This is a genomic window from Kitasatospora sp. NBC_00039 (genome assembly GCF_045160625.1).
Classification (GTDB): Bacteria; Actinomycetota; Actinomycetes; order Streptomycetales; family Streptomycetaceae; genus Kitasatospora.
Genome location: NZ_CP108289.1, coordinates 7,293,531 through 7,408,873, shown reverse-complemented (window position 1 = coordinate 7,408,873; position 115,343 = coordinate 7,293,531). Strand labels below are relative to the sequence as shown.

Annotated in this window: 72 protein-coding genes (2 of these 72 cut by a window edge); 33 read left to right on the top strand and 39 right to left on the bottom strand. The window is 72.9% G+C overall.

Annotation, left to right across the window (positions count from 1 at the left end):
- The 3 genes in view from OG286_RS32945 to OG286_RS32935 are tightly spaced (at most 1 nt apart) and all read right to left on the bottom strand, a layout consistent with a single transcriptional unit that may run on beyond the window.
- Window positions 1-66, bottom strand: the beginning of a protein-coding gene (locus OG286_RS32945; protein ID WP_396325256.1) for a hypothetical protein. The gene continues 330 nt to the left of window position 1, outside the view; only the first 66 of its 396 coding nucleotides appear in the window; it begins with the start codon at window positions 64-66; its stop codon lies off the left edge, out of view.
- Window position 67: 1 nt separating this feature from the next.
- Entirely contained in the window at window positions 68-475 is a 408-nt protein-coding gene (locus tag OG286_RS32940; protein ID WP_396325257.1) for a hypothetical protein, read from the bottom strand.
- The gene (locus OG286_RS32935; RefSeq protein WP_396325258.1) at window positions 475-819 is read right to left on the bottom strand and encodes a hypothetical protein; all 345 of its coding nucleotides are present in this window, start codon (window positions 817-819) and stop codon (window positions 475-477) included. Before OG286_RS32935 ends, OG286_RS32940 begins: the two co-directional genes overlap by 1 nt.
- 364 nt (window positions 820-1,183) lie before the next feature.
- Here OG286_RS32935 and OG286_RS32930 point away from each other — a divergent pair, with 364 nt between their 5' ends.
- Window positions 1,184-3,127 (top strand): ABC1 kinase family protein, encoded by a 1,944-nt coding sequence (locus OG286_RS32930; RefSeq protein ID WP_396325259.1) that lies wholly within the window; start codon window positions 1,184-1,186, stop codon window positions 3,125-3,127.
- 194 nt (window positions 3,128-3,321) lie between these two features.
- Here OG286_RS32930 and OG286_RS32925 read toward each other — a convergent pair whose 3' ends face one another.
- The 12 genes from OG286_RS32925 to OG286_RS32870 are packed head-to-tail and all read right to left on the bottom strand — an operon-like array spanning window position 3,322 to window position 12,608.
- Window positions 3,322-3,939: a 2-hydroxychromene-2-carboxylate isomerase gene (locus OG286_RS32925; RefSeq protein WP_396325260.1), complete on the bottom strand. Its 618-nt coding sequence runs from the start codon at window positions 3,937-3,939 to the stop codon at window positions 3,322-3,324.
- A gap of 17 nt (window positions 3,940-3,956) precedes the next feature.
- Complete coding sequence (gene fabG / locus OG286_RS32920) at window positions 3,957-4,703, bottom strand: 3-oxoacyl-[acyl-carrier-protein] reductase (protein ID WP_396325261.1); 747 nt, start codon at window positions 4,701-4,703, stop codon at window positions 3,957-3,959.
- Entirely contained in the window at window positions 4,696-5,211 is a 516-nt protein-coding gene (locus OG286_RS32915; RefSeq protein WP_396325262.1) for a 3-hydroxyacyl-ACP dehydratase FabZ family protein, read from the bottom strand. Before OG286_RS32915 ends, fabG begins: the two co-directional genes overlap by 8 nt.
- A complete protein-coding gene (locus OG286_RS32910; protein ID WP_396325263.1) occupies window positions 5,211-5,621 on the bottom strand; it encodes a hypothetical protein in 411 nt (136 codons plus the stop codon). The genes OG286_RS32915 and OG286_RS32910 overlap by 1 nt, the downstream gene beginning before the upstream one ends.
- On the bottom strand, window positions 5,618-5,887 hold the full coding sequence (locus OG286_RS32905) for a phosphopantetheine-binding protein (RefSeq protein ID WP_396325264.1): 270 nt from the start codon (window positions 5,885-5,887) through the stop codon (window positions 5,618-5,620). The genes OG286_RS32910 and OG286_RS32905 overlap by 4 nt, the downstream gene beginning before the upstream one ends.
- 34 nt (window positions 5,888-5,921) lie before the next feature.
- The gene (locus OG286_RS32900) at window positions 5,922-7,031 is read right to left on the bottom strand and encodes a beta-ketoacyl synthase N-terminal-like domain-containing protein (protein ID WP_396325265.1); all 1,110 of its coding nucleotides are present in this window, start codon (window positions 7,029-7,031) and stop codon (window positions 5,922-5,924) included.
- 50 nt (window positions 7,032-7,081) lie between these two features.
- Window positions 7,082-8,101 (bottom strand): hypothetical protein, encoded by a 1,020-nt coding sequence (locus OG286_RS32895; RefSeq protein WP_405359018.1) that lies wholly within the window; start codon window positions 8,099-8,101, stop codon window positions 7,082-7,084.
- Between the two features lie 44 nt (window positions 8,102-8,145).
- Complete coding sequence (locus tag OG286_RS32890) at window positions 8,146-8,994, bottom strand: alpha/beta fold hydrolase (protein ID WP_396325280.1); 849 nt, start codon at window positions 8,992-8,994, stop codon at window positions 8,146-8,148.
- On the bottom strand, window positions 8,994-9,932 hold the full coding sequence (locus OG286_RS32885; protein ID WP_396325267.1) for a beta-ketoacyl synthase N-terminal-like domain-containing protein: 939 nt from the start codon (window positions 9,930-9,932) through the stop codon (window positions 8,994-8,996). Before OG286_RS32885 ends, OG286_RS32890 begins: the two co-directional genes overlap by 1 nt.
- A complete protein-coding gene (locus OG286_RS32880; protein WP_396325268.1) occupies window positions 9,929-11,068 on the bottom strand; it encodes a beta-ketoacyl-[acyl-carrier-protein] synthase family protein in 1,140 nt (379 codons plus the stop codon). Before OG286_RS32880 ends, OG286_RS32885 begins: the two co-directional genes overlap by 4 nt.
- Entirely contained in the window at window positions 11,065-12,306 is a 1,242-nt protein-coding gene (locus OG286_RS32875) for a beta-ketoacyl-[acyl-carrier-protein] synthase family protein (RefSeq protein WP_405359020.1), read from the bottom strand. The genes OG286_RS32880 and OG286_RS32875 overlap by 4 nt, the downstream gene beginning before the upstream one ends.
- Window positions 12,307-12,359: 53 nt before the next feature.
- Window positions 12,360-12,608, bottom strand: coding sequence for an acyl carrier protein (locus OG286_RS32870; RefSeq protein ID WP_396325270.1), 249 nt, complete (start codon window positions 12,606-12,608; stop codon window positions 12,360-12,362).
- A 432-nt stretch (window positions 12,609-13,040) separates the two neighbouring features.
- On the opposite strand from OG286_RS32870, the gene hppD reads away from it, so the two are divergent.
- From hppD to OG286_RS32845, 5 genes are all read left to right on the top strand, one after another.
- Window positions 13,041-14,180: a 4-hydroxyphenylpyruvate dioxygenase gene (hppD, locus tag OG286_RS32865; RefSeq protein WP_396325271.1), complete on the top strand. Its 1,140-nt coding sequence runs from the start codon at window positions 13,041-13,043 to the stop codon at window positions 14,178-14,180.
- A gap of 32 nt (window positions 14,181-14,212) precedes the next feature.
- Complete coding sequence (locus OG286_RS32860; protein ID WP_396325272.1) at window positions 14,213-15,199, top strand: ATP-binding cassette domain-containing protein; 987 nt, start codon at window positions 14,213-14,215, stop codon at window positions 15,197-15,199.
- A complete protein-coding gene (locus OG286_RS32855; RefSeq protein ID WP_396325273.1) occupies window positions 15,196-16,011 on the top strand; it encodes an ABC transporter permease in 816 nt (271 codons plus the stop codon). The genes OG286_RS32860 and OG286_RS32855 overlap by 4 nt, the downstream gene beginning before the upstream one ends.
- Before the next feature lie 111 nt (window positions 16,012-16,122).
- Window positions 16,123-33,081, top strand: coding sequence for an amino acid adenylation domain-containing protein (locus tag OG286_RS32850; protein ID WP_405365969.1), 16,959 nt, complete (start codon window positions 16,123-16,125; stop codon window positions 33,079-33,081).
- On the top strand, window positions 33,078-55,463 hold the full coding sequence (locus OG286_RS32845) for a non-ribosomal peptide synthase/polyketide synthase (RefSeq protein WP_405365968.1): 22,386 nt from the start codon (window positions 33,078-33,080) through the stop codon (window positions 55,461-55,463). Before OG286_RS32850 ends, OG286_RS32845 begins: the two co-directional genes overlap by 4 nt.
- A gap of 345 nt (window positions 55,464-55,808) precedes the next feature.
- Here OG286_RS32845 and OG286_RS32840 read toward each other — a convergent pair whose 3' ends face one another.
- Together OG286_RS32840 and OG286_RS32835 are read right to left on the bottom strand one after the other, a co-directional pair.
- Window positions 55,809-57,314: a tryptophan 7-halogenase gene (locus OG286_RS32840; protein ID WP_396325276.1), complete on the bottom strand. Its 1,506-nt coding sequence runs from the start codon at window positions 57,312-57,314 to the stop codon at window positions 55,809-55,811.
- Window positions 57,315-57,554: 240 nt separating this feature from the next.
- Window positions 57,555-58,901 (bottom strand): cation:proton antiporter, encoded by a 1,347-nt coding sequence (locus OG286_RS32835; RefSeq protein ID WP_396325277.1) that lies wholly within the window; start codon window positions 58,899-58,901, stop codon window positions 57,555-57,557.
- Between the two features lie 463 nt (window positions 58,902-59,364).
- Between OG286_RS32835 and OG286_RS32830 the strand changes: the two genes are divergently transcribed.
- Together OG286_RS32830 and OG286_RS32825 are read left to right on the top strand one after the other, a co-directional pair.
- On the top strand, window positions 59,365-60,348 hold the full coding sequence (locus tag OG286_RS32830; RefSeq protein WP_396325278.1) for a TauD/TfdA family dioxygenase: 984 nt from the start codon (window positions 59,365-59,367) through the stop codon (window positions 60,346-60,348).
- Between the two features lie 70 nt (window positions 60,349-60,418).
- Window positions 60,419-61,684, top strand: coding sequence for a cytochrome P450 (locus OG286_RS32825; protein WP_396325279.1), 1,266 nt, complete (start codon window positions 60,419-60,421; stop codon window positions 61,682-61,684).
- A 544-nt stretch (window positions 61,685-62,228) separates the two neighbouring features.
- Here OG286_RS32825 and OG286_RS32820 read toward each other — a convergent pair.
- On the bottom strand, window positions 62,229-63,311 hold the full coding sequence (locus OG286_RS32820) for a hypothetical protein (protein WP_396323964.1): 1,083 nt from the start codon (window positions 63,309-63,311) through the stop codon (window positions 62,229-62,231).
- A gap of 251 nt (window positions 63,312-63,562) precedes the next feature.
- On the opposite strand from OG286_RS32820, the gene OG286_RS32815 reads away from it, so the two are divergent.
- The 3 genes from OG286_RS32815 to OG286_RS32805 all read left to right on the top strand — a co-directional run bounded on the left by OG286_RS32815 (window position 63,563) and on the right by OG286_RS32805 (window position 66,361).
- Window positions 63,563-64,783, top strand: a complete 1,221-nt coding sequence (locus OG286_RS32815) for a cytochrome P450 (RefSeq protein ID WP_396323963.1) — start codon at window positions 63,563-63,565, stop codon at window positions 64,781-64,783.
- A 258-nt stretch (window positions 64,784-65,041) separates the two neighbouring features.
- A complete protein-coding gene (locus OG286_RS32810; protein WP_396323962.1) occupies window positions 65,042-66,052 on the top strand; it encodes a hypothetical protein in 1,011 nt (336 codons plus the stop codon).
- Between the two features lie 105 nt (window positions 66,053-66,157).
- Complete coding sequence (locus tag OG286_RS32805) at window positions 66,158-66,361, top strand: hypothetical protein (RefSeq protein WP_396323961.1); 204 nt, start codon at window positions 66,158-66,160, stop codon at window positions 66,359-66,361.
- Window positions 66,362-66,453: 92 nt separating this feature from the next.
- Here OG286_RS32805 and OG286_RS32800 read toward each other — a convergent pair whose 3' ends face one another.
- The 4 genes from OG286_RS32800 to OG286_RS32785 all read right to left on the bottom strand — a co-directional run bounded on the left by OG286_RS32800 (window position 66,454) and on the right by OG286_RS32785 (window position 71,380).
- Entirely contained in the window at window positions 66,454-67,659 is a 1,206-nt protein-coding gene (locus tag OG286_RS32800) for a 3-hydroxybenzoate 6-monooxygenase (RefSeq protein ID WP_396323960.1), read from the bottom strand.
- Window positions 67,660-68,015: 356 nt separating this feature from the next.
- Window positions 68,016-69,905: an anthranilate synthase family protein gene (locus tag OG286_RS32795; RefSeq protein WP_396323959.1), complete on the bottom strand. Its 1,890-nt coding sequence runs from the start codon at window positions 69,903-69,905 to the stop codon at window positions 68,016-68,018.
- A gap of 25 nt (window positions 69,906-69,930) precedes the next feature.
- Window positions 69,931-70,590: an isochorismatase family protein gene (locus OG286_RS32790; protein ID WP_396323958.1), complete on the bottom strand. Its 660-nt coding sequence runs from the start codon at window positions 70,588-70,590 to the stop codon at window positions 69,931-69,933.
- A 19-nt stretch (window positions 70,591-70,609) separates the two neighbouring features.
- Window positions 70,610-71,380: a 2,3-dihydro-2,3-dihydroxybenzoate dehydrogenase gene (locus OG286_RS32785; RefSeq protein WP_396323957.1), complete on the bottom strand. Its 771-nt coding sequence runs from the start codon at window positions 71,378-71,380 to the stop codon at window positions 70,610-70,612.
- 598 nt (window positions 71,381-71,978) lie between these two features.
- Between OG286_RS32785 and OG286_RS32780 the strand changes: the two genes are divergently transcribed.
- From OG286_RS32780 to OG286_RS32770, 3 genes are all read left to right on the top strand, one after another.
- Window positions 71,979-72,803 carry an arylamine N-acetyltransferase gene (locus tag OG286_RS32780; protein WP_396323956.1) on the top strand — a complete coding sequence of 275 codons (825 nt, stop codon included), beginning with the start codon at window positions 71,979-71,981 and terminating at the stop codon, window positions 72,801-72,803.
- Window positions 72,804-73,337: 534 nt separating this feature from the next.
- Window positions 73,338-73,619, top strand: coding sequence for a DUF6158 family protein (locus tag OG286_RS32775; protein WP_396323955.1), 282 nt, complete (start codon window positions 73,338-73,340; stop codon window positions 73,617-73,619).
- A 125-nt stretch (window positions 73,620-73,744) separates the two neighbouring features.
- On the top strand, window positions 73,745-75,133 hold the full coding sequence (locus OG286_RS32770; protein ID WP_405365967.1) for an NADP-dependent succinic semialdehyde dehydrogenase: 1,389 nt from the start codon (window positions 73,745-73,747) through the stop codon (window positions 75,131-75,133).
- Window positions 75,134-75,170: 37 nt separating this feature from the next.
- Here the strand turns inward: OG286_RS32770 and OG286_RS32765 are convergent, their stop codons facing one another.
- A complete protein-coding gene (locus OG286_RS32765) occupies window positions 75,171-75,452 on the bottom strand; it encodes a hypothetical protein (RefSeq protein WP_396323953.1) in 282 nt (93 codons plus the stop codon).
- A 43-nt stretch (window positions 75,453-75,495) separates the two neighbouring features.
- Entirely contained in the window at window positions 75,496-76,614 is a 1,119-nt protein-coding gene (locus OG286_RS32760; RefSeq protein WP_405365966.1) for a Ku protein, read from the bottom strand.
- A gap of 132 nt (window positions 76,615-76,746) precedes the next feature.
- On the opposite strand from OG286_RS32760, the gene OG286_RS32755 reads away from it, so the two are divergent.
- Together OG286_RS32755 and OG286_RS32750 are read left to right on the top strand one after the other, a co-directional pair.
- Complete coding sequence (locus OG286_RS32755; RefSeq protein WP_405359033.1) at window positions 76,747-77,037, top strand: hypothetical protein; 291 nt, start codon at window positions 76,747-76,749, stop codon at window positions 77,035-77,037.
- 170 nt (window positions 77,038-77,207) lie between these two features.
- Window positions 77,208-79,454: an MMPL family transporter gene (locus tag OG286_RS32750; RefSeq protein ID WP_405365965.1), complete on the top strand. Its 2,247-nt coding sequence runs from the start codon at window positions 77,208-77,210 to the stop codon at window positions 79,452-79,454.
- Between the two features lie 15 nt (window positions 79,455-79,469).
- On the opposite strand, the gene OG286_RS32745 is transcribed toward OG286_RS32750, so the two are convergent.
- Window positions 79,470-80,669: a metallophosphoesterase gene (locus OG286_RS32745; RefSeq protein WP_405363669.1), complete on the bottom strand. Its 1,200-nt coding sequence runs from the start codon at window positions 80,667-80,669 to the stop codon at window positions 79,470-79,472.
- 286 nt (window positions 80,670-80,955) lie between these two features.
- On the opposite strand from OG286_RS32745, the gene OG286_RS32740 reads away from it, so the two are divergent.
- The 3 genes from OG286_RS32740 (at window position 80,956) to OG286_RS32730 (ending at window position 84,746) form a co-directional block, all read left to right on the top strand.
- Window positions 80,956-82,416 carry an amino acid permease gene (locus OG286_RS32740; protein WP_396323949.1) on the top strand — a complete coding sequence of 487 codons (1,461 nt, stop codon included), beginning with the start codon at window positions 80,956-80,958 and terminating at the stop codon, window positions 82,414-82,416.
- 150 nt (window positions 82,417-82,566) lie between these two features.
- Complete coding sequence (locus OG286_RS32735) at window positions 82,567-83,475, top strand: EI24 domain-containing protein (protein WP_396323948.1); 909 nt, start codon at window positions 82,567-82,569, stop codon at window positions 83,473-83,475.
- A gap of 566 nt (window positions 83,476-84,041) precedes the next feature.
- Window positions 84,042-84,746, top strand: coding sequence for a transglycosylase SLT domain-containing protein (locus OG286_RS32730; RefSeq protein ID WP_405365964.1), 705 nt, complete (start codon window positions 84,042-84,044; stop codon window positions 84,744-84,746).
- 161 nt (window positions 84,747-84,907) lie between these two features.
- Here OG286_RS32730 and OG286_RS32725 read toward each other — a convergent pair whose 3' ends face one another.
- A complete protein-coding gene (locus OG286_RS32725) occupies window positions 84,908-85,522 on the bottom strand; it encodes a TetR family transcriptional regulator (protein ID WP_396323967.1) in 615 nt (204 codons plus the stop codon).
- Window positions 85,523-85,631: 109 nt separating this feature from the next.
- On the opposite strand from OG286_RS32725, the gene OG286_RS32720 reads away from it, so the two are divergent.
- Together OG286_RS32720 and OG286_RS32715 are read left to right on the top strand one after the other, a co-directional pair.
- Entirely contained in the window at window positions 85,632-87,212 is a 1,581-nt protein-coding gene (locus tag OG286_RS32720) for an MFS transporter (protein WP_396323946.1), read from the top strand.
- A 318-nt stretch (window positions 87,213-87,530) separates the two neighbouring features.
- Complete coding sequence (locus OG286_RS32715; protein WP_396323945.1) at window positions 87,531-88,562, top strand: glycosyltransferase family 2 protein; 1,032 nt, start codon at window positions 87,531-87,533, stop codon at window positions 88,560-88,562.
- Window positions 88,563-88,568: 6 nt separating this feature from the next.
- On the opposite strand, the gene OG286_RS32710 is transcribed toward OG286_RS32715, so the two are convergent.
- Window positions 88,569-88,772: a hypothetical protein gene (locus OG286_RS32710; RefSeq protein WP_396323944.1), complete on the bottom strand. Its 204-nt coding sequence runs from the start codon at window positions 88,770-88,772 to the stop codon at window positions 88,569-88,571.
- Between the two features lie 187 nt (window positions 88,773-88,959).
- Window positions 88,960-89,223 (bottom strand): hypothetical protein, encoded by a 264-nt coding sequence (locus OG286_RS32705; protein WP_396323943.1) that lies wholly within the window; start codon window positions 89,221-89,223, stop codon window positions 88,960-88,962.
- 125 nt (window positions 89,224-89,348) lie between these two features.
- On the opposite strand from OG286_RS32705, the gene OG286_RS32700 reads away from it, so the two are divergent.
- The 4 genes from OG286_RS32700 to OG286_RS32685 all read left to right on the top strand — a co-directional run bounded on the left by OG286_RS32700 (window position 89,349) and on the right by OG286_RS32685 (window position 97,792).
- Window positions 89,349-92,255 (top strand): FAD-binding and (Fe-S)-binding domain-containing protein, encoded by a 2,907-nt coding sequence (locus tag OG286_RS32700; protein WP_405365963.1) that lies wholly within the window; start codon window positions 89,349-89,351, stop codon window positions 92,253-92,255.
- Between the two features lie 113 nt (window positions 92,256-92,368).
- Window positions 92,369-92,848, top strand: a complete 480-nt coding sequence (locus tag OG286_RS32695) for a hypothetical protein (protein ID WP_396323941.1) — start codon at window positions 92,369-92,371, stop codon at window positions 92,846-92,848.
- Window positions 92,849-92,892: 44 nt separating this feature from the next.
- The gene (gene fxsT, locus OG286_RS32690) at window positions 92,893-96,606 is read left to right on the top strand and encodes an FxSxx-COOH system tetratricopeptide repeat protein (RefSeq protein ID WP_405365962.1); all 3,714 of its coding nucleotides are present in this window, start codon (window positions 92,893-92,895) and stop codon (window positions 96,604-96,606) included.
- A gap of 43 nt (window positions 96,607-96,649) precedes the next feature.
- Window positions 96,650-97,792: a DUF6183 family protein gene (locus OG286_RS32685; protein ID WP_396323939.1), complete on the top strand. Its 1,143-nt coding sequence runs from the start codon at window positions 96,650-96,652 to the stop codon at window positions 97,790-97,792.
- 155 nt (window positions 97,793-97,947) lie between these two features.
- Here OG286_RS32685 and OG286_RS32680 read toward each other — a convergent pair whose 3' ends face one another.
- Both OG286_RS32680 and OG286_RS32675 read right to left on the bottom strand, forming a co-directional pair.
- Complete coding sequence (locus OG286_RS32680; RefSeq protein ID WP_396323938.1) at window positions 97,948-98,412, bottom strand: CBS domain-containing protein; 465 nt, start codon at window positions 98,410-98,412, stop codon at window positions 97,948-97,950.
- A gap of 143 nt (window positions 98,413-98,555) precedes the next feature.
- Complete coding sequence (locus OG286_RS32675; protein ID WP_396323937.1) at window positions 98,556-99,515, bottom strand: slipin family protein; 960 nt, start codon at window positions 99,513-99,515, stop codon at window positions 98,556-98,558.
- A gap of 155 nt (window positions 99,516-99,670) precedes the next feature.
- Between OG286_RS32675 and OG286_RS32670 the strand changes: the two genes are divergently transcribed.
- Window positions 99,671-100,465, top strand: a complete 795-nt coding sequence (locus OG286_RS32670; RefSeq protein WP_396323936.1) for a uracil-DNA glycosylase — start codon at window positions 99,671-99,673, stop codon at window positions 100,463-100,465.
- A 5-nt stretch (window positions 100,466-100,470) separates the two neighbouring features.
- Here the strand turns inward: OG286_RS32670 and OG286_RS32665 are convergent, their stop codons facing one another.
- Window positions 100,471-101,367 carry a CHAD domain-containing protein gene (locus OG286_RS32665; RefSeq protein WP_396323935.1) on the bottom strand — a complete coding sequence of 299 codons (897 nt, stop codon included), beginning with the start codon at window positions 101,365-101,367 and terminating at the stop codon, window positions 100,471-100,473.
- Between the two features lie 208 nt (window positions 101,368-101,575).
- Between OG286_RS32665 and OG286_RS32660 the strand changes: the two genes are divergently transcribed.
- The 3 genes from OG286_RS32660 (at window position 101,576) to OG286_RS32650 (ending at window position 104,008) form a co-directional block, all read left to right on the top strand.
- A complete protein-coding gene (locus tag OG286_RS32660) occupies window positions 101,576-102,253 on the top strand; it encodes a hypothetical protein (protein ID WP_396323934.1) in 678 nt (225 codons plus the stop codon).
- A gap of 188 nt (window positions 102,254-102,441) precedes the next feature.
- Window positions 102,442-103,275, top strand: coding sequence for a DsbA family protein (locus tag OG286_RS32655; RefSeq protein WP_396323933.1), 834 nt, complete (start codon window positions 102,442-102,444; stop codon window positions 103,273-103,275).
- Window positions 103,276-103,339: 64 nt separating this feature from the next.
- Window positions 103,340-104,008 (top strand): vitamin K epoxide reductase family protein, encoded by a 669-nt coding sequence (locus OG286_RS32650; RefSeq protein WP_396323932.1) that lies wholly within the window; start codon window positions 103,340-103,342, stop codon window positions 104,006-104,008.
- 49 nt (window positions 104,009-104,057) lie between these two features.
- On the opposite strand, the gene OG286_RS32645 is transcribed toward OG286_RS32650, so the two are convergent.
- The 3 genes from OG286_RS32645 to OG286_RS32635 form a co-directional block, all read right to left on the bottom strand.
- Entirely contained in the window at window positions 104,058-105,158 is a 1,101-nt protein-coding gene (locus OG286_RS32645) for a serine hydrolase domain-containing protein (protein WP_396323931.1), read from the bottom strand.
- Window positions 105,159-105,225: 67 nt separating this feature from the next.
- A complete protein-coding gene (locus OG286_RS32640) occupies window positions 105,226-105,714 on the bottom strand; it encodes a GNAT family N-acetyltransferase (protein ID WP_396323966.1) in 489 nt (162 codons plus the stop codon).
- 75 nt (window positions 105,715-105,789) lie between these two features.
- A complete protein-coding gene (locus OG286_RS32635) occupies window positions 105,790-106,203 on the bottom strand; it encodes an ankyrin repeat domain-containing protein (RefSeq protein WP_396323930.1) in 414 nt (137 codons plus the stop codon).
- Between the two features lie 486 nt (window positions 106,204-106,689).
- Between OG286_RS32635 and OG286_RS32630 the strand changes: the two genes are divergently transcribed.
- The 3 genes from OG286_RS32630 (at window position 106,690) to OG286_RS32620 (ending at window position 109,346) form a co-directional block, all read left to right on the top strand.
- Window positions 106,690-106,884, top strand: coding sequence for a hypothetical protein (locus OG286_RS32630; RefSeq protein ID WP_396323929.1), 195 nt, complete (start codon window positions 106,690-106,692; stop codon window positions 106,882-106,884).
- A gap of 187 nt (window positions 106,885-107,071) precedes the next feature.
- Window positions 107,072-108,691 (top strand): hypothetical protein, encoded by a 1,620-nt coding sequence (locus tag OG286_RS32625; protein WP_405359043.1) that lies wholly within the window; start codon window positions 107,072-107,074, stop codon window positions 108,689-108,691.
- A gap of 280 nt (window positions 108,692-108,971) precedes the next feature.
- The gene (locus OG286_RS32620; RefSeq protein WP_030396357.1) at window positions 108,972-109,346 is read left to right on the top strand and encodes an RNA polymerase-binding protein RbpA; all 375 of its coding nucleotides are present in this window, start codon (window positions 108,972-108,974) and stop codon (window positions 109,344-109,346) included.
- A gap of 190 nt (window positions 109,347-109,536) precedes the next feature.
- On the opposite strand, the gene fxsA is transcribed toward OG286_RS32620, so the two are convergent.
- The 5 genes from fxsA to OG286_RS32595 form a co-directional block, all read right to left on the bottom strand.
- Window positions 109,537-110,106 carry an FxsA family membrane protein gene (fxsA, locus tag OG286_RS32615; protein WP_396323927.1) on the bottom strand — a complete coding sequence of 190 codons (570 nt, stop codon included), beginning with the start codon at window positions 110,104-110,106 and terminating at the stop codon, window positions 109,537-109,539.
- A 200-nt stretch (window positions 110,107-110,306) separates the two neighbouring features.
- Window positions 110,307-111,923: an apolipoprotein N-acyltransferase gene (lnt, locus tag OG286_RS32610; RefSeq protein WP_405359046.1), complete on the bottom strand. Its 1,617-nt coding sequence runs from the start codon at window positions 111,921-111,923 to the stop codon at window positions 110,307-110,309.
- A 126-nt stretch (window positions 111,924-112,049) separates the two neighbouring features.
- Window positions 112,050-112,499: an N-acetyltransferase gene (locus OG286_RS32605; protein WP_396323924.1), complete on the bottom strand. Its 450-nt coding sequence runs from the start codon at window positions 112,497-112,499 to the stop codon at window positions 112,050-112,052.
- A gap of 44 nt (window positions 112,500-112,543) precedes the next feature.
- Window positions 112,544-114,217: an amidohydrolase gene (locus OG286_RS32600; RefSeq protein ID WP_396323923.1), complete on the bottom strand. Its 1,674-nt coding sequence runs from the start codon at window positions 114,215-114,217 to the stop codon at window positions 112,544-112,546.
- A gap of 30 nt (window positions 114,218-114,247) precedes the next feature.
- Window positions 114,248-114,688, bottom strand: coding sequence for an Lrp/AsnC family transcriptional regulator (locus tag OG286_RS32595; RefSeq protein WP_097238963.1), 441 nt, complete (start codon window positions 114,686-114,688; stop codon window positions 114,248-114,250).
- A gap of 229 nt (window positions 114,689-114,917) precedes the next feature.
- Here OG286_RS32595 and OG286_RS32590 point away from each other — a divergent pair, with 229 nt between their 5' ends.
- A protein-coding gene (locus tag OG286_RS32590) for a hypothetical protein (RefSeq protein ID WP_396323922.1) crosses the window boundary here: on the top strand, window positions 114,918-115,343 show its 5' portion. The gene runs 30 nt beyond the window's last position; the window shows 426 of its 456 coding nt (coding positions 1-426); the start codon lies at window positions 114,918-114,920; its stop codon lies off the right edge, out of view.

Genomic DNA, 115,343 nt, shown 5'->3' with positions numbered 1-115,343 from the left:
CTGCTTCTCCACAGCACCTCGGTAGCCGCGGTCCACGATCGCCAGCACTCGGGCCTGCTCGGCCATCTCAGATCACCCCGATCAGTATGGTCTTGCCCGCCGCCGCCAGGTTGCCCGCGTAGGCGTGCGGCGCCCGCATGGCGATCTCCGGCACGTGGCCGGTCGCCCCGCGGTCATCGCTGCAGAACCGGCATCCGTACCAGTAGAACTGGTCGGGAAACGCCCGAAGCATCTCCTGCACGATCGTTGCGGTGCTCAGGTGGCGCGTCGACCAGTCCGCCAGGTCCCGCGGCTTGAACTCGCCCAGCGATTGCTGGGTCAGCATCGTCGCGTAGCCGCAGGCCCAGACCTGGACCCGCCCGCCCTGCTCCAGCATCGACTGGACCAGCCGCAGCACGGTCGTGGTCAGGTCGGTACGGTGCGGCGCCCCCATGAAGGTCAACAGGACGTCGGTCGTGGGAATCGGGCGGGGCATCAGTGCCACACCGTCCGGACCGCGGGATCGAGCACCAGTCGCGCGATCTCGTCCATCTCGGCCGGGATCGTCTCCGGACGGAGCGCGGAGGCGGCAATCCCCCGCTGGTCCAGCGAGAAGCGGTCGGCCAGCAGCCGGCCACCCGCGTCCAGGAAGTCCGCCAGCTCCGGACGGTCGCCCAGGGCGAGCGACACCCCGCCCTGCACCAGGAACAGGGTCACCTCGTGCCCTGCCCGCGCCTGGACCGCACCGTCGCCGACGAAGGCCAGGGCTTCCTCGGTCGCGGACTCCTGGCTCTCGACCAGGAGATATCGCAGCGTCTGCCGGCTGCGGACTGTGCTCATCGGGTGCGTCCCCTCTGTGGTCGCCGCCTTCGGGCGGGCTCTGCCGCCCGGCGGGGCCGCAGCACGGCCGCCCTTCCATGTGCGGCACCGTCCCGTGATCCTCGCAAGAGTCCCGGGCTCCGCGGTCCGCCCGCACACCGTTCTGACAGGAAGGTGTCAGCCGAGGGGCCCGACCGCCTCCACCGGTCGGCCGGCCCCGGCCTTTTCGGGCATCGCGCGACACCGCACGTCGATCGCCGCCGGTCCGAGCGGTCGGCTGGCATCTTGCGGCCACCCGTACCACCGTTCCGGCTCGGCCCTTCCCGGTCGTTCGTAGGCTTGGCCATCGTCTCGCATCCGGTACAGCTCAGGGGGTCAGCCACACGTGAAGACGGCTATCCTGCTCACGATCGGCTGCGTCACGTTCGCCGTCACGATCGCGGGCTTCTCCGCCGGCGCACGACTGCTGCTCGGGTTGCGGGTCGGCCGTATCCGCGCCGTGGTGACCGGATGCGTCGGCCTCTTCGCCACGATCTTCTTCAGCCGGACCGTGCACTCGGCCGACCGCGGCGCGCTCATCACGGTCGAGATCGGTGCGGTGCTCCTGCTGACCATGGGCTTCCTCGCCGCCTCCGAGGTGGTCCTGCCCAGTGGCTCCTGGCCCTCGATGCTGCGGCTGCCCCGGGCGCTGCGCCGCCGGATCGCCCGGGCCCGCCGCTACTCCCAGCTCAGCGCCATCGCCTATCGGCACGGCCTCGGACGGCTGCTCCGCAGCGCCGGCCGAGCCTCGGCCCCCGGGCCCGCCGGCCACCACCAGCTGGCCCGCTCGCTTCGACGGGCCCTGGAAGAAGGCGGAGCGACGTTCGTCAAGCTCGGTCAAGTCCTCTCGACCCGGCACGACCTGCTGCCGCCCAGTTTCACCGAGGAGTTGAGCAACCTCCAGCACCAGGCCACGCACGCGCTCTGGGAGGAGGTGGCCGAGCAGCTGCGGCAGGAGTTCCACCGGCCCCTGGAAACGGTGTTCGCACGGTTCGACCCGGTGCCGCTGGCAGCGGGGTCCATCGCGCAGGTGCACCGGGCTCGGCTGCATTCGGGTCGGGAGGTGGTGGTCAAGGTACGCCGCCCCGGCTGCCGGCCGGTCGTCGAGCGGGACCTCGACATCCTGTGCAGCGTCGCCCGCAGACTCGAGGAACGGACCGCCTGGGGGCGGGCCGCCGGGGTCGAGGCGCTGGCCCGCGGTTTCGCCGACTCCGTCCTGGAGGAGCTGGACTTCCGGGTCGAGGCCCGGAACATGGCGGCGGTCGCGGCGAGAAGCCGGGCCGGGAAGGTCTTGATACCGCAGGTCTTCCCGGAGCTCTCCAGCGAGAAGGTCCTGGTCACGGAATGGATCGACGGGGAGCCGCTCAGCGCGTCCACCGCGGCGTTCGAAGGCCCGACCGTGGACCCGACAGCCGTCGCCCGTACCGTCCTCGACTGCGTCCTGCGGCAGATCATGATCGGCGGGATCTTCCACGCGGACCCGCACGCGGGGAACATCCTGCTGCTTCGCGACGGCCGACTCGCGATGCTCGACTTCGGCTCGGTCGGCCGGATCGACGGGCAACTCCAGACCAGGCTGCGCGACCTGCTCGTGGCCGTCCGCCGGGCCGACGCCGCCGCTCTCTGCGACGCGCTGCTCGCACTGGCGAACCAGCCGGAGGAGATCGACCAGAAGGGCCTCGAACGGGCCCTCGGCCTTTTCCTGGCACGCCATTTCGGACCTGGAACGGCTCTGGACAGCAGCGCCTTCAGCGATCTCTTCCGGCTTGTCACGGCCCACCGGCTGACCATTCCGAACAGCATCGCGGCGGCGTTCCGCGCGCTCGCCACGCTGGAGGGCACACTCACCCGGATCGCCCCCGACTTCGATCTGACGGCCGAGGCGAAGCAGTTCGCCTGGGTGCAGGTCACCGAATCGGCATCGCCGTCGAAGCTGGGAGGCACGGCCGCCGAAGAGCTGCTCGACATCCTCATGATCGGACGCCGACTGCCCCGTCGGGTGGACCGGATCACCAGCGCGATCGAGCAGGGCCGGCTGAGCATGAACATCCGGCTGCTCGGGAACCGCCAGGACCGCGGCTTCCTGCAAACCCTCGTGCACGAGGTCATCCTGACCGCCCTCGGCGCGACGACCGGGGTGATGGCGGTCATCCTGCTCAGCACCGCGCGCGGACCTCGGATCACATCGTCGATCAGCCTGTTCGAGGTGGTCGGCTACAACCTGCTGGTGGTCAGCGCCATTCTGATGGTGCGTGTGCTCTTCACCATCTTCCACGCCCGCCGTCGGTAGCCGTCGTCCCAGCCGGGCCGACGGCTGCCGACGTCGCGGAGCAAGCCGTCCACCGGGTGCGATCGCCGGCAGGTCCCGGCCGCCGGTGAGGCGGCCGGGACCGTGCTTGCCGAGGGCGGATGCCGATCCGGACGGGGTCGGTGGCTCCCGAAGTCGAGCATCCGGGCCCGGCAGTCATGGAACCCGCCGCCGCGCTATGCCACGGCGCGGACGCTCGCGACGAACCCGGCGAGCCGGTCGGAGCCCCAGAACTTGTCGCTCCCGTGGATGAAGAAGGGCACCCCGAACACGCCGTCGCGGCCGAGCGCGCGCAGCGCCTCGACGCCGCGGGCGAGGATCGCCGGGTCGTCGGCGGCACTGCCGACGACGTCCGGGTCGAGACCGGTCTCCGCGCCGGCCTCGGCGATCACGGACCGCTCGGAGATGTCCAGTCCGAGCTCGAAGCGCGCCCGGTAGACGTTGCCGATGTACTCGCGACCCAGGCCGGCGTCCTCGGCGACCAGCCAGCCGAGGTGGGCGATGTCCCAGTCGGGCGCGGTGTCGACGGGCCAGGCGACCGTCAGACCCCGCTCGACGGCGAGGCGTTTGACGTCCTGCAGGATGTAGAGGTGCTTCTCCTTCGACATCGGGACGTAGGGCAGCCGGACGTCCGTCCCGGCCAGGAGCCGGGAGGTCGCGCCGCCCGGCTCCCAGTACGGCCGCCATTGGATCCGCTCCGCCACGTCGGGGGCGTTCTCGGTCAGCTCCCGGAAGGCCAGCCACGAGTACGGGCTGCGCAGGGAGAAGTACCAGCGTGCCGGTTCGACCGCCAACTCAGGCTCCTGGAAAGCTAGATGGTGATGCCGCCGTCGATCTGCAGGACGGCGCCGGTGATGTAGCCCGCGCGCGGCGAGACCAGGTAGGCGACCAGGTCGGCGACCTCGTCCGCAGTGCCGAGGCGGCCCAGCGGCACCGACTCGAGCGCCTTGTCCTTCGTCTTGTCGGTGAGGACCGAGGTCATGTCGGTGTCGATGAAGCCGGGGGCGACCACGTTGGCGCGGATGCCGTAGCGGCCGACCTCCTTGGCCAGGGCCCGGGAGAAGCCGATGATCCCTGCCTTGGAGGCGGAGTAGTTGCTCTGGGTGGCGTTGCCGTAGACGCCGGCGACCGACGAGATGTTGACGATCGCCCCGCCCTTGCGCTTCATCATGCCGAAGACGACGGAACGGCAGGCGTTGTACACCCCGTCCAGATTGGTGTCGAGCACCTGGTGCCACTCCTCGTCCTTCATCAGGACGAGCGGGTTGTCCCGGGTGATGCCGGCGGCGGTCACGGCCGCGTCGATCGGGCCGAGCTCCCGCTCGGTCTCGTCGATGAACCCGCGCACCGCCGCAAGGTCGCGCACGTCGACCTTACGGCTGAGCACCTGCACGCCGAGGGCGCTCACCTCCTTCTCCAGGACGCGGGCGGCCTCCTCGTTGGACTGGTAGCAGAACGCGACGTCGAAGCCGTCCTGCGCGAGGCGCAGCACGGTGGCGCGGCCGATGCCGCGCGAGCCGCCGGTGACCAGCGCCACCCGGGTTTCGTTCTCAGCCATGACTTTCTCCAAGGGGGACAGGGTCGGGCCGAAGGTCCTCGGCCGGGCGGAAGGCCAGCACGGCGCTGCCGACGGTCAGCACGGGCACGCCGTCGGCCAGGCTCTCGCCGGCGATGATCAGGGTGTCGCCGAGGGTCCGGGTGATGGTCGCCCGGTGCTCCAGGACGTCCCCGGGCAGCACCGGCCGGTGGTACTGGAGGCCGGTCACGGCGCCGAACAGCATGACCTGCCCGGTGAGCACGTCCGGGTTGGGCGCCTCCCAGGTGGCCAGCAAGCCGGCCGCCTGGCACCAGGACTCCATCAGCAGCACCTGCGGATAGGCGAAGTCCGCGGCCTCCTCGGGCAGGTCCCGGTACCAGGGCTCGTTGCAGGTGACCGCTTTGATCGCGGTGATGCGCTCGCCCGGGGCGACCTCGAGCACGCGGTCGACCAGCAGCATCGGGAAGCGGTGCGGCAGGGCCCGCCTGATCTCCGGCTGCCCGGCGGCACCGGGCCGGTCCGTCCGCATCAGGATTCCTCCCCCGTGCTGAAGCGCAGGCGGGCCTGGGCCGCGACCGCGCGAGAGGTGGCGACCTTGGCCGTGCAGGTCCAGCCTGCGGCGCCGTCGCGCCAGGTCAGCTCCATGCTCAGCTCGTCGCCGGGGAAGACCGGGCTCAGGAACCGGGTCGATTCCACTTCGGCCAGCGTCAGCGGCCCCGCCCCCGGCGGCGGTGCCGCCAGTGCGCTGAGCCGGACACACTCGATCACGCAGACACCCGGGAAGATCGGGAAGCCCGGGTAGTGCCCGGGGAGGACCGGCTCGTCCGCCCCGACGACGACGGTGGTGGCCGCGGCCGTCCGGCCCCCGGCGTCGAGCACCGAGGGCCGGACCACCTGCACCGCCGCGGTGACGGGACTGACCGCTCGCGGCCGGCTCACGCCGACCGGAGCTTCTCGCTGAGCACCTCATAGGCGCCGGCCAGCGAGGTGATCCGGGGGAACGAACTCTCCTCCAGCCGCAGGCCGTACTTCTTCTCCAGGACGACCACCACCTCCAGCGCCAGCAGGGAGTCGACCTCCAGGTCCTCGACGAAGCGCGCGTCGTCACCGACCTCGTCGCCGTCCACGTCGAGGACCCCGGCGATCGTCGCACGCAGGTCCTCCTTGTCCAGCACGGCTGCGGCCGAGGCCTCCTGGGTCGTCATGGCGATGTCCTTCCGTAACGGGCGGGAGTGGGGGTCAGCGGAGACGGAGCAGAGCGCAGCCGACCGCGCCGTCGCGGTCGACGGAGGTGACCAGGGCGACCCGGCCGGCGGCCGAGGGGTCGTCCTCGGCGTGCACCAGGACGCCGGCCACCTGGAAGGCGGCCGACGCGGCCACGGTGTCGCCGAGCAGGGCGGCCTGGGTGAGGTGGCGTGGGTCGGCACCGGCGGTGACCTCCTCGATCACCGCCTGCTCCTGCTCGCCCATCGGGCCGGGCACCTCGCTGGTGGAAACCGCCCACAGCTCCTCCGGCCGCACCTGCGCGCGGCGCAGCGCGCGCTGCACGCAGGAGGCCAGGGCGGTACGGACGTCGCCGTCGAGGGCGATGCCCATCTGGACGGCGAGGAGCTCGGCCAGCACCGGCTGGTCCGGGTCGTCGGCGTCCGCCTGCTCGATCAGCAGGAGGCCGCAGCCCTCGCCGGCCGGCTGTGCGGCGCCCTCGGTCCGCGGGTCGCGGGCGTGTTCGTCCAGCCAGGAGCGGGCGTGCGAGAACTCCTCCACCGCGCCGCACAGCACGGTCCGCGCCCGGCCGAAGTGCAGTAGCCTGCGGGAGTAGTTGAGGGCGTACAGACCGGCCGCATGGCCGCCGGCGATGGTGGTGTTGGCGCCCTTGAGCTGGTGCCAGATCGCACTCTGGCCGGCGGCGCAGTTCATCACGGCGTTCGGGAACCGCGCCGGGTCCACGAAGTAGGGCTTCTCGCCGGTGAACGAGTCCCGGGTGAAGTCCATCTGGCTCTGCACGCTTCCGATGGTCGTGCCGAGCACGAGGGCGGAGTGCTCGCCGGTGGCGACCTGCCGGTTGCGCGGCGCGTCGTCGAGCAGCCGGCCCACCGTGGTGACGGCGAGGCCGGTGGCCCGGTCCATCGACCGGGTGCCCTTCTTGCCGAGGATCGCGCGGATGTCGAAGTCCGGTACCAGGCAGGCCGTTTCGGCCGGCGCCTGCCAGGGTTCGCGGGCCAGCGGCGCCTCGGCCACCCGGCGCTCCCGCAGCCCCTCGGTGAACGCCTCCCGGCCGATGCCGAACGGCGACACCGCCGACCAGGCCGTGATGACCGTGCGATTCACAGGGGTTGAGGTCGTACTCATATCTGCTCCGTTGCTCTCCGCGGTTTCGCCTGCCTGATCCGGCACGGCTGTCAGGCCTCGCCCCGAAGCGCCTTGGCGACGCGCTCGTCGAAGGTGACCAGGTTCCACTCGCGCCGGTTGTCGACGACGGCGTAGCCGTGGGTGACCTTGCCGGTGGCGGTCTGGACGAGCTTGCCGTCGCGGACCACGTAGCAGTCCATCCGCGAGGTGTAGGTGTAGTCCTTGAAGATGTTCTCCACCGTGTAGACGGTGTAGAGCTCCTCCTCCATGAGCGCCTCGTCGACGATCTGGATCTTCGAGTGCGGGCAGGCGGGGATCCAGCGGCGCTCATCCATCAGGGTCCGCACCGAGATGCCGCGGTCGGCCAGGAACAGGTCGACGACCTCCTCCATCTGCCGCAGGTAGCTGGACATCTGAAGACGCTCGGAGAAGTGGCAGTACGGGTACGGGATGCGCCACTTCCAGCCGAAGGAGTTGGTGCCGACGGTGAGCAGGTCGAGCACCGGGTCGGGACCGGTGGTGCCGCGGCCGGCGGACAACGAGGTGGTGGCCGCGGTGAGGTCGAGCCCGGAGATGTCGGGCGGCGTCTGCAGGCCTCGCACCGGTGTGCCGAGGCGGTCCGTGACGAAGCGGGCGATCGGGGCCGGCGGCTCGCTCGCCTCCTCGATGTAGCTCTCGCGGCGCAGGACGGCCTTGGCCCGGGCGGCGACCAGCTTGGTCTGCGCGCCCTCGCGCTCACCGGTCAGGGTGACGATGAAGGAGACGGCGGTGTCCTCGTCCCCGGCCTTGGGGACGACGTGCGCCTCGACCGTCTCGTCCATGAAGAGGGCGCTCAGGATACGGGTGTCGAGGTCGACGAGGTCCACGCCGAGGCCGTGGTCCGTGTAGAGCGCGCGGGCCTCCAGACCGGCTTCGGCGAAGTGGAGCAGGATGGCTTCCTCGACGAGGTAGTTGATGTGCTTGAAGCCGATCCAGGTGCAGATGTTGGCGCCCTCGAAGCGGGTACGCAGCGGCACCGTCGTCTCGCTGGTGAGGAGCGCCTTGACTGCGCTTTCGGTCACGGTGGTCATCGGAGGTGCTCCCCTGAAGGTGTGGGTCCGGGGCCGCCTGTCGGTCACGCGGCCGGCAAGGTGCTGACGAAGCGATCGACCACGGCGGCGAGGTCGCCCGCCTGCTCGATCATCAGGAAGTGCCCGCTGCCGGGCAGCAGGTGGAACCGCCCCTGCGGCAGGTCGGCCGCCAGCAGGCGGCCCTCCTCCGGGAGCGCGATGGAGTCGTGCTCGCCCGCGATCACGAGGCAGGGCACGGGGAACAGTTCGGTGCGCAGCCACGGCGTGGCCAGGTAGGTCTCGAAGAACCGGATCCAGCCGTAGGCGCCGACCCGGTCGCGGACCCGCCCGCCGAGCTCTTCGACCAGGTCGTCCGAGACCCGGCCGCCGGCGTGCACCCGCACGCCCTCGGTCATCGTCCGGACGAAGTTCCGGACGGCGATCTCGACCGACTCCCAACCGAAGTCCTCGGGCACGCGACGGTAGAACGGGGACACCAGCACGAGGGCGCGGATGCCGTACTCGGTGAAGGGGTCGGCACCGTGCTCCAGCCGCCGGTGGAGGAACTCCAGCAGACTGTTGGCCCCCATCGAGTGGCCGACCACCACGCCGGCGCCACCGTCCACCGCGCGCAGCGCGTCGGCCACGTACGGCACGACATCGCCCCGCGCGCTCCAGTGGGCCACGCAGTCACCGCGCCAGGGGAGGTCGGCGGCCCAGACCTCGGGGCCGTCCTGCCGGCCGACGTGGGCGAGGAAGGCGTCCCAGACGCTCGCGCTGTTGGCCAGGCCGTGGAGCAGCAGCATCCTGTCGCGGCCGCCGGCCGCGCGGCGGTGCACGACCACCGGCGGCGGTGCGCCGGGCCGGGCCTTCGGCGCCGTTCCGGCGGCGAGGACGCTGCCCGGGCCGGACATCACGCCGCCGGCCGGAGCAGGACGAGTCCGGCGCTGGCGTCGTCGGCGTCACCGCCCGCACTGGCGTACACCGGTCCGGCCCCGCCACGGGCGAACCAGCCGGCGGCCGCGGCGCACTGGAGGACGCCGAGCGCGCCGGAGGCGAGGCCGAAACGGGCACCGAGGTCCTGGCGCGGCACACCGTCCAGCAGCCCCTCCGGCAGCGCGTCCGTCTCCGGCACCTGCCACAGCGCGGGTCGTTCGCCGGCCGCGTCGGAGAGCTTCGCCAGGGAGGCCGCCAGACCGGCGCCGCGCACGACGCCACCCAGAACGGCCAGCGCCGGAGCACCCCGCTCGGCTGCCGCCTCCTCGCTCTCCAGCACCACGGCCGCCGAGCCGTCCACGGTCCGGGCGCCGCCCACGAAGGCGCGCACCGCCGCGTTGTCGGGCTCCACGCCCAGCACGAGCGCCCGGGAGACCCGGCCCGCGCGGATCAGTTCCGCGCCCCAGCGGAGGGCGTCCAGCCCGGAGGTGGCCCCGTTGCAGAGCATCAGGTTCGGGCCGCGCAGGCCGAAGCGGATCGCGACGGAGGAGGCGACGACGTTGCTGGAGGCGTTCGGCAGGTCCATCGGGCTGCCGGCGGCCGCGGTCTCCCGGGTGATGGTGTCCATCGCCCGTGTGATGGTGTCGATGTTGCCGTAGTTGGAGCTGACCACCACCGCGACGCTGAGCGCCGCGACGTTCAGGCCCTCGTCGTCCACCAACGCGGCGTCGCGCAGCGCCGCCTGGGCCGCGCAGTACGCCAGCTGGGTCGCCCGGTCCTTGTAGCGCAGGCCCTTCCTGCCGACGATGTCCCTCGGCTCGACCGCCGGTGCGTCGGCCGGTCCCGGCTCGATCAGCTCACGGGCCGATGCCGCGCGGGGCAGCACCACGCCGACCCCGGTTACCACCACGTTCATCGGACCGCCTCCACGATCGCCACGGCGTTCACGCCGCCGAAGCCGAATGCGTTCAACTGGGCTACGGTCAGGGGTTCTCGGGCAGCCGTGCCGGTGACGATCCGGAAGCCGGCCGCCTCGTCCACCGGGTCGTCCAGCCCGACGGTCGGTGGCACCTGGCCCTCGGCCAGGGAGCTCAGCGTCACGACCAGGCCGAGCAGGCCGGAGGCTCCCGAAGTGTGACCGGTCATGGACTTGATGGCCGTCATCAGCGGTCTGCCCGCGTCGGCGCCGAACGCGTCGGCGAGGGCGGTGGCCTCGGCCTCGTCGTTGAGCAGGGTGCCGGTGCCGTGCACCATGACCAGGTCGATGTCCGCGGGCTTCAGGCCGGCGCGGGCGTGCGCCTCGCGGATGGCCTCGGCGATGCCGACCGGGTCGGGCGCGGTCACGTGGTGGGCGTCGCAGTTGACCGCGACCGTGCGTACCACGCCGTGCACCTTTCGGCCCGCGGCCGGGGTCCGGGTCAGTACGACGGCGGCGGCGCCCTCACCCATGAGGACGCCCGCACGGTTGCGGTCGAACGGCCGCACTCGCTCCGGCGGCACCGGCTGGACCCGCTCCAGCAGGCCGTACATGGTCTCGGTGAGCACGTCCACGCCGGCCACGATCACCGTCTCGGCCGCGCCGCCCGCCAGCAGGTCGGTGGCCAGGCCGAGCGCGTACAGGCCGGCGGAGCAGGCGTTGGAGAAGGTATGGGTGTCGTCGGCGTTGAAGGCCGCGCGCAGCGCCGTACCGAAGTGCAGGTCCTGCGGCGGGAAGTCGATGCCGTCGCGCTGCCACAACTCGACCGAGCGCAGCTCCCGCAGGCCGGTGCCGATCAGGATCGGCACGCCGCTCAGGTCGTGCTCGTCGAGGCCCGCATCGCGGGCTGCCTGGGCGATCGCGTCGATCAGCAGCGCGGTCGCCCGGCGCGGGACGTCGGCCCCGGGCTCGGGGCGGTCGTCCACCTCGTAGGCGAAGCGGGCGTCATGGCGGCTGAGGTCGAAGCCCTTCAACTCGCCCACGCCGGAGACGCCGGCACAGAGATTGGCGAACAGCTCACCCGGATCGCGGCCGACACCGGCGACCGCGCCGGTACCGGTCACAGCCCAACTCATGCCGGCACCTCGTCGTACTTGCCGAGCAGGACCACCGCGTTGTTGCCGCCGAACGCCAGCCCGTTGTTCTGGACGATCCGCAGCTCGGCCTCGACGGCGACGTTCGGAACGCAGTCGACATCGCACTCGGGGTCGGTGGTGGTGTGGTTGATGGTCGGCGGAATGAACCTGTTGGTGATCGCGAGGGCGCAGCCGATGGCGGACAGCGCGCTCGCCGCGCCCATGGTGTGGCCGATCATCGACTTCATCGAGATGACCTTCGGCGGCCGCGCTCCGAAGACCTCGCGGATCGCCCGCGCCTCGGTGACGTCGTTGGCCTTGGTGCCGGTGCCGTGGGCGGAGATGAGGTCCACCTGCTCGGGCTTGACCCCGGCGTTCTCCAGGGCGATCTCCATGCACCGGCCGACGCTGTCCTGGTTGGGCGCGACCTGGTGGTAGGCGTCGCAGTTCAGGCCGTAGCCGAGCACCTCGGCGTAGATGCGCGCGCCGCGGGCGAGCGCGGAGTCGAGGCTTTCCAGTACCAGGATCCCGGCGCCCTCGCCCGTGAGGATGCCCTTGCGGTCCACGTCGAAGGGCCGGCACCGGTCGGGCGCGATGGTGCCCAGGCGGTAGAACCCGGAGAAGGTCTTGCGGCACATGGCGTCCGCACCGCCGCACAGGGCGTACTCGGCCTCGCCGGAGCGGACCGCGTCGAAGCCGTAGCCGATCGCGTAGTTGCCGGCGGCGCAGGCGGTCGGGATCGTCACCGCCTCGACGTCGGACAGCTCCAGCTCCTGGGCGATGGCCGCGGACAGCCGCCCGGCCGCAACCCGGCGGGCGGACTCGGGCGCCATGTGCTCGGGGCCGTGCAGCACCTCGGCCTCCACCATGTGGTCGAGGTCGCGGGACTCGCCGTCCGTGGTGCCTATGGTGACGACCCCGGGTCGTGACCGCCAGACCTCGAGGTCCAGCCCGGCGTCGTCGATCGCCATCCGGGCGGCGGCGACGGAGTACTGGGTGGCCCGGCCGAGCTGCTCGACGGGCAGGTGCCGGATCCACCGCTCGGGCTCGAACCCGACCACCTCGCACCCGTTCGCGTAGTCGAAGCCCTCGACGTCGAACACGGTGATGGGCTTGGCTCCACTGCTCCCGCTGCGAAGGCCCTGCAGGAACTCGCCGGCTCCCATCCCGATACTGGAGACCACCCCCAGCCCGGTGATCACCACTCTGCGCGGGCCAGCCTGCCCCGACATTGCCATCCCGACCTCTCCGTCCCTGTTCCGGCCGTGCCCTGTCCGAACGAAGTCGCCGACTACCAGCCGGCGGCCTCGGAGACGACCTCGTAAACACCCTTGAGGTTCACCATGCGGGCCAGCTCGGACTGGTCGATGGTGATGCTGAATTCCTTCTCCAGATTCGCGAGAATCTCGATCGAACGCAGCGAGTCGGCGCTGTGCTCCTCCTTGAAGAGGCTGGTCTCGGTAACTTCGTCCTCCTCGATCTCGAGAATGTCACAGACGATCTCCTTGATCTTCTGGAACTGCTCGTCGTACGAAGCCATGGTGGGCGACCTTCCTTTTCGGTGCGACACCCGGGGAAACGGCCCGGGCTTTCTGCCGGAGATCGTTCTATGACACCCCCACGGGCACCGGCAACAGCGACGGCAGAATGCTGCCAAGTCGGCCGGCCCGGAACATCCGGCGCCGCCCCGCATCCGCACCGACCAGGACGTCCGGGGGCTGGAGAGCTCGGCAACCTCGCCGACCGAGGACCCTTTCCGTCCGGCGCGGCCATTGCAGCAACCTGCCACCCGGCGGAATCCCGTCACGAACTCCTGCACCATCGGGCCCTGCCCCGGTGGCCGAAGTCGGCGGCCGATCCGCTCCCACACTCGATTCTTCGATGTGGACTGTCGGCCGGAGAGGCCGGCCAGCCAGCATGGCCACGGATGATCGGTGAATGAACCATCCAGACGACTAGGAGTGGGTTCTCAGTGAGCGCGGACCACAAGACCACGTGTTTCACGGGCCTGACCGTTGACCACATTCAAGTCTATGTAAGCGATATCGCCTCGAAGGCCCAGGCGTTCGCGGGTAATTACGGCCTGCGCCCGGTCGGTTCCGCCCGCGTTCCGGGAACGGCCCACTCCTACACGCTGGCGTCGTCGGACATCCTGTTCGTGCTGACCGAGCCGATGACGGACGACCACCCCGGCTCCGCCTATCTGGAGCAGCACGGCGAGGGCGTGGCCGACATCGCGCTGGGGACCGACGATGCGCGCGCCGCGTTCCACGAGGCGGTCCGGCGCGGGGCGAGCCCGGTGGCGGAGCCGGTGGAGCGGGAGGGCTTCGTCCTCGCCTCGATCATGGCCTTCGGGGACGTGGTGCACACCTTCGTGCAGCGTCCGACCGGGGCGGCGCGGCACGCGCTGCCCGGGTTCCTCCCGCAGACGGACCTCCAGGCTTCGGCGGAGCTGGGGCTGCGCGAGGTCGACCACTTCGCGATCTGCGTCGAGGCGGGGCAGCTCGACGAGGTCGTCAGGTTCTACTGCGACATCCTCGACTTCAGCATGATCTTCGAGGAGCGCATCGTCGTCGGCACCCAGGCGATGAACTCGAAGGTGGTGCAGAGCGCATCCGGTCTGGTCACCCTCACCGTCATCGAGCCGGATCTGAGCCGCGATCCGGGCCAGATCGACTCGTTCCTGAAGAACCACGGCGGCGCCGGCGTCCAGCATGTCGCCATGGCGACCGAGGACATCGTCACCTCCGTCGGTGAACTGGTCCGACGCGGAGTGGAGTTCCTGTCCACCCCCGGGACGTACTACGAGCTCCTGGCGGACCGCATCGAGGTCTCCCGGCACTCGGTGGACGAGCTGCGCGGCCTGAACCTGCTGGTCGACGAGGACCACGAGGGACAGCTGTTCCAGGTCTTCGCCCGCTCCACCCACCCGCGCGGAACCTACTTCTTCGAGGTCATCGAACGGGCCGGTGCCAGGACCTTCGGCAGCGGCAACATCAAGGCGCTCTACGAGGCGGTCGAACTGCACCACGAACAGGCCCGGCAGCGTGAGCAGGAGGCTCAGCAGTCCCTGTTGTCCCACGCGGAACCGCAGCGGCCGGCCGGCCGGTGAGCGGCGGAAATCGAAGAGAAAGGGGCACTGCCGTGGAGACCATCCGCGTCGAAGGCCTGACCAAGTCCTACGCCGGCACCGCGGCGCTGTCCGCGGTCGACTTCACGGCCCGGGCCGGCACCGTCCTGGGGCTGCTGGGCCCGAACGGCTCCGGCAAGACGACCACAGTACGGATCCTCGCGACCCTCCTACGCCCGGATGACGGGCGCGCCTGGGTCGCCGGCCACGACGTCACGGCCGCGCCGGACCGGGTCCGTGCGGCGATCGGTCTCACCGGCCAGTACGCGGCGGTGGACGACGAGCTGACCGGACAGCAGAACCTGGAGCTGATCGGACGGCTGCTGGGCTTGTCCCGCCCTGCGGCACGCGGCCGCGCCACGGAACTGATCGAGCGGTTCCAACTGGAGGAGGCGGCCCGGCGCATGGCCAAGACCTACTCCGGCGGAATGCGGCGACGGCTGGACGTTGCGGCGAGTCTGGTCGGCCGCCCCCGCGTGCTCTTCCTCGACGAGCCGACCACCGGCCTCGACCCGCGCAGCCGCAGCGAGGTCTGGACGCTCGTGCGCGAGCTCGTCAAGGACGGCGTCACGGTCCTGCTCACCACGCAGTACCTGGAGGAGGCCGACCAACTGGCCAACGACCTGGTGGTCCTGAACCAGGGGCGGGTGGCCGCCACCGGCACCCCGACCGAGCTGAAGTCCCGGGTCGGCGGACTCACGCTGGAGGTCCGGGTCCTGGACCCGACCCGCTGCGCCGAGGTGGCCGACTACCTCACGGGGATCAGCGGAGCGGAGGCCACCGTGGACAAGGACACCGGCCTGATCGGCGCCCCGGCCGGCGACGCGAAGTCCCTGCGCCTGCTGGCCCAGCAACTGGAGGACGCCGAGGTGCCGTTCGTCGAACTGGCGCTGCGCCAGGCGACGCTCGACGAGGTCTTCTTCGCCCTGACCGGCCGCGGCGCGTCCCAGGCCACCCCCGAGGCCGTGCCGGCCGGAGCTGTCGAAGGGAATCGTCGATGAGCGTCACCGATCCGAGCGTTCAGTCCGCACCGCTGACGAACGCGACCCGTGGCGGCCTGCTGAGCCACACGATGATCCTCGCGGGCCGCAACCTGACCAAGCTCCGGAGCGCACCGCAGCTCGTGGTGTTCAGCGCCCTGCAGCCCATCATCATGATGGTGCTCTTCATGGTCCTGTTCGGCGGCGCGGTCTCCGGCAGCCAGTCGGACTACCTCCAGTTCCTGCTGCCGGGGATGCTCGCCCAGAACGCGGCCTTCATGGTGGTCAACGTGGGGCAGGGGATCAACAGCGACATCGAGAAGGGCATCTTCGACCGGTTCCGCAGCCTGCCCATCACCCGGTCCGCGCCGCTGGCCGCGCACATCCTGGGCGATCTGCCCCGGCAGGCGGCGTCCACGATCGTCATCCTGGTCTTCGGGTTCTGCGTCGGGTTCCGGACCCACACCGACCCGCTCTCCGTCCTCGCGGCCGTCCTGCTGGTCCTTCTGGTGTCGTTCGCCTTCTCCTGGATCTCCCTGACGATCGGTCTGGTGTCGAAGAAGCCCGAGTCGGTCAACATGCTCTCGATGATGCTGCTGTTCCCCATGGCGTTCGGCAGTAACACCCTGGTCGGCACCGGCACACTGCCGGGCTGGCTCCAGGCCTGGTCCAAGATCAACCCCGTATCGCTGCTGACCGACTCCATCCGGGGCCTGCTGACCGGGCCGACATCCGGAGCCGGCTCGCACGTGCTGGCGACGGTGCTGGCGTGCGCAGTGGTGCTCGCCCTGTTCGTGCCGCTGTCCATCCGCGCGTACGGGCGCCGGATCTAAGCGCCGTCACCGGAACCGGACGCGACGTCGCCCAGCCACAGGGCTGGGCGCTTCGCCCGGTTCCCGTTCGGGCTCTCTCATCATCTTGTTCATTGCAGAAGGGGACGTACCGTGTCTAGCGAGACCTCGAAGCGCACCACGAGCGACGATGTGGCCGACCGTTCGAGGCGTGAACTTCCGCTGACAGCTGCACAGTTGGGTATCTGGCATGCGCAGCAGCTCGACCCCTTCAGCACGGCCTACCAAGGTGGTGAGTACCTGGAGATCGCCGGCCCGGTCGACGCCACGCGACTGGAGCAGGCGGTCCGGCAGACCCTGCACGAGGCACAGACGCTCCGCGCGCGCGTGACGGAGGGACCGGACGGCCCCCGGCAGGTCGTGGAACCGGCGGCCGGCTGGACCCTTCCCGTGGTTGACCTCTGCCACGAGCCCGATCCGCGGGCCGCGGCCGAGCAGGAGATGTGGCGGGTGCTGGGCACCCCCCTCGACCCGGGCACCGACCCGCTCTTCGGCTGTGTGCTGTTCGCCGTGGAGCCGGACCGCTTCCTGTGGTTCCACCACTACCACCACCTGGTGGCGGACGGTTTCACGGTCTCCGCGGTCGCCCGGCGCGTCGCCGAGCTCTACACCGCGGCGGCGAACGCCGACCAGGAGGTCGCCGCGCCGTTCCTGCCGCTCGCGGAGCTGATCGAGGCGGACGCCGCCTACCGGGCGTCCGAGCAGTTCGAGACCGACCGCGCGTTCTGGGCTCTGGAGCTCGCGGACGCGCCCACGCCGGCGTCGGTCGCCACCAAGCCTCCGGCGCTGCCGCGCACCAAGGTGCGGCGCACCATGACCCTGGGCGCGACCGAGCTGGAAGGGCTGCGCGGCGCGGCCCGCGAGGCAGCGGTGGCCTGGCCGGTGGCCGTGTTCACCGCGGTGGCGGTCTATCTGCAGCGCATCGCCGGAACCGACGAGGTCACGCTCGGCATTCCGGTGACGACCCGGCTGGGCCGGACCGCCCTGCAGACGCCGGGCATGGTGTCCAACGTGCTGCCGCTGCGGCTCTCGCTGCGCTCCGGCATGACGGTCGAGGAGGCGCTCCGCCACGTTTCCGGACGCCTGCGCGAGATCATGCGGCACCAGCGCTACCGCTACGAGGACCTGCGCCGCGAGCACGGCGGTACCGGCCGGCACAACGTCCTGGTCGGTCCCCAGGTCAACGTCATGGCCTTCGGAACCGAGCTGACCTTCGACGGGAACCCCGTCACCGTCCACAACCTGTCGATCGGTCCGACCGACGACCTCTCGGTCGTGGTGTACACCCGGGCCGAGGGCACCGAGCTGCGCATCGACGTCGACGGCAACGCCGACCGGTACCGGGCGGACGAGATCGCCGCGCACCAGCGGCGCCTGGGCCTGGTCTTCGAGCAGCTCGCCTCGGCCGACGGCGACCTTCCGCTCGGGCGGCTGGAGATCCTCACCCCCGCCGAGCAGGCCCTCGCTCCGGCGGCCGGCAGCAGCGTCTTCCCCGCCGCACGGATTCCGGCGCCGACCGCGACCCTGACCGGTCTGTTCTCGCAGCAGGCCCGACGGACACCGGACGCCCCGGCGCTGACGTACGCCGGCACCACGCTGACCTATGACGAACTGAACGCCCGGGCCAACCGGCTGGCCCACCACCTGATCCGCCGGGGCGCGGGCCCGGAGCGCTACGTCGCCCTGGCCCTGCCGCGTTCGCTGGACCTCGTCGTCGCGGTCCTGGCCGTCCTCAAGACCGGCGCCGCCTACGTTCCGATGGACCCCGCGGCGCCGGCCGACCGGTTGGCGTTCATGCTGCGCGACGCGCGCCCCGCGCTGCTGGTGACCGCCGGTGTCGCGGACGGCCCGGCCGACGCGGACCAGCAGTTCGCGGTGCCACGGCTGATCGTGGACGCGCCCGAGGTCCTGGCCGCCCTGGCCGAGGAGCCGTCCACCGACCCGGTGATCGACGGACTCACGCCGGACAACTCCGCGTACGTCATCTACACCTCCGGCTCCACCGGACGCCCCAAGGGCGTCGTGGTCAGCCACCGCAACGTCCTGCGCCTGTTCACCGCCGCCGCCGAGCATTTCGACTTCGGGCCGACGGACGTGTGGACGATGTTCCACTCCTTCGCCTTCGACTTCTCGGTCTGGGAGATCTGGGGTCCGCTCCTGCACGGCGGCCGGCTCGTGGTGGTGCCGTTCGACGTGTCGCGCTCCCCCGAGGACTTCCTCGCGCTGCTGGCCGAGGAGCACGTGACCGTCCTGAACCAGACCCCGTCGGCATTCCACCAGCTCGTCCAGGCCGATCGGGAGCGTCCCGACCGGCCGCTGGACCTGCGCTACGTGGTCTTCGGCGGTGAAGCGCTGGACCTGGGCCGGCTGGCGGCCTGGTACGACCACCGCGCCGACGACGCACCCGTCCTGGTCAACATGTACGGGATCACCGAGACCACGGTGCACGTCAGCCACCTCGCGCTCGACCGCACCCTCTCCGCCCGCGCCTCCGGCAGCCTCATCGGCGGCCCGCTGAACGACCTGGGCCTGCTCGTCCTGGACCAGGCGCTCCAGCCGGTGCCCGCGGGGGTCGTGGGTGAGCTCTACGTGGTCGGCGCGGGTCTGGCCCGCGGCTACCTGGGACTCTCCGGGCTGACGGCGAGCCGGTTCGTGGCCGCGCCCTTCGCAGCGGCCGGCCAGCGGATGTACCGCACCGGCGACCTCGCGCGGCGGCAGGCGGACGGCTCGCTCGAATACGTCGGCCGCGCCGACGACCAGGTGAAGATCCGCGGCTTCCGGATCGAACTGGGCGAGATCGAGGCCGTGCTCAGCAGCCTCCCGGGCACGGCCCAGGCCACCGTCCTCGCCCGCTCGGACGGGCCCGGCGAGACCACTCTGGTGGCCTACGTGGTGCCGGCCGCCGACGAGCCGTTCGACCTTGCGGAGCTGCGCCGGCTCGCCGCCTCGGCCCTGCCGGACTACATGGTGCCGAGCGCCTTCGTGTCCGTCCCGGCGATGCCGCTGACGGTGAACGGCAAGATCGACCGGGCTGCGCTGCCCGCACCGGACCTGAGCGCCGGGGTGTCCGGACGGGCGCCGCGCACCGACCGGGAGTCGCTGCTGTGCGACCTCGTCGCCGAGTTGCTGAACCTGCCGCGGGTCGGTATCGACGACGACTTCTTCGCCCTGGGCGGCGACAGCATCCTGTCGATCCAGCTGGTCGGCGCCGCCAGGCGCGCCGGCCTCCGGTTCACCACCCGCGACGTCTTCCAGAGCCGCACCGTCGAGGCGCTGGCCGCGGTGGCCGACCATGGCCCGGCCCAGGCCGCCGACCACGAACCCGACACCGGCGAACTTCCCGCCACCCCCGTGATCCGCTGGCTCCAGGAGCGGGGCGGGCAGATCGACCAGTACCACCAGGCGATGACCTTCACCACCCCGGCCGGGGCCGGTGCCGACGATCTGACCGCAGCCCTCCAGGCGCTCCTCGACGGCCACGACGCCCTGCGCGCGCGGCTGCTGGCGACCGGTGACGACGCGTGGCGGCTGGCCGTCGCGCCCCGCGGCGCGGTGTCGGCGGCCGACTGCCTGCGGCACGTCGTGCTCGGCGAGGACGCCGACCCGGCCGAGCGCGAGATGCAGGACGCGGTCCGCCGCCTGGCGCCCCTCGACGGCGTGATGCTGCAGGCCGTGTGGTTCGACGCCGGCCCGGACCGGCCCGGCCGGATGGTGCTCGTCCTGCACCACCTGGTGGTCGACGGCGTCTCCTGGCGCATCCTGCTGCCCGACCTCGCGGCGGCCTGGCAGGCCGTGCGCGAGGGACGCGACCCGCGCACCGCACCGGTCGGCACCTCCCTGCGCCGCTTCGCCGGCCTGCTCACCGCGCAGGCCGCCGCCGGCGCCCGGGAAGCCGAACTGCCCTACTGGCGTGAGGTCCTGCGCACCGACGATCCGCTGCTGGGCGACCGCCCGCTGGACGCCGCGATCGACCTGGCGGGGACGCAGAGCCGGCTGACGCTCACCCTGCCCGCCGACCTCTCCACCGCCACCCTGGCCACCGTCCCGACCGCCTTCCACACCGGCGTCCGCGATGTCCTGCTGGCTGGCTTCGCCGCCGCCGTCGCGCAGTGGCGGCACGACCTGGGCCGCGGATCGCAGCCGACGGTCCTGCTGGACCTGGAAGGCCACGGCCGGGAGGCCGTCGAGGACGACGTCGACCTGACCCGCACCGTGGGCTGGCTGACCACCCTGTTCCCCGCCCGCTTCGACCTCGGCTCGCTGGACTTCGCCGAGCTCGCCGTCGGCGGTCCGGCCGCCGGGCTGGCGCTGCGGCAGGTCAAGGAGGAGCTGCGGGCCATCCCGGACTCCGGTATCGGGTACGGCATCCTGCGCCACCTGGCACCGCCGCGGACCCTGCTGGGCGACGCGGACGACCGCGCCCCGCAGATCCTCTTCAACTACCTCGGACGGTTCGGCACCGCCGACACCTCCCAGGCGTGGACCCCGCTGCCGGGCCTGGAGGGGTTCACCGGCGCCGAGGACCCGTCGATGCCGGTCAGCCACGCCCTGCAGGTCAACGTGCTGGCGCACGAGCGGGCCGAGGGGCCGGAGCTGACCGCGGTGCTGTCCTGGCCGCAGGGCGTGCTGACCGAGGAGGCCGTGGCCGCGCTGACCCTGCGCTGGCGTGAGGCCCTGGAGGGCTTCGCCGCACATTCCGACCGGCCCGACAGCGGCGGCATCACCGCCGCGGACGTCCCGCTGGCCGCGCTGACCCAGAGCCGGCTCGACGCCCTCGCGGCCGAGGCCGGCCCGCTGGCCGACGTGCTGCCGCTCGCCCCGCTGCAGCAGGGCCTGCTGTTCCATGCCGAGTACGACACCCAGCAGCCGGACGCCTACACCGTGCAGTTCCGCTTCGAGCTGGAGGGTCCGGTCGACCCCGCGCGGCTGCGCCGGGCCGTGGAGGCCTCGCTGCACCGCCACCCCCAGCTGCGGGCGGGCTTCTGGCACGACGGGTCAGGCGCCCCGGTCCAGTTCGTGCCCCGCGCGTTCACCGTGCCGTGGCAGGAGCTGGACCTGAGCGGCCTGGGCGAGGACGCCCTCGCCGCCGAGCTGGACCGCATCATGGCCGACCAGCCGCGCTTCACCCCCCGTCGGCCCCCGCTGTTCCACTTCATCCTGGTGCGGACCGCGACGGACCGGCACAGCCTCGTCTTCAGCCACCACCACCTCCTCTTGGACGGCTGGTCGGTCCCGCTGCTGCTGCGCGAGATCCTCGCCGGGTACGCCGCGGACGCCGACACCGCCGCTCCGGCGCCGGCCGTCGGCTACCACGCGTACGCCGAGTGGCTGCGCGACCAGGACCGGGCCGCGGCCGAGAAGGCCTGGCGCGCAGCGCTGGCCGACCTGCCGGGCCCGACCCGGCTCGCCACCCGCGACGCCCAGCCCGTCGGCGGCAGCATCGCCGAACTCGCGGTGGAGCTCGGTACCCCGCTCACCGGCGCGCTGGAGCGCGCCGGCCGACGGCACGGGATCACCCTCGGCACCCTCGTGCAGGGCGCCTGGGCGGTCCTGCTCGGCGGCCTGACCGGGACTCAGGACGTGCTCTTCGGCGGCACCGTCGCCGGCCGCCCGGCCGAGGTCGACGGCATCGAGTCGATGGTGGGCCTGTTCATCAACACCCTGCCGGTCCGCGCCCGGTTCAGCGGCGCAGAGCCCGTCCACGGGCTGCTCGCACGCCTGCAGGGCGAGCAGGCGGAGCTGACCGGCCACCAGCACCTTCCGCTGGCCGAGGTGCAGCGCCTGGGCGGCGTCGGCGAGCTGTTCGACACCCTGCTGGTGATCGAGAACTACCCGTTCGAGCCGGAGTCGCTGAAGACCGCCGACGGCGGCCTGCGGGTCGTGGGCATCGACGGCCGGGACGACACCCACTACCCGCTGAGCATCGCCGTGATGATGGGCGAGTCGCTGCGCCTGCGGCTGGGACACCGCACCGACCTGCTCGCGACCGAGCAGGTGCGGGCCGTCGCGGCGGGCCTGGTGCACGTCCTGGAGCAGTTCGCCGACGACCTGGAGCAGCCGGTCGGCCGGGTCCGGCTGCTGGACCCGGCCGCCCGGGCCTCGGTCCTCGGCCGGGGACGCGGCACGGCCGCCCCGGTGGCCGCGGGCACCGTCGTCGGGCTGCTGGAGGAGCACGCCGAACGGACCCCGGACCTCACGGCGCTGGTCGGCGGTGACGGCACGCTGACGTACGCGGAGCTCAACGCCCGGGCCAACCGGCTCGCCCGCCTGCTGACCGGCCGCGGGGTCGGACCGGAGCGGACGGCCGGTCTCCTGATGCCGCGCGGCACCGACACGATCGTCGCGATGTTCGCGGTCCTGAAGGCCGGCGGGGCCTACCTGCCGATCGACCCGGGTCTCCCCGCCGAGCGGATCCGCTTCGCGATCGACGACACCGCCCCGGCCGTCGTGGTGACCACCCGCGACCTGGCCGCCGGCCTCGCCCCGGCGCTGTCCGGCGCGTCCCTCCTGCTCGTGGACGAGGCGGCGACCGTCGCCGAGCTCGCCGCGCTCCCCGCGCACGACCGCACCCCGGAGGAGCCGGGTGCCGCGGCGCGTCCGGAGAACCTGGCCTACCTCATCCACACCTCCGGCTCCACCGGTGTGCCCAAGGGCGTCGGGGTCGAGCACCGCAACCTGATGAACCTGTTCACGGCCCACCGGCACGACCTCTTCGAGCCGGCCGTGGCGGCCGCGGGCGGACGGCGCTTCCGCGCCGCCATGACCGCGTCGCTGTCGTTCGACACGTCCTTCGACGGCGTGCTCTGGATGCTCGCCGGCCATGAACTCCACGTCATCGACGACGACGTGCGCCGCGATCCCCGGGCCCTGGTGTCCTACGTCACGGCGCAGCGGGTCGACTTCCTCGACGTCACCCCGTCCTACTGCGCGCAATTGCTGGACGCCGGGCTCCTCGACGATGCCGACACGGCCCCCGCGGTGCTCATGCTCGGCGGTGAGGCGCTCGGCCCGGATCTCTGGGCCCGTCTGCGCGCCGCCCGTACGACGGCGAGCCACAACTTCTACGGCCCGACCGAGTACACGATCGACGCCCTGTCGTACCCGCTGAGCGGCTCGGAGCAGCCCGTGATCGGCGGCCCGCTGCGCAACGGGCGGGCGTACGTGCTCAACGGCGCGCTCCAGCCGGTGGCGCCGGGCGCGCCCGGCGAGCTGTACCTCGCCGGGCCGCAGGTGGCCCGCGGCTACGCCGGCCGGCCGGCGCTGACCGCCGACCGGTTCGTCGCCGACCCATTCGGTTCGGGCGGGCGCATGTACCGCACCGGTGACGTCGTGCGCTGGTCCGAGCAGGGGCGGCTCGAGTTCCTCGGCCGTGCGGACGAGCAGGTGAAGATCCGCGGCTACCGCATCGAACTCGGCGAGATCGAGCAGGCGTTGGCCGCGCACCCCGCGGTGTCCCGGGCCGCGGTGGTGGCCCGGACCGACGCGCCCGCGGTGACCCGGCTGGTGGCCTACGCCGTCGGAACGGCCGGGCCGGTGGATCCGGTGGAGCTGCGGGCCCACCTGGCCCGGTCCCTGCCCGAGTACATGGTCCCGGCCGCGGTGGTGCCGATCGCGGAACTGCCGCTCACCGTGAACGGCAAGCTCGACGTCGCCGCGCTGCCCGCACCCGACTTCACGGCCGCGGTCTCCTCGCGGTCGGCGGGCACCCCGGCCGAGCACACGCTGTGCGAGCTGTTCCAGGAGGTGCTGGGCCTGCCCGCGGTGGGGGTCGACGACGACTTCTTCGCGCTCGGCGGCGACAGCATCATCTCCATCCAGCTGGTCAGCCGTGCCCGCCGCGCCGGACTCGAGATCAGCCCCCGCGACGTCTTCACGCGTCGCACCGTGGCGGCACTGGCCGCCGGGGCGACGCCGGCCACCGACCGCGGGACGACCCGCGACCCGGCCGCGGTCGGCGAGGTGCCGCTGACCCCGATCGTCCACGCGCAGCACGAGCTGGGCGGTCCGGTCGACGGCTTCCACCAGGCCTTCGTGCTGGCGCTGCCGGCCGACGTGGCGGCGGACCGGCTGGCCCGGGTACTGCAGACGGTGGTGGATCACCACGACGCACTGCGCCTGCGGCTGGACGTGAGCGACGGCGACTGGAAGCTGGCCGTCCGGGAACGGGGCCTGGTCCACGCCGACGCCCTCCTGTCCCGTACCGCGGTCGAGGTGCCGCGGGACGAGGCGCGCGACGAGGCCTTCGACGCCGCGCTCCGCACCGAACTCCCGCTGTCCCAGGCACGCCTGGATCCGGCGGCCGGGACCGTCCTCGACGCGGTGTGGTTCGACGCGGGCCCCGCCCACGCCGGGCGGCTGCTGCTGAGCATCCACCACCTGGCCGTCGACGGGGTGTCCTGGCGGATCCTTCTGGAGGACCTGCGCCTCGCCTGGGAGGCGCAGGAAGCCGGACAGGAGCCTCAGCTCCCCCCGGTGGGAACGTCGCTGCGGTCCTGGGCGACGCAGCTGGAGGAGCTGGCCCGGACTCCGGAGCGGGAGCGGGAGCTGCCGCTGTGGATGGACCTGCTGCGCGCCGGCGGCCCCGCCGTGGCCGACCGCGCGCTGGAGCCGGCGCGGGACGTGGCCGCGACCGCTCGTACCCTCACCGTGTCCGTCCCCTCGGCGCAGACCGTGCCGCTGCTCACCACCCTGCCCGCGGCCTTCTCCACCGGCGTGACCGAGATCCTGCTGGCCGGCTTCGCCCTGGCCGTCGCCGACTGGCGCCGCCACCGGGGCCAGCCGGCGGAGGGCCCGCTGGTGGACGTGGAGAGCCACGGCCGGCACGACCTCGTCGACGGCGCCGACCTCTCCCGGACGGTCGGCTGGTTCACCGAGCAGCACCCGCTCCGGATCGACCCCGGCCCGCTGGACTGGGGCGACGTCTCCCTCGGCGGTCCGTCCGTCGGCCAGGCGGTCAAGCGGGTCAAGGAGCAGATCAACGCGCTGCCCGGCAACGGGGCCGGCTTCGGCCTCCTGCGGTACCTCAACCCGGGCACCGCCCCGGCCCTGGCGAAACTGCCGTCCGCCGAATGGGGCTTCAACTACCTGGGCCGGTTCTCCGGCGGGGGCACCGGCCGGGACTGGGCGCCGGTCGGCACGACCGGTCTGATCGGCGGGGCCGACCCGCAGATGCCCCTGGAGCACGCCGTCGACCTGACGCTGGTCACCGAGGACCGCCCCGAGGGCCCGGTGCTGGTCGCGACCTGGACGTGGGCGGGTGAACTGGTCTCCGAGCAGGAGATCGAGCAGCTCTCCCAGGCCTGGCTGCGGTCGGTCGACGCGCTCACCGCCCACGCCGCGGACCCGGCGGCCGGCGGCCGGACCCCGTCCGACTTCCCGCTGGTGTCGCTGTCCATGCGTGAGGTGGAGCTGCTCGAGGCCGCCCAGCCCGCGCTGGTCGACGTCCTGCCGCTGGCCCCGCTGCAGCAGGGCCTGATGTTCCAGAGCCTGGCGAGCGAGGGCGAGCTGGACCTCTACACCTCGCTGTTGACCCTGGACGTGCGCGGGCCGCTGGACGTGGCTCGGCTGCGCGCCGCCTGGGACGAACTGGTGGTCCGGCATCCCAACCTGCGGACCGAGTTCCGCCAGGAGGGGCTGCGGGACACCGTCGCCGTCGTCGTGGCATCCGTGGAGCTTCCGTGGACGCACGTCGACTTGTCCGGGCTCGAACCGGAGGACCGTGCCGAGCGGCTGCGCGGGCTCGTCGAGCAGGAGCGGGGCCACCGCTTCGACCTCGGCAACGCACCGCTGCTCAGGTTCACCGTCGTACGGCTCGGCGCCGATCACCACCAGCTGCTGTTCACCAACCACCACATGTTGGTGGACGGCTGGTCGATGCCGATGCTCTTCGCCCAGCTGTTCGACATGTACCACGGCGACGAGCGCACCCCCCGGCTCCCGTACACCTACCGGGACTACCTCGCGTGGCTGGGCCGCCAGGACCGGGACGCCGCGGAACTGGCCTGGAGGCACGAGCTGGCCGACCTGGACGGTCCCACCCTGCTGGCGCCGGCCAAGCTCTCGCGCGAGGTCGTGGTTCCGTCGCGCCTGACCACCGAGTTGTCCGAGGATGCGACCGCAGCGCTGACCGCCACCGCGCGTCAGTACGGCCTCACCCTCAACACGGTGGTGCAGTCGGCGCTCGCGGTGCTGATCGCCCGGCTCACCGGGCGGACGGACGTCGTGTTCGGCACGACTGTCTCCGGTCGCCCGGCCGAGCTGCCCGGGATCGAGGACATGCTCGGCATGTTCATCAACACCATCCCGGTGCGGGCGGCGATCCGCCCCGAGCAGACCCTGCTGGAGACGGCGAAGCTGCTGCAGGAGCGTCAGTCGGCGCTGCTCGACCACCACCACCTCGGGCTGGCCGACATCCAGCGGGCGGCGTCCCAGCGCGAACTGTTCGACACCGTCATCTCCTTCCAGAACTTCCCGCTGCAGCAGGCCCTGCCCGACCTCGGCGAGGCCGCCCTGGAGGTGACGGCCGCCGAGAGCACCGACGCCAGCCACTACCCGTTCGTCTTCCACGCGTTCCCCGGGGACCGCATGGAACTGCGCATCACCTACCAGCCCGACCTGCTGGACGAGGCGGCGGCACGGGCGATGCTGGAGCGGCTGGCCCTGGCCGTGGCGGCGTTCGCCGCCCAGCCGGAACGTCCGGTGGGCCGGCTCGACCTGCTCGCCGAGGGCGAGCACGACGAGCTGCGCCGCTTCGCGTCCGGCGGCACCGCGTCCGTGACGGCCGGCCACCTCGCCGAGCTGTTCGAGCGGATGGTCGCCACGACGCCGCAGGCTCCGGCGGTGCGCTGGGAGGACCGGACGCTCAGCTACGAGGAGCTCAACCGGCACGCCAACCGGCTCGCCCGCCGGCTGGTCGCGAGCGGCGTCGGGCCCGAGCGTTTCGTGGCGGTGGTCCTGCCCAGGTCCCTGTCGTGGATCATCGCGGTCCTCGCGGTGGCGAAGGCCGGCGGCGCCTACCTGCCGGTCGACCCGGAGTACCCGCAGGACCGGATCGAGTTCATGCTCTCCGACGCGCAGCCGGTGCTCGCCGTCACGTCGAGCGCGACCGCGGACACGGTGGCCCGGGTGATCGGCCTCCCGCAACTGCGGCTCGACGACGCCGACGTCGTCTCCGCAGTCGCCGCCGAGCCGGACGACGACCTGCGCGATGCCGATCGCCTCGGCACCCCGGGCGTCGCGGGTGCCGCGTACATGATCTACACCTCCGGCTCGACCGGCCGTCCGAAGGGCGCCGTCGTCACGCACGCGGCGCTGGCCGCCCTGGCCGACCTGCACACGAGCAGGCTCGGGGCGGGGCCGGGCAAGCGGGTCCTGCAGTTCGCCTCGCCCAGCTTCGACGCGTCGGTCTGGGAGATCTGCATGGGGCTGCTGACCGGCGCCACGCTGGTACTGGCACCCGCGCACCGGCTGATGCCGGGCCCGGCGCTCGCCGAGCTGATCGCCGAGCACGAGGTCACCCATGCCACGATCCCGCCCACTCCGCTCGGAGCGGTCGGCGACGAGGCACTGCCGAGCCTCGAAGCGCTCGTCGTGGCGGGCGAGGCCACCCCGGCCGAACTCGTCGATCGCTGGGCCCCGGGCCGCACCATGATCAACGCGTACGGGCCGACCGAGACCACGGTCTGCGCGACCGTCAGCGGCGCGCTCGACACCGGCCGCCCCACCATCGGCACCCCGATTCCGCACACGCAGGTGCGGGTGCTGGACTCGGCGCTCCGCCCCTCGCCGGTGGGCATCGCGGGCGAGGTCTACATCAGCGGTCTGCCCCTGGCCCGCGGCTACTGGAAGCGCGCCGGCCTGACGGCCGAGCGGTTCGTGGCCGACCCCTTCGGTCCGCCCGGCGCCCGCATGTACCGCACCGGTGACCTGGCGCGCTGGCGTGCCGACGGCGAGCTGGACTTCCTCGGCCGGGCCGACCACCAGGTCAAGCTCCGCGGTTTCCGGATCGAACCGGCGGAGATCGAGACCGTGCTGGCCCGGGCCACGGGCGTGGCCGAGGCGCTGGTGACGGTCCGCGAGGACCAGCCGGGCGACCCTCGTCTGGTCGCCTACCTGCTGGCCGCCGACGGCCCGGACCTCGACCTGGACGCGGTCATCGCCACGGCCGGCGCGGCCCTGCCCGACTACATGGTTCCGCAGGCCTTCGTGGTCCTCACGGCCTGGCCGATGACGCCCAACGGCAAACTGGACCGGGCCGCGCTGCCCGCGCCGCAGGCGCCGACGACCGTCGGACGGCCCGCCCGGACCATGACCGAGCAGGTGCTGTGCACCCTGTTCTGCGACGTGCTCGGCCTGCCCGCGGTCGGAGTCGACGACGACTTCTTCGCGCTGGGCGGCCACTCCCTGCTCGCCAGCCGACTGGCCAGCCGCATCCGCACCACCTTCGGGGCGGAGCTGCCGGTCCGGACGCTGTTCGACAACCCGACCGTCGCCGGTGTGGCCGAGTGGTTCGACCGCGCGACCGCGGGACGCCCGCCGCTGCTCCCGATGCCGCGGCCGGAACGCCTCCCGCTGTCGCACGCCCAGCGGCGCCTCTGGTTCATCGACCGCTACGAGGGCAGTAGCGCCACGTACAACATGCCGATCGCGATGCGGCTCTCCGGTCCGCTGGACACCGCTGCGCTGCGCTCGGCGGTGGCCGACGTGGTGGCCCGGCACGAGGCCCTGCGCACGGTCTTCCCCGACGAGGCGGGAGTGCCGTGGCAGCGGATCCTTCACCCCGACCAGGTCCGGATCGACCTCCCGGTCACCACCGTGGCCGAGGACGGGGTCGAGGCCGCGATGACCGTGGCGGCCCGTCGGCTCTTCGACCTGGAGGTCGACCCGCCTCTGCGCGTCGAGCTGCTGCGGCTGGACGCCGCGACGCACGTCCTGGTTATCGTGATCCACCACATCGCCGGTGACGGCTGGTCGATGGGGCCGCTGTGCCAGGACATCACCACCGCCTACGCGGCACGGCTGCACAGGCAGGAGCCGGCCTGGGAGCCGCTGCCGGTCCAGTACGGCGACTACACGCTCTGGCAGCACGAACTGTTGGACGAGCACGCCGGCCCGGACAGCCCGTTCGCCCGTCAGCTCCGGTTCTGGACCCAAGCCCTGGACGGCGTTCCGGAGCAGCTCACGCTGCCGACCGACCGCCCGCGGCCCCCGGTGCCCAGCTACCACGGCGACGACGTCGTCTTCCACGTGGACGACACGACTCACACCGGGCTGTCGGAGCTGGCACGCCAGTGCGGGGTCACCGTATTCATGGTGCTCCAGGCCGGTCTCTCGGCGCTGCTGACCCGGCTCGGGGCGGGCACCGACCTGCCGCTGGGCAGCCCCGTCGCGGGCCGCTCCGACGAGACCGTCGAGGACATGGTCGGTTTCTTCGTCAACACCGTGGTGCTGCGCAACGACACCTCGGGGAACCCGACCTTCCGGGAGCTGCTGGACCGGGTGCGCCGGACGGACCTGGACGCCTACTCCAACCAGGACATGCCGTTCGAGCGGCTGGTGGACGCCATCAAGCCGGAGCGGGACCCGTCCCGCCACCCGCTGTTCCAGATCGCCTTCGGTCTGCAGAACGACGCCACGCCCGTCCTGGCGCTGCCCGAGGTGGAGAGCCGCGAGGAGTTCGTCGGCATGAAGGTCGCCCGTTTCGACCTCATGTTCGGCTTCACCGAGACGCACGACGCGGACGGTCTCCCGGCCGGTATGAACGGCTCCGTGGAGTTCGCCACCGACCTCTATGACGCGCGGACCGTCGAGGTGTTCGTCCAGCGGCTGATCCGGCTGCTGGCGAGCGCCGCCGATGATCCGGACCTCCGCCTGGACGCGCTCGCGATCATGGACGAGGAGGAGCGCGGCCGCGTGGTCGTCGAGTGGAACGACACCGCGCGCCCCGCCCCGGCCGGCACCCTGGTCAGCCGCTTCGAGGAGCAGGCCGCCCGGACCCCGGAGGCCACCGCGCTGACCGGCCCGGACGGCACGCTGGACTATGTCACCCTCAACGCGCGGGCCAACCGGCTCGCCCGGCTGCTGGTCGAGCGCGGGGTAGGGCCGGAGAGCCTGGTGGCGATCGCGCTGCCCCCCTCCGTCGAGCAGGTGCTCGCGGTGCTCGCGGTGCTCAAGGCCGGCGCCGGCTACCTGCCGCTCGACCCGCGCCACCCCGCGGAGCGGATCGGCTACGTGCTCGGCGACGCGGACCCCGCACTCGTGCTCTGCACGGCCCAGGGCGCCGCCCAGCTGCCCGCGGACGACACCCGGCCCCGCCTGTGGCTGGACGCGGCCGAGACGGCGGCGGCGCTGGCCGAGCGGCCGGACCACGACCTGTCCGACCAGGAGCGGACACTGGCACTGCGTCAGGGCAACATCGCCTACGTCATCTACACCTCCGGATCCACCGGGCGGCCCAAGGGCGTGCTGGTCAACCACGCCTCCGTCCTGCAGTACCTGGCCTGGGCGGCGGACGTCTATCCCGCGCTCGCCGGCGGGACGGCGCTGCTCCACTCGCCGATCTCCTTCGACCTCACGGTCACCGCGCTGTTCGGGCCCCTGATCTCCGGTGGGCGCCTGCACGTGGCCCCGATGGAGGAGGACCGGCGCACGGAAGAGGCGCTGGCGGCCGACCCGCTGTCCTTCGTCAAGGCGACGCCCACCCACCTGCGGCTGCTCGACGCGCTGCCGCCGGAGTTCTCCCCCACCGGGGACCTGGTGACCGGCGGCGAGGCACTGACCGGTGCCGCCCTGGCGGGCTGGCGCGCTCGGAACCCGCAGGCCACCGTGTACAACGAGTACGGCCCGACCGAGACCACCGTCGGCTGCAGCGTCCACCGCATCGCACCCGGCGAGGACCCCGGTCCCGGCGTGGTCGTCCTCGGCCCGCCCGCGTGGAACACCCGCATGTACGTGCTGGACGCCCATCTGCAGCCCGCCCCGGTGGGTGTGCCGGGCGAGCTGTACATCGCCGGCGGGCTGCTGGCCCGCGGCTACCTCAACCAGGGCGGGCTGACCGCGGGGCGTTTCGTCGCCGACCCGTTCGGCGCGCCGGGCGAGCGGATGTACCGCACCGGCGACCTCGTCCGCTGGCTCCCTGACGGCAACCAGGAGTTCGTCGGCCGGGTCGACGACCAGGTCAAGGTCCGCGGCTACCGGATCGAGACCGGTGAGATCGAGGAGACACTGCGCCGGCACCCCGGAGTGGACGAGGCCGTGGTGGTGGTGCGCACCGATCGCGCCGACGATCCGCAGCTGGTGGCCTACGTGGTGCCCGGCACGGACTCCTCCCCGGAGGAGTCCGGCACCGCGGACGAGCAGGTCGACCAGTGGCAGCAGGTGTACGAGCTGATGTACGGCGCGGAGCGGCCGGAGGAGTTCGGCGAGGACTTCAGCGGCTGGGCCAGCAGCTACACCGGTGACGACATCCCACTGGACGAGATGCGCGAGTGGCGGGACGCCACGGTCTCACGCATCCTCGGTCTGCGTCCGCGTCGGGTCCTGGAGATCGGCGTCGGCAGCGGTCTGCTGCTGTCGAAGGTCGCTCCGCAGGTCGAGGCCTACTGGGGCGTCGACTTCTCCACCGAGGCCATCGGGGTCCTGCGCCGGCAGGTCGCGGCGGAGCCCGACCTTGCCGAGCGGGTGCAGCTCAGGGTGAGCGCGGCGCACGAACTGGAGGGCCTGCCCGAGCAGTTCTTCGACACCGTGGTCATCAACTCGGTCGCGCAGTACTTCCCCAACGCCGCGTACCTGACCGACCTGCTCGGCTCGCTGTCGCAGCTGCTGGTGCCGGGAGGTGCCGTCTTCCTGGGCGACCAGCGCAACCTGCGGACCCAGCGGAGCTTCCAGACCGCGATCCGGCTGAACCAGCGGACGGATCAGCAGAACGAGGCGGCGCTGTCCCGCGCCGTCGAGCAGGCGATCATGATGGAGAAGGAACTCCTGGTCGACCCGGAGTACTTCGCGGCGGCGGCCCGGCAGATCCCGGCGTTCGAGGCCGTGGACGTCCAGGTCAAGCGGGGCCGGGGTGCCAACGAGCTGACCCGTCACCGCTTCGACGTGGTCCTTCGGACGGCCCCGGCCGGGGCCCGCGACGCCGGCGGCGCGGCGGTCCTGCGCTACGGCGTGGACGTCATGGATCTGGCGGACGTGGAGCAGCGGCTGGCCTCGCTCGCCGGCGACCTGCTCCGGATCACCGGTATCCCGGACGCCCGGGTGGCCGGTGAGCTGGCGGCGGCGGAAGCGCTGGCCGACGGACGCCCGGTCGCCGAGGTGGCGGCCCTGCTCGAACTGTCCGCCGGGATCGACCCGGAGGAGCTGCACGAGCTGGCGGACCGGTGCGGGCTGGGCGTGCGGGTGACGTACGCGCCGGGTGCGGCGGGACGGCTGGACGCGGTGTTCGGCCTCGACGACGAGACGCTGACCGGGATCTACGTGGCCACCGCGCAACTGGAGGCGGCGGCCTACGTCAGCAACCCGCTGGGGTCGCGTCAGCTGGGCGCGCTGGTGACGGCGTTGCGCTCGTTCGCGGAGGAGCGGCTGCCGGAGTACATGGTGCCGATGGCGTTCGTGCCCTTGGACGTCCTGCCCATGACGGCGAACGGCAAGCTGGACCGTCGCGCACTGCCGGCGCCCGACCTGTCCGGCGCGACGAGCGGGCGGGCACCGCGCACCGAGCTGGAGGCACGGGTGTGTGCGGTCATGGCCGAGGTCCTGGCCCTGCCCACGATCGGGGTCGACGACGACTTCTTCGACCTGGGCGGCGACAGCATCATCTCGATCCAGCTCGTGAGCCGCCTGCGGGCCGCAGGCGTCGTCGTCACCGCACGCGATGTCTTCCGACACAAGACGGCGGCGGCGATGGCGGCCGCGTCCGAGAACGCCGAACCGGCGGCCGACGAAGCACCGGCCGAACCGCCGGTACCCGACGACGACGAGGCGATCGACCTGTCGCTGGTGTCGCTGTCCGATGACGAATTGAAGATGTTCGAATCAAACTGGAGGTTGTCGGAATGAGCACGTCAGCAGTTGAAGCGATCCTGCCGCTGACTCCCTTGCAGGAGGGGCTGCTCTTTCACAGCCTCTACGACAACCGCGGCGTTGACCTCTACACCTCGCAGCTGGGCGTGGACCTCGAAGGCCACCTGGACGTCGAGGCGTTCCGGGCGGCCGCGGCCACCGTGCTGCGCCGTCACCCCAACCTCCGTACTGCTTTCCAGCACCAGACCTCCGCCCAGCCGGTGCAGGTGGTGATCCGGGAGCTGCCGGTCCCGTGGACGGAACACGACCTCTCCGGACTTGACGAGGCCGAGCGCGCCGCCGAGTTGGAGCGGATCACCGAGGAGGACCGGGTCCGCCGGTTCGACCTCGGGCGCCCGCCACTGCTGCGCTTCACCCTGATCCGCCTCGGCGACGAGCGGTGCCGCCTGCTCTTCACCCACCACCACATCCTGCTGGACGGCTGGTCCATCCCCCTGCTGCTGAGCGAGCTGTTCACGCTGTACGCCCGCGGCGGCACCGATGACAGCGGCCTGCCCAAGGTGCCCGCGTTCCGCAACTTCCTCGCCTGGCTGGCCAAGCGGGACAAGCCGGCGGCGGAGCTGGCGTGGAGCCAGGCGTTCGACGGCCTCGCCGAAGGGACCACCGTGCGGCCGGTGAACTCCGGCCGCGCCCAGGTGGTGCCCGAGCGGGCCGTGCTCGACCTGAGCCGCTCGCTGACCACGGCGCTGACGAACCTGGCTCGCCGTCACTCCATCACCCTGAACACGGTCGTCCAGGGCGTCTGGGGCCTGCTGGTGGGCCAGCTCACCGGACGCAGCGACGTGGTCTTCGGGACCGTGGTCTCCGGCCGGCCGCCGGAGCTGCCCGGTGTCGAGAACATGATCGGTCTCTTCCTCAACACCCTGCCGGTGCGGGTCCGGATCGACCCGAACGAGCCCGTCATCGACCTGCTGACCCGGCTGCAGACCGAGCAGTCCGAGCTGCTGCCGCACCAGCACCTGGGGCTCGCCGCCATCCAGCAGCTGACCGGCGGGGCGGAACTGTTCGACACGGTGACCGTGTTCGAGAGCTTCCCGGTCGACCACAACGCGGAGAGCCTGCCCGGCACCGGGCTGAGGGTCCTCGAATCCGACAGTACTGACTTCAGTCACTACCCGATCTCACTGCTCGCGCTGCCCGGCGAGCGGCTACACCTGCGACTCAGCTACCAGCCCGACCTGTTCACGGCCGAGGAGACCGCGACGCTGCTGGACCGGGCACGGCGGCTGCTGGAAACCCTGGTGGCCGAGCCGCAGCAGCTCGTCGGACGGCTCGACCTGCTGGTCGCGGCCGAGCGGCACCGGGTCGTGGTGCGGAACAACGACACTGCCCGCCCGGTCGAGCAGACGACACTCGCCCAGCTGTTCGAAGCCCAGGTCGCCGCCAACCCGGACGCGGTGGCGGTCGAGTTCGAGTCAGCCTCGCTGACGTACGCGGAGCTGGACGCGCGGGCGAACCGGCTGGCGCGACTGCTGGCGACCCGGGGGATCGGGCCGGAGCAGGTCGTCGCGCTGGCCCTGCCACGGTCGATCGAGTTCGTGCTGTCGGTGATCGCCGTCGCCAAGACCGGAGCCGCCTACCTCCCGGTGGACACCCGGTACCCGCAGGATCGCATCGCCCTCCTCATCGACGACTCCCGCCCCGCGACGGTGATCACCACGACCGCCGCCGCACCGCTGCTGCCCCGAGCCGCGGACGCCGGGCACCTGCTGATCGACGCCGCCGAGGTCCAGGAGGCGCTGGCAGCCACGCCGGGCACCCCGCTGACCGACGACGAACGCACCGCGCCGACGCATCTGCTCAACCCCGCGTACGTCATCTACACCTCCGGCTCGACCGGGCGCCCGAAGGGTGTCGTGGTCAGCCACACGGGCCTGGCCAACGGGTCGGCCCTGCAGCGCCGCACCTACCCGGTCGGCCCCGGCGACCGGGTCCTGCAGTTCGTGTCCCAGAGCTTCGACGCCTCCTACTGGGAGCTGTCGATGGCACTGCTGAGCGGTGCCACCCTGGTCTGTGCGCCCGAGGAGCGCCTCACGCCCGGCCCGGTCCTGGCCGAGCTGATCGCCGAACGACGGATCACCCACGCGGTCATACCGCCGTCGCCACTGGCGATGACGCCTGCGGCGAACCTCGGCACTCTGCGCGTGCTCATGGCCGGCGGCGAGGCGCTCCCCGCCGAGACGGTCGCCACCTGGGCGCCCGGCCGCCGGATGTTCAACGAGTACGGTCCGACCGAGGTGACCGTCCTCGCGACCCAGAACGGCCCGCTCACGGCGGACGGTAGCGCGCCCTCGATCGGCCGGCCGATCGACAACGACCGTGTCTACGTGCTCGACCAGGCGCTCCGACCGGTGCCGGTGGGTTCGCTCGGCGAGATGTACGTCGCCGGACCCGGGCTGGCCCGCGGCTACCTGGGGCGTCACGACCTGACCGCCGAGCGGTTCGTCGCCGACCCGTTCGGCACGGCCGGGAGCCGGATGTACCGCACCGGTGACCTGGCCCGGTGGAACGACTCCGGCGAACTCGTGTTCGCCGGCCGCGTCGACGAGCAGGTCAAGATCCGCGGCTTCCGGATCGAGCTCGGCGAGATCGAGGCCGCGGTCCGCTCCCACCCGGCGGTGGACACCGCCGCGGTCATCGTGCGCGAGGACCGCCCCGGCGACCACCGGATCGTGGCGTACGCGGTGGCCGAGGGCGCGGACGAGGAGACGCTGCGCCGACACGTCGCGGACGTGCTCCCCCAGCACATGGTGCCCAGTGTCTTCGTCCTGCTCGACGCGATGCCGCTGACCAGGAACGGGAAGGTGGACCGGGCCGCACTGCCCGAGCCGACGGCCGGAGCTGCCGACGGGCCGCGAACCGCACCGTCGACGCCCAATCAGGAGATCGTGTGCGGCCTGTTCTCCGACGTCCTCGGCGTGCCCGAGGTCGGCGTCGACGGCGACTTCTTCAAGCTCGGCGGGCACTCCCTGCTCGCGGTCCGGCTGGTCGGCCGGATCCGCGCCGCCTTCGGCGTGGACGTGCCGATCCGTGTCGTCTTCGACGCCCCCACCGCCGAGGCCCTCACCTCCGAGATCGAGGCGCTGCTCCCTGACAGCACCCCGGAGCCCCCGGCCGAAACGCGATCGGTGGAGGTGTCCCACGCGGATCGCCGACTCTGGTTCATCAACCGGTTCGAGCACCGGGCCGCCACGCACAACGTCCCGTTCGGCGTCCGCCTGACCGGTGTCCTCGACCACGAGGCGCTGAGCGGTGCAGTGCACGATGTGATCGACCGGCACGAGGTGTTGCGGACGATCTTCCCGGAGCGCAACGGCGAGCCGAGCGGAGTGGTGCTGCCGTCCCAGGGCGTGCGCCCGCCACTGACGGTTGCCGACTTCGACGAAGCCGCCGTGCGCGCGGAGGCGGCCGGCGGGTTCGACCTGACCACCCAGGTTCCGGTGCGCTTCACACTGTTCCGCGTCGGCGACGCGGAGGCCGTGCTCGTGGCGGTCCTGCACCGGATCGCCGGCGACGACTGGGCGGGCGGCCGGCTGCTGGCCGACCTGACGGCCGCCTACCGGGCCCGGGTCACCGCCCGCCCGGTGCGCTGGGACGATGACACCGTCGCGGTGGAGGACAAGGCCGTCGATTGGTGGGCCGAGCACCTCGCCGGGGTACCGGAGGAGCTGGTCCTGGTCACCGACCGGCCGCGCTCGGCCCTGGAGCCGCAGCACCTGCTGAGCGTGCCGATCCACCTGCCCGCCGCACAGCGGCAGAGCGCCACCACCCTCGCCGAGCGTGCGGGGGTGGACCTGGAGACGGTCCTGCGCGCTGCGTTCGCCGTCGTGCTGAGCGGGCTCGGCGCCGGTCAGGACCTGCCGATCGCCACCCTTCACACCACGGCATCCGACGGCCCCGGGGCCTTTGCGGCGAACCCCGCCGTGCTGCGGGTCGACGTGTCCGCCGACCCGTCCGTGGCCGATCTGCTGGCCGGGATGGGCGAGACGGCCGCTGCGGCGCGGCTGCGTCCGGTGGCGTTCGAGCGGCTGCTGCGACGGCTCGAACCCGACCTCGTCGCTGCCCGGCACCCGCTGGCGCAGGTGGCCCTCACCGTACGGAGCCGCGGCACCGCCGCCCTGGAGCTGCCCGGCCTGACCGTGCGCCCGGACGACACCGCCCTGGGCATCGAGAAGTTCGACCTCGCCGTGGTCGTGGCGGACCGCTCCGAAGGCGAGCAGCTGGCCGGGGACCTGTACTACCGCGCCACCATGTTCGACGCCGCGACGGTCTCCCGCCTGTGGGAGCGGATCGCGTCGGTGCTCGCGCAGATGATCGCTGCGCCGGAGCAGCGGCTCTCGCAGCTGCGGCTGGTCACCGAGGCCGAGCGCGAGCAGCTGCTGACGGGCTGGAACGACACCGCCGTCGAGGTGCCGGCGCTGGGCGCGCCGCTCCAGGTGCGCTTCGCCGAGCAGGTCGAGCGCGGGCCGGACGAGATCGCCCTCGTCTGGCCGGACGGGCAGCTCACCTACCGGGAGCTCGACCGCGCGGCGAACCGGCTCGCGCACCTGCTGCGCGCCTCCGGTGTGAGCACCGGCTCCCGGGTGGCGGTGCTGCAGCGCCGCTCCCCCGACCTCGTCGTCGCGCTGCTCGGCGTGCTCAAGGCGGGCGCGGCGTACGTGCCCCTCGACGCCCGTGCGCCGCAGGCGCGGCACGAGAGCATCCTGGCCGAGACCGAGGCCTCGCTGCTCCTGGTCGACGCCGCGTCGGCGGCCACCGCGCCGCGGTCCGAGGTCCCGACGATCGTCGTGGACCGGGAGCCGCGCCTGGCGGAGCAGTCCGACACGGCGCCGTCCGTCGAGGGCCACCCGGAGCAGCTGGCGTACATCATGTACACCTCCGGTTCCACCGGGCAGGCCAAGGGCGTCGCCATCACCCACCGCGACCTGCTCGCGTTCGCGCTCGACCGCTGCTTCTCCGGGGACGCGCACCGCACGGTGCTCATGCATGCCCCGCACGCGTTCGACGCCTCCAACTACGAGCTGTGGATGCCGCTGCTCAACGGCCGCCGGATCGTCCTCGCGCCGCCCCAGGACCTGGACGTGGCCACCATCGGCCGGCTGGTGTCCGAGCACGGGGTGACGGCACTGCACCTGACCGCCGGCCTGTTCCGGCTCGTGGTCGACGAGGACCTGGACTGCCTGGCCCCGGTTCGAGAGCTGCTGGCCGGTGGCGACGTGGTGCCCGCGGCCTCGGTCCGCCGTGTCCTGGAGCGTTTCCCGGACATGGTCGTCCGGGACACCTACGGCCCGACCGAGACCACGACCTTCGCCACGTCGCACCGGATGGACACGGCGAACCCGCCGACCGAGACCGTGCCGATCGGTCTCCCGCTGGACAACATGCGCGCGTACGTCCTGGACGGTTCGCTGCGCCCGGTCCCGGTCGGGATCGTCGGCGACCTCTACCTCGCCGGCGAGGGCCTCGCAGCCGGCTACTGGACCAGGCCGGGCCTCACCTCCGCATCGTTCGTGGCCGACCCGTTCGGTCCGGCCGGCAGCCGGATGTACCGGGTGGGAGACCTCGTGCGGCGGACGCCGGACGGCAGCCTGCTGTTCGCCGGCCGCGCCGACGACCAGGTGAAGATCCGCGGCTTCCGGATCGAGCTGGGCGAGGTGGAGTCGGCCCTGGCGCGCATGCCCGAGGTGGCCCAGGCCACCGTCGTCGCGCGGCGGGACGACGACAGCCAGCCCAGGCTGGTCGCGTACCTCGTCCCGGCCGAAGGCACGACGCTCGACGAGTCCGCCGTCCGCGACCGGCTCGGCGCCGAACTGCCGGAGTACATGGTCCCCTCCGCCTTCGTGCGGCTGGACCGGCTCCCGCTGACGGCCAACGGCAAGGTCGACCGCAAGGCGCTGCCCGCGCCGGCGGCCGCGGTCACCGGCCGGGCCGCGCGCAACCCGCGCGAGGAACAGCTCCTCGACCTGTTCGCCAAGCTCCTCGGCCAGCCGGGCATGGGCATCGACGACAGCTTCTTCGAGCTGGGCGGCGACTCACTGCTCGCCACCCGCCTGGTCAGCCGGGTCCGGGCCACCTTCGGTGTGGAGCTGCCCATCTGGAAGGTGTTCGACGCTCCGACGGTCGCCACCCTCGGCGAGCACCTGGACGACGCCCGCGCCGGACGCAGCGCGCTGCGCGCCATGGAGCGACCGGAACGCGTCCCCCTGTCGTTCGCGCAACGCCGGCTCTGGTTCATCAACCGTTTCGACGGCCAGAGCGCCACGTACAACATGCCGATCTCGATCCGGCTCACCGGGCCGCTGAACCGCACCGCCATGGCCGAGGCGCTGGTCGACCTCGCGACCCGCCACGAGGCCCTGCGGACGGTCTTCCCCGAGGCCGACGGCGTGCCCTACCAGCTGATCCTGCCCGCCGACGAGGCGCAGGTCGCGCTGAACGTGGTGGAGACGCGGCCCGAGGAACTGGACGCCCAGTTGGAGGCCGCGGTCCGGATCGGTATCGACCTCACAAGCGAGGTACCGCTGCGCGTCCACCTGTTCGCCCTCGGGGAGGAGGACCACGTCCTGCTCTTCGTGCTGCACCACATCGCCGGCGACGGCTGGTCGATGCGGCCGCTGGCGACCAACCTCGCGCAGGCCTACGAGGCCCGCTGCGAGGGCCGGGCCCCGGAGTTCGCACCGCTGCCGGTGCAGCCCGCCGACTACGCGCTGTGGCAACAGCAGGTCATCGGCGACGAGGACGACCCGGACAGCGTCTTCTCCAAGCAGCTGCGGTACTGGCAGGACAATCTCGCCGACCTGCCCCAGGAGCTGACGCTCCCGGTCGACCGGCCCCGCCCGGCCACTTCGAGCTACCGCGGAATGCCGGTCTACTTCCGGGTCGACCCGGACGTGCACCAGCAGCTGCTGACCCTGTCCCAGACGACCGGCGCGAGCCTGTACATGGTGCTGCAGGCCGCGCTGGCCACGATGCTGCACCGGGTCGGAGCGGGCACCGACATCCCGATCGGCAGCGTGATCGCCAACCGCACCGACGAGGCGCTCGACGAGATGGTCGGCTTCCTCACCAACATGCTGGTGCTGCGCACCGACACCTCGGGGCGCCCGACGTTCCGTCAGCTCGTCGACCGCGTACGGGAGACCGACCTCAACGCCTACGACAACCAGGACGTGCCGTTCGAGCGGCTGGTCGAGGCGGTCAACCCGCCGCGTTCGCTCGCCCGCCACCCGCTCTTCCAGGTGCTGCTCAACCTGCAGAACCTGCCGGACTACGCGACCGAGATGCAGGGCCTGGAGCTCAGCTCGTACGTCGTGGACCTCGGCGCGGCCCGGTTCGACCTGGCCTTCGGCTTCTCCGAGGAGTTCGACGCGGAGGGCCGGCCGGCCGGTCTGCAGGGCGACATCCAGTGCAGCACGGACCTCTTCGACCGCGACACCGCGGAGGGCTTCGCCGAGTACCTCGGCCGAGTGCTCCGATCCGCCGCCGGCGACCCGGACCAGCCGATCGACACCATCGACATGCTGCCCGCCGAGCAGCGGAACCGGCTCCTGGCGGAGTACAACGACACCGCCGCCGAGGTTTCTGCCGCGGCGCTGCCGGAGCTGTTCACCGCCCAGGCCGGGCGGACTCCGGACGCTCCCGCGGTGGTCCGCGGGGCGGAGACGCTGTCCTACGCCGAACTCAACGCCGCCGCCAACCGGCTCGCCCGCCTGCTGATCGCGGGCGGCACCGGGCCCGGCTCCCTGGTGGCGATCGCGCTGCCCAGGACGCCGCAGCTGGTCACGGCTCTGCTCGGGGTGCTCAAGGCCGGTGCCGCGTACCTGCCCATCGATCCCACCAACCCGGCCGACCGCATCGCCTACGTGCTCGGCGACGCGGCCCCGACGGTGGTGCTGAGTGACGAGGCCACGTCGGCGGCCCTGCCGTCCGGCGCCGCCCCCGTCATCCGGCTGGACCGGTCCGAGACCGCGCGGGAGCTGGCGGCCCACGCGAGCGGACCCGTCACGGACGCCGAGCGGCTCCGGCCGCTGTCGCCGCGTGACGCCGCGTACGTGATCTACACCTCGGGCTCGACCGGACGCCCCAAGGGCGTCGTGATCGAGCACCGCTCGGTCAGCGACTACCTGGCGCACACCACCCGGGAGTACGACGCGGCCCGCGGGGTCGCGCTGGTGCACTCGCCGGTGTCCTTCGACCTGACCGTCACCGGCCTCTACACCCCGCTGCTCGTCGGTGGTTGCGTCAACCTCGCCTCGCTCACCGACCCCGAGCCGCGCGAGGCCGCCGGGCTGGCCGAGGCTCCGGCCACCTTCCTCAAGGCGACCCCGAGCCACCTGCCGCTGCTCACCGCGCTCCCGACCGGCTACTCGCCCTCGGGCGAGCTGCTGCTCGGCGGTGAGGCGCTGCTCGGCGCGGTGTTGCGGGAGTGGCGCGAACAGCACCCCGACGTGACGGTGCGCAACGTGTACGGCCCGACCGAGGCGACGGTGAACTGTGCCGAGTACCGCATCGCCCCCGGCGAGCCGGTGCCGGACGGCCCGGTGCCGATCGGCCGCCCGCAGGCGAACGCCCAGCTGTACGTGCTGGACGCGGGGCTCCAGCCGGTGCCCGAGGGAGTGACCGGCGACCTCTACCTCGCCGGCGAGGGGCTGGCGCGTGGCTACCTGAACCAGCCGGCGCTGACCGCGGAGCGCTTCGTACCCAACCCCTTCGGGGCGCCCGGCAGCCGGATGTACCGCAGCGGCGACGTCGCCAAGTGGAACCGCTCCGGCGAACTGGTGTACCTCGGCCGCAGCGACGACCAGGTCAAGCTGCGCGGCTTCCGGATCGAGCTGGGCGAGATCGAGGTCGCGCTGGCCTCCCACCCGGCGGTGCGAACCGCCACGGTGATCGTCCGTGAGGACCAGCCGGGCGACCAGCGCCTGGTCGGCTACGTCGTGCCGACGGCCGAGGCGCCGACGGCCGCGGAGCTGTCCGCGCACCTCGCCGGGCGGCTGCCCGAGTACATGGTCCCCCAGCTGTTCGTGGCCGTCGACGGGATCCCGCTGACCGTACACGGGAAGGTCGACCGGAACGCGCTTCCGGCCCCCGTCCACCGTGCGGACGGCCAGGCCTCGGCCGGCCCGCGCTCGCCGCAGGAGGAGATCCTCTGCCACCTGTTCGCGGACATGCTCGGTGTCCCGGACGTCGGGGTGCACGACAACTTCTTCGAGCTGGGCGGGCACTCCCTGCTCGCCACCCGGCTGATCAGCCGGATCCGCACCGCCTTCGACCTGGAGCTGCCGATCCGCGCCGTCTTCGAGGCGCCGACCGTGGCCCAGCTGACCGCACAGCTCGGCACGGCCGCCACGGGCCGCCGGGCGGTGGCGCCGATGGCACGCCCGGACGAGCTCCCGCTGTCCTTCGCCCAGCGGCGGCTGTGGTTCCTCAACCGTCTCGACCAGCAGAACGGTTCGGCGTACAACCTGCCGATCGCGCTGCGACTCACCGGTGACCTCGACCGTGAGGCCCTCGCCGCGACCCTGCACGACCTGGTGGAGCGGCACGAGGTCTTCCGCACCGTCTTCGCGGAGCCGAACGGCGTGCCGGTCCAGCGGGTGCTCGCCGCCGACGAGGCCGGGCTTCGCCTGGAGGTCACCGAGACCTCCGAGGAGCAGCTGGCCGAGGTGCTGGCCGCCGAGATCAACCGCGCCTTCGACCTCTCCGAGGAGATCCCGGTCCGAGCCCGGCTCTTCGCCGTCGCCCGGGACGTGCACGTCTTCACGTTCACCATGCATCACATCGCCGCCGACGGATGGTCGCTGGCGCCGATGCTGGCCGACCTCTCCACCGCGTACCGGGCCCGGGCCGCCGGCGAGCAGCCGGCCTGGCAGCCGCTGCCCGTGCAGTACGCCGACTACGCGCTCTGGCAGCGCGAAGTGCTCGGGGACGAGGCCGACGAGGACAGCCAGATCTCCCAGCAGCTGCGCTACTGGGAGCAGACCCTCGCCGGGCTGCCCGAGGAACTCACCCTGCCGACCGACCGCTCCCGCCCGGCCGTGGCGAGCTACCGGGGCGAGCGGATCACCATCGAGATCCCCGCCGAGATCCACCAGCGGGTGAACGAGCTGGCACGCTCCCGGCAGGCGAGCGTCTACATGGTGCTCCAGGCAGGCCTGGCCGCCCTGCTGTCCCGGCTGGGCGGCGGGGAGGACGTCCCCATCGGCAGCCTGATCGCCGGGCGCACCGATGAGGCCCTCGACGACCTGGTCGGCTTCTTCGTCAACACCCTGGTGCTGCGCACCGACGTCTCCGGCGATCCGACCTTCGCCGAGCTGCTCGACCGGGTCCGCACCACGGGCCTGGGTGCCTACGCCCACCAGGACCTGCCGTTCGAGCGGCTCGTGGAGGCGCTCAATCCCAGCCGGTCGATGTCCCGTCACCCGCTGTTCCAGGTGGCGCTCAACCTCCAGAACGCCGCCCAGGCCGACTGGGGCCTCGGCCTGCCCGGTCTGGAGGTGCGGCCGGAGGGCTTCGACCTGGACACGGAGAAGTTCGACCTCTCCTTCACCTTCGCCGAGCACCACGCCGAGGACGGCGTGCCGGCCGGGATCGTCGGCACGGTGAGCTACGCCGTCGACCTCTTCGACGGCGAGCGCGTCGCGGACATGGCCGGCTGCCTGGTGCAGTTGCTGTCCGCGGCCACCGCCGAGCCCGACCGACGGCTCGCACAGCTGGACCTGCTGAATCCGGCGGAGCGCGCCGTGCTGCTGGAAGCGGGCACGGGGTCGAAGTGCGAGATCCCCGCCGAGGGTGTCGACGCACAGTTCGCCCGGCGCGCGGCGGCCACCCCCGAGGCCCTGGCGGTCCAGGGGCCCGACGGCTCGCTGACCTACCGCGAACTCGACGCGGCGGTCACCCGGCTGGCCAGGCACCTGGTCGAGCGGGGCTCGGCCCCGGGCGGGATCATCGGCGTCGCCATGCCACGCGGCACGGAGATGCTGGTGACGCTCCTGGCGGTCCTGCGATCCGGAGCGGCCTACCTGCCGCTCGACCCCGAGCTGCCGGCGGAACGGCTGGCCTACATGACGGCCGACAGCCGGCCGCTGTTCGTCGTCTCCACCAACGCCGCGGCCCGCAACCTTCCCGACGGCACGACCGTCGTGTCGCTGGACGACCCGGACACCCGGCGTGCGCTCCAGGAGCTTCCCGGGACACCGTGGGCCGACGACGAGCGCCGTTCGCCCGTCCACCCGGAGCACCCCTCGTACGTCATCTACACCTCGGGATCGACCGGCCGGCCGAAGGGCGTCGCGCTCCCGCGGCGCGCCATGATCAACATCATGGCCGACATGGCCGAGCGGCTCCGCGTGCGGGCCGGCGACCGTCTTCTCTCGGTCACGACGATGTCGTTCGACATCTCCGTGCTCGAGTTCTTCCTGCCGCTCGTGTCCGGCGCCGCGGTCGTCATCGCGGCCCGGGAGACGGTCCAGGACCCGGCGGCCCTGGCCAAGCTGGTCGCCGACTCCGGAGTGACCATCCTCCAGGCGACGCCGACCCTGTGGCAGATGCTGGTGAGCCAGGCCCCTGACGCGGTGCGCGGCCTGCGCAGGATGACCGGCGGTGAGCCGCTGCCCCGGGAGCTGGCGGAACGGCTCCTCGCGGTCGGTGGCGAGCTCACCAACGGATACGGTCCGACGGAGACCACCATCTACTCCACCGCTGTGCCGGTGACCGACGGCCTGTCGGCGCCGACCATCGGCCGTCCGGTGCTCAACACCCGGGTCTACCTGCTGGACGAGTACCTGCGTCCGGTACCGCCGCAGGTGGCCGGCGAGCTGTACATCGCCGGCGACGGCCTGGCGCTGGGATACCTGGGGCGGCCGGGCCTGACGGCGGAGCGCTTCGTCGCCGACCCGTTCGGGGCGCCCGGCGCCCGCATGTACCGCTCCGGCGACCTGGCCCGCTGGGGCGCCGGCAGGGACCTGGAGCTCCTCGGCCGGGCGGACCAGCAGGTGAAGCTGCGCGGCTTCCGGATCGAGCTGGGAGAGATCGAGTCGGTGCTCGGCCGCCACGAGGACGTGGCCCAGCTGGCGGTCGTGCTGCGCGAGGACCGACCGGGCGACAAGCGGCTGGTCGGCTACGTGGTGCCGAAGCCCGGCCGGCCGGTCGACTCCGTCGCGCTGCGCAGGTATGTCGGCTCGCAGCTGCCCGACTACATGACCCCGTCGGTCATCGTCGAGCTCGACGCGTTGCCCAAGACGCCCAACGGCAAGCTGGACCGGCGCGCCCTGCCGCAGCCGCCGGCGTCCTCGGGCCGGGAGAGCAGTGCCCCGCGCTCCCCGCGGGAGGAGATCATGTGCGGCCTGTTCGCCGAGATCCTCGACGTGGAGACCGTCGCGGTCGACGACAGCTTCTTCGACCTCGGCGGCCACTCGCTGCTGGCAACCCGGCTGATGAGCCGGCTCCGGACGGTGTTCGGCGTCGAACTCCCCATCCGCAGCCTGTTCGAGCACCCGAACCCGGCCGGCCTCGTCGGGCTGCTGGACGGCGCGACCCGGGGCCGGGCCTCCCTCGTCCCGATGCCGCGTCCCGAGACGCTGCCGCTCTCCTACGCCCAGCGCCGGATGTGGTTCCTGCACCGGCTCGAAGGCCCGAGCTCGACCTACAACATGCCGTTCGTCGTCCGGCTCTCCGGCCACCTCGACCTGGAGGCGCTGAAGTCGGCACTCCAGGACGTCGTCGGCCGGCACGAGAGCCTGCGCACGGTCTTCCCGGAGATCGACGGCGTGCCCCGGCAGGTGGTACTCGGAACCGACGAGGCGCGGATCGAGCTGATCTGCCGACAGGTGGCCGAGCACGAGCTGGAGGAGGCGACCCTCGCCGCGGTCCGCACGACGCTCGACCTGACCGAGCAGCCGCCGGTGGCGGCGACCCTGCTCACGCTGTCCCCGACCGAGCACGTGTTCGTCCTGGTCGTGCACCACATCGCCGGCGACGGCTGGTCGCTGGCCCCGCTGGGCGCCGACGTGTCGCAGGCGTACACGGCCCGGCACGCCGGCCGGGCCCCGCAGTGGGAACCGCTGCCGGTCCAGTACGCCGACTACACGCTGTGGCAGCGACAGCTGCTCGGCGACGAGTCCGACCCCGACAGCCTGTTCTCCGGACAGGTCACCTACTGGAAGCAGGCCCTCGCCGATCTGCCGGACCTGCTGAACCTGCCGGTCGACCGCCCGCGCCCCTCGGTGGCCAGCTACCGAGGGGGGCGCCTGACCGTCGAGCTCGGCCCCGAGCTGCACGCCGCGGTGCGGTCCCTCGCGAAGCGGGAGGGCGCCAGCACCTTCATGGTGCTCCAGGCCGCGGTCGCGACGCTGCTCGGCAAGCTCGGCGGCGGTCACGACATCCCGCTCGGCAGCCCCATCGCGGGCCGTACCGACGAGTCGCTCGACCAGTTGGTCGGCTTCTTCGTCAACACCCTGGTGCTGCGCAACGACCTGAGCGGCAACCCCTCGTTCGCCGAGCTGATCGGCCGGGCCCGGGAGACCGCGCTGGCGGCGTACGCCCACCAGGACGTCCCGTTCGACCACCTGGTGGAGGTGCTCCGGCCGGACCGCTCCGCGGGGCACCAGCCACTGTTCCAGGTGATGCTGGCACTCCAGAACGCCACCGTCGCGACCGACGTCGAGCTGCCCGGCCTGACCCTCAGCTCGGAGGACGGCTTCACCGGAGCCTCCCGCTTCGACCTGTTCCTCAGCTTCGCCGAGCGGTTCGACGAGGCCGGCGGGACGCCCGCGGGCATCAACGGGTTCATCGAGTACAGCGCCGACCTGTTCGACCCCGAGACGGTCACCGCTCTGGTGAAGCGGCTGGAGCGCCTGCTGACCGCCGTGTCGGCGGACCCGCAGCTGCCGATCGGCTCGATCGACCTGCTCGACGACGACGAGCGGCACACCGTCCTGCGGCAGTGGAACGACACCGCGACGGACTCCGTGCCGACCAGCGTGACCGCGCGGTTCGCCGCGCAGGTCACCCGCACGCCGGACGCCGTCGCGGTGTCCAGCGACGAGCGGCAGTTGACGTACCGCGAGCTGGACGAGGAGTCGGACCGGCTGGCACGCCGACTGGCGGCGGCCGGTGTCCGGCCCGAGGACCGGGTCGCGCTGTTCCAGGAGCGCTCGGCGGGCCTGGTGGTGTCGATCCTCGCGGTGCTCAAGGCCGGTGCGGCCTACGTGCCGATCGACCCGCGCTACCCGGCCTCCCGCCGCAGCCACATCATGACCGACAGCCAGGTCTCCGTGCTGCTGACGGACACCACCTCGCCGGCCCTGGGGTGCGAGCACGACGCCAGGGTCCTGGTGGTGGACACCGAGACGGTCCCGGAGGTCAGTGACGTCCGACTGCCCGAGGTCGTACACCCCGAGCAGCTCGCGTACGTGATGTACACCTCCGGCTCGACAGGCGTGCCGAAGGGCGTGGGGATCACCCACGCGGACGTCACCGCGCTCGCCTCCGACCGGGCCTTCCGTCCGGAGGCGCACCGCCGGGTGCTGCTCCACTCCCCGCAGGCGTTCGACGCATCCACCTACGAGCTGTGGGTCCCGCTGCTGAACGGCGGCCAGACCGTGGTGGCCCCCCGGGGCGACCTCGACCTGGCGACCCTCGCCCGGGTCATCGGCGAGAACAGCGTCACCGGTCTGTGGATGACCGCGGGTCTGTTCCGGCTCACCGCCGAGGAGTCCCCGGAGTGCTTCGCGGGCGTGGCCGAGGTGTGGACCGGCGGCGACGTGGTACCCGCCGAAGCGGTGCGACGGGTCATGACGGCCTGCCCGCAGATCGTGGTGGTCGACGGCTACGGCCCGACCGAGACGACCACGTTCGCTACCACCTTCCGGGTCGAGGACGCCCAGCGGATCCCCGCCCAGATACCGATCGGGCGGCCGTTGGACGACATGCGAGTCTACGTCCTGGACGAGGCCCTGCAGCCGGTCCCCGTCGGCGTCGCCGGCGAGCTGTACATCGCCGGTGCGGGGCTGGCCCGTGGCTACCAGGCCCGGCCGGCTCTGACCGCCGAACGGTTCGTGGCGGACCCGCACGGCCCGACGGGCAGCCGGATGTACCGGGTCGGCGACCTGGTGCGTTGGAACGCCGACGGTGCGGTGGAGTTCCTCGGCCGGGCCGACGACCAGGTCAAGGTCCGCGGCTTCCGCATCGAGCTCGGCGAGATCGAGGCGGCCCTGGCCGACCACCCGGACGTCGCCCAGGCGGCTGTCCTGGTGCGCGAGGACCGTCCCGGCGATCACCAGCTGGTGGCCTACCTCGTTCCGAGCGCGACGCCGTCGGCGGACACGACCGGGACGGCCCAGGACAACGGCAGCGCCGGCGAGCAGATCGAGCAGTGGCAGGAGCTCTACGCGCAGCTGTACGGCGCGGAGCGGCCGGAGGAGTTCGGCGAGGACTTCAGCGGCTGGGCGAGCAGCTACACCGGCGAGGACATCCCGGTGGAGCAGATGCGCGAGTGGCGGGACGCCACGGTGGAACGCATCCGCTCCCTGCGGCCGCGCCGGGTGCTGGAGATCGGCGTCGGCAGCGGCCTGCTGCTGGCGAAGCTCGCCGGCGACAGCGAGGCGTACTGGGGCATCGACTTCTCCGCGGAGGCGATCGCCGTACTGCGGCAACAGGTCGAAGCCCAGCCCCAGTTGGCCGACAAGGTCCGGCTCGAAATCGGCGCCGCACACGAACTGGACTCCCTGCCCGAGGGGTTCTTCGACACCGTGGTCATCAACTCGGTGGCGCAGTACTTCCCCAGCGCTTCCTACCTGACCGACGTGCTCACCTCGCTGTCGCGCCTGCTGGTGCCCGGTGGCGCCGTCTTCCTGGGCGACCAGCGCAACCTGCGCACCCAGCGAAGCTTCCAGACCGCGGTCGCGTTGCTCCAGTGGAACGGCCGGCAGACCCCGGCGGAGCTGTCCCGTTCGGTCGAGCAGACGATCATGATGGAGAAGGAACTCCTCGTCGACCCGGAGTACTTCGCGGCGCTGCCCGGGCAGATCCCGGCGTTCGAGGCCGTGGACGTACGGGTCAAGCGGGGCCACAGCGACACCGAGCTGACCCGCCACCGCTTCGACGTGGTCCTGCGGACGGCACCGGCCGGTGCGCGCCCGCTCGGCGAGCTGCCGCGGCTGCGGTACGGCACGGAGATCCTGAGCCTGGAGGACCTGGAGCGCCGGATCGCGGCCGGTGACGACCTGCCGGTCCGGGTGACCGGGATTCCGGACGCCCGGCTGGCCGGCGAGCAGGCAGCCGTGCAGGCACTGGCCGACGGACGGCCGGTCGGCGAGGCGCTGACCGCGCTGAACACCCCGGAGGAGCGGGGCGTCCATCCCGTGGCGCTCCACGAGCTGGCCGAACGGTACGGACAGGCGGTCCACGTCACCTACGCTCCGGGCGCACCCGGACGGCTGGACGCGGTGTTCGGCGTTGGCGACGACGCGCTCTCCCAGCTGTACCTGCCGGCCGCCCAGCAGGCCTCCGCGGCGCACGTCAACAACCCGCTGGGCTCCCGCCGACTCGGCGAACTGGTCAGCGCTGTGCGGTCCTTCGCCGAGCAGCGGCTGCCCGAGTACATGGTGCCGAGCGCGTTCGTGGCGCTGGACGCCCTGCCGACGACCGTGAACGGCAAGCTGGACCGTCGTGCGCTTCCGGCGCCCGACTTCTCCAGCGCGTCGACGGGGCGGGCGCCGCGCACCGAGCTGGAGACGCGCGTGTGCGCGGTGATGGCCGACGTCCTCGCCCTGCCGGCGGTCGGCATCGACGACAACTTCTTCGACCTGGGCGGCGACAGCATCATGTCGATCCAGCTCGTCAGCCGCGCCAGGCGTGCCGGGCTGCTGATCAGCACGCGTGACGTGTTCCAGCACAAGACCGTCGCCGAACTGGCGGCGGTGGTCCGGCTGGCCGACGGCACGGCGTCCGCCGCAGCCGACGAGCCGGAGACCGGCGACGTCCCGCTGCTGCCGATCGTGCACTGGCTGCGGGAGAACGGCGGCCCGGTCGAGGGCTTCAACCAGTCCCGGATCGTCCCGGCCCCGGCCGGAGCCACCCTGCACCTGCTGGAGCAGGCACTGCAGGCGCTGATCGACCGGCACGGCGCCCTGCGGATGCGGCTGGACCGTACCGGCGGGCAGTGGCGGCTGAACGTCCCCGAGACCGGGACGGTCCGCGCGGGCGACCTGCTGCGCCGCGTCGATGCGGCCGGCCTGGACGACGAGGCCCTCGAAGCCTTGATCATCGAGCACCGCGACGCAGCGACGGCTGGGCTGGCCCCGGACGACGGCGTCATGCTGCAGGCCGTGTGGTTCGATGCCGGGCAGGGGCGGAGCGGCCAGCTCCTGCTGATGGTGCACCACCTCTCCGTCGACGGCGTCTCGTGGCGGGTGCTCATGCCCGACCTGTTCGAGGCCTACGAGGCGGCCGAGCAGGGCAGGCCCATCGCGCTCGACCCGGTCGGCACCTCGCTGCGCGGCTGGGCGACCCGACTCCACGAGCTCGCGGCCGAACGCCGGGGCGAGCTCGGGCTCTGGGAGGCGATGGTGCGGGATCCGGAGCCGCTGCTCGGCCTCCGGCCGCTCGACCCGGCCCGCGACACCGTCGACGCGACGCGCTTCGTCCATGTCCGGCTGCCCGCCGACCTCAGCAGCTCGCTGCTGGCGGACGTGCCTCGGGCCATCCACGCCGGCGCCGACGACGTCCTGCTCACCGGCCTGACGCTGGCACTGGCCCAGTGGCGCGCCAAGTGGCGCGGAACCGACCGCGAGGACCTGCTCGTGGCGGTGGAGAGCCACGGCCGGCACGACGTCCTCGAAGGCGTCGACCTGACCCGGACCGTCGGCTGGCTGACCGCCATGTACCCGGTACGGATCGACCTCTCCGGCGTGGACACCGCGCAGGCGCTGGCCGGCGGACCGGCCACCGCACGGGCGGCCAAGGCGGTCAAGGAGCAGCTGCGACGGATCCCGGACCACGGCCTGGGCTACGGCCTACTGCGGTACCTGGACCCGCAGGCGTCCGAGCGGCTGGCCGGCGGCGCCGAACCCCAGTTGGCCTTCAACTACTTCGGCCGCTTCACAGCTCCGGAGGGCGAGCCGGCACCGGTCGCGACCGAGCCGACCTTCGAGACCGGACGCTACGACGGCGGTGCGGACGGCCGCCGACCGTTCGCCCACGCGCTGGAGATCAACGCGCGGACGGACGACTTCACCGCCGGTTCCTCGCTGAGCTGCATGTGGACCTGGCCGGACGGGCTCTTCACCGACGAGGAGGTCCTCGAGCTCTGCGAGGGCTGGGTCGCGGCACTGCGCGTGCTGGCCGACCAGCTGCGGCGCCCCGGCAACTCCGGGCGCACGCCGTCCGACCTGCCACTGGTCGAGCTGACCCAGCGTCAGATAGAGCGGCTGGAGACCGACCTGCCGGGCCTGTCCGACGTGCTGCCGCTGACGCCGCTGCAGGAAGGGCTGCTCTTCCACGCCCAGTACGACGACAGCGACCAGGACCCGTACACGGTCCAGTTCCTCTGGGCGCTGGACGGCCACGTCGACCGGGACGCCTTGCGGGCCGCGGCGAGCACCCTGCTCCGCCGCCACCCGAACCTCCGGGTGGCCTTCCGGCAGGACGACCTCACCCGCCCGGTGCAGGTGGTCGTGGAGGACCCGGCACTGCCCTGGTACGAGCACGACCTGCGGGCGCTGGACGGTGAGGACCTCGACCGCGAGGTGGCCCGGATCGTCGAGGAGGACCGCACCCGCCGCTTCGACCCGGCCCGTCCGCCGCTCATCCGCTTCACACTGATCCGGGTGGCCGAGGACGCGTACCGCTTCCTGCTCACCAACCACCACATCCTTCTCGACGGATGGTCCATGCCGGTGGTCCTCGGCGAGCTGGGCGAGCTCTACACCACGGGCGGCGACGACCGGACCCTGCCGGTACCGGCCGACTACCGCGGCTACCTGACCTGGCTCGCCGGGCAGGACCGCGCCGAGGCCGAGAACGCCTGGCGTACCGCGTTGGCCGGGCTGCAGGAGCCTCTCCTGCTCGCACCGTCGGCGGGACAGCGGGCGGCCGTCACGCCGCACCGCCGGGTCGTCGAGGTCGACCAGGAGCTCAGCGCGACGCTGGCAGCACTGGCCCGCCGGCACGGGCTGACCCTCAACACGGTGGTCCAGGGCGCCTGGGCCGCTCTGCTGAGCCGGCTGACCGGGCGGGACGACGTGGTGTTCGGCGCCACCGTGTCCGGCCGGCCGCCGGAGATCGCCGGTATCGAGACGATGGTCGGGCTCTTCATCAACACCCTGCCCGTCCGGGTACGCATGGAGCCGACCGAGCCGGTGATCGCTCTGCTCGGGCGGATCCAGCAGCAGCAGTCCGGGCTGATGGATCACTCGTACCTGCGGCTGTCCGACGTCCAGCGACTCGCCGGCGTTGGTGAACTCTTCGACACGGCCACGGTGTTCGAGAACTACCCGGCACCGCCTCAGGGCCTGCACGACGAGCCCGGCGAGGTGGACGTCAGCGACGATCAGACGAGCGACGCCACGCACTATCCGCTGGCGCTGTGCGCCTCGATGCGCGGGCCGTCCCTGCGGCTGCGGCTGGACCACCGGCCCGACGTGTTCGACGAGCAGAGCGTGACCGGTCTGATCGACCAACTGGTGAGCTGGCTGCGGGCCCTGGCCGCGGACCCGGACCAGCCGGTCGGCCTGATCGACCTGCTGAGTGCCGACCAGTTCGACCAGGTGGTCCGGCGGTTCAACGCCACCGAGCTGCCGGTACCGCCGCAGCGGTGGTCCGAGCTCGTCGCCGAGCAGGCGAGGCTGAGCCCGGACCGGACCGCCGTGGTCTACCAGGACGAGCGGCTCAGCTACGCGGAGCTCGACCGGCGGGCCAACCAGCTCGCCCGGCTGCTGGCCCGGCACGGCGCCGCGGAGCATTCGCTGGTCGGGCTGATGCTCGAGCGGACGCCGGACACGGTCGTCGCGGTCCTCGCGGTCGCCCGGGCCCGGGCCGCCTACCTGCCGGTGGACTCGCGTTACCCGGCCGACCGGCGCGCGTTCATCCTGGCCGACGCCCGTCCGGCGCTGGTCGTGACGACCTCCGCCACCGCACACCTGCTGGCGGAGGTGGGGGCCGACGTACCGACGCTGGTCCTGGACGACCCGGGCCTGCGGGCCGAGTGGGCGGCGCAGCCCGCGACGCCCCTGATGCCGGCCGCCGAGCCGTCCCCGGACGACGCGGCGTACGTCATCTACACCTCGGGCACCACCGGTCGCCCCAAGGGCGTCGTGGTCACCCACCGGGGCATCGGCAACCTGGCCGCCGCGCAGATCGAGCGGTTCGCGATCGACGCGGAGAGCAGGCTGCTGCAGTTCGCGTCGCCGAGCTTCGACGCCGCGGTGTCGGAGATCGTGACGAGCCTGGTGGCCGGGGCCGCCCTGGTGCTCGCCCCGACGGCCGAGCTGCTGCCGGGCCCGACGCTGACCGGGGTGATGGCCCGCCACGGGGTGACCCACGCCACGATCCCGCCCACGGTTCTGGCCGCGATCTCGCCCGACGATCTGCCCGGGTTGCGCACCCTGGTGGTCGCCGGCGAGCCCTGCCCCCAGCACCTGGTCGACCAATGGGCACCCCGCGTACGCATGATCAACGCGTACGGCCCCACCGAGACGACCGTCTGTGCCACCATGAGCGACCCGCTGTCCACGGCGGCGGTCTCGATCGGCCGACCGATCGCCAACACCTCGGTCTACGTGCTCGACGCGCGGCTTCGGCCGGTGCCGACGGGCGTGGCGGGCGAGCTGTACGTGAGCGGCCCCGGCCTGGCACGCGGCTACCTGAACCGCACCGGCCTGACGGCGGAGCGCTTCGTGCCGAACCCGTTCGGCGCGCCGGGCAGTCGGATGTACCGCACCGGTGACCTGGTCAGCTGGACCCGCGACGGGCGGCTCTCCTACGTCGGCCGGGCCGACCAGCAGCTCAAGCTCCGCGGCTTCCGGATCGAGCCGGCCGAGATCGAGTCGGTGCTCCTCGACCACCCGGACGTGTCCCAGGCGGCCGTCGTCCTGCGGGAGATGAGCCAGGGCGGCCGCCGGCTGGTGGCCTACGTGGTCCCGGTCGACGGCATCACGATCGACCCGATGGTGCTGCGCAAGCAGCTCTCGGGGCAGCTGCCCGACTACATGGTGCCGGCCGCGTTCGTATCGCTGGCGGCGCTGCCGGTCACGCCGAACGGGAAGCTGGACCGTCCGGCCCTGCCCGCTCCGGACGCCGAGGGCAGCCTGGGCAAGGGGGCGCCCCGGACGCCGCGCGAAGAGGTGCTGTGCGGCCTGTTCTCGGAGGCCCTCGAGGTCGGCCGGGTCGGGATCGAGGACAGCTTCTTCGATCTCGGTGGTGACTCGCTGATGGCTGCGGGTCTGGTCAGCCGGGTGAACCTCACCTTCGGGACCAAGGTCAGCATCGCGGCGCTGTTCGAGAGTCCGACCGTCGAGAGTCTCGCCGAGCGGCTGACCACGGGAGAGGAGGGCGATCCGATGGACGTGCTGCTCCCCCTGCGGAGCACCGGCACGGCCGAGCCGATCTTCTGCCTGCCGCCCGCCGGGGGTCTGAGCTGGAGCTATGCGGGCCTGCTGCGCCACATCGACCCGGAGCACCCGGTCTACGCGCTGCAGGCGCGCGGCCTGGCCCGGGACGAGGCGCTGCCGGAGACCATGGCCGCGATGGCGGAGGACTACCTGGAGCAGATCCGGGCGATCCAGCCGCACGGCCCGTACCACCTGGCCGGCTGGTCGCTCGGCGGCCTCCTGGGCCACCTGATCGCCACCCGGCTGCAGGAGGCGGGCGAGGAGGTCGCGACGCTGGCCATCCTCGACGCCTATCCGGTGATCAACGAGCACGAGGTCGTCGAGGAACGGCCCGAGGACGTCCTGCGGCAGCTGCTGGGCTACCTGGGCCACGACCTCGCCGAGCTGGGCGAGGACCCGCTGGACTACGCCCGGGCCCGCAGCCTGCTCGACGACGGTGACAGTGCCATCGCCGGCCTGGAGGAGCGGCACATCGAGGCGCTGGCCCGGGTGGGTACCAACATCGCGCGGATCACCCAGGACTTCAGCCTGGACCGGTTCCGCGGTGACCTGCTCGTCTTCGTCGCCACGGTGGGCAAGGAGGGGTCGCCGTACACGCCGGCCCTGTGGGAGCCGCACGTCGTGGGAAGGGTGATCAGGCACGACCTCGCCGTCGCCCACAACGACCTGACGAAGGCCCCCGCCTGGGCGGAGATCGGTCCGGTGCTCGCGCAGTCCCTGCGTGACGCCCGGGCCGCCGCCGAGCGGTAAGGGCGGGGCTCCCGGCCCGGACGGCCGCCGTATCGGCGGCCGTCCGGGCCTTTCCCGTGCCGGTCCCCGGCTCTGCGGCACTCCGCGGAGCCGACCGGTCCCGCAGGACCGACACCGGAAACCATCAGGCTGCCACCGCGATGCGATGGCAGCCTGATGCATGCGAGAGAGAGCGGCCGGCTGCGGCCCGGAGACCATCCGTGCGGGCCGACGGATCAGCGCATCCACACGTACGGCAGAAGAACCGCGAAAGGCCCTGCCCCGACCCTTGGTGTCCCAGGGATCAGGGCAGGGCCCCGTGTCAGGCACGATCGCCCGGTGACGGTCCGCGGACCGTCACCGGGTTCACCGTGACTTCGGCGGCTCCCAGCTCAGGCCGTCCGCGGTGGAGATCAGCCCGCCGTCGAACAACGGCTGCTCGTCCTCGTAGTCCTCGCCGAGCATGGCACGGGCCTGCACCTGCGACCCCTCGCGCATGACGTCGCCCACGATCCTCGACTTGAACAGCGGGTTCCTGTTCTCGCCGTCCTCGCTCAGCGACGCGACCGACGTCTCCAGCGTCTCCGACGTCTCGCGGATGCGTTGCTTCGCCGACATCGTGGTCAGGGCTTGCTCACCGGAGGCGACCCCGCCGACGAGGGTCGCGAACGCCTCCATCTCGGTGTCGGTCGTGTTGGTGACCTTCTTCGCCTTCCAGAAGTACGAGCTCTCGTCGACGTGCATGTCGTAGAAGGAGATCAGGAACTCGTAGAAGAGCGAGTACTCACGCCGGTAGCGACCCTCGAACTCGGCGAACGCCTGCTCCTCGCCGACTGTCCCGTCGAGGACGCTGTTGATCGACCGTGCCGCCAACAGCGCGCTGTAGGTGGCGAGGTGGACCCCGGAGGAGAAGACGGGGTCGACGAAGCACGCGGCGTCGCCGACGAGCACCATCCCGGGCTTCCAGAAGGTGGTGTTCAGGTAGGAGTAGTCCTTCCTGACCCGGACCTTGCCGTACGGCCCCTCGGTGATCCTGGGCGTGTCACCGAGCATCCGCTTGACCTCGGGGCACCTGTCGATGAAGTGCGCCAGCACGTTCTCCGGATCGCCCTGCACCTTCGAGGCGAACTCCTTGGCGACGACGGCGCCGACGCTCGTCAGGTCGTCCCTCAGCGGGATGTACCAGAACCAGCCCTCGTCGAAGGCGACGGAGAAGATGTTCCCTGAGTTGGGCGCCGGCAGCCGCTCGCCACCCTCGAAGTACCCGTAGATCGCCACGTTCTGGAAGAACTCGGAGTACTCGCGGGTCCCGCTCACGCTGCGGTGCAGCGCGCTGAGGTTCCCGGAGCCGTCGATGACGAACTTCGCGGCGGCCTCGCGGGTGACGCCGTCCGGCCCCCGGTACCGCACTCCGGTGATCCGGTCGCCCGTCTCGACAACCCCGAGGACGGTGTGGTTCTCCCGGACGTCCGCACCCTTGGTGCGCGCGTTCTCCAGCAGGATCTGGTCGAACTTCATGCGTTCGACCTGGTAGGCGAACGACGTGGGGCCGGCGAGGCGGGGCGAGATCGCGAAGTCGAACCGCCACGGCTCCGGGCTGGAGCCCCAGCGGAACGTTCCGCCTCTCTTCTTCGTGAAGCCCGCGGCCGCGAGCTCCTCGGTCACGCCGAGCAGTCTGCAGACTCCGTGGATGGTCGCGGGGAGCAGCGACTCGCCGATCTGGTGCCGCGGGAAGGTCTCCTTCTCCAGGAGCAACACGCGATGGCCCCGCATGGCGGTGAGTGCGGCAGCCGTGGATCCGGCGGGACCGCCGCCGACCACCACGACATCGAAGTCCTCACGTTCCGGTGACGTTCCGGCAGTTTGCTGCATTTCTTCTCCTTGAGAGGATTGCGGAGTGGTTTTCGAGGTTGCTCGAGTGAGTTTTCGCGGTCGTGGAGCATGGAATCGTGATCGCCACGCATTTGGGGCTCAACCCGGCGCAAAAATGCGGGAGTCGGGAAATGAGTCGCATCGCCCAGAAAAGGTGCGTTCCCGACGCATGTCCAACCTGCGACTGGAGGCAGATTCTTGGCCAGGGTGACGCGAGATGTCAACAGTCGTGACGCGAAATCAGACCGGAGGATGAGTGCCGTGCAGGGATTCCGATGACCCGGTAAAGGCCGCGTAGTCGCGCCGCCGGAGCTCTTCGTCCGCGGTGTGCTCGACGCGCTGCATGGCGAAGCGCAGAATCGGCGGCGCCATGACCGAGGTCACGATGGCCACCAGGATGATGATGGTGAAACTGCTGGTGTTGAGCACGCCCAACCGCAGACCGGCGGTCGCCACGACGATTTGGATGACGCCACGGGCGTTCATTCCGGCGCCGAGGGCGAGCGCCTCCCACCGGTCGAGCCGGCCGATCATTCCACCGAGGAACGCACCGGAGAACTTGCCGAGGACGGCGACCAGGAGCACGGCGACGGCGGCGGCGAGCACCGCCGGATGACGGAGCACGGTGAGATCGATCCGCAGACCCGCGGTGGCGAAGAACAACGGTGCGAACACCGCCATGACGATCGACCGCAGCGGAGCGAGCCTGGCCAGGTCGACCCTGCCGCTCGTACCGATGAGCACACCGGCGATGAAGGCGCCGAGCGCCGCTTCCAGACCGAGCGCCTGGGTGGCCGCCGCGCTCAGCACGATGACCACGGTGACCGTGGCGATCGACGGGCCTGCTTCAGGGGACCGTTCAGCCCGGGAGGTCGCCCACCGAACCGTCGGCGCACCCAGCGTCACGGCCGCCAGCACGACGAGCAGTGCACAGCCCACGGACGAAGCGACAGTGCCGACGGTGACGCTGCTCGTCGCCATCGCCGACACCACCGACAGCAGCGTCCACCCGACGAGGTCGTCCACCATTCCGGCGGCCAGGGTGAGTTGGCCGATGTTGCGATGGATGAGGTTCATGTCGGCGAAGGTCTTCGCGATGACGGGAAGCGCGCTGACACAGAGGGCCACACCGAGGAACATCGCGAACACCGCCCGGTTGGTGGTCCCCGGCATCAGCGAATCGGGTACCAGGCAGCCGGCGGCCACGCCGAGGCCGAGCGGCAGTACCAGGCCGGCGATACCGACGCCGAGGGCCGTGCTCCGTCTACGGCGTATCAGCTTCAGATCCATTTCGATCCCGGTCATGCCGACCAGGAGCAGGACGCCGACCTGGCCCACCGCGTCGAGGAGATGGAACTGCGTCGGCGCCTTCGGCAGCAGCCATTCGGAAACGGAGGGTGCAATTCGATCAAGTACGGACGGGCCGAACAGCACGCCGGTGCACAGCTCGCCGACCACCGCGGGCATGCCGATCTTTACGGCCAGCCGTCCGAGCAACAGGGCGAAAAGCAGCAGAACACCGAGCTGGGCGAGAAAGACCAGCAGTTGATGGGCGGGTATGGCCGGCGTCGGAAGGGATGCAGTCACAGTTGTCTCCCAATCGGTTGACTGCTCGGGAAGAAATCGCCGCACGCCGGGAGCGGACCCGAGGCCCTGGGTGATCCACTTCGATACGCATGTCGAGGTCACGCCAACTATTCGCCGTTCCGCCCGAAATGCCCCGTGGACCGAACTCCCCGGCCCCGTGAGGCGGTCTGACGCGATGAGCAGAGTGTCGCCTACCGCCGGGTGGGGCAGTGCACATATTCAAGTCTTGGAAGCACCGGCGACCACAGCGACCGGCCGGGCCAGGATGGCTGTGTCCCTTCCATCGCCGCTGCCCGACCGGGGGACCGATCCCGCGCGGTCGGCAGAACGACGTATCCACGTCCCGGACAACCGACCCGCTGGTGCGACTGAACGACGACGAGGGCCAGCACGCCCGGTGGCCGGTGCCGGCCGAGATCACCGCCGGCGGGACGACCGCACCCCTAGGCTCTTGGGAGTAGCCATGCTCAACGCCGTACAGCTCGCGCCCCCGGAGGCCACCCTCACGGTCTCCCCGGCGGAATCGATGGAGATCGGCCGGATCGCCGAGCAGCTGCAGGCGGTCTCGGACGAGGTCGACGACGATGCCTGGGTAGCCGCCGCCCGGGCCTCCTGGCAGTCCCTGCCCGGCACGTTCCGGCAGCGCATCCGCGAATTCCGCCGCGACTCCGGACCGGGGGGCGTGCTGGTGGTGCGCGGGCTTCCGGTGGACGAAAGCCGGCTGCCGGCCACCCCGTCGGTCCCCGGGTCCGTGCAGCGGACCACCACCGGGCCGGCCGCACTGCTGATGATGACGGCCTGCGGGCTCGGCGATCCCGCCGCCTTCCTGGCGGAGAAGTCCGGCGCACTGGTCCAGGACGTCGTCCCCGTGCCGGGCCGGGAGGAGTTCCAGGGCAACGCCGGGTCGGTGGACCTGATGATGCACAACGAGAACGCCTTCCACCCGCACCGCCCGGACTACGTGATGCTGCTCTGCCTGCGCCCGGACCACGACCGGGTCGCCGGGCTGCGCACGGCCTCGATCCGCGAGGCACTGCCACTGCTGTCCGACCAGGCCAGGGAGAACCTCGCCCGCCCCGAGTTCAGCACCCAGCCCCCGCCGTCCTTCGGCACGGCCGGCGGTCCCGTCCCGGAACTTCCGGTGCTGACCGGCGACTCGGCCGATCCGGACATCCGGGTCGACTTCGCCGCCACGACCGGGCTGACCCCCTCAGCCCGTGCGGCACTCGCCGAGCTGTCCCTGGTCCTCGACGAAGCGTCCCGCACCGTAAGGCTGTTGCCCGGCGACCTGGCGATCGTCGACAACCACGTGACTCTGCACGGCCGGACCGCCTTCCAGCCCCGCTACGACGGCCAGGACCGTTGGCTCCAGCGGACCTTCGTCCTGGCCGACCTGCGCCGATCGCGCGACCACCGGCCCGGCGACGGCTACGTGCTGGAGCGCTAGGGCGTCCGCCGTTCCAGTCGTCATCCCGGCAGTCGTCCGGGTTTCACCCAGGAGAAGGAGAACACAGCACATGCAGCAAGCGCCCGGGACGGCCGAGAACCCGCAGCCCTCGTCCGCCGACGCCGACGGCGTTCCCGTCTTCCAGCTGATCGACCCCGGACTGGTCCAGGACCAGTACGGGTTCTTCGCCGACTTGCGCGCCAAGTCACCCGTGTGGTGGGCGGAGCTGCCCGACGGAACACGCTGGCTGGTCCCCACCCGGTACGAGGACATCCGCCTGGCCCATCTCGACCCGGTCCTGCGCCAGAAGCCCGACCCGGAGGACGACCCCGTCTCCGACGAGGAAGGCGGCATATGGCGCGTCTACAACGAACACCCGGTCGTGTCCGACCCCCCGAAGCACACCCGCCTGCGCAAGCTCCTCGCCAGCGCCTTCACCGCCCGCCAGACCGAGCGTCTGCGCCCGCGCGTGGAACAGACCGTCGACGAACTCCTGGACGACCTCGCCCGACAGAGCGCCGACGGCGCATCCGTCGACCTGATGGAGGGCCTGGCCTGGCAACTCCCCCTGGTCCTGATCTGCGAGCTACTCGGCGTCCCTGAGGACCGCCGCGACGTCTTCCAGGACTGGTCCCGCAACGCCCGCGACTTCACCGGCGGCAACACCCACGAGGGCCGGGAAGCCATCGCCTACCGCATCATCGAGGTCATCAAGGACCTCATCGAGGAGAGGCGCGCCACACCCACCGACGACCTCCTCGGCCAGATGGTGCAGGCCCGGGACGCCGAGGAGGGCAAACTCACCGAGATGGAACTCATCTCCACCGCCTTCATCGTGCTGCTCGCCGGCTTCGAGACCAGCGTCGGCCTGATCGGCAACGGCGTGAACGCGCTACTGCGCAACCCCGAACAGCGGGCCCTCGTCGAGAGCGACCCGACCCTCCTGTCCGGAGCCGTCGAGGAGTTCCTGCGTTTCGACCCCTCACTCTTCCTCACCAACGTCCGCATCGCCGGGGCGCCCACGACCGTCGCGGGCGTCGACATCCGCAAGGGCCAGGCGGTTCTGCTCTCGCTCGGCGCCGCCAACCGCGACCCCGAGCAGTTCCCCGATCCCGACGAGCTGGACGTCACCCGCGCCACCACCGGGCACCTCGCCTTCGGCTACGGCATCCATCACTGCCTGGGCGCGCCCCTCGCCCGCATGGAGGCGGCCATCGCCATCGGCCGCCTGCTCGAGCGCTTCCCCCGCCTGCGCCACGCGGACAGCCCGGACGTGCCCTACATCCCCAGCCCCATCTCCCGCACGCCGCTGAATCTGCTCGTCCACCTGAACTGACGCCCGGAGCGGGTCGGGCCGCCCCCGCGACGCGGGGGCGGCCCGACCCGCTCCGTGGGTGTGGATCAGGCGGTCGCGCGAGCCTCGCCCGCAGGCGGCCGGCGCGCCCCACAGTTCCTCATCCACCCGATGAGGTCTGCGTCAATCTGCTCCTGATCGACCCGCCCCATCAGCTGCCGGGTGCGGAGGACGGGCGGCGGGGCTGCCCATACGACCAACGTGCTCGGGCGCCGGCGCCGAGCCGCTCCGTCCTGGTCACGACGTCGACCGCCCCCAGGCGCCCGTGCTGTGCCTCAGCCACACAGAGGTCGCTGATCGAGCGACCGCACAGCACCACCGCATCGGTGACCAAACCGTCCCACTCGGCGGCGAAGAGCGTGGTGAACCGCCGTTCCCGAGCGGCCAGCACAACAGCACCGGCTCCGCATCGAGTAGCACCGTGTCCTGCCGGTCCCGGACGGGAGCGCCGCAGAAGCTCAAGCAGACGAGCCGCCGACGGGCCCCGGACGGCGCACCGGGCGCACGATCGCCGCGTGCGCGCTGCTCACCCCTGCGTCCCCTCGGTCCGGACGCCGCCCGCCACCGCGGGGCTGCGCCACGGCCCGTGCCCGAGCGCACAGGCGGGGCACCCGGCGGTCGTCCGGTGGTACTCCCAGGCGGCGGCGCCGAGCGCGGCACCCCACAGCATCCAGGACGCGTAGAACGTCAGGGGGACCCACGGACGCAGACCGAAGTCGTCGGCGCACGCCTGTTGCGGACCGAAGTACTGCCGCACAGCCGACATGAACGCCGCCGGCCCCACCTGGGCCAGCAGGGCCGTGCCGAAGCAAGCCGGTCCCAGCACCAGGAGGCGCGGCACGCGGGAGCCGCCGACGACGGGCACCCACCGCGGGAAGACCCGGCCCCAGGGCTGGACGAGTGCCAGCGACAGCACGGACCCGGCCAGCGCCGGCAGAACGGGTACCCATCCACCGGGGATGTTGTGGATCACCTCGGGCTGGGTCATCCCCACATCACTGCCGCACTCCCAGGCCAGCTTGACCACTGGATAGGGCAGGGACAGCGCGACGGCCGCGTAGCCGCTCCACGACGGCGCCCGCAGGCGGCCGTCGGGGGCCGGGCGCCCACATCGCACGCAGGGCGGTACTCCGTCCGCGGCCTGCCGTCCGGCGGCTGACAAAGCCAGCGCGGCGGAGCCGAGCGCGAGGGAACGGACCGCGACACGGCCTGCGTCGGCGCCGGGAGCATCCGGGTCCGCCGAGCCGATCGCGCGGCGGAAAAGCGCGCCCAACAGGTCGAAGAGGACATGGCTGCCGCCCTGGGAGAGCCCGGCGGCCGCGCCGAGTGCCCCGAACCTGGCGACACGACCCACGCGTTGGGGAATCGCCGGGTGCGCCGCCAGAGCCGCGCCGAGAGCCAGCCCGCCGACGACGGACGCTCCCCTCACCAGCCGCTCGCCCGGGTAGGGATCCGTCCCGGGACTGCGGCGGCGGACGAGCGTGCTCACCGCGAACGTGGCGGCACAGCCGGCCATCGCGAGCGCCGTCCGAGCCCGCGACCGTCCGCCGCGGCGGTGCCGCGTGGATCGGAGTCCGGGGAAGCCGCCGGCCCACTCGCTCGTCGTCATGCCAGCTCCCCACCCGTGCCGCCTAGGTCCCGTGCACCCTACGAGTTCGCCCTGCCCGCACGGAAGTTCGCTTCGAAAAGTCGAAACCGGGACCGGTCCCCGCCTCGACGGGCTCCGTATGACACATACTCAATTCTTCGAATCGGCCGCGGCCGCGCCGGGCCGGGCGGGCCAGGATGGTGCAGCCCGTCGAGTCCGCGGCCCCGCCGGGTATCCCGCAGCCCGCACGAAACGGCGGAAACATGCCCGACATGACCGACGCGCTGCTCAGCAGCGCCACCCCTGACCTGTCCGGTCCCCACCGGTACACCGAGGACGGAATCGAGGAGGTCTGGGGCAGGCTCCGCAAGACCCAACCGGTCTTCCTGACCCGGCGGCCCAGGTCCACCGACTTCTGGTCGGTCCTGAGCCACGACCTGGCGACCCAGGTCCTCAAGGACAGCGCCACCTTCTCCTCCACGGGAGGAATGCGGCTCGACGCGGACCCGGTCGCCAACGCGGCGGCCGCCGGAAAGATGCTCATCGTCACCGATCCGCCCCGGCACGGTGGGATCCGCCGGGTCATCAACTCCGCCTTCACTCCCCGCATGGTGCAGCGACTGACGGACAACATCCGGCTGACCGCGGTCGAGGTGATCGAGGCCGCACTCGATCAGGGCGACGTCGACTTCACCCAGGTCGCGGCGCGCCTTCCGGTCTCGGTCATCGCCGACATGCTCGGTGTCCCGAGGGCCGACTGGGACTTCATGCTCAAGCTCACCATGATCGCGTTCGGCGCCGACGAAGCCGGCGGCACCGACCGGAACACCGTCGCCGAGGCGCACACCGAACTCCTGGTCTACTACGACGACCTACTGCGGCAACGACGGCGCGACCCCCAGGACGACATCGTCAGCGCCCTGGCACACGGCCTGGTGGACGGCGCCCCCCTTACCGACGAGGAGATCCTGCTCAACTGCAACGGGCTGATCTCCGGCGGCAACGAGACGACCCGCCACGCCACGGTCGGCGGACTGCTGGCGTTCATCCAGCAACCGGAGCAGTGGGACCTGCTGCGGGCGGATCCCGGTCTGATCTCCTCCGCCGTGCAGGAGATCCTGCGATTCACCAGTCCCGCCCTGCACGTGCTGCGCACGGCGCGGAAGGAGGCGGTCCTCGGCGGCCACTCGATCCGCCCAGGTGACCAGGTGGCGGTGTGGCTGCCCGCGGCCAACCGCGACGAGGCGGTGTTCCCGCAGCCCGACCGCTTCGACATCACCCGCTCCCCGAACCGCCACCTGGCCTTCGCGCAGGGCACGCACTTCTGCCTCGGATCGGCCTTGGCCACCAGTGAACTCTCGATCTTCTTCGAGGAGTTCACGGCCCGCGTGGCCACCGCCACACTGCGCGGTACTCCGACACGAATGGAATCCAACCTGATCTGGGGCTTCACCTCGATGCCGCTCACCCTGACCAGGCGCACCGCACCGTGATCCTCCCCCGGGCCGACACCCACGACCCCGCCTCCCCCGCGCGGGGGAGGCGGATGATCCGATCGACGGATGTGACCACCACGGCCGACGGGAAGTCTTGACGTGCATGCACATTCCGAAGGTACGGAGGTCACGGTGGCTGTTCTTACGGACTCGAAGGCAGGAGGCGTTCCCCGGCCACCGACCCCGAGCCCGGGGCGGATGTTGTGGTGGCGACGGTGGCCCGTGTGGGCGCCCGTGGCAGCAGCATCCTGGGGCGTGTTGTACGCCGCCGTCGAGGTCACCTGGGCGGCGACGGGCACCACCGTGCAATGGAAGGAACACGCTTCGTACGCGCCGGGGGTCCAGCTCTTCCTGGCGGCCCTCGCGCTCCTGGCCGGCGGCGCCTGCCTGGCCAGCACCCGAACGCTCGCCAGGCTCGGCCGGGTCGCGGTGGCGACGGCGCTGATCGTGGCGCTCCCGGTGTTCGTCGTGGGAATGAACGGGCTGCCGATCTATTTCGTGACGATCGCGACGCTCTCGGGGATCGAGAGCGCCACCGGGCTGGCCCAGGTGCTGCTGAGCACGGCCAGTGCCGCCCTCCTGCTTCTCGTCGGTTTGTCGTACCGTCGACGGCTTCGCGGAGACTGCCCGCGATGCGGGCGGCCGCACACCGGCCCAGCCGACGGCCCGCTCGCCCACCCAGCCGCCGCCCGAGCCCCGAGGCGGACCCGCGTCGCCGTGTACCTGCTCATGGGCGGACTCCTCCCGTGGGCGGGAGCCAAGACCATCTGGACGCTGGGCGGCAACGCGCTCGGCGTCGCGGGCGACGACTGGCAGAGGACGTCGAGCGTCGGCGCGTCGGGGCCGTCGAAGGCAACCGCGTCGGCGGGGATCGACGTGACCGTGCTGGCCGCGATGCTCGGGATCTTCCTGTTGCTGGGGCTGCTGTACGTGTGGGGGCAGATGTTCCCCCGCTGGACGCTGTTCCTGTCCGGACGACGGGTCCCTCGCCTGCTGCCCTTGATTCCGGCCTGGCTGACCGGCATCCCCCTGACGATGTACGGGGCCGTCCTCTCCATCATGGCCCCGCTCATGGCTCTCGGCGTGCTGCCCGAGATCAAGCCGTCCCCGCCGTTCACCACCACCTCGGGGGTCATCTGGATGGTCGAGTTCGGCGGCCTGGCATTCGGCGGTCTGGGCATCGGCCTCATCGTGGCCGCCCGCTCCTACGCCGCCCGCACCCGCCCGGTCTGTTCCAGCGCCCTGGAAACGACGCAGCCCGAATAGCCGGGCTCCTGGGGAGGCGCCGGCGCCTCCCCAGGTGGCGGGGTTGGCGATTTCGCATTCACCAACGGCCCCACGCAGCAGGGGCTTTCTCCTGCAGGAGGGCCCGTGCTCACGACCGGCCGGCGCCGCCTACTCGGCTGCTTCTCGCTCTTGTTCCTGGCCGCACTGGTCACACCGACGCTGCTCGACGGAACCGCCAGGGCGGACGCCGCAGCCGCTTCCAAGCAACTGTTCATGCAGGTGATCGGCCACCATCGCGCGTATCGGGCCGTCATCAACCCACAGGAGTCGGTCTCGCACCGGTCGTGATCCGGTGGACGGCCGGCACCTATCGGACGCCTCAGCCCCTGCCGGCTGGTCTGTCGGCACCCGCATACACCCCCGCGGTCAGCCGCCGCGACCTACTCGACGGTTCCCCCGAGGCCGCTGTCGGTGAAATCACGGTCACCGTGCAGCCACGAAACCTTGTCGTGCATCTGCGTCTGCGTCAGCGCGGAGAGCATCGCATTGCGCTCCTTGGCCGGCTCACCCGCCGGGTGGTACAGCTCGCTGCCCATGCGCCGGGCAACCAGCTGGGCACGTCCCGCGCGTTCATGGCGTACGGCGTTGAACTTCTCCAGGCGCTGTACCGCGTCGTCCTCGCCCATCCCGTCGAGCAGGTCGCCGAGGACCACGGCGTCCTCCAGCGCCTGGCAGGCACCCTGGGCCGCGTACTGCAGCATGGGGTGGGCGGCGTCACCGACCAGGGCGACGCGCCGGTCGGTCCAGGTCCGCACTGGGTCACGGTCGCACAGCACCCACTCGCGCCACCCTTCTCCGAGCTCCAGCAGCCGGCGGGCGGTGGCACCGATTCCGGGGAACCGACCGAGTACGTGGTCGCGTTCGGCTTCCCGACCGCTCACGGGAACGGCCGCCCCGTCGTCGCGGGTGACCGCGAGGTTGAGGTACTTGCCTCCGCCGATGATGTAGTGCACGAAATGCCACTTGGGTCCGGCCCACAGCGTGACCGCCTTCCAGCGCAGCTCCTCCGGCACCTTCTCGATCGGGATCACCGAGCGGTAGATGGTGTGACCCGAGACGCGGGGTTCGCCGTCACCCAGCATCGCCGCGCGCACACTGGAACGAATGCCGTCCGCGCCGATCAGGGCCGCACCGCGGAAGGCCCTCCCGTCGGCGGTGCGCACGGTGACGCCCGCGGCGTCCTGCTCGTAGCTCTGGACCGCGGCGTCGGCGAGCAGCTCGACGCCGTCCAGCTCCTGGCAGGCGGTGAGCAGCGGCTGGTAGAGGTCGCCGCGGTGCACCACCGCGTACGGGTTGCCGAACCGCGCACGGTAGGCGCCGGTCAGTTCCATGGCGGCGACCTGCTCGCCGGTGGTGCCGTCCATGAAACGCAACTCGTCGATGAACACCGCGCGTTCGCGCACGCTCTCACCGACGCCGAGGCGGTCGAGAGCGTGGAAGGCGTTGGGGCCGAGCTGGATGCCGGCGCCGATCTCCGCGAAGGTGCCGCTGCGCTCGAGCACGGTGGCCCGGTGTCCGGACCGGGAAAGCGACAGGGCCGTCGCGAGCCCGCCGATGCCCCCTCCGGCGATGATGACGTGTGCCATGGTTCGTCACATTCCTTTCGCTGGTTGATGGTGTGTCACTGTCGGGCAAGGGCCGGCAGCGGATGCCGGGGGAAGCCTGTGGAAGCCGGGGAAGGTCTTGGCGGTGCAGCCGGGATCGTCCGGGGCGGGGTTCCGGTGCGCAGGTTCGGCGCGCAGAACGCCATCGCGATCCGGCGGTCGCGACGGCAGGCGACAGCGGGACCGCCATGACCAGCCCGCTCAGGAACCGCCTGCCGACTCGTGGGACTCCGACCGCGGTCCGGGTGCCTGTGAGAAGCGATCCACCGCCTCCTCGCACAGAAAGCCACGCAGCGATTCGACCGTGTGCTCCGAGCGCGCCGGATCCCACCGGGCGATCACCGCGTGCATGCGCCGGACACCTCCTGGAGCAGCGAGGCGATGATGCTCGGCCCGGCCACGGTCAGGACGGACTCGGCGTGGAACTGCATCGAGGCGAACCCGGCCGCGCGCAACGCGTGTACCTCGCCCGTCGCCGCGTTCCGGCTGACCTCCACCCTGCCGTGCACCGGGTGCTCGAAGGAGTCCGCGGCGCACCGGGCGGCGAAGGTGTTGTAGAAGCCCACCCGCGCCGCCCGGCCGAACAGGTCGATCTCGTGCTGGGCGCCCTGGTTGGGCACCACACGGCGCGCCAGGTCCAGGCCGAGCAACGTGCTGAGCACCTGATGGCTCAGGCACACCGCGAGGAAAGGCCGCCGCTCGTCAAGCAGCCGGGCCGCCGCCGAGCGCAGACGAGCGATCTTCGGGTGTCCCGTCTCCCGCGGGTCGCCCGGTCCCGGGCCCATGACCACCAGGTCGTGCGCGTCGAAGTCGTACGGCTCGTCGAAGCGGCGTATGTCCACTTCGCACCCCAGCGAACGGATCTGGTGCCCGATCATCTCGGTGAACATGTCCTCGGCGTCGATCACCAGGACCTTGCGTCCGGCCAGTGGCCCGTCGCGCCGACCGGGTTCGGCCGTGTCGTTCAGCCAGAAGCTCGCGATGCCGTGGTTCCGCGCATCGAGCGCCTCGCGTACCGCAGGATGCGACCCGAACCGGGTGGGTTCGGCCCCGCCGAGCGCCGCCAGCAGCCCCGCGGCCTTGGCGCGGGTCTCCTGCACCTCGGAGGCCGGGTCGGAGTGGCGCACCAGCGTCGCGCCCACCCCGATCCGCATCTCTCCGGCCGCGTCGATGTCGGCGGTCCGGATCAGGATCGAGGAATCCAGTGTGCGCCCGCCCGCGGCATCGCGCCCGATGAGGGCGGCCACCCCGCTGTAGTAGCCGCGCCCGGCCGGCTCGTAGCGGCTGATGACCCGGGCGGCGCTCTCCAGCGGGGAGCCGGTCACCGTCGGCGCGAACAGGGTCTCACGCAGGATGTCGCGTACATCGCGGTCGGTGCGGCCCTCGATGAAGTACTCGGTGTGGGCCAGACGCGCCATCTCCTTGAGGTACGGCCCCATGACACGGCCGCCCTCGGGGCAGATCCGGCCCATCATCTTCAGCTCTTCGTCCACCACCATGTACAGCTCGTCGGTTTCCTTCGTGTCGGCCAGGAAGGCCAGAACGCCGTCAAGGTCCGGGCCCGACACGGGGTAGCGGTAGGTGCCGCTGATGGGGTTCATCACCGCACGGCCGTCGTGAACGCTGATGTGCCGCTCGGGAGTGGCTCCGACGAACGTCCGCTCGCCGGTGTGGATGAGGAACGTCCAGTACGCGCCTGTCTCCCGCTCGACCAGACGGCGGAAGAACGACAGCGCGTCCGGCACGCCGAAGCCCGGCAGCTGGGCGACGAAGGACCGCTTCATCACGAAGTTGGCACCCTCGCCCATGCCGATCTCGTCGGAGACGATGCGACGCACCGTCTCGGCGTACGTGTCGTCGTCGATGTCGAAGTGGTCGTCGGTCACCTTCACCGGGTGGTTCGGCAGCAGTCCCAGGTTGTCGCGCAACGAGAGCGAGGCCTGCTCGCCCACCCGCATCGCCAGGAGCGGCCGGCCGTCGTCCGGAGCCGCGAAGCCGCGTTCGGCCAGCTGCCGGTACGGGATGAGCACCAGCAGTTCCTGGCGGGTGCCGGCCTCCGACGTTTCGTCGAGTTCGAGCTCGGCGATCGTGCCGACCTGGGTCACCTCACCGGCCAGCACCTCGAGAGCGTCGTCTCCTGCCGCCTCCGGACGGTGCAGCAGGGCGAAGGCTTCCGTCGAGCCGTCGAGGATGCGCGACAGCAGCAGCACGCCGTCCTGCGTTGTCATGGGGGTCCTTTCGCCGTGGGCGCGCTCAGTGCGTCGCGGTGGTGGCTGCGTTCAGCCCGGTCAGTACCGCCTGGGCCGTCACGACCTTGGCGGCGCGCTCGGCGGCGTAGGTGAGTGCCTGCCGGTGGTACTGGGCGGAGAAGTCGGCGACCGCGTCGGCCACCAGGAACGACTGGATGTCGTTCGTGTAAGCCTCCACGGCCGTCATCAGGACGCCCACGTGCGCGTACACGCCGCAGATGATCAGCTGGTCGCGGCGCTGCTCCCGCATCCGGGCCAGTAGGTCGGTCTTGAAGAAGGCGCTGTAGCGCCACTTGGTGAACACCCAGTCGCCGTCGTCGGGCTCCAACGGCGAGACGACCCGGCGGTGCTCGGGTGTGGCCCGCATGCCAGGGCCCCAGAAATCCTTGAGGAGCCCGCGTTGTTCGGGCGTCATGCCGCCGGGCTGTGCGGTGTAGGCGACGGGGATGCCCAGCGCCCTGGCCCGCGCGCGCAGCAGCGCCGTGTTGTCCACCAGGGCCCGGCCGAGTTCGGTGGTACGCGGGAACGGCTTGAGGAAGTACTCCTGCATGTCGTGCAGGAGCAGCACCGCACGCCGGGGGTCCGGCTGCCAGTCGACCGTGTTCTCGGGGAGCTGCTCCGCGGTGGGCGGCGAGTACGGCTGGATGGGGGGGATGCCGGGCATGGGCCGGTTCCTTTCGTTCTCAGACACCGAGGGTGGCTCCGCCGTCCACGGTCAGTTCGTGCATCGTGATGTGCCCGGCCTCGTCCGACAGCAGAAAGGCGACGGTCCGCGCGATGTCCTCGGGCCGGGCCACCTTGCCCAGTGGGATGCCGACCCGGTACTGCTCCGGGTTGCCCGTGATCGACGCCTTGGCCGCGGTTCCGGCGCTGTGCATGCCGCGCAGCATCATGGTGTCGGTGGAGCCGGGGGCCACCACGTTGCAGCGGATGCCCCGGTGCGCCACTTCCAGGCCCAGGCACTTGGTGAACGCCGTCGCGGCGGCTTTGGACGCCGCATAGGCGGCCATCTCGGCGCGCGCGGTGCCCGCGGAGTTGGATGCGACGGTGACGATGGCGCCGGCGCCGCGATGGATCATGCGGTTGACCACGGCGCGCGACACATGGAACACGCCAGTGGCGTTCACGGCGAACGTGGCGTTCCAGTCCTGGTCGGACAGGGCGCGGGCCTGGCCGAGACGCAGCACACCGGCGGCGTTCACCAGATGCGACACCGGGCCGAGCCGGGTCTCGACCTCGTCGACCAGTTCGTCCACGGCGGAACTGGAGGTGACGTCAGCAGCGAAGCCGGTCACCATGAGGCCCTCCGTGCGCAGAGCAGCAGCCGTGGCGGCGATCCGCTCCGCGTCGAGGTCCACAGCGGCGACCTCCGCTCCGCGCTCGGCAAGCAACCGGACGACGGCCTGCCCTATGCCGCCGGCCGCTCCCGTTACCAGTGCGATGGTTCCTTTCATGGGCCCAGACTCCTTGTGGTGTAAGTAACTTGGATGGCAACGGCGAGGAGTCGGCCCCGCCGGTCCGAGGCCACCTCGATGGTCTGCTGCGGATTGGACCGCTGGTCGCAGAAGCTCGGGTACTTGCCGCCGATGCGGCAGGTCGACCGCGTCCGAGCAGCCCGTGACAGATGCCGGGAGTCACTCGGGCCGCCGGCGGGCTTGTCCCGGTGTTCGGCGTTGCCGGTGCCCGTTGTCGTGGGTCCCGGACTCGCGGAGTACGTGGAGGCGCTGGGCCTGGTTCCAGATCAGGGTGCGGTCGAGAAGCCCGTACCGGCAGGCTGTATCAAAAATTCCACGGCGGTTGGAACGACAACGTCCCGCCCCGGACCGGTGTTTCGGCAGCGGCGCAGCAAGCCACCCGGACGGCGTTCCCGATCGGCCAATACCGCTCAAGACCGGAACGACAACGGCCACTTAAGGAGAATTGAACCTTGCTTGACCTGACGATCAGCCGAGTGCCACATTTTCGGGAGTTCGGTATTCGGGAGGCATACGGGCCGCGAGACCGGTCCGGAGGGCCTGAAAGACCAGACCCCAGACACAGAAGGACGACCAGATGGCCACCGCCACCCACCAGTTCGACCTTGACTCCTACCTCCGCCGGATCGGCTGGACCGGCGAGCCGCGCACCGACGCCGCCACACTGCGCTCGGTCCACCGGGCCCACGCCATGGGGATTCCGTTCGAGAACATCGACCCCCTGCTGGGCTCCGTCCCGTCACTCGAACTGACCGATCTCCAGGCAAAGATGGTGCACGGACGCCGTGGCGGCTACTGCTACGAGCACAACACCCTGCTCGCGGCGGCTCTGAAAGAGATCGGGTTCACCGTCACCATCCTGACCGGCCGGGTCGTCGCCGGAGCCAGCGGCAAGGTGTTACCCCGCACCCACATGCTGTTGTCGGTGGACGTGCCGGGCGAGGAGACGCCCTTCGTGGCCGATGTGGGCTTCGGCATCGAAGGTGGACTGCTGGAGGCCGTTCCCCTCCGACCGTGCGCCGGGTTCCGCCAGTTCGGCCGTGAGCTGCGTCTGGACCTCGAACCGCAGGCCGGACCGAGCGACCGCTGGGTCCTCCGCTCCCGCCGGGACGGCAACTGGGAGACGCAGTACTTCTTCACCCTGGAGCCCTTCGAGCCGGTCGACATCGCGGTCCTCAACTGGCACATCGCCACCAACCCGCGCTCTCCCGCCCGCCGACTCATGCACGTCCACATCACCTCCCCGGAGGCCCACACCGCCCTGACCGACCGGGTCCTGGTGGAGCAGCGCATCGAAGGAGCCGTCAGCAAGCGCAAGTTGGGCGGCGAGGAGGAGGTGCGAGCGGTTCTCGCCGACGTCTTCGGCATCGAGCTCCCCGAGGGTCTCCACCTGCCCGTGTGAGCCCTCCGGCAGCGTGGTGGGGTGACGGATCACCGCCGCTGTGGGTGCGGATGGATCATCCGGCCACGTCAACCGGCATATTCGTACTCGTGGAGGGTTCCGCCGAGGCGGTCTCGTCGGCGGACCTCCACCGAGGCGACACCGCCGAGGAAGGCCACCGCCGACAGCTGCGCCGACCCGAGGACCCCTGACCGCCCCCCGCCACCGGCACGCTCGCGAACAGCGCGGCGGACGCGAGGTTGCAGCCGGTCATCACCGCCCGCCGGGACACCCGCCCCACCCACACCCCGGCCGGCAGGCCGAGCAGCAGCCAAGGCCGCCGGACGGCACCGGCCGGAAGGCCCGCCGCGAGCCGCCCGCCGTCCAGCGACACCACTGCGACCGGCGGCCGCGACGGAGATGACGCTGCCGCCCGGGTCGTACGAGACATCTTCTTTCGTCTCCGGTGCACCGGCCGCCCAGCCCGAACAGGTGTACCGGTACGGATCACCGGGCACCGGGTAGAAGGGGGCTTCCCGCCGAGGAGGTACGAACATGCCGCACGCGACCGCCCCGCACACCAGGCCCGAGGGCATCTCCCCGCACGCCCTGGGCAACGACACGCTGCTGCACGAGCTGGAGCAGCTGCACCGCACCCGGCACGAGACCTTTCTGTACGGGTCGGAGGAGGCGCTGAAACGCCACACCCTGCGGACCGGGCAACTGGAGGCGGAGTTCCTGCACCGGTTCCCGAACCGGCAGGTCACCGCGGCCCGGACCAGGGCCGGCGCGCGGGCGAGGGAGGCGGCGGCCCGGGTCGAGTCGCTGCCGGAGTAGCGGTCGGCGCCGCACCGCCCGGCGGGACACGCCGGGCCGTGGTGGCGTGCCCGGGAGCCGGGTGTCGGCCAGGGTGGAGGCAGAGCCCAGCCCCACCACCCGTACGGACACCTGGGAGCCCACCGATGCCCATCGCAAGCGTCAACCCCGCGACCGGCGAGACCCTGGAGACCTTCGAACCGCTGGACGCCGCCGGCCTCGAACAGCGGCTGGCCCGCGCCGAGGAGACGTTCCGCACCTACCGCACCACGTCCTTCGCCCATCGCGCCGAACTGCTGCGCCGCGCCGCCGACCTGCTGGACCAGGAGCGGGAGGCCGCCGCCCGCACGATGACCGAGGAGATGGGCAAGCCGCTGGCCGCCGCCCGCGCCGAGGCCGCCAAGTGTGCCAAGGCGATGCGCTGGTACGCCGAGAACGCCGAGTCACTGCTCGCCGACGAACACCCCGCCCCGGCCGACGTCGCCGACTCCGGCGCCGCCCGCGCCTACGTCCGCTACCGCCCGATCGGCGTCGTCCTCGCGGTGATGCCGTGGAACTTCCCGTTCTGGCAGGTGGTCCGGTTCGCCGCGCCGGCCCTGATGGCGGGCAACGTGGGCCTGCTGAAGCACGCCTCCAACGTGCCCCGGACGGCGGTGGCGCTGGAGGACCTGTTCCGCCGGGCGGGCTTCCCGGAGGGCTGCTTCCAGACCCTGCTGATCGGCTCCGGCGCCGTGGAGGGCGTGATCCGCGACCGCCGGGTGGCCGCGGTGACGCTCACCGGCAGCGAGCCGGCCGGCCGGGCCGTCGCCGCGGCGGCGGCCGACGAGGTCAAGAAGGCCGTCCTGGAGCTGGGCGGCAGCGACCCGTTCGTCGTCATGCCCAGCGCCGACCTGGACGCCGCCGTGCAGACCGCCGTCCGGGCCCGGGCGCAGAACAACGGGCAGTCGTGTATCGCCGCCAAGCGCTTCATCGTCCACGCGGACGTGTACGAGCCGTTCACCGCCGCGTTCACCGCGGCCATGCGGGCGCTGACGGTCGGCAACCCGATGGACGAGGCGACCGAGGTCGGCCCGCTGGCCAGCCGGCAGGGGCGGGCCGACCTGGAGGAGCTGGTCGAGGACGCCCGGGCGCACGGCGCCCGGGTGGAGTGCGGCGGGCGCCGCCCCGAGGGCCGGGACGCCGGCTGGTTCTACGAGCCCACCGTGCTGACCGGCATCACCCCGACGATGCGGATCGACCAGGAGGAGACCTTCGGGCCGGTCGCCACCGTCTACCGGGTCGCCGACCTGGACGAGGCGGTGGCGCGGGCCAACGACACGCCGTTCGGGCTCAGCTCCAACGTCTGGACGGACGACCCGGCCGAGCAGGAGCGCTTCGTCCGGGACATCCAGGCCGGCGGGGTTTTCTTCAACGGCATGACGGCCTCGCACCCGGCGCTGCCCTTCGGCGGGGTCAAGCGCTCGGGCTTCGGGCGGGAGCTGTCGGGGCACGGGATCCGGGAGTTCTGCAACGTGACCACGGTCTGGCTGGCGTAGCTCCCGCCCGGATCCCCGTAGCCCGGCCCGGGCCCGGTCAGGCCGCCATGCGGTGTCTGCCGGGGCCGGGCGTCACCCAGCGCGCGACCATGCCGCACAGGGCGATCAGGGTCGCGCCCCACACGATGCTGAAGACGATCAGCATCGGCAGCCAGCTCACCTGCGCCCCGACGAGACCGAGGCCGAGCGAGAGCGCGACCATGAAGGTCACGGCCGTCGGGCTGAGGCTGAGCAGGCCGTGCCAGGCGCGGTGCGCCCAGCCCGGGTGCTGCGGGGCGTCGGGACCGGTGTCGAGGTCCTTGTAGGTCAGCAGGTCCATCTGGGTTCGCCTCCGGACGTCGGGGGGACTGCCGGTGAGCAGCTCACGAGGCCTTGCGGGGAGCTGCGGACTTCCTGGGGGTGGTCTTCCTGGCGGCGGCCGCCGTGGTCTTCTTCGCCGTGGTCTTCTTCGCCGCGGTGCCCGTCCCGGTCGCGGCGCCCCTCCCCGCCGCCGTGCTCTTCCCTGCCGCCGTGCTCTTCCCCGCCGCCGTTCTCTTCCCGGCCGCGGTGTTCTTCCCGGCGGCGGTGTTCTTCCCGGCGGCGGGTGCGCGCTTGCGGGGCGCGGGCTTCCCCGCGGGCTCCTCCTCGGCCGCTGCCGCCTCCTCGGGGCCGGGCTCCGCGGCTCCGGGCTCCCCGGCCGGCGCCGGCGCGTGGCCGCGCCGGTGCCCTCCCTTGGCCTCCCTGAGGCTGCTGCGCAGCGCCTCCATCAGGTCGATGACGTTGTCCGGTGCCTCGCCCGGCTCCTCCTCGTGCGGTACCTCGACGCCCTGCAGCCGGGCCTCGATGACCTGCTGCAGCGCGTTCTGGTAGTCGTCGTGGAGCTGGGAGAGGTCGAAGTCCTCGGAGAGGGTGTCCATGAGCGAGCGCGCCATCTTCAGCTCCTGCGGCCGCACGGTCACCGCCTCCTCGGGCGCGATCCCGGCGGCCGGCCGCACCTCGTCGGGCCAGATGCAGGTCTGCAGCACCAGCGTGCCGTCGTGTACCCGCAGCACCGCCGGGGACTCCCTCGTGCGCAGGGCGATCTTGGTGACGGCGATCTGGCCGGAGTCGGTGAGCGCGTCGCGCAGCAGTGCGTACGGCTTGGCGGCGGCCTTGTCGGCCACGCCGATGTAGTAGGCCTTGGAGAACATCAGCGGGTCGATCTCGGCGGCGTCCACGAAGGCCAGCACGTCGATGATCTTCTTGCTGGGCAGCGGCAGCTCGGCGAGGTCCTCGTCGGTGAGCGTGACGGTGCGGCCGTCGGGGGACTCGTAGCCCTTGGCGATCTCCGCGTACGGGACCTCCTTCTCCTCCTGTTCGCAGTACCGCTTCATCCGCACCCGCCCGCCGTCCCTGGCGTGCACCTGGTGCAGCGGGACGTCGTGCTCCTGGGTGGCGGAGTACAGGTGCACGGGGATGCTGACCAGCCCGAAGCTGATCGTCCCCTTCCACGTGGTCTGCACGGGGTCACCCCTTTCCCGGAGGCCCCCTACCGGAGATTTCCCACTCTGCCCGGATTCACCCGGATCGGCCACACGGTCCGGCGCGGGCCCGGTCCGGCGGACAATGGGCGGACGGAACGAGGAGGTGGCGCGATGCCCGGAACCCAGCCGCCCCCGCCGCCCGACCGGACCACGTACACGGTGGCGTACACCGTCGCCGGGGAGCCCGGGGTGCGGTGGGCGGAGGTGACGGTCGTGCCCGGGTACTCCCAGGAGAGCGACATCCCGCACATCCTGGCCGCCCGCCTCCCCGGCCGGCCGGCGGACGGGCGACCGGCGGCGGCGGACGGGCAGCGGGACGAGCAGCCGGCGGCGGGCGGGAAGCCGGACGGGCGACCGGCGGCGGACGGGCGCATCGTCCTGCTGGAGGTGCGCCCGATGTGAGGCCCCCGCGGCGCGGCCGGGACGGGACGGGCCCGACCCGCCGAACGGAGGCACCGGCGCGTGTCACCGGTTGGTCGGCCGGGGCCGGGCCGCTCCGCTCCCTAGCATCGGGACTCCGCGCCACGCCCGAGTTCGCGTGACGGAACGTCACCCCCGCCCCAGGAGCGCTCATGCCGTCGTCCCCGGGCGGACCCGCCCCCCGCACCCCCGGCCCCGACCGCCCTTCGCCCGCGCCGAGGCGCAGCTCCCTGCGCGCCCTCGGCGAGTGGTGCGCGCGCCACTCGGTCCTCGTGATCGTGCTCTGGCTGGTCGCGCTGGCCGGCGTCCAGGTGATCGACCGGGCGGTCGGCGGGACGTTCTCGGACGACTTCTCGCTCTCGAACACCCAGGCGCAGGAGGGGCGCAACGTCCTCCAGGAGCACGAGCCGTCGGTGGGCGGCACCAGCGCCCAGGTGGTGCTCCACGACGCCCAGCCGCTGACCACCTTCCAGAGCCAGGTCGACCAGGCGGTCGGCTCGCTGCGCCAACTGCCGCACGTGCAGTCCGCGCAGAGCCCGCTGCCGCCCCAGGGCCAGCCGGCCCCGCCCGGCGGCCCGCTCTCCACGGACGGCCTCACCGGCTACATCACCCTCCGCTTCGACGTGAACCCCACCACCCTGGGCGACGCCTTCCTCGACGAGGTGGACGCGGCCGTCGCCCCGCTGCGGGACGCCGGGGTGCAGGTCGAGTACGGCGGACCGCTCGGCGAGCTGGCGCGGCCGGCCGCCGACGACCGGGTCAGTGAACTGATCGGCTTCGGGGTCGCGATCGTCGTCCTGCTGATCGGCTTCGGCAGTGTCCTCGCGGCCGGCCTGCCGCTGGTCACCGCCCTGATCGGCGCCATCGTCGGCCTCGGACTGCTCGGCCTGCTCGCCGCTGCCACCACGTTCGCCACCGTGGCCCCGACCCTGGCGACCATGATCGGCATCGGGGTCGGCATCGACTACGCCCTCTTCCTTCTCACCCGGCACCGGCAGGGCCTGATGGACGGCAAGGACCCGGTGGCCGCCGCCGGGCACGCCGTGGCCACCAGCGGGCGGGCGGTGCTGGTCTCCGGCTGCACGGTGGTCATCGCCCTGGCCGGCCTGGTCGTCTCGCGGGTCAACTTCATCGCCAAGCTCGGCGCCGCCGCCGGGGTGACGGTGGTCTCCGCCGTGCTGGCCGCGCTGACCCTGCTCCCCGCGCTGATGGGCCTGATCGGCCGCCGGATGGACCGCTGGACCGTGCACCGACCGGTCGCCGAGACCGGGGCGGCACCCGGGGAGGAGATCACCGGGACCTGGCACCGCTACGCCCAGCGGGTCGAGCGCCGCCCCTGGTGGTTCCTGACGGCCGGGGTGATCACCGTCGGCGTCCTCGCCATCCCGCTCTTCTCCATCCAGCTCGGCCACATCGACGACGGGGCCGACCCGACCTCCTTCACCGACCGGCGCGCCTTCGACCTGATGTCCGACGCCTTCGGCCCCGGCTCGAACGGTCCGATCACCGTGGTCGTCGACCAGAGCGCCGTCCCGGGCGACGCCCGGCCGGCGCTGCAGAGCGCCGTGCAGCAGGCGCTCACCGGCGTGCCCGACACGGCCGGCGTCACCCCGCTCCAGACCAGCTCCGACGGCGCCGTGCTGTTCAACACCGTCACGCCCGCGCAGCGGCCGCAGGACCGGCAGACCACCGACCTGGTGGGCAACCTCTCCGGCACCGTCCTGCCGCAGGCCGTGGCGGGCACCGGCGCCGAGACCTACGTGACCGGCACCACCGCCGCCCAGGTCGAGTTCGGCGACATCGTCGCCGCGCGTCTGCTGCCGATCATCGCCGTCGTGGTCGGCCTGGCCTTCCTGATCATCCTCGTCGTCTTCCGCGGCCTGCTGGTCGCGGTCAAGGCCGCCGTCCTCAACCTGCTCTCCATCGCGGCCTCGTACGGCGTCGTCGTGGCGGTCTTCCAGTGGGGCTGGGGCGGGCCCGCGCTCGGGGTCTCGGGCACCGTGCCGATCGAGAGCTACGTACCGATGATGATGTTCGCCATCGTCTTCGGCCTCAGCATGGACTACGAGATCTTCCTGCTCTCGCGGGTGCACGAGGCCTGGCTGCGCACCGGGGACAGCCGGGGCAGCGTCGCGCACGCCCTGGAGATCACCGCCCGCGTGATCAGCTGCGCGGCGCTCATCATGGTCAGCGTCTTCGCCGCGTTCATCGTCAGCGACAACATCGTCATCAAGATGATGGGCCTCGGGCTGGCCGTCAGCGTGCTGATCGACGCCACCGTCGTGCGGCTGCTCCTGGTGCCCGCCGTGATGACCCTGCTCGGTCCGGCGGCCTGGTGGACGCCCCGGGTGCTGGACCGGATCCTGCCGCACATCGACACCGAGGGCGAGCAGTCGTGACCCGGTGCGGCGCCCTCAGGCGCCGAGCGAGGCCAGCGTGACGATGGTGATGTCGGACGGCGCCCCGACCCGGACCGGCGGGCCCCAGGCGCCGGCGCCGCGGGTCACGTAGAGCTGGGTGTCGCCGTACCGCTCCAGCCCGGCGACGGTGGGGTTGGCCAGTTCGGCGAGGTGGTTGCCGGGCCAGAGCTGGCCGCCGTGGGTGTGGCCGGAGAGCTGGAGGTCGACGCCGTGCCGCACGGCGTCGTGGATGGTGACCGGCTGGTGCGAGAGCAGCACCGAGGTGCGGGAGCGGTCGCGGTCGCCGAGCGCCCTGGCGAAGTCCGGGCCGTCGCCCTCGGAGCGCCCGGCGAGGTCGTTCACCCCGGCCAGGTCGAAGCCTGGCAGTTCCACGCGCGCGTTCTGCAGCGGGTGGACGCCCAACTCGCGGACGAAGTCCACCCAGGGCGCCGCGCCGGAGAAGTACTCGTGGTTGCCGGTGACGAAGTAGGCGCCGTCGCGCGCCCGCAGCTGCGCCAAAGGCTCGGCGGCACGGCCGAGTTCGGGCACCGTGCCGTCCACCAGGTCGCCCACGATCGCGATCAGGTCGGGCTGCGCGCCGTTGATCGTGTCGACGATCCGCTGCGTGTGGCCGCGGCCGAGGATCGGGCCGAGGTGGATGTCGCTGACCACGGCGATCCGGTAGCCGTGCGCGCGGGCGGGCAGCTTGGCCAGCGGCACGGTGACCTGCTTCAGCCGCGGCCCGCGCAGCACCCCGTACGCACCGTTGCCGACGATGGCCGCCGCCGCACCGGAGGCGCCGATCGCAACCGTCCGGGCGACGAAGAGCCGGCGCTCGGGCGAGGGGGCGGTCTGCGGCGCCTCGCCGGCCGACCCTTCCTCCGCCGGCGTCGCGGCCGGGCGGCGCGGGAGCCGGAGCAGCAGCGGCCGGACGGCCTCGCCGACCGCGAGGGCGAGCAGCAGGTAGAGCAGCACCGCCAGCCAGAGGTACCCGGGCCAGGCGAGCCATCGCTCGACGGACAGCGGGAGCTGCCGCCCGCCGACCAGGGCCCCGACCGACAGCACCGGCAGCACGACGGCGAGCACCGTCCCGGTCCGGCGCCACCAGCCACCGGGCGCGGAGACGTCGCGCACCAGGCGCCGCCAGAGGTACCAGTGCGCGAGGGCCAGGACGGCGAGGACGGCGAGCAGGCCGAGCACCACGAGGACGATCATCACCCGCGACAGTATGGACGCCCCGCCGACGGGCTCCCGCAGCGGGCCCGCGCAGACCCGCCGGAGCCCGAACAGCCTGACGCTGCCTCAGATTTGAGCTTTCCACGACACCTGTTCACCCACTCTGACCTGGCCTTTTGCGTCCGCTGAGCGAACAATTTCCGGGGCCTTGTTCCGATACTCGTAGGTAGAAGTTAGGTTGCACCGCAATGCGCGGGTCCGTCCCCCACCCTCCGGTGAACGAGCCGAGGGTCAGCCGCGCTGGAAAGGCACAGGGCACCCTCACATGAGTGCGGAATCCACCACCTCGGCCACGAAGCCGTCGGTCGACGCCGGAACCCGGCATGACCACGGCCACGGCACATCCGGCCTCGGCGCCGACGGGCACCTGAAGCCCGGGCTCAAGAACCGCCACCTGTCGATGATCGCGATCGGCGGCGTGATCGGCGCCGGCCTCTTCGTCGGCTCCGGCGCGGGCATCGCGTCCACCGGTCCCGGCATCCTGCTCTCCTACACGCTCGCCGGCGTGCTGGTCGTGCTGGTGATGCGGATGCTCGGCGAGATGGCCGCGGCGGACCCGCAGAGCGGCTCGTTCTCCGCGTACGCGGACCGGGCGCTCGGCCGCTGGGCCGGGTTCACCATCGGCTGGCTGTACTGGTTCTTCTGGGTCGTGGTGCTGGCCGTCGAGGCCACCGCCGGAGCGAAGATCCTCAACAACTGGGTGCCCGGGGTACCGCAGTGGGGGTGGGCGCTGATCGTGATGGCGGTGCTGACGGCCACCAACCTCTTCTCGGTCGCCTCGTACGGCGAGTTCGAGTTCTGGTTCGCCGGGATCAAGGTGGTGGCGATCGCGGCCTTCCTGGTGATCGGCGTCCTGGCCGCGTTCGGGCTGCTGCCCGGCACCCACGCGGTCGGCACCACGAACCTGGTCGGCCACGGCGGCTTCCTGCCGCACGGCGTGGGAGCCGTCTTCACCGGCATGCTGACCGTCGTCTTCGCCTTCATGGGCAGCGAGATCGTCACCCTGGCCGCCGGCGAGTCGGAGGACCCGGAGAAGGCGGTCAGCAAGGCCACCAACAGCGTGATCTGGCGGATCGGCGTCTTCTACCTGGGCTCCATCCTGCTCGTGGTCACCCTGCTCCCGTGGGACTCCGACGCCGTCAAGGGCAGCCCGTACGTGGCCGTGCTGGAGCACGTCGGCATCCCGGGAGCCGGCCAGGTGATGGACGTGATCGTGCTGACGGCCGTGCTCTCCTGCCTCAACTCGGGCATGTACACCGCCTCCCGGATGGCGTTCTCGCTCGGCCAGCGCGGCGACGCGCCCAAGGCCTTCGCCACCGTGACCGAGCGCGGCGTGCCGCGGGTCGCCATCCTCTGCTCGGTGGTCTTCGGCTTCATCGCCGTCTTCTTCAACTACACCTCCCCCAACACCGTCTTCTCCTTCCTGCTGAACTCCTCCGGCGCGGTCGCGCTCTTCGTCTGGCTGGTGATCTGCTTCTCCCAGCTGAAGATGCGCAAGATCATCGAGAACGAGATGCCGGAGCGCCTGACCGTGCGGATGTGGCTGTACCCCTACCTCACCTGGGCCGCGATCGGCATGATCGGGTTCGTGGTGGCGTACATGTTCACCGACGCCGACGGGCGCAAGCAGATGTACCTGTCGCTGGTCGCCGCAGCCATCGTGCTGACGGCAGCGGCCGTGGTGGGCCGCCGGCGGCGGGCCGCGGCGGTGGCACCGGCCGCCTGATCCGGACCGCGCCGCCCGCGCACACCGGGCCCGGGAGTCGTTGTGACGACTCCCGGGCCCGGTGCCGTCTCCCCGCCGGTTCCGCTTCGGCACCGGACCATGACGAGGCGGATATGACCTGCCGACGGCCGGCCCCTACGCTTTTCCCCTATGCGAGATCTTGTGGCGGGGACGAAGTACCTGGCCGAGGGCCAGAAGTGGGTGGGGCGGCACGGCCGCTGGTGGGCGTTCGGGATGATCCCCGCGCTGCTCACCCTGATCGGGTACGCGGTGGCGCTGGGGTTCCTCGGTGGCTGGTCGGAGGAGCTCGCCGCCTGGGCCACCCCGTTCGCCGACGGCTGGGGCTCGCCCTGGCAGGGCCTGCTGCGCGGCGCGCTCGCGCTGATCGTCTTCGGCGGCGGGCTGCTGATCTCGCTGATCACCTTCACCGCCGTCACGCTCCTGGTCGGCCAGCCGTTCTACGAGTCGCTCTGCGAGAAGGTGGACGAGAGCGAGGGCGGCGCACCCACCCCGCCGGACGTGCCGCTCTGGCGCGAGCTGGTGGTCTCCGCGCGCGACAGCCTGTCCGTGCTGGTGCGGGTGGCCGGGTTCGGCGTCCTGCTGTTCGCCTGCGGGTTCATCCCGGTGGTCGGGCAGACGCTGGTGCCGGTCGCCGGTTTCCTGGTCTCCGGCTTCTTCATGGCGGTCGAGCTGACCGCGGTCGCCCTCCAGCGGCGCGGGGTGCCGCAGCGCGAGCGGATCCGGCTGCTGCGCGCCCGTCTCGGACTGGCGCTCGGCTTCGGCGTGCCGCTGATCCTGGCCTTCCTGGTCCCGTTCGTCACCGTTCTGGCCATGCCGGGCGCCGTCGCCGGCGCCACGCTGCTGGCCCGGGACCTGGTGCCGGTCGAGGAGGCCGGGAGCGAGGAGGAAGGGGAGCAGGAGGAGGTGGACGGCCAAGCCGACGGGCCCGCCCCGGGTTTTCCCTCCCACCCGGCGTACACGGAGCAGCGGCCGGTGCCCGGCAACCCGTACGCGAACACTCCGGTGGCGGCCGAGCACAACCCGTACCGGAGCCACTGATCCGGTGACCGGCCGGTCACCCTGCGCCCATCCGCGGGCGGCCCGGGTGTGAAGCCGCCCACAGGGCCTCCCGCGTCTACTACCGTCGATAGTGGCCGGCCGCACGCGGAGGCGGCCCGGAGGCCCGGCTGCGGACCGGTCGGACCGGCCCGCAGCCGGCCGGGAGCCGGCGGGAGACCGGAAGAACGCAGGCGGCGGGCCCGTTCGGGCCGACCGTTCGTCGACGGTGCAAGCGATTCACCCCCTGTTCGAACAAAAGGGACAAATCACCCAGAAGCGCCCGGCTCCGGCCGGGCGCTTCGCCGTTTCCCCCGCGTCGGCCACTACGGCGCGTAGTACCCGGCGCCTTTGCCGCCCGCGCCGCGCTCTGCCAAGAATGGCCCGTCGCCAGGCAGCGCGGACGGCCCCACGGCCGCCGCGCACCCCGCCCGCCCCGCCTTCACCGCCGGGGTGCCATGGCCGTCCCGGACGGCATTGCGGGCCCCCGCTCACCCGAGCCCCGCCCCGCGTGCCGGATGCCACCGCGCCCCCGGCACGGCCCCCGACGGAAAAGGATCGCCCGCTCCATGCAGCTCAGCCATGCCCGCCGCAACTCGCTGATCACCGGTATCACCACCCTCGTGGTGGCGAGCGCGGCCACCGCCGCCCTCGCCATCCCGCAGAGCGGCGGCAACGTCGCCGAGGCCGCCGCCCCGGTGGCCGGTGTCTCCGGGGTCTCCGTGGACGGGCAGCCGGCTGCCGAGCAGGCGCCGGCCCCCCAGGCCGACGCCGCCGCGGCCGCCCAGGCGCAGGCCGCCGCCCAGGCGCAGGCCGAGGCGGACGCCGCCGCTGCCGCGCAGGCCCAGGCCCAGGCCGCCGCCCAGGCACAGGCCCAGGCCGCCGCCCAGGCACAGGCCGAGGCCGACGCGAAGGCCAAGGCCGACGCCCGGGCCGCCGCCTCCCGCTCGCAGGAGCGCCCGGCCCTCAACGCCAAGCCGAGCTACTCCGGCAGCCCGCGCGACATCGCCGCGCAGATCGTCCCGGCCGGCCAGCTGCAGTGCTTCAGCAACATCGTCTCCCACGAGAGCAGCTGGAACCCGCTCGCCGTCAACGCCTCCTCCGGCGCGTACGGCCTGGTCCAGGCCCTTCCCGGCTCCAAGATGGCCTCCGCCGGCTCCGACTGGCGCACCAACCCGGCCACCCAGATCAAGTGGGGCCTGGACTACATGAACTCCCGCTACGGCAGCCCCTGCGGCGCCTGGTCGTTCTGGCAGTCGCACCACTGGTACTAGGCCGGCCCCGGCCGGCACCAGGCCGACCCCGGCATGTGCCGACCCCGCGCGGAGCTCCGCGCGGGGTCTTCGGCTTTCCCGCCCGCCGGGCCGCGTCCCCGCCTGCACGCACCGGGCCCTTCCCACGGCGCCGGGCCTCTCCGGCCACCGGGCGCTTCCGCCTACCGGCCGGCGCGGGGCGGTGCGGGCCGCACGCGCAGGGCGTGGCGCATGGCCGGGAGGTAGCTGCGGGCGATTTCATCAGCCGGGAGCGAAGCCACCGGTTCGAGGCGCAGAACGTACCGGGCCATGATCAGGCCACCCAGGTGGGAGGCGAACTCGCAGGCGCGCCGGCGGGCGTCCGCACCGCCGATCCGGGCCGCGATCCGGTCGATCATCTCGCGTTGGACCACCTCGCTGACCAGCACCCCGGCGGCCGGATCCTGGGCGGCGCCGCCCAGCATGGCGCGCAGCGGGGCGGCGTTCTCCGGGTCGTCCCAGACGTGCAGCAGCCGGGTCAGCACCCGCTCCGGCAGGGTCTCCACCTCGCCTTCCAGGACGAGGGCGAGGCTCTCGGCGGGGTTGGTGGCCAGTGCGAGCGCGGCTCCGAACAGGCCCTTCTTGGAGCCGAAGAAGTAGCTGATCAGGGCGAGGTCGACGCCCGCCTCGGCGGCCACCGAGCGCAGGGTGACGGCCTCGTAGCCCTCGGCGAGGAACCGCCGGCGCGCGACGTCGAGGATCTGGGCGCGGGTGTCGGGGCTGCCCGTCCGCCGGCCGCGGCGCGGCGACTTATTCATCACGGTTGAAATCCTAGCGGCGGCGCGCCCACTCTGGCCGCATCGAGCCGGCCCCGCCCCGCACCCGGGAGGCCGGCGCCCGTTCGCCACGGAGAGAAGGACACCCGCCATGACCGTCACCGATCCCAGGACAGGCCTTGGGGCCGCCGCCCGACCCCCGGACGCCGCTCCCGGCGGACCGGCTGTCCGTCACGGGCTGGTCCTGCTCGTCACCTGCCTCGCGCTGGCCACGGTGGTCGCCGCGATGGCCTCGCTCAACGTGGCACTGCCCGAGATCGCCCGGGAGACGCACGGCAGCCAGACCCAGCTCTCCTGGATCATCGACGCCTACAGCCTGGTGTTCGCCGCGCTGCTGCTGCCCGCGGGGGCGCTCGGCGACCGGTTCGGCCGCCGCCGCGCGCTGCTCGTCGGCCTGGCCCTGTTCGGCGCCGGCTCCGGGCTGGCCGCGCTGACCACCGAACCGACCGTGCTCATCGCGCTGCGCGGCCTGCTCGGCGTGGGCGCGTCCCTGGTCATGCCGGCCACCCTCTCCACCATCACCGGAACCTTCCCGCGTGCCCAGCGGGCCCGGGCCGTCAGCGTCTGGGCGGCCGTGGCGGGGGCCAGTGCGGTGGTCGGCCTGCTCGCCTCGGGGACGCTGCTGGAGCTCTGGTCCTGGCGCTCGGTGTTCCTGCTGAACGTGCTGCTCGCGCTGGTGGCGCTGACCGGGACGCTGCTCTTCGTGCCCGAGTCGGCCGACCCGAAGGCCCCACGGCTGGACGTCGTCGGCGCCCTGCTGGTCGTGGCCGGCCTCGGCGCGCTGGTCTACTCCGTCATCGAGGCGCCGACCCACGGCTGGGGGGCGCCGGTGACCCTCGGCGGCATCGCGGCCGGGCTGGCCGTCCTGGCCGGCTTCGTCGCCTGGGAGCTGCGGCGCCGCCACCCGCTGCTGGACCCGAGGCTGTTCCGCAACCGCCGGTTCGCGGCCGGCTCGCTGTCGATCACGTGCCAGTTCTTCGCCTTCTTCGGCTACATCTTCGTGATCATGCAGTACCTCCAGCTGGTGCGCGGCGACACCGCCCTGGTGGCGGCGGTCGGCATGCTGCCGATGGCCGTGACGATGGTGCCGCTGTCCCGCCTCTCCCCACGGCTGACCGCCCGCTTCGGCGACCGCGGCCCCTGGGTGACCGGGCTGGTGCTGATCGCCGCCGCGATGGCCGCGATCGGCGGGCTCGGCGCCGACAGCCCGTACGGGCTGCTCGCGGCCGCCCTCCTGCTGCTCGGAGCCGGTTCGGGGCTGGCGATGACACCCGCGACCACCGCCATCACGGACGCGCTGCCCCGCTCGCTGCAGAACGTCGGCTCGGCGATGAACGACCTCTCCCGCGAGCTGGGCGGCGCCCTCGGCATCGCCGTCCTCGGCAGCGTCCTCGGCGCCGGCTACCGGAACAACCTCGACGTCACCGGTCTGCCGCCGCAGCTGGCCGACGCGGCCCGCTCCTCGCTGGCCGCCGCCGCCCGCATCGGCGGCCCGGTGGCCGGGCACGCCCGGGCGGCGTTCGTCGACGGCATGCACGTCACCCTGCTCACCGGGGCGGGCGTGGCGGCGCTGGCCGCCGTCGCGGTGGCGCTCCTGCTCCGGCGGCCGGACCGGCCGGCGGCTGGGCAGACGGGCGCGCCGGCGGCTCGGCCGACGGGCGCCGACCGCTGAGACGCCGGCCTGCGACCGGCCGCGGGGGCCCACCGCGGCCGGCCCACCGTGTTCTGCCACCACCGGTCCGCCGTGGCCGGCGCGTCGCGGCCCGTCCGGCCTGCCCGTCCACCGGGCCGTCGGCGCGGCGAACACCCCCGGCCACCGCCGTCCGGGTGCCCGGCCCCCGCGGAACGCCGGGTGCGGTGCTGACGTGGACGCGCCCGGCACGACGGGTGAAGATATGGCGCACGCTCGTACGATTTGACGGGTATTGCTCAGAATTACGGGACGTCAGGCCTTTGCCACCTCCCGCGTCCGCTCCTACGCTCCGGCCTCATGCCCTCACCTCTGATCAGCGTCGTACTCCCCGCCTACGACCAGCAGAAACAGCTCCCGGAGTGCCTGGACTCGCTGCTCGCCCAGTCCTTCCGCGACTTCGAGGTCATCGTGGTCGCGGACCGGTCCCCCGACTCCCCGGCCGGGCTCGTCGACACGTTCGCCGCCCGGCACCCGCAGATCACGGCGCTCCACCTGGACGCCTCCGTCGGCGTCGGCGTCAGCCGCAACGCGGGCGCGGCGCGGGCACGCGGCGAGTACCTGCTCTTCCTCGACGCCGACCACCTGCTGCCCCGGGACGCCCTGCAGTCCCTGGCCGACCGGCTGGCACAGACCGGGCCGGTGGACGTGCTGCTGTTCGGTCACACCCGGCGGCACGGCGGGCGGGACTGGCCGGGCGGCGCCGAGGCGCTGCTGGCCGAGGCCGGGCCGGAGGTGTTCGGGCCGCTGGACCACCCCGAGCTGGTCGGCGCGCCCGCGCTGGCCTGGGACCGGCTGCTGCGCCGCGAGCACTGGCAGGGCCGGGAGCTCACCTTCCCGGACGGCCGGTACGAGGAGATCCCGCCGGTCCACGCGGCGATGCTGACCGCCCGGCGGATCGCCGTCCTGCCGCGCGCCTGCGCCCAGCTGCGCCGCCGCGAGACCGTCCACCCGACCGGCTCGCCCGGGAGCAGCCGGTTCGACATCTTCGAGCAGTACGAGCGGATCTTCGCGCTGCTGGACGAACTGGTGGCGCAGCGACCCGAGCTGGACGCCGTCCGGGACGCGCTGTTCATCCGGATGGTCCGGCACTACCTCTTCGTCTTCGACCTCGCCGGGTGCGTGTCGCGCGCCGAGCGTCCGCAGTTCTTCCACCGCGCCGCCGAGCACCACCGCCGGTTCCTCCCGGCCGGGCACCGCCGGCCCGGAGGCCGCGAGGGCGTGAAGTTCTCCCTCCTGGCCGGCGGCGCCTACCCGGCGTTCGAGATGGCCAAGCTCTCCCACATCGCCAAGGGCACCCTCACCGGCTCGGCCCGGCGCAAGGCCTCCTGACGGCGGTCACACGTGAGCCGTGCCGCCGCCCTCGGCCATCGCGGCGGCGATCCGCCGGGCGGTCGCGGCCCACGCCTCGGCGGACGGCGCCGGCAGGGGGTCCGTCCAGAGCGGAAGGGTCGAGCCGCGCAGCTGCATCATGCCCTCGGGCCGGGCGATCAGCCACAGGTGCAGGTGCGCGGCGCCGTCACCCCACCTGTTGACGTGCACCCGGGCGATGCCGCCGAGCGAGAGCAGGGCCGCCTCGACCCTCCCCCGGCCTTCGGCTGGGAGGTGGCCCCCATCCGCATCGGGCCCAGCTCGGCGGCGCGCCCGGGCGGCAGGTCGAACAGGTCGTGGTGGGCGCGCGGCTGGAGCAGGACGACGGCGGGCAGTCCGGAGGGGGCCTCGGCGGTGCTCAGCCGCCAGTGCGCGTCCGTCCAGAGGAAGTCCGCGTCCGGGCGGGCGCACTGCTTGCAGCTCTTGGCCCGTCCTCGCCCTGGCGGGGCGGTTCGGGCAGCTCCGGCGCGTCCAGCACCTTGGTCCGCAGCTCGCCCTCGTACGGGAAGATGTCCCAGGACGGGGCGCCGTCGACCGGGAAGGGCGGCCGCTCGCCGATCGGCAGGCCGGCGAGGTAGGGGCTGGTTCCGTCGGTGGCGCCGGCCTCGTTCTCGGAGATCACGACACCCGACCCTGCCAGATGACACCCCGTCGGAGGTACCCCGGGGTGGCCCGTACCGCGGGCGGGGGCCCGGCTGCGATGATCGGCGGCGGTACGCCAGCCCGCCCCACCCCGGGAGGTCCACCGTGAGCCGACCGTCCGCCACCCCCGGCGCCGACCTCGCCCGGGAGTTGGCCGCCACGCTGCGCGGCGAGGTCCGCTTCGGCGCCGCCGAGCGCACCGTCTACAGCCACGACGCCTCCAACTACCGCCACCTGCCGCTCGGCGTGGTCAAGCCGGCCGACCTGGACGACGTGCGCACCGCGCTCGCGCTCTGCCGCCAGTACGGGGTGCCGGTGGTGCCGCGCGGGGCCGGGACCAGCATCGGCGGGCAGGCGATCGGCCCGGGCGCCGTCGTCCTGGACTTCCGGCGCCACCTGGGCGCGGTGCTCGGGGTGGACCGGGAACGCCGCACCGCCCGGGTCGAGCCCGGCGCCGTCCTGGACGACCTCCAACGGGCCGCCCGCCCACACGGGCTGCGGTTCGGGCCCGACCCGTCCACGCACAGCCGGTGCACGCTCGGCGGCATGATCGGCAACGACTCCTGCGGCGCGCACTCGGTGGCCTGGGGACGGACGGCCGACAACGTGGAGTCGCTGGACCTGCTGCTCGCCGACGGCACCGAGCTGACCGTCGGCGGCCCGCTCTCGCCCGACGCGCGCGCCGCACTGCCGGCGCTGCCCGGCGGGGCCGGCCGACTCCACCGCGAACTCCGGGAGTTCACCGACCGCAATCTCGCCCTGATCCGCCAGGGCATGCCGGACCTGCCCCGCCGCACCTCCGGCTACCCGCTGGACGCGCTGCTGCCCGAGCGGGGGTACGACCTCGCCCGGGCGCTCACCGGCACCGAGGGCACCTGCGCGCTGCTGCTCGGCGCGACCGTCCGGCTGGTCGAGGACCCGCCGGTCCGCGCCCTGGTGGTGGCCGGCTACCCCGACGAGACCGCCGCCGCCGACGCCGTCCCCGCGCTGCTGCCCCTGCGCCCGCTGACCGTCGAGGGGATGGCCGCCGACCTGATCGCCTCGCTGCTCGCCGCCGGGCCGCGCCCACCCGCACTGGACCGGCTGCCCGAGGGCGCCGGCTGGCTGTTCCTGGAGGTCGGCGGCGCCACCGCGCTGGAGGCCTACCAGGCCGCCCGGGAGCTCGCGGACGCGGTCCGCCGCGAGCCCTCGGCCGCCGTCGCCCTGGTCACCGACCCGGGCGAGCAGCGTCAGCTCTGGGGGGTGCGCGAGGCCGGCGCCGGGATCGTCACCCGGCTGCCCGGGGGCGGCGAGGCCTGGCCCGGCTGGGAGGACTCGGCCGTCCCGCCGGAGCGCCTCGGCGACTACCTGCGCGACCTGCGGGCCCTGCTGCGCCGGCACAGCCTGCGCGGAGTGCCGTACGGGCACTTCGGCGAGGGCTGCGTCCACCTGCGGATCGACTTCCCGCTCACCGAGCCCCAAGGGGTGCTGGTGTTCCGGGAGTTCATGGAGCAGGCCGCCGATCTCGCGGTCTCGTACGGGGGTTCGCTCTCCGGCGAGCACGGCGACGGGCAGGCCCGGGGCGAGCTGCTGCCGCGCATGTACCGGCCCGAAATCATCGGCCTGTTCGGCGAGTTCAAGCGCATCTGGGATCCCGGGAACCTGCTCAACCCGGGCGCCCTGGTCGACCCTCGCCCGCTCGACTCCGACCTGCGATTCGCCGGGCCGGTCCGCGAACTGCCGCTCGCCCTCCCGTACGAGCAGGACGACGGCAGCCTCGCCAAGGCGGTGCGCCGCTGCGTCGGCGTGGCCAAGTGCGTGGACCCCGATACCGGGGTGATGTGCCCGAGTTACATGGCCACCGGCGAGGAACGGCACTCCACCCGGGGCCGCGCCCGGCTGCTCGCCGAGATGCTGCGCGGCGGCGTGGGGGCCTCCGGGGGAGCGATCCCGGACGGCTGGCGCTCGCCCGAGGTCCGGGAGGCGCTGGACCTCTGCCTCGGCTGCAAGGGCTGCGCGAGCGACTGCCCGGTCCACGTCGACATGGCCACCTACCGGACCGAGTTCCTGTACCAGCACTACCGCCACCGGCCACGGCCGCTCCCCCACTACTCGATGGGCTGGCTGCCGCTCTGGCTGCGGGCGGTCGCCCTCGCCCCCGGTGCGGCCAACCTGGCCGCCCGCTCCCCGGCGGCCGGGCTGCTGAAGCGGCTCGGCGGGGTGGACCGGCGCCGGGTCGTCCCGGTCTTCCCACCCGAGACCTTCACCCGCTGGTACCGCCGCCACCGCGCCGCCCACCCGGCCCCGGCCGGCGCCCGGCCCGTCCTGCTCTGGCCGGACACCTTCTCCGACCACCTCCAGCCGAACGTGCTGCGCGCCGCCGTCGAGGTGCTGGAACACCTCGGCTTCGACGTCCGGCTGCCGTCCGGCCCGGTCTGCTGCGGCCTGACCTGGTACTCCACCGGCCAACTGGGCACCGCCCGGCGGGTGATGCGCCGCAGCCTGCGGGCGCTGGCCGCCACCGGACTGCCCGAGGACACCCCGGTGGTCGGCATGGACCCGAGCTGCACCGCCACCCTGCGCGAGGACGTGCCCCGCCTGCTCGGCCCCGACGGCAGCCCGCTCGCCCGGCGGACCCGCACCTTCGCCGAGTTCGTCGACCAGTACGCGCCGGACGCCCCGCTCCCCCGGGCCCCCGTCGATGCGATCACCCAGACCCACTGCCACCAGCACGCCGTCCTCGGCACCGCCGCCGACCGCCGGGTCGAGGCCCGGATGGGCCTGCGGAACCGGGTACTGGACTCCGGCTGCTGCGGCCTGGCCGGCAACTTCGGCTTCGAGCGGGGCCACTTCGAGGTCTCGGAGGCGATCGCCGAGCGCGTCCTGCTCCCGGAGGTCCGGGCCGCCGCGCCGTCCACCGTGATCCTCGCCGACGGCTTCAGCTGCCGCACCCAGATCTCCCAACTCGCCGAGGGGCGGCAGTCGCTGCACCTGGCGGAGCTGATGCAGCGGGCGCTGCGCGAAGACGGGTGACGATCCGGCGACCCACCCGCACGGTCTTCTCTCCGGGGAACCATTGGAGTTGAATGGCCGTCACCAACTCGGGCAGACGTCCACTGAGGTTCTGGGGGTTACGGGGAATGCTGGTGGAGGGACTGAGCGCGCTGGCGGCGGCCGGAGGCGCGGGGATCGTCCAGGCGGCGGGGACGGACGTCTGGGCCGGTCTCCGGGAACGCGTGGGCCGGCTGCTGGGCCGGGGCCGGCCGGAAGCCGAACGGGCCGCGCTGGAGCGCCTCGACCGGACCGAGGAGGCCCTTGGGGCCGCCCCGCCCGGCGAGCTGGACGCCGTGTCCGGCCGGCAGGCGGCCTCCTGGCAGACCCGGCTGGAGGACTTCCTCGACGAACTCTCCCCGGAGGAGCAGGCGCCGGCCGCCGAACAGCTCCGGGCCCTGCTCGACGAGGCGGCCGCCGCGCGGGCGGCCGCGTCCGTCCGGGCGGAGAACAGCGGTGTGACGGCCGGCCGGGACATCAGCAACCACGGCGGCGCCATCGGCCGCGACTTCGGCGGCCCGGTCACCATCGGAACGCCCGACCGCCCTACCCCGCCGGGAGCGGCCCCGCGCTGACCGCTCCCGGGGCCCGGCCCGGCCCCGCCGCCCCGCACGGCGGCGTGTACAGCCAGCGCGACCTGCTCAACTCGGGCGGCGTGGTGGCGGAGACCGTCCGCGACGTCCATCTCCACCACCACCCGACCGCCGCCCCGACCGCCCTCGGCCTGCCGGTCCAGGTCGGTGCCGTCCCCCTGCTAGCCGACTGCTACCACCACCGGCCGGCCGTCGACGGCGTGCTCGCCCTCCCCGGCGAAGCCGGCCGGACCGGCAGGCCCGGGACGCCGGGGGCGGGCAGCCGTGGCGGTGTGCCCGGCACGCTGCAGTCGGCGGTACTCAGCGGTCCGGCCGGTACCGGGAAGACCCACGCCGCCGCCCACCACGTCCAACTGGCGCTGCGAACAGGCGCGGTGGACTTCGTGCTGTGGGCCGACGCGGGCAGCGCCGCCTCGGTCCGGCATGCGTACGCCACGGCCGCCGACCGGCTGGGCCTCGGGAGCGCGCTCGGGCCGACGGCGGCCGAGCGGCTGCTCTCCTGGCTCAACACCACCGACCGGAGCTGGCTGATCGTGCTCGACGGCCTGGCCGATCCCGCCGACCTGCCCGCGGTCTGGCCCGCCCCGAGCGCCACCGGCCGGGTCGTCGTCACCACCCGCCGGACGGACCAGCAACTGCGGACCAGCCGGCGCCGGGTCGTTCGGGTCGGGCCCTTCACCGCCGAGGAAGCGGCCGGCTACCTGGCCGACCGGTTTGCCGTACACGATCTTGCCCTGCCCGCAGGGGAGCTGTCCGAGCTCACGGCCCGCTCCGGCCGCCTCCCGGCCGACCTGGCGCAGACGGCCGCCCGGATCCTCACGGACCCCGGCGCCATGCCCGGGCTCCACCCGCGCCGCGGAACCGTCCAGCACGGCCGACTCAGCGGCTGCGACCTGTGCCGGCTCCCGTTCGAGGGGGCCGCCGTCACCCTCGTCCACGCCCCCGAGGACGCCCTCTGGGCGCGCTGGGCCGAGGCCGTCCTGCACCGGGCCGGCCTGACCGTCCTCCCGGAGGCCGGCGAATGGACGCTCACCCTGCTCTCCCCCGCATTCCTGCGCGAGCGCCTGACGCCGGGCCCGCCCGGGACCGGGCTCGGCGGCGCCCCCGGGCGGGCCGTCACCCTCCGGATCGAGCCCGTCCCCGTCGACGGCCCCGTGGTCGACCTGGTCGGGCTCGGGCCCGAGCAGGCCGCGACCGCCCTGCTCGCCGCGGTGGGCGGCGCGGACCGGGCACCCGACCTGACCGGCCTGCGCCACCCCGGCTCCGTCCCCGCCCACTTCAAGGTGCCGCCCCGCCACCCGTCCTTCACCGGCCGCCGGGCGGTGCTGGACCACCTGCACCGCCAGCTCGGCGCCGGGGTGGCAGCCGTCCTGCCCACCTCGCAGACCCTCTACGGCCTGGGCGGGATCGGCAAGACCCAGCTCGCACTGGAGTACGCGCACCGGTACCGGGCGGAGTACGACCTGATCTGGTGGATCGACGCCGAGCAGACCGAGTCGGTGGCCCTCGCCCTGGCCGGCCTCGCCCGACGGCTCGGGCTGCCCGTCGGCGACTCGGTCGCCGAGGCCGCCGAGGCCGCCCGGGAGGCACTCGGCCGCGGCAACCCGACCACGCGCTGGCTGCTCGTCTTCGACAACGCCGACGAACCGGCCGACCTGCGGCCGTACTTCCCCGACGGGCCGGGCCGGATCCTGGTCACGTCCCGCAACCTCGGCTGGACCAGGGCCGCCAGCGCGCTGGCGGTCGACGTCTTCACCCGCCGGGAGAGCACCGAGCACCTGCGCCGCCGGGTCCGCTCCCTCTCGGACGGCGACGCCAACGCGGTCGCCGAGGCCCTCGGCGACCTGCCGCTCGCCGTCGAGGTCGCAGCCGCCTGGCTGGACGCCACCGCGATGCCCGTCACCGCGTACCTCGCCGAACTCCGGCACGCACTCGCCGCCGAGGGCGCCTTCGACTACCCGCGCTCGGTGGCCGCCACCTGGGGCGTCTCGATCGGCCGGCTGCGCGTGCAGTCCCCGGCCGCAGCACGGCTTCTGCAGCTCTGCGCCTACTTCGCGCCCGAGCCGATCTCGACCGGCCTGCTCTACGGCGACCGGATGGTCGAGGCCCTCGCCGGGTCCGACCCGGCCGTGACCGACGCCTTCGCCGTCGCCGCCGCCGTCCGCGCCATCGGCCGCTACTCGCTCGCCCGGGTGGACGCCGAGGCGGGCGGCCTCCAACTGCACCGGCTGGTCCAGACGGTGGTCCGGGACTCGCTGGACGGCACCGGGCCGCAGCTCGACGCCAAGCACACGGTGCACCGGATCCTCAGCGGCGCACGGCCCGTCCTCGGCGACACCGACGACCCGGCCAACTGGCCCGCCTTCGAGGAGATCTGGCCGCACCTCTACCCCTCCGACGCGCACCTGTGCGACGAACCGGAGACCCGCATCCTGCTCATCGACCGCGTCCGCTACCTGAGGCAACGCGGAGAACTGGCGCAGGCGCTGGAGCTCGGGCGGTCGCTGTTGGCACTCTGGGCCGAGAAGCTCGGCTCGGACGACCGGCAGACCCTGCTGCTCCGCTTCCAACTCGCCAATGTGCTGCGCGCGCAGGGCGACTACCACGGGGCGCTCGCCCTGGACGAGGCCACCCTGGAGCGCCAGCGGGCCCTGCTCGGCGAGCACCACCCGTACACCCTGATGACCGCCGGCTCGCTCGGCGCCGACCGGCGGGCGCTCGGCCGGTTCCAGGCCGCGCTCGACCTCGACCGCGAAATCCTCGACCGGTTCCGCGAGTTGTTCGGCGACGACAACCCGCGCACGCTCTCCATGGCCAACAACCTCGCCATCGACCACCGGCTCGTCGGCGACAGCGGCGCCGCCCGAGAACTCGACCGGGAGACGCTGGACCGGCGCACCGCCGTACTCGGCCCGCGCCACCCGTACACCCTCTCCACCAAGACCTGCCTCGCCCGCGACCTGTGCGAACTCGGCGACCACGAGGGCGCGATCGCGCTCCTGCGGGAGGTCATGGCCGACCTCGAAGGCGTGCTGGAGCCCGACCTGCCGGAGCACCTGCGCAACGCCACCCTGCTGGGCACCGCACTGCGCCGCACCGGACGACTCGCGCAGGCGCGCCGGATCACCGAGGAGGCCTTCGACCGCTACCTGGAGCGGTACGGCTTCGATGCCCCCGACGGGCTGGTCTGCGCGCTCAGCCGGGCCGGCGACCAGAGCGCCGCCGGCGACCACGCGGCCGCCCACCGGCTGACCGCGCGCGTCCACGGCGCCTACCGGCAGATGTTCGACGACGAGCACCCGTTCACCCTGGCGTGCGCCAACAACCTCGCCGTCTACCGTCGCCGGGCCGGGGACTCCCGCGCGGCCGCCCGGGACGGCCGCACAACGGTGGACGCCCTCACCCGGACGGTCGGGCCGGCCCACCCGTTCACCCTGCACGCGACCGTCAACCTCGCCAACGCCCTGACCGACGAAGGCCGTCACGCCGAAGCCGGGCAGCTGCACCGCCAGGCCCTCGACGGCCTGGCCGGCCACTACGGGCAGGACCACCCCGACACCCTCGCCTGCGCGGCCAACCTCGCGCTCACCCTCCTCAGGGAGGGCAACCCCGCCGCCACCGACCTGCACCGGCACGCCGTCGCAGCCCTCGCGCGCCGCCTCGGCGAGGACCATCCGGACACCCTCGCGGCCCGCGCACTGCGGCTCCTCGACCGCGAACTGGAGACCCAGCCGACCTGAGCACCGCCGCCGCAGCCGGTCGGGACGACCGTAGGCTCACCCCGTGACGGATGAGATACAGCGGCTCGTCAACGGGCTGGCCGGCCAGGAGTTCGTGGGGGACGCGTGCATGCTCCTCGACCAGCACCTGGAGCGCGGTGACACGGCGTACCTGGCTGCCTTCGGCGCGGCACTGCACGCGCGCTACGGCTCGGGTACGGCGGGCGCCGAGCACCGGTACCTGTTCGACCGGATCCTGTGGGACGTGACCACCACACCCGGGCGGGAGAACGTCGGGCACGCGATGCGGCTGGGGCTCGCCACCCGGACACGGACCGGCAGGCCGGTCCGCCGGGCGGCCGCCGTTCTGGCCGCCCATCAGTCCGTGGCGGACCTCGCGGCACTGTTCACACCGGGTCGGCCGTACGACGACACCCCCGACGAGTTGCGCGCCTGCCTGATCCACGAGCTGGTGCTCAGGGACGCACCGGTCGCGCAGTCGCCGGAAGCGGTGCGGTGGGCGGCGAACTCGCCGTTCTGGAACGACCACCCGCTGGCCTGGCTGCCCTGGTCGCTCTCCCCGGTGGAGCGCAGGCCCGCTCTGCCGAGGTACTCCCGCGGCGGGGTGGCGTACGGCTCGGGCTACGGGCTGCCGCAGGGCGCCAGGCCGCCGGGCGGCGATCCCGGCGGCGTGCCGTCCGTGCGAAGGATCGCCGAGGAGCACACGATCACCGCGGCCGTGGAACCCTGGGCGCGGCGGCACAACGGGCGGGTCGAGTCGGGGATCTACGTCGCCGACGCTCCCGTCGGCCCCGGCGCCGTGCACGCCGTCCTGGCCTCGCTCCCCATGGCCTGCCTGGCGGAGCTGGCCGACCCCGGCCATCTCAGGGTCCGCACGGGATCGCCGGCGGAGGCCTGGCGCCTGCTCTTCGCCGCGGCATCCACCGGTGCAGGCCCGGAGAGCGACTGGTGCTACGGCGCGTACGGCCGCCTGGCCGCGTGGCAGTCACTGGCAGCCCTGTCGGACGCTGCCCACGGCGCCTCACCCGCCGAGGTGGAGCAGCGGGCACAGGAGTGCGCCTGGTACGGCTTCCAGGCGTCCACGCACTGGTTCAACCAGGATTCCAAGGACTTCGCGCTCCTGACCCTCTCGCCCGGAGGCCACCGGCTGGCCGTGCTGGCAGCCACCGACTACGAGGGCGGGTAGGCGGGAAGCGGCCGGTCCCAGGCACCGTGTGCACAGGAAGGCGCCCGCCCGCGCCACGGCAGCAAGGCTACGGCTCGCGACCTCCGCGAGCCGGCGCACGATGCCCTGCGGGTCGTCCTCGTCGACAACGCCCCGCCGCTACCGGCCCGGCACCGCTACGCGCCCTGCGGCTGCTGCACCTCCGTCGACCTCGGGTCCTCCTCCGCGCAGACCGCCGAGACGAACTCCGCCAGCCGGGCCTGCGGCAGCCCCCGGGCGATGTCGGCCTCGCTGATCATCCCGACGAGCTCGTGCTCCGGGTGGTTGATCACCGGCAGCCGGCGCACCCGGTACTGCTCCATCACCCGCAGCACCTGCTCGGCGTCCTCGTCCGCCTCCACCGTCATCGGCCGTCCCTGGGCCAGTTCGCCCGCGGTGACCTCCGCCGGGTCGCGGCCCTCGGCGACGCACTTCAGCACGATGTCCCGGTCGGTGACGATGCCCAGCAGCTTCTGCCGCTCGCCGCAGATGGGCAGCGCCCCGACGTCGCGTTCCTTCATGATCCGCGCTGCGGTGGCGAGCGTCTCGTGCTCACGGATGCACTCCGCGCCCGGGTGCATGATGTCGCTGGCTCTGGTCATGATCGGCCTCCTGACGTGCCTGTCACTGCCGCTGCCGCTCACTCCATCGTGGTCCGGCCCCGCGGGTGCCGCCACCGGGCCCGCCCTGGCCCGCCAAGGCGTGCCCGACGGTTGGCGCCGGACGCCGACCCGTCGGGCGGGGCCTAGACCGACGCCTCCGGGCGGCCCCCGTTCTGCGGAGGGTCGGCCGGCGGCTCCAGCGGCGAGTGCTCCAGCAGCTCCTCCAGCGGCGGCAGTTCGAGCTGCTCCACCGGCGGAAGCCGCGGCCCGTCCACGACCGGACCGGCCGCCGCCTCCTCCTCCCCGCCCCCGTCCCCCTTCGCGGCCGACTGCCGCTGCACCTCGGCGGCGCTGTCCAGGAACCGCAGCAGCTCGACCGGGAACGGCAGCACCAGCGTCGAGTTCTTCTCCGCCGCCACCTCCACCACGGTCTGCAGCAGCCGCAGTTGGAGCGCCGCCGGGGTCGCGCTCATCACCGCCGCCGCCTCCGACAGCCGCGCCGACGCCTGGTACTCGCCGTCCGCCGTGATGATCCGCGCGCGGCGCTCCCGCTCGGCCTCCGCCTGCCGGGACATCGAGCGCTTCATCGACTCCGGCAGGGCGACGTCCTTGATCTCCACCCGGTCGATCTCGATGCCCCAGCCGAGCGCGGGGCTGTCGATCATCAACTCCAGGCCCTGGTTGATCGGCTCGCGGTTGGCCAGCAGGTCGTCCAGCTCGCTCTTGCCGATGATCGACCGCAGCGAGGTCTGCGCGACCTGCGAGATCGCGAAGTTGTAGTCCTGCACGTTGACGGTCGCCCTCACCGGGTCCTCCACCCGGAAGTAGACGACCGCGTCCACCCGCACGGTCACGTTGTCGCGGGTGATGCCCTCCTGCGCGGGGATCGGCATCGTCACGATCTGCACGTTCACCTTGCGCAGCCGGTCGGCCAGGGGCATCAGCATCACCAGCCCCGGATCCCGCACCTGGTCGCGCACCTTGCCGAAGCGGAACACCACGCCGCGCTGGAACTGCTGGACCACCCGGAGGCTCAGCCCGGCCACCACGGCCGCCAGCAGGATCACAGCGACAATGACTCCCACGACCACATCGACGCCCATCACGGCCTCCTCGCGCCCACCGGCGAGTCCCGGCGTCGCCGGCCCGGCCCAGCCGGTGGCCGCCGGAGCAGCTGATTCCACGCTACGCCTGCGCGGGCCCCGCCGGAACGCGCGGACTCCGCAGCCGTGGCGGCCCAAGCCCTAGGATCGGGCCCATGCCCCAGCCCGCCGACGAAGGCCCGGCCGCCGATCCCGACGACCCGCGCCACCCCGCCGCGGCCGCCGCCCGGGCCGAGGGGCTGGCCGCGCTCGACCGGGTGGTCACCGGCTGCCGCGCCTGCCCGCGCCTGGTCCGGTGGCGCGAGGAGACCGCCCGCACCAAGCGCCGCGCCTACCTCGACTGGGACTACTGGGCCCGCCCGATCCCCGGGTTCGGCCCGCCCGACGCCCCGCTCGTCCTGGTCGGCCTCGCCCCCGCCGCCCACGGCGCCAACCGCACCGGCCGGATCTTCACCGGCGACCCCTCCGGCGACCTCCTCTACGCCGCCCTGCACCGGCTCGGCCTGGCCAACCGCCCCGAGTCCGTCCGGTACGGCGACGGACTGCGCCTGCACGGCGTCCGGATCACCGACCCGGTCCGCTGCGCACCGCCGGACAACACGCCGACCACCGGCGAACGCGACACCTGCCGCCCGTGGATCGTCCGCGAGCTGGAGCTGCTGCGGCCCACCGTCCGGACGGTGGTCGCGCTCGGCGGCTTCGCCTGGCAGGCGCTGCTGCCCGCGGTCGAGGCCGCCGGCTGGCAGCTCCCCCGCCCTCGGCCCGCCTTCGGCCACGGCGCCCACGTCACCCTGCCGGCCCGCGACGGCGGCCCGCCGCTGGAGCTGTACGGGTGCTACCACGTCAGCCCGCGCAACACGAACACCGGCCGGCTGACCACCCCGATGCTGCGCGACCTGCTCCGCACCGCCGCCCGCTCGGCGGGGCTCGCCCCGCGCGAGGAGGAGTGACGGGCTCAGCCGAACCGCGCCGGCGTCCGCTTCTCCGCGCGGGCCCAGACCACCGGAAGCTCCCGCCGCGCCGCCTCGGCGGCCGCCAGCTCCTGCGCGTACAGCACGCCGTACCCGAACGTCTCGCCGGAACCCTCCGCCTGCTCCCGCAGGGCCGCCGCCGCGACCACCGCGTCCTGGTGCTCGCCGAGCACGTCCTGCACCGCCTTCATCCGCTCGACGTACCTCTCCGCCGCCCGGCCGCCCACCGGCACCGCCGTCTCCCCCGCGTACCGGGCCCGCTTCGCCGCCTTCCGGGCGTCGTGGAGCGCCTCGTCCCGGACCTGCGCGGTGCCGTCGTCCTCGGCGGCCAGCGCCCGCCGCACCCGCTCCGCCGTCCGCCGCTGCTCCCGCGCGGCGACCCTGGCCAGCTCCCGCCCGGCGACCCGCTCCGCCCGCCCGCGCAGCGGCGGTTCGGCCAGCAGCGCGGCCAGGCCGTCCGCCAGGGCTCGCCGCCGCGGACTGTCCAGCGCCGCCACCACCTCGGGCCGGACCCGCCGGTACTCGGCCCGCCCCCACCGCTCCACCTCGGCCGCCACGCGCTCCGGGCCGCACGCCGCCGGCAGCTCCCGCGCCCGCGCCACCAGCCGCTCGCGCAGCACCTCCCGGTCCCGGGCCCGCCCGAGCGCCGCTCCAAGCCAGCGCAGCTCGGCCACCAGCACGTCGGTCGCCCCGGGGGCGAACAGCCTCCGGTACGTCCGCAGCGCGCTGCGCAGCCGCCGGCAGGCCACCCGCATCCGGTGCACCGCGTCCGGCTCGTCCTCCCGCACGGCATCGTCCAGTCCGGCCAGCACGGCTGCCTGCGCCCCGATCCGGTCGAGCAGTACCGCACCGACCGTGGGACCGTCTGCGCCCACGCGCACTCACCCCCTCCTCGGGGCCTCCGGGACGCCTTCCAGGCTAGGTCCTCCGCCGGGCCCCGGCAGCGCCCCGAACCCGTCCCGCCGGTGAACCCCGCGCCCCCGGCGCCCGCGAGCGGACGGCCGCCGCGGGGCAGTGCCCGCGACCGCTGCCCGCCGGCCCCCGACGCACCCTCGTGCGGGATGTAAGCGCCGTGGCATACTCCGGGGCGTGACGACTTCCACCCCGGCGACGAGGGCCCTGCGGGCCGCGGTGTTCACCGCGCTCGCCGTGCCGCTGTCCGCGCTGGGCCAGGTCGTCATCACCGGTCGCCCGCTGCCGCTGACCCTGGTGGCCGCCGCGGTCGTCGTCGTCTTCCTGGTGGCGGGTGTGCTGGCCGGCGGGGAGCGGCGGCTGTTGCACATCTCGGCCGTGCTGGTCCCGGTCGAGCTGCTGCTCAACACGACCTTCAACCTGGGACAGGCCGGCTGTGGGCCGGTGCTCGGGGCGGACCACGTCCCCGCGCGCGGCGTGAACCTGCTGGTGTGCGGCGGCGGCTCGGTGGACGGGTCGCTGTTCTCCGGACAGTTCGGGCATGCCGGGCCGGTCGCGCCGGCGGTGACCCAGCTGCTGGTCCTGCTGGTCCACCTGATGGTGGCGCTGGCCGCGGCCGCCTGGCTGCGGCTGGGCGACGCCGCCCTGTCCGGTCTGGCCCGGGCGCTGCGGGCCCTGCGCCAGTCGGTGGCGGCCCCGCTGCGGGCGCTGCTCCTGCTGCTGGCGCCGGTGCCGGTCCGCCCGGTGCGGCGGGTACCGCTGCCCGCCTCGGACCGCCCGCGGCCGCGCCGCGAGGCCGTGGTGCTCAGCCCGGCGCCCCGGCGCGGTCCGCCGCTTCTCGCGCCTGCCTGCTGACGCCCCGCGTCCGTCACCCCGCTGCCCGGCAGCGGCCGACGCCGCCCGCGCAGGCAGTGCGCACAACTCCCGCGTTCACCGACCGAGCCCCCCTCGTCCCGCGCACGTGCCGGCGCCCAGCGCCGCCACCGCGACGAGGCGGGCACCCCCGCGCGCGCCCGCGCGCCGCGTACAGGAGTTGACCCACCATGGCCCAGCCCACCGACAGGCCCACCCGTAAGCAGTCCGAGAAGATCAGCGCCCGCCAGCGGATCCAGGAGGCGCAGCGCCTGGAGCAGCTGGCCGCCAAGCGCCGGCAGCGGATCGTGGTCGCCGTGTCGATCGTCGCCGTTCTCGCCCTGGCGGGCGGGACGGTGCTGGCGATCACAGCGGCGGGCGGCGACAAGTCGTCCTCCTCCGACACCACGGCGGCGGCCGAGCCGACCGCGCTGGTCGTCCCGGCCAACGCCGGCGGCCCGGACGGCACGGTGATCACCTACGGCAAGGCGGACGCCGCGCACACCCTTCAGGTCTTCGAGGACTTCCGCTGCCCGGTCTGCAAGAACTTCGAGGCGACCAACGGCGACACCGTCAGGAAGCTGGCGGACGACGGAACGGTCAAGGTGGAGTACCACCTGGCCGCGTTCCTGGACAAGAACCTCGGCGGCAAGGGCTCGCGCACCGCGCTGGCCGCCGTCGGGGCCGCGCTGAACGAGGGCGTGGACAAGTTCAAGCAGTTCCACGACGTGCTGTACGCCAACCAGCCGGACGAGCGCGAGGACGGCTTCGGCAACGTCAACCACCTGCTGGACCTGGCCGACAAGGTGCCGGGCCTGAAGACGGACGCCTTCGTCAAGGCGGTCACCGACCGCACCTACGCGCCGTGGGCGGCGAAGGTGGCGGACGCGTTCAACGACAGCGGGGTGACGGGCACGCCGACGGTGAAGATGGACGGCAAGCCGATCACCCTGTCCAGCGGGAACCGCGCGGTGACGCCGGAGCAGTTCACCACGCAGGTGAAGCAGGCCGCGGGCTTGCAGTGAGCACCACCGGCCCGGCCGACACCCCGGCCGGGCCGGCCCTTCTCACCCACCGGAGTGCTCTGCCATGACCGCCCCGACCGCCGTGAACCCCGTGAACCCCTCCCGCCCCGCCGCCACCGAAGCCGCCCCGCCGGGCGGCGCCGCGGTCGGCGCGGGCCGGGTGTACTCCCTGTTCGTCCTCCTCGGTGCGCTGATCGGGCTGGCCGCCTCGGCCGTCCTGACCTTCGACAAGCTCCGCATCCTGGAAGACCCGTCGTACATCCCCAGTTGCAACCTCAATCCGGTGATCAGCTGCGGTTCGGTGATGCGCACCGAGCAGGCCGGGGTCTTCGGTTTCCCGAACCCGCTGATCGGCCTGGCCGCGTTCGGCGCGCTGGCGGCGGTCGGCGCCGGGCTGCTGGCCGGCGCCGCGTACCGGCGTTGGTTCTGGCTGGGCGTGCAGGCGGGCACCGTGCTCGGCATCGTCTTCGTGCACTGGCTGATCGACCAGACGCTGTACGAGATCGGCGCGCTCTGCCCGTACTGCGTGGTGGTCTGGGTGACGGTGGTGGCGCTGTTCTGGTACACGACGCTGCACAACCTGCGGACCGGCGTGATCCCGGTCGGGCCGCGGCTCCAGGTGGTCGTGCGCGAGGCCGCCCGCTACCACTGGGCGGTGCCGGTGCTGTGGACGGCGGTGATCGCGCTGCTGATCCTCAACCGGTTCTGGTACTACTGGTCCACCCTGATCTGACCGTTGGTCACCCCGCCGCCGGGCACCGCCGGGCCCGGCGGCGGGCGGCTCAGCCGAAGACGGCGCGGCGGAAGGCGTTGCGCAGGTCGGTGAGCGGCTGGAACTCGCGGTCGTAGTGGACCTTGTTGGTGAGCAGCAGCGCCCAGCGGCCGAGCCGGCGGGAGACCCAGATCCCGGTGCCGGTGAATCCGTAGTGGACGAAGGTGCCCTCGGCCGGGTCGGTGCCGGCGGCGCAGAGCCAGGAGAGGCCGCGGGCGGGGGCCAGCCCGCCGGTCCGTTCGCGCAGCGATTCGGCGATCCAGGCGCCGCCCCAGGGCAGTGCGCCCGGCGGGTCGAGCAGCGCGGTGAGGAACCGTTCGAGGTCACGGGCGGTGGAGAAGACGCCGGCGTTGCCGGAGACACCGCCGAGCAGCCGGGCCGACGGGTCATGGACGACGCCGCGCAGCACGGCGCCGGCCACCTCCTCGTGCTCGGTGGGCGCGGTGCGGGCGGTCTCGGCGGGGCCGAGCGGGCCGTACCGGGTGTCGGTCATGCCGAGCGGCCGCCAGACCTGCCGCTCGGCGAGGGCGTCGAGCGGGGTGCCGGCCAGTGACTCGACGAGGTGGCCGAGGAGGACGGCGGCCCGGTCGGTGTACTCGACGGCGGTGCCGGGCGGGCGGTGCAGCGGGGCGGAGAGCACGCCGGCCAGGATCGCCGCCCGGTCGCGCCCGTAGAGCTCGGCGAACCGGGTGCGCAGCGGCATCCCCGCAGTATGGGTGAGCAGTTGGCGGGCCGTCACGACACCCGTCGGGCGGCCGGCGGCGGCCGGCCAGTAGTCGCCGAGTGGCCGGTCGAGCGGGAGCCGGCCGGCCTGCCAGAGGGCCCCGGCACAGGGCCAGAGTGCGACGATCTTGGTGATGCTGGCCAGGTCGAAGACGGTGTCGGGCCCCATCGCCAGGCGCCCGTACGGGCCTTGGCCGAGGGCGCCGGTGCTGCCGCCGCCACGCCGGCCTGCGGCGTCGCCGACGGCCCAGACCGCGCCGGAGCCGACCGCGCGCAGCCCGTCCGCGACCAGCCGCTCCAACTCCCCGCCGGGGGCGGCCAGAACGGGGAGCGGGGCCGGGGCCGGCAGCGGGACGGAAGGTGTGCTCGCCCGCGTCGGATCGTCCATGCCCTGCTCCCGCCCCCGCGGCCGCCCGCCGGCCGGTCCGCCGGGAGCCTACCCAGCGGGCGCCCGGTCAGACGGCGGGCGCGCCGCCGAACTCCTTGCCGAGGCAGATGCTCTGCGGGTGGTCACGGTAGATCCCGAACTTCCGGATCGGCTCGTACCCCTCGGAGGTGTAGAGCGCGACCGCCTCGGGCTGCTCGGTGCCCGTCTCCAGGACGATCCTGGTCCGCCCGGCCTCGGCGGCGGTCCGCTCCAGGCGGCCCAGCACCACCCGGGCGAGGCCCCGGCCGCGCGCGGCCGGGACGACGAACATCCGCTTCAGTTCGGCGTCGCCGTCCCGCACGCCGTGCGGGTCGGCCGTCTTGGCGCGCCAGCCGCCGCAGGCGACCGGCTCACCGGCGAGGTAGGCGATCAGGAAGAGCCCGGCCGGCGGCTCGAAGTCGTCCGGGTGCAGCACGGTGAGGTCTCCGTCGCCGTAGCGGCGGACGTACTCCTCCTGCACCTCGGCCGAGAGGCGCTGGGCGTCCGGGTGGCCGTAGCCGGTGACGCGGATCTCGATGCTGTCGCCCTTGCTGTCCTGCAGGACGGCCGTCTCCGTGATGCTCTCCATGGTTGAAAAGCCTACGACCTGCGGTCAGCGGCCCTCGAACCGGGCGACCAGCTCGTCCTTGCCGAACATCCGGGCGGTGTCGACGGCGGACGGGGTGCCGGCCCCGGGGTCGGCGCCGCCGTCCAGCAGCACGGCGAGCACGTCCTCGGCGCCCTTGAAGACGGCGCCGGCCAGCGGGGTCTGCCCGCGGTCGTTGGCCCGGTTCGGGTCGGCGCCGCGCTCCAGCAGGGCGGCCACGGTGGCCGCGTGCCCGTGGTAGGCGGCGAGCATCAGCAGGGTGTCGCCGCGGTCGTTGGTGAGGTCGGCGGGCGCGCCGGCGTCGACGTACGCGGCGAGGGTGGCGGAGTCCCCGGCCCGGGCGGCGTCGAAGAGCTTCCCGGCGAGCGCGATCACCTCGGCGTCAGGAGCGTCGGCGGGCTGGCTGGCGGCGTCGGTCATGGCGGGCCTCTCTGGCTGTGTGGGCGGGGCGCCCCGCCCGCGGGGTGTCCTGCGGGCGGGCGTCCTGCGGGTCTGGTCCTGCGGGGGTGGTCGTGCAGGTCGCAGGTCTGGTCCTGCGGGGGTGGTCGCGCCTGTCGCACCGTAACGGCCGGACGGGGCGTGATCCAGCCTGTGTCCGGATTCCGGATCACCGGCCGGTGCGGCATTCCCGGCACGACACACGGGCGGGAAGGTTGCGCAGCCGTTCGGGCGAACTTCCCGCTACCCCCGGACGCTTCCCGCCCGCACACCGGGAATGCCTCGCCGCGCCGGGAGGAAGCGGCGGACGGCCCCACCGAGGGCGGTTCGCATACCTCCGCCCGGCACCCGCCCGGTATTGCCCGGGAGAACCACCCATTTGCGCCGTTCCATCATCTATTACTTTTTGTCACGATTAGGGCACATTCCGTGACACTGTCCCCCGTCCCCCTCCCCGAGGAGCAGACCGTGATCCTCTCGATTTCCGGCATCGTCCTGTTCGGCACCATCGCCTTTCTCTTCTTCCGCAGGGACGGACTAAAGCCCTCCCACGCGATCGTCTGCGCCCTCCTCGGCTTCTACATCGCCGGATCCTCGATCGCCCCCAGCATCACCGCGGGCGGCGCGAGCCTGGCGAGCCTGCTCGGCGGCCTCAAGTTCTAGGGCTCGTCCGACGATTCACGTCGCCTCAGCGCGGCGGGAATCGTCGGACGCCCCCCAGCCACCGGCACGCCGTCCGACGGCCGGCCCCGGGCCCGGGCGCGGATCCCACCGCCCCGGGCCCCGGCGTACCGCCCGCCGGACCGAACCTCCTCAACCCGACCGTCCCACTCGCCCGGGGAGCCAAGGAATGCCGCTCAACCGCCACCTCAGCAAGGGCCGCGTCATGGCCCGCACGGCCGGCGACCACGCCTCCGACATGTTCGCGCCGCTCACCGTCATCGGGCGCGGCCTGCGCCACCACGTCGGCTGGGCCAAGGGCCGCTGGCTGGCCACCCCGAAGGAACGGCGCGGGCCGACGGTCTTCCTCGTCGCCGCGATGCTGCTCGGCATCTACCTGCTGCCGCACGGACTGCTCTTCGCCCTGGTGGCCCTGATGGCCAGCGCCGCCTGGGCGGGCCGGGCCCCCAAGGCACCGTCCGCCCCGCCCGAGCCGGACGTCGCCGACACCAAGCTCTCCGCCCTCTACGCGGCGCTCACCCCGTACCTGGCCGCACCGGAGGACCTCAACCCGCTCTACCACCACGAGCGCGGCCACAAGGACGCCTTCCGCGCCTGGGAGTTCGACGGCGAGGGCCGGCTCTCCCGGCTGGAGCTGGACTATCCGGCGTACTTCACCGACACCGAGCCTGCCGCCCGGGCCCGGATCGAGCAGGTCGTCCAGGGCAAGGCGGGCCGGGCCCGGGAGTACCGCTTCGACTGGGACGAGGAGTCCAACAAGCTGCGGATCACCGCGCTGCCCCCGCTGTCCACCGACATCGCGGCGCAGCGCTTCGTCGCCGCGCCCGGCGAGATCGTGCTGGGCTTCACCGACGAGGACGGCAGCGCCCGCACCATCCCCGTCGGCCAGGGCGGGGCCATCACCCAGCAGCCGCCCGTGGTCTGGCGCACCGGCCCGCGCTCCGCGGAGCCGCACCTGCTGGCGCTCGGCGTGGCCGGCTACGGTACGTCCAGCCTGATCCGCTCGATCGCACTCCAGGCGCTCCCCTTCGGCGACCTCGTGGTGATCGACGGCGCCGGCACCGGCGAGCACGCCTGCCTGGTCAACCGGCCCGGCGTGCACACGGTGGAGACCAGCCTGCACGGCGCGCTGGCCGCGCTGGAGTGGGCCACCCAGGAGACCGAGCGCCGGCTGGCCGCGCTGAACGCCTCCCGGCACGCCGGGTCGGCGCCGCCGGAGGATGTCACCCGGCCGCTCTGGCTGCTGCTCGACCACCCGACCGAGCTGAGCGAGCTGGCCCACGCCGAGGGCCGCCCGGACCCGCAGGACCTGCTGGAGCTGCCACTGCGGCACGGCCGGGCCGCCCGGGTCACGGTGGTGATCGCCGACGACGTGGAGGCGCGCCACCGGATCACTCCGACCGTCCGGGCCACCACCCGGGCCCGGGTACTGCTCGGCCCGGCCGGGCCCGAGGAGGGCTTCGCCGCGCTCGGCGCGCCGTTGGACATCGTGCCCGCCGCGCACGCCCCCGCCGGGCGCGGCTACGCCCGGATCGGCAACAGCGCGCCCGTCCGGCTCCAGGTGCCGGCCACCGTCGACCCGCTGGACGAGGAGGCGCCCGCCCAGCTCCGCGAGGCGGTGATCGCCCTGCTGCCGCACCGGGACACCCGGACGGAGGCGGCCGCCCCGGTGGACGTACCGCCCCGCCCCTCCGGCCCGCCCCCGATGCCGCCGGCCGACGCCGGGGGCCGGCCGGGCGTCGATCTGGGCAAGGAGCACACCCCCCTCCGCTTCCGTCCGCTCGCCTGATCGGGCGGCCGTACGCGGGGGCGGCGCCCCGCCCGGCAGGTCGTCCCGGTACGCTCGTCCCGGAAAGGCCGACCGATCACCAGATGTGAAATAGGTGACACCTGGGGTGATATCACCGGCCAGATGTGACAAATCGGGCGCCGGTGGGTACAAACAGGGGCGGCACGACAGACGACGCATGTCCCGGGACGGGAATCTTCGTCGGAAGCCGAGCGTTGACCGAACGACGAAGAACAGCGACCACTAGTCCTGTGGGCCATAAGCCCGGGAGGCACGATTCATGAGCGAGCGAGCTCTCCGCGGCACGCGACTCGGGGCCACTAGCTACGAGACCGACCGTGGTATCGATCTGGCTCCCCGCCAGACCGTCGAGTACGCATGTCAGAACGGACACCGATTCGAGGTTCCTTTCTCGGTCGAGGCGGAGATCCCGTCCGCCTGGGAATGCCGCTTCTGCGGCCAGGAAGCCGTACTTCTCGACGGTGACGAGCCGGAGGAGAAGAAGACCAAGCCCACGCGCACCCATTGGGACATGCTGATGGAGCGCCGGACGCGCGAGGAGCTGGAGGAGGTGCTGGCCGAGCGGCTGGCCGTGCTCCGCTCCGGAGGGATGAACCTCGCGGTACACCCGCGGGACACCCGTAAGAGCGCCTGACCCGGCCCCCGCCACTCGGCGGGAGCACGCGAAAAGGGACCCTGGCTTCAGGGTCCCTTTCGCGTTGTCCGGCTTTCGCGTTGTCCGGGTGCCGTCCGTCGACCGGCGGCGGTCCGTCGCGGGTCCGCTCTCGTGGGCCGGCCGCCGGTCGACGGACGGCCCAGGAGCCGACGGCCGGCCCCGGAGGGGGTCAGCCCTTGATCGGCGGGCGGTAGGTGGTGTCGGGGCCCTGCGGACCGGCGCCGGGATCGACCACCTCACCCTGGATCACCTTGCCGTCCGGGCGGTGGATCCGCAGCTGCTCCTGCAGCCGCATCGCGTCCGCGAGCGGGTCCGCGCCCACCGCGGAGGTGCTGCGCAGCGCCTTGTCGGCGAAGCGGCGCCCGGCGGCCCGCCAGAGGGCGCGGGTGGGCGGGAACAGCAGCGTGAGCGCCAGGACGTCCGAGAGGAAGCCCGGCACGATCAGCAGCAGGCCGGCCAGCACGGTCAGGCTGGTGCCGGTCTGCGGCTGCTGCGACTTCGGGTCCCTGCTCTGGTCGATCGCCGCCGAGAACGCCTTCCGCCCGGCCCGCTTGATCAGCGAGCCTCCGATCAGCACTCCGGCGACGAGCAGCAGCACCACGGTCAGGCCGCCCAGCCACGAGCCCACCTGGACCAGCAGCCAGATCTCCAGCACCAGCCAGGCGGTGATCAGCAGCGGCACGATCCGCCTGAGCTTTCCGCGCGGAGCCGGGCGGGCGGGGGCATCTTGCTGGGTCACGGTACGAATCCACTCCAAGCGGTGCTCTGCGCGCCGCACGGGAGATCCGGGCCGGCTACGGCACCACCCGGTCCAACGATTCGCCGGCGGCGGGTGTTCCGGCCCCGCCCCGGGCCGAAGGGCCCGCCGGGGCCGAAAGGGAGAAGGGCCGAGCCGCCGACGGTCGGCGGGCGCTGCGCCCGCCGACCGTCGGCGCCGGATCAGGAGGACCCGGAGGCGAGCGGGCGAGTCACCCGTCGGCGGCCGGCCAGCAGCGCCGCGCCGCAGGCCAGCAGGCCGCCGACGGCCAGCGTCCACTCCGGCACGGCGCCCACGCGGTCGGCCACCGTGGTGCCGTCACGCAACGGGACGACGGCGGAGAGCTCGGCGGCGGTCAGCTCCTCGGTCTGCTGCTGCACCGTGCCGTCGGGGGCGATGACGGCGCTGATGCCGCTGGTGGCGGCGATCAGCACGGCCCGGCCGTGCTCCACGGCGCGCAGCCGGGACATCGCGAGCTGCTGCTCGGGCTGGCCGGTCTTCGCGTAGGTGGCGTTGTTGGTCTGGACGACCAGCACCCGGGCGCCCTTGTCCACGGTGTCGCGGACGATCTCGTCGTACGCCACCTCGAAGCAGATGACGTCGCCGATCTTCGCCGGGCCGAGCTGCATGACGCCGTTGTGGTCGCCGGGGTAGAAGTCGCGGGCGACCCGCTGGAGCCGGGTGATCACCTTCATCAGCTGGTCGCGGAACGGCACGTACTCGCCGAACGGCACCGGGTGCTGCTTGGTGTAGGAGGCGCCGGGGCCGGTCTTCGGGTCCCAGACGATGCCCTCGTTCTGGACGTGCTGCTCGTCCGGGCCGTCCACCAGGGTGCCGACCAGGGTGGGCACGCCGACCGCCCGCACGGCCGCGTCGATGCGCTGGTAGGCGAGCGGGTCGCTGAACGGGTCGAGGTCGGAGGAGTTCTCCGGCCAGATCACGATGTCCGGCTTCTCGACCGTGCCGGCCTTGATGTCGGCGGCGAGCTTCTCGGTGGCCGAGGCGTGGTTGTTGAGGACCATCATCGGGCGGCCGAGGAAGTCCATACCGGGGTTGGGCACGTTGCCCTGGATCAGGGCGACCTTGACGGTGTCGGCCGCGGCGGTGGGCACCGGCACCAGGTAGCCGGCCAGCAGGGTGGCGACCGCGCCGAGCGCGGCCAGCGCGGCGGCCTTCGGGGCCCGGCGGGGGCCGCGCAGCCGCAGCGCCGCCCAGCCGAGGAGGGCGCCCGCCAGGGCGACGGCGAAGGTCACCAGCGGGGCGCCGCCGAGCGCGGCGAGCGGGGTGAACGGGGTGGCGGTGTTGGCGAAGGCCAGCCGGCCCCAGGGGAACCCGCCGAGCGGCAGCCGGTCACGGGCCCACTCCTGGGTGACCCAGAGGCAGGCCGCCCAGAGTGGCCAGCCGGGCAGCCGGGAGGTGAGCGCCAGGCCGGCGCCGAGCAGGGCCAGGAAGAGCGCCTCGATGACGGAGAGGCCGACGGTGGCGTCCCAGCCGACCACCCGCAGCCAGCTCAGCAGCAGCAGGAAGAACGGCAGGCCGAAGGCGAAGCCCGTCCAGGCGGCCTGCCTTACGGTGCGGCCCCGGGTGAGCAGCGAGAACGCGGCGACACCGACCAGCGAGAGCGGCCAGAGGTCGAACGGCGGGAAGGCGAGGGCCAGCAGCAGTCCGGCGAGCACGGCCAGCCCGGTGCGCGGCAGCCCGGCCCGGACCTTGGCGAGCACCCGTGCCCGCCGCCCGGGCACGGGAGCCTCGTCGGGTGTCTCGGGCGCGGTCCCGGACCGCTCCTGGGTGACGGGCATGGCCACCGGCGCACCATCTCTCTCGGTGCCGCCTCGCGGAGGTACGGGGACGGCTGTTCGGACGCTGTCCGAAGAAGGTACCCCGGAAAGTCACCTCACCGTGAGGTCAGGTGCACCGGGCCCGGCTCAGCGCGGGAAGCAGCGGACCTCGCGCAGCGGCCAGGCCTCGGCGAGCCAGGCGGAGACCGTCCGGTGGAGCACGGCGTCCAGGTGGGCGCGGTCGGCGCGGACCCAGGAGCTGACCTTGGTGACGGACGGCTCCTCGCGGTCCGGGTAGATGTAGACGCAGCCGATGACGGCGTCCCCGGGGGTCTCCAGGACGGTGTAGGTGAAGCCGAAGCGCTTCTCGAAGTCGGCGGCGTGCCGGCGCAGGTCGGCGAGGTTCTGCTCCGGCGTCATGCCCTCGGCGGGCGGCCAGCTGCCCGTCCAGCCGGGGGTGGCGTGGATGTGGTCGATGCTCGACGTCCAGGCGGCGAGGTCGGAGGCGTTGTGCTGCTCGCCGAGGGGCTCCAGACGGAACCCCTCGGCGGTGAGCGTGCGGGGGACGGTGAAGTCGGCGGGCACGAGATCGGTCATGTCGATCAACCTAGGGCCGACGGCGCCCCCGCATCATCCGGTTTTCACCCGGCGGCGAGGTACACCGTGCGGCCGCGGACGACGGTGCGCAGACAGGTGGGGAGGGGGCGGCCGGGGGTGAGGTCGGGCAGGCCGGGGGTGCCGGAGCGCGGGTCGGTGGACCAGCCGGCCACCCGGGAGTCGGGTGCCTGGACGACCAGCTCGTCGGCGGCCCAGACCGCGTAGCTGGCGACCGCACCCGGGACGAGGACGCCGTCCTGGTCGCGCCCGAGGGCCCGCCAGCCGCCGCGGGTGTGCGCGGTGAAGGCCGCCCGCACCGAGATCCGGTGCTCCGGGGTCCGGTGGAAGGCGGCCGCCCGGACGGTGCCCCAGGGGTCGAGCGGGGTGACCGGGGCGTCCGAGCCGAAGGCGAGCGGGACGCCGGCCCGCAGCAGCGCGGCGAAGGGGTTGAGGGCGGCGGCCCGCTCGGCCCCCAGTCGCTGGACGTACATGCCGTCCGGGCCGCCCCAGGTGGCGTCGAAGGCGGGCTGGACGGAGGCGGTGAGGCCCAGCTCGGCGAAGGCGGCGATCGACTTCTCGTCCAGCGCCTCGGCGTGCTCGACCCGGTGGCGCAGCGCCCGGACCCGGTCGGCGCCGACCCGCTCCCCGGCCGCCCGGACGCCGTCCAGGACGGCGGTCACCGCGGCGTCGCCGATGGCGTGGAAGCCGGCCTGGAGGCCCGCCTCGGTGCAGGCGACGACGTGGTCGGCGACCTGCGCGGCGCTCAGGTAGGAGACGCCGGTGTGGTCGGCGTCGGCGTAGGCCGTGTGCAGGCAGGCCGTGTGCGAGCCGATCGCGCCGTCGACGAAGAGGTCGCCGCCGGCGCCCACCGCGCCGAGCCTGGCCGCCGTCTCGACACCGCTGCGGCCGGCGCCGCCCAACTCGCCCCAGTAGCCGAAGACTTCGGGGCCGTCACCCTCGGCGGCCAGGGCCAGCAGCGCGGTGAGGTCTTCCTCGGAGGAGATCTCCGGACCGGCGCACTCGTGCAGCGAGCCGATGCCGAGTTCGGCGGCCCGGGCCAGGGCGGCGCGCTGGGCGCGGCGGCGCTGCTCGGCAGTGAGGTGGGCCAACGCGGTCTGCCGGACGGCATGGTGGGCGTCGCGGGTGAGCGGGCCGTCGGCGTCGTGGCCGGGCTGCTCGGCGAGGCCGGGGGTGAGGGCTCGCAGCGCGGTGGTGGCGAGCGCGGAGTGCACATCGGTGCGGGAGAGGTAGACGGCGGCGCCCCCGGCGGCGGCGTCCAGCTCGGCGAGGGTCGGCGGGCGGCCCTCCGGCCAGCCGGTCTCGTCCCAGCCGTGCCCGATGAGCACACCGCCCGCCTCGCCCCCGGCCGCGGCGGAGGACTCGGCGGAAGCGGTGACGGCGGCCAGGGCGGCGGCGAGCGAGGGGCTCCCGGTGAGGTCGAGGCCGGTGAGCGCCAGACCGGCGGGGGTGGCGTGCACGTGCGCGTCCACGAAGGCGGGGGTGACCAGCGCACCGTCCAGTTCGACGATCTCGTCCACGGTGTCGGCGTATGCCTCGGCTGCGCCGTCGCTGCCGACCCAGGCGACGTGCTCCCCCTCGACGAGCATCGCGGTGGCGAAGGGGTCGGCGGGGCTGTAGACGGCGCCGCCGCGCAGCAGGACGGTCCGTGGGCCCCTCCTGCCCGAGGGCGGGCAAGGAGGGAGGGTGCGTTCGGTCATGGCCCTTAGTCTGCACCTCTCCGGACGTGCTCAGAGCTTCGGGGGCCGCGCCTCGTACGGGGTGGAGAGGACGACGGTGGTGCGGGTGGAGACACCGGCCGCGCTGCGGATCCGGGCCAGCAGGTCCTCGAGGTCACCGGGGGCGCCGACACGGACCTTGAGGATGTAGTTCTCGTCCCCGGCGACGCTGTGGCAGGCCTCGATCTCGGGCAGCCCGGCGAGCCGCTCGGGGGTGTCGTCCGGGGCGCTCGGGTCGAAGGGTTTGACCGAGATGAACGCCGTCAGCGCCAGGTCGACGGAGTCCGGGTCGACGATCGCGGTGTAGCCCCGGATCACCCCGCGCTGCTCCAGGCGCCGCACCCGCTGGTGCACCGCCGAGGTGGACAGGCCGGTGGCCTTGCCCAGGTCCGTGTAGCTCATCCGGCCGTCCTCGAGGAGCAGCTGAACGATGCGTTGGTCGAGATCCTCCACAAGGCGCAAACCTACCCCTTCGGGGGCGCAGGCCGCGCCACGGCCGGAGCGCGCGATGGCACGGGTGGTGGTGCCGGGTGCCGGGCGGGCACATGCCGGGCGAATGTGGCGAAGGACACACCCGGTGCATCACGGTGCACCGGGGTGCAGGGTTATGAGCCCGCGTCACAGGGAAGTGCTGGTTGTGGCCCCGGGCGACAACGCCGGGCCCGATCCGAGGGGGATCACCATGCGTGCAACCGACCTGCGTTCGCCGAGCGCCGACGACACCCACGATATGACCGGCCGCGACGCTCTCGCGGTCCCCAACGGCCCCGCGCCGGGGGTGGACCCGGGCGAGGCCGACACCTGGGAGATCTTCCGCGTGCACTGCCCCGAGTGCCGCCGCCCGATCGCCCTCGTGGGCGACGAGGAGCGGCTGCCGCAGCACGCGGTGCTGCCGACCGCGTGGCACCCCTTCTCCCCCGCGCTCTGCCCCGGTTCGGGCGCGCCGACGGACGACCTGGCCGAGGTGGACTCGGCCGAGGACGCCGAGACCGACGACCTGGAGGCGCTGCTGGCACTGCCGGCCGAACTCGACTGGCGCACCCAGCCGTTCTCGCACGCGGTGGCGCACCGCCCGGTACAGGTGCCGGCCGTCGCTCCGGTGATCCCG

What these genes read in the sequence shown, in the direction of transcription:
- OG286_RS32730 (WP_405365964.1), top strand. Translation starts at nt 84,042, where the DNA reads ATGCAGCTCAGCCATGCCCGCCGCAACTCGCTGATCACCGGTATCACC.
- OG286_RS32735 (WP_396323948.1), top strand. Translation starts at nt 82,567, where the DNA reads ATGCGAGATCTTGTGGCGGGGACGAAGTACCTGGCCGAGGGCCAGAAG.
- OG286_RS32840 (WP_396325276.1), bottom strand. Translation starts at nt 57,314, where the DNA reads ATGCAGCAAACTGCCGGAACGTCACCGGAACGTGAGGACTTCGATGTC.
- OG286_RS32755 (WP_405359033.1), top strand. Translation starts at nt 76,747, where the DNA reads ATGCCCGGAACCCAGCCGCCCCCGCCGCCCGACCGGACCACGTACACG.
- OG286_RS32715 (WP_396323945.1), top strand. Translation starts at nt 87,531, where the DNA reads ATGCCCTCACCTCTGATCAGCGTCGTACTCCCCGCCTACGACCAGCAG.
- OG286_RS32880 (WP_396325268.1), bottom strand. Translation starts at nt 11,068, where the DNA reads ATGAGTTGGGCTGTGACCGGTACCGGCGCGGTCGCCGGTGTCGGCCGC.
- OG286_RS32600 (WP_396323923.1), bottom strand. Translation starts at nt 114,217, where the DNA reads ATGACCGAACGCACCCTCCCTCCTTGCCCGCCCTCGGGCAGGAGGGGC.
- OG286_RS32800 (WP_396323960.1), bottom strand. Translation starts at nt 67,659, where the DNA reads ATGGCACACGTCATCATCGCCGGAGGGGGCATCGGCGGGCTCGCGACG.
- OG286_RS32635 (WP_396323930.1), bottom strand. Translation starts at nt 106,203, where the DNA reads ATGACCGACGCCGCCAGCCAGCCCGCCGACGCTCCTGACGCCGAGGTG.
- OG286_RS32605 (WP_396323924.1), bottom strand. Translation starts at nt 112,499, where the DNA reads ATGACCGATCTCGTGCCCGCCGACTTCACCGTCCCCCGCACGCTCACC.
- OG286_RS32900 (WP_396325265.1), bottom strand. Translation starts at nt 7,031, where the DNA reads ATGAGTACGACCTCAACCCCTGTGAATCGCACGGTCATCACGGCCTGG.
- OG286_RS32750 (WP_405365965.1), top strand. Translation starts at nt 77,208, where the DNA reads ATGCCGTCGTCCCCGGGCGGACCCGCCCCCCGCACCCCCGGCCCCGAC.
- OG286_RS32885 (WP_396325267.1), bottom strand. Translation starts at nt 9,932, where the DNA reads ATGAACGTGGTGGTAACCGGGGTCGGCGTGGTGCTGCCCCGCGCGGCA.
- OG286_RS32655 (WP_396323933.1), top strand. Translation starts at nt 102,442, where the DNA reads ATGGCCCAGCCCACCGACAGGCCCACCCGTAAGCAGTCCGAGAAGATC.
- OG286_RS32890 (WP_396325280.1), bottom strand. Translation starts at nt 8,994, where the DNA reads ATGTCCGGCCCGGGCAGCGTCCTCGCCGCCGGAACGGCGCCGAAGGCC.
- OG286_RS32940 (WP_396325257.1), bottom strand. Translation starts at nt 475, where the DNA reads ATGCCCCGCCCGATTCCCACGACCGACGTCCTGTTGACCTTCATGGGG.
- OG286_RS32775 (WP_396323955.1), top strand. Translation starts at nt 73,338, where the DNA reads ATGCCGCACGCGACCGCCCCGCACACCAGGCCCGAGGGCATCTCCCCG.
- OG286_RS32825 (WP_396325279.1), top strand. Translation starts at nt 60,419, where the DNA reads ATGCAGCAAGCGCCCGGGACGGCCGAGAACCCGCAGCCCTCGTCCGCC.
- OG286_RS32780 (WP_396323956.1), top strand. Translation starts at nt 71,979, where the DNA reads ATGGCCACCGCCACCCACCAGTTCGACCTTGACTCCTACCTCCGCCGG.
- OG286_RS32675 (WP_396323937.1), bottom strand. Translation starts at nt 99,515, where the DNA reads ATGGGCGTCGATGTGGTCGTGGGAGTCATTGTCGCTGTGATCCTGCTG.
- OG286_RS32625 (WP_405359043.1), top strand. Translation starts at nt 107,072, where the DNA reads ATGCCGCTCAACCGCCACCTCAGCAAGGGCCGCGTCATGGCCCGCACG.
- OG286_RS32915 (WP_396325262.1), bottom strand. Translation starts at nt 5,211, where the DNA reads ATGCGGACGGACCGGCCCGGTGCCGCCGGGCAGCCGGAGATCAGGCGG.
- OG286_RS32745 (WP_405363669.1), bottom strand. Translation starts at nt 80,669, where the DNA reads ATGATCGTCCTCGTGGTGCTCGGCCTGCTCGCCGTCCTCGCCGTCCTG.
- fabG (WP_396325261.1), bottom strand. Translation starts at nt 4,703, where the DNA reads ATGGCTGAGAACGAAACCCGGGTGGCGCTGGTCACCGGCGGCTCGCGC.
- OG286_RS32765 (WP_396323953.1), bottom strand. Translation starts at nt 75,452, where the DNA reads ATGGACCTGCTGACCTACAAGGACCTCGACACCGGTCCCGACGCCCCG.
- OG286_RS32785 (WP_396323957.1), bottom strand. Translation starts at nt 71,380, where the DNA reads ATGAAAGGAACCATCGCACTGGTAACGGGAGCGGCCGGCGGCATAGGG.
- OG286_RS32790 (WP_396323958.1), bottom strand. Translation starts at nt 70,590, where the DNA reads ATGCCCGGCATCCCCCCCATCCAGCCGTACTCGCCGCCCACCGCGGAG.
- OG286_RS32875 (WP_405359020.1), bottom strand. Translation starts at nt 12,306, where the DNA reads ATGGCAATGTCGGGGCAGGCTGGCCCGCGCAGAGTGGTGATCACCGGG.
- OG286_RS32740 (WP_396323949.1), top strand. Translation starts at nt 80,956, where the DNA reads ATGAGTGCGGAATCCACCACCTCGGCCACGAAGCCGTCGGTCGACGCC.
- OG286_RS32870 (WP_396325270.1), bottom strand. Translation starts at nt 12,608, where the DNA reads ATGGCTTCGTACGACGAGCAGTTCCAGAAGATCAAGGAGATCGTCTGT.
- OG286_RS32830 (WP_396325278.1), top strand. Translation starts at nt 59,365, where the DNA reads ATGCTCAACGCCGTACAGCTCGCGCCCCCGGAGGCCACCCTCACGGTC.
- OG286_RS32895 (WP_405359018.1), bottom strand. Translation starts at nt 8,101, where the DNA reads ATGACCACCGTGACCGAAAGCGCAGTCAAGGCGCTCCTCACCAGCGAG.
- OG286_RS32845 (WP_405365968.1), top strand. Translation starts at nt 33,078, where the DNA reads ATGAGCACGTCAGCAGTTGAAGCGATCCTGCCGCTGACTCCCTTGCAG.
- OG286_RS32935 (WP_396325258.1), bottom strand. Translation starts at nt 819, where the DNA reads ATGAGCACAGTCCGCAGCCGGCAGACGCTGCGATATCTCCTGGTCGAG.
- OG286_RS32720 (WP_396323946.1), top strand. Translation starts at nt 85,632, where the DNA reads ATGACCGTCACCGATCCCAGGACAGGCCTTGGGGCCGCCGCCCGACCC.
- lnt (WP_405359046.1), bottom strand. Translation starts at nt 111,923, where the DNA reads ATGCCCGTCACCCAGGAGCGGTCCGGGACCGCGCCCGAGACACCCGAC.
- OG286_RS32820 (WP_396323964.1), bottom strand. Translation starts at nt 63,311, where the DNA reads ATGACGACGAGCGAGTGGGCCGGCGGCTTCCCCGGACTCCGATCCACG.
- OG286_RS32905 (WP_396325264.1), bottom strand. Translation starts at nt 5,887, where the DNA reads ATGACGACCCAGGAGGCCTCGGCCGCAGCCGTGCTGGACAAGGAGGAC.
- OG286_RS32795 (WP_396323959.1), bottom strand. Translation starts at nt 69,905, where the DNA reads ATGACAACGCAGGACGGCGTGCTGCTGCTGTCGCGCATCCTCGACGGC.
- OG286_RS32855 (WP_396325273.1), top strand. Translation starts at nt 15,196, where the DNA reads ATGAGCGTCACCGATCCGAGCGTTCAGTCCGCACCGCTGACGAACGCG.
- OG286_RS32815 (WP_396323963.1), top strand. Translation starts at nt 63,563, where the DNA reads ATGACCGACGCGCTGCTCAGCAGCGCCACCCCTGACCTGTCCGGTCCC.
- OG286_RS32670 (WP_396323936.1), top strand. Translation starts at nt 99,671, where the DNA reads ATGCCCCAGCCCGCCGACGAAGGCCCGGCCGCCGATCCCGACGACCCG.
- OG286_RS32770 (WP_405365967.1), top strand. Translation starts at nt 73,745, where the DNA reads ATGCCCATCGCAAGCGTCAACCCCGCGACCGGCGAGACCCTGGAGACC.
- OG286_RS32680 (WP_396323938.1), bottom strand. Translation starts at nt 98,412, where the DNA reads ATGACCAGAGCCAGCGACATCATGCACCCGGGCGCGGAGTGCATCCGT.
- OG286_RS32620 (WP_030396357.1), top strand. Translation starts at nt 108,972, where the DNA reads ATGAGCGAGCGAGCTCTCCGCGGCACGCGACTCGGGGCCACTAGCTAC.
- OG286_RS32645 (WP_396323931.1), bottom strand. Translation starts at nt 105,158, where the DNA reads ATGGACGATCCGACGCGGGCGAGCACACCTTCCGTCCCGCTGCCGGCC.
- OG286_RS32650 (WP_396323932.1), top strand. Translation starts at nt 103,340, where the DNA reads ATGACCGCCCCGACCGCCGTGAACCCCGTGAACCCCTCCCGCCCCGCC.
- OG286_RS32725 (WP_396323967.1), bottom strand. Translation starts at nt 85,522, where the DNA reads ATGAATAAGTCGCCGCGCCGCGGCCGGCGGACGGGCAGCCCCGACACC.